We start from the raw sequence: 112511 nt of genomic DNA on the forward strand, positions 1-112511 counted from the left end.
TGAAGACGGGGGGATCGCTCATATGACCCTGACGGGCGACCCATGTCAGGATGCGTGCGATTTCCTCGTCGCTTCGCCGGTTGAAGGCGGGCATGGACCAGGAAAATGTCTGCCCAGTGGCGGTGATCGGACCGCTGAGACCGTTCAGCAGCACGTCGATGATGTAATGCTTGCCTTCCGGGGAGTCGGCGATCTGATCGATGCGACCGAAAAGCGGCGGTGTTTCAGCCGCCTGGCCCCTGCCGCCATGATGGCAGATTCCGCATTGCTCCCCATAATCGCGGAAGCCCAGATCGCGATTGGCATGGTTTCGGTTGATGATGAAAACGCCGACCATGGCCAGCGCCAGGATCAGGGGGAGGCGAAGCGACCGATCGACGAGCGGAAATCTCATGCTATGTAACAGACACGTCTTGCCGCATCTTCGCAAGGACCGATTGCCGGTCGCATCAGGTGCCGAATCATGCTTTCTTCGCGCGCTTTCGGGTCGGGATCAGATATGTCGTGTGGAAAACTCGTCGTCATTGCAGGGCCGATGTTCGCGGGGAAATCGGCGCATCTCATCGCCGAGTCGAAGAAGCATGCCTCGACGCTTAATCTGGCGCCGGCTTTCGACACACGCTCCGGCGCGTTTCTTCATAGCCGCGAAGGCAGCCGTCTGCCGGCGCGTTCCGTCTCCGAATGGCCCCGGGACGCGCGGGATTATGCGCATGCCATCATCGACGAGGTCCATTTCCTGGCGCCGCCCTTTTATGCCGGTGATGCCGTGGCGGATATTCTGGCGGCACGGGCAGCCGGCTTGCACCTCACCGTCGGCGGACTGGATACCGACTACCTGCGCAAGCCCTTCGACATCACGCGGCGATTGATGGCGGCCGCCGATCGCGTATGCCGTCTGGAAGCGCGCTGCCATGTCTGCGATGCGCCGGCACGGTGGACCGCGAAGAAACGGGAGACCGGCCAGGTACTGGAGACGGGCGACGGCGAGTTGTATGAGGCGCGTTGCGATGCGCACTGGACGACACCCGAGGGTGCCTAGGCAAGGCGAAGGATCACGGCGCCGAGCACGATCATGCCGGTGGCAAGCAGGCGTGATGCGTTCATCCGTTCCTTGAGGAAGAGCACGGCAATCAGCGTGCCGAAAGCAATGGAGCATTCGCGCGCCGCGGAGACGACAGGGATCGGCACCCGGGTCATGGCCCAGAGTGCGATGCCGTAGGAAAGGGCGCTTCCCGTACCGCCGACCAGACCGCGCCACCAGTTCTCCTTCAGGCGTCGGCCGAAGCATTCTCCATGCTGTGTGAGGGAAAAGGCGCACAGGATGAGCCCGGTGCAGAGGAAGACCCATAAGGCATACGCAGCGGGTGCCTGCGATTGTCGCACACCGGCGCCATCGACGGCCGAATAGGCGGCGATCGTTACCGCATTGGCCAGAGCATAGAACAGGCCACGCCGGTTCCAGTCCTGATGGCGGGCGAAAACGAGGATGCCCACGCCGATGCTGGTGGCGACAATGCCCGCCCAGGAAAGCGGCGGCACGATGTCGTGGAGCCAGAGGATGGCGATGATGGCGGTCAGCAGGGGGGCGGTCCCGCGCATCAGGGGATAAACCTGCGTCATGTCCGCGACATGATAGGCCCGGGCGACGAGGCTATACGAAACGAGATGAATTCCCGTGGAGAGCGCCAGGAAAATCCAGCTCGCCGATGCAGGCTGTTTCAGAAACGGCAGGACAACCGCAGCGAACAGGGCCGATCCACCGGCGACCGCCATGGTCGTGGCAATGCGGTCTTTCGCGCCGCGTATCAGGGCGTTCCAGATGGCATGAAGCGCCGCACCGATCATGAGCAGGAGAAAGGTGAGCGCGGACATTCAGGGAACGGGTTGTATTCGACTGAGTTGGTCGCGTTCCTTATGCGTGGATTGCGGGTCGAGGCGATGCTTGCGGGCTTCGGCGATATCGTGGGGCGTCATGACGGGCGCGGGTTTCGTCTCGCCCCGCGCGATCAGCCAGTTCAGGATCAGGGCGATCTGCTGGTCGTCCAGACGGCGAAAGCTCGGCATGCCGAAATTGTATTTCTCGCCGTTGGCCATGATGGGGCCGGCCAGGCCGTTGAGCATGACATCGGCCAGATAGCGCCGTCCTTCGGGCGTTTGGGCGATGACGTCCAGACGGTCGACCAACGGCGGAATTTCACCCGGCAGGCCGGCCCCGCCATGGTGGCATATGCCGCAGTTCGGTCCGTAAAGGCGCCGTCCCGGCGGCTGTTTGCCACAGCCGGAGAGCAACAGGGTCAGGGTCAGGACGGCGGTGAATGTAGCGGAAGGCCTCACTCCTCCGCGCCGCCGACCCCCAGAAGCTGGATTTTGAAGACAAGCGGGCTGTTGGGCGGAATGATGCCCATGGAGCGCTTGCCATAACCGAGTTCGGGCGGCACGTAGAGCATCCACGTATCGCCGACATGCATCATCGGCAGGGCCTCCATCCAGCCTTTCACGAGACCGTCCAGCGGCATCTGCATATACGCGCCGTTGCCATGCTGATCCGAGCTGTCGAAGATGCCGCCATCGGGCAGGCGTCCTTCATAGATCAGCATCATCATCTGGCCTTTATGCGGCGAGTCGCCATCCTTGGGACCGGACTTCACGACCTTGTAGGCCAGGCCGTCGGGCAGGGTCTGCACGCCCGGCTCGGCGCGCATTTTCGCCATGAACTGTGCAGGTGTCAGTTCCGGTGCTTCCTTCTCCCCACCGCAGGCGGAGAGGGCCAGAAGCGCCCCGGCGAGCGACAGGCGCGCGAAAAGGCTTTTATAGCGTGACATCGGCGTTCTTTCCCCCCGGCAATATCGTCAGAGCGCGCCGCCTGTGCGGCCGATCTGGCCGCCAAGGCGCAGACGCAGCGCGTTGAGCTTGATGAAGCCCTGCGCATCGATCTGGTTATAGGCGCCTTCGTCTTCCTCGAACGTGACGACGCGGGTGTCGTAGAGGCTGTTCGGGCTTTCGCGCCCGATGCAGATCACATTGCCCTTGTAGAGCTTGAGACGCACGCGACCGTTGACGGAATGCTGGCTCGTGTCGATCAGCGCCTGGAGCATCCGGCGCTCCGGCGAGAACCAGAAACCGTTATAGATCAGCTCCGCATAGCGGGGCATGATGCTGTCCTTCAGATGGCCCGCTTCGCGGTCCAGCGTGATGGACTCCATGTTGCGATGCGCGGCCAGCAGGATCGTGCCGCCTGGCGTTTCGTAGATGCCGCGCGATTTCATGCCGACGAACCGGTTTTCGACGAGATCGAGACGGCCGATACCGTTATCGCGGCCCAGCTTGTTCAGGCGTGTCAGCAGCGTCGCGGGCGAAAGGGTTTCGCCGTTCAGTGCCACCGGGTCGCCGTGATGGAAATCGATAGTGATCTCGGTCGCCACGTCCGGTGCGGCTTCGGGTGAGATCGTGCGCTGGAAGACGATCTCATCCGGCGCGACGGCGGGATCCTCGAGGATTTTCCCTTCTGAAGAGGAGTGCAGCAGATTGGCATCGACCGAGAACGGCGCTTCGCCGCGCTTGTCCTTGGTGACGGGGATCTGGTTCTGCTCGGCGAACGCCAGCAACTTGGTGCGGGAGGTCAGATCCCATTCGCGCCATGGCGCGATGACCTTGACGTCCGGCTTCAGCGCGTAATAGCCGAGTTCGAAACGGACCTGGTCGTTGCCCTTGCCGGTGGCGCCATGGGCGACGGCATCGGCGCCGACCATCTCGGCGATTTCGATCTGACGCTGGGCGATCAGGGGGCGCGCGATGGAGGTGCCCAGCAGATACTGGCCTTCATACAGCGTGTTGGCGCGGAACATCGGGAAAACGAAGTCCTTGACGAACGTCTCGCGCAGATCTTCGACGAAGATCTCCTTGACGCCGAACATCTCGGCTTTCTTCCGCGCGGGTTCGAGTTCCTCGCCCTGGCCGAGATCGGCCGTGAAGGTCACGACCTCACAGCCATATTCCGTTTGCAGCCATTTGAGGATGACGGAGGTATCCAGCCCGCCCGAGTAGGCGAGAACAACTTTCTTGACGTCTCGGGCAGTCATCCGACCGTATTCCTCTTGAATGCGATGATTGAAAAACGCCTGCCGTTCCTAGCATCCTGTTTCCGCAGGGAACAAGGTCAGACGGGCGATGCGTCTTCCGAAGCGGCATTTTCCGCGCGCCGCGCCCGTTGGCTTTCCGTTTTCAGCTGTCCGCAGGCGGCCAGAATGTCGCGGCCGCGTGGCATGCGGATCGGCGAGGCGAAGCCGGCATCCATGACGATCTTGGCGAACCTGGCCAGTTGCTCCCTGGTCGACGGCTTGAAGTCCGAGCCGGGCCAGGGATTGAACGGGATCAGATTGACCTTCGCCGGAATGCCGCGGATCAGCCGCACGAGGTCGCGCGCTTCCGCTTCGCTGTCGTTCACGCCTCGCAGCATGATGTATTCGAAAGTGATGCGTCGCGCGTTGGAAGCCGCCGGGTAGCGCCGGCAGGCCTCCATCAGTTCCTCGATCGGATATTTGCGATTCAGGGGCACGATCTCGTCACGCAGGTCGTTGCGGACGCTGTGGAGCGAAATGGCGAGGTTGATGCCGAGTTCCTCGCCGCATCGGTCCATCATCGGCACCACGCCGGATGTGGAGAGCGTGATGCGGCGGCGGGAGAGGGCAATGCCTTCGCCGTCCATGATGATGCGCATCGCCTTGGCGACGTTGTCGTAATTGTAGAGCGGTTCGCCCATGCCCATCAGCACGATGGTGGACAGCAGGCGCGGCGTGTCGCCCTTGGGGCTTGGCCACTCATTGTAGCTGTCACGCGCGGCCATGAACTGGCCGACGATTTCCGCCGCTCCGAGATTGCGCACCAGCTTCTGCGTGCCGGTATGGCAGAACGTGCAGGAAAGCGTGCAGCCGACCTGCGAGGAGATGCAGACCGCGCCGCGATCTTCGCGACGGTCCGGGATATAGACGGTTTCCGCCTCCTGCCCGTCGCGGAAGTGGAAGAGCCACTTGCGCGTCTCGTCAGTGGACGTCTGTTCGGTCGTGATCCCCGGGCGGCCGACCACGAAACGTGCTGCGAGCTTTTCCTGCAAGGGCCGGGCGATGCTGCTCATCCGCGCGAAGTCGGTCGCACCCTGATGATAGATCCAGTGCCATAACTGCTTGGCCCGGAATGGCTTTTCACCGATCTCCGCCAGTTCCGAGATGATTTCCTCACGGGAGAGGCCGACCAGATCGCGCCGCCCGTCCGGCAGCATGGCGGGGGGTGGCGCAAAAAGCGCGGCTTTCGCGCGGATGCGCTCGCGCTCGTCCGCATTGAGATCGGGCGCGGTATTGATCCGGGGGCGGGCAGTCGGGTGGGTCACGGCGTTCATGGCGGCGGAGGCATAGCATGTCCGGGCGCAAGAAATGCAAGAGAAATCGGGGAAATGCCGCCAGGTCGAGACTCATGGACGGTGGCGGGTGTCACGCCGGTGTATCGTCCCCCTGCCGACGCGCGGCGATCAGGAATTCCCGGTTGCCCTCGGGGCCGGTGATCGGGCTGGCCTCGATGCCCAGCACCGACCATCCGGGAAGGTTGCGCCACCATGTCTCAATTTCGGCGCAGACGCGCTCGTGTACGGACGCATCGCGCACGACGCCCTTCGCGCCGATTTCCGCTCGCCCGGCTTCGAATTGCGGTTTGATAAGCGCGACCGCCCAGCCGCCGGGACGGCAGAGGGACAACGCCGCGGGCAGGACCGTGCGTAGTCCGATGAAGCTCGCATCGCAGACAACAATATCGATGGGGTCCGGGATCTGTTCAGCCGTCAGGGCGCGCGCATTGGTCTTTTCCATGACGACCACACGGGGATCGGACCGCAATTTCCACGCAAGCTGTCCGTGGCCGACATCGACGGCGAAGACCTTGGCGGCACCGTTTGTCAGTAAGACATCGCTGAACCCCCCTGTGGAGGCGCCGACATCGATGCAGGTGCCTCCCGTCGCGTCGAGACCGAAATGTTCGATGGCATGGGCCAGCTTGAGGCCGCCGCGCGAGACCCAGGGGTGATCTTGCCCGCGCAATGAAAGGGGCGCGTCTTCAGGCAGGGTATCGCCGGCCTTGGCGACGCGCCGGTCGCCGCTATAGGCAAGACCGGCGAGGATCAGCGCCTGCGCACGGGTGCGACTTTCGACGAGCCCGCGATCCACCAGGAGCTGATCGACGCGTTTCTTGGCCATCAGGCCGATTGCTGCGCCGCGATGTCGACACCCAGCGCGCCCGCTGCGTTGGTGACGATGTGGCGCGCCGTCAGCCCGGCCTGATCGTACTGAACATCCGGGTTGTTGTGGTCGATATAGACGTCCGGCAGTGCCATCGGACGGAACTTGACCTGATCGAGCAGTCCGGTTTCCGCCAGATGCTGGACCACCAGCGCGCTGAAGCCGCCGACGGCGCCTTCCTCGATGGTGATCAGCACGTCATGCTGCTGGGCGAGTTGCTCCACCAGCGCCTTGTCGATCGGCTTGGCGAAACGTGCATCCGCGACGGTGACGGCAAAGCCCTGAGCGGACAACTGATCGGCGGCCTTGAGCGACTCGGCCAGACGGGTGCCGAGGGAGAGGATGGCAATGCCGCCTTTCTGTCCTGACGCGCGATTGGCGGCGCGGACGATACGGCCCTTGCCGATCTTGAGAATCTCGCCCTTTTCCGGCAGGTCAAGCCCGGTGCCGCTGCCGCGCGGGTAACGTACGGCAATCGGGCCGTCATCATACACGCAAGCGGTGGCGGTCATGTGCGTCAGTTCGATTTCATCGGCAGGCGCCATGACGGTCATGTTCGGCAGGCAGCACAGATAGTTCAGGTCGAACGAGCCGGCATGGGTTGCGCCATCCGCGCCGACCAGACCGGCGCGATCGATGGCGAAGCGCACCGGCAGGTTCTGCAACGCGACGTCATGCACGACCTGATCGTAGGCCCGTTGCAGGAAGGTCGAATAGATCGCGCAGAAGGGGCGCAGGCCTTCCGACGCCATGCCGGCGGCGAAGGTCACGGCATGCTGCTCCGCGATGCCGACGTCGAAGAAGCGATCGGGATACGCCTTGGCGAATTTGTCGAGGCCCGTGCCCGAGGGCATCGCGGCGGTGATCGCCACGATCTTGTCGTCCGTCGTGGCGCGATTCAGCAGTTCGCGCGCGAATACGGACGTGTAGCTCGGCGGCCCGGCGGGGGCCTTCTTCTGTTCGCCGGTCACGACGTTGAAGCGGCTGACGGCGTGATACTTGTCGCCGGCCGACTCGGCGGGCTTGTAGCCGCGTCCCTTCTCGGTGATGACATGGAGCAGGATCGGGCCCTGGTCTTCCGCATCGCGCAGGTTGCGCAGGATCGGGACGAGCTGGCTCATGTCGTGGCCGTCCACGGGGCCGACGTAATAGAAGCCGAGTTCCTCGAACAGCGTGCCGCCAGTAATCATGCCGCGCGTCAGTTCCTCGGCGCGCTTGGCCGTCCGCTCGAATTTCGGCGGCAGGCGCTTGACCACCTTGCCGGCCAGGTCACGCAGGCTGAGGAACTTCTGCGACGACATCAGGCGCGACAGGTAGTTCGACATCGAGCCGACGGGCGGCGCGATCGACATCTCGTTGTCGTTGAGGATCACGATCAGGCGACCCGCGCCCGGACCGGCGACTGCCGCGTTGTTCATGGCCTCGTAGGCCATGCCAGCGGAAATCGATCCATCGCCGATCACGGCGATGACATTGCGTTCCTTGTAGCTCGGGTCCTCTTCGGCGCGCAGGTGATGCGCCACGGCCATGCCGAGGCCCGCCGAGATTGAAGTCGAGGAATGGGCGGCACCGAACGGGTCGTATTCGCTCTCCGAACGGCGCGTGAAGCCGGACAGGCCGCCCGGCTGGCGCAGGGTGCGAATCCGGTCGCGGCGGCCGGTCAGGATCTTGTGCGGATAGGCCTGATGGCCGACGTCCCAGATGATGCGGTCGTCTGGCGTATCGAAAACGGCGTGCATCGCAACGGTCAGTTCGACGACGCCCAGCGATGCGCCGAGATGACCGCCCGTCGTGGAGACGGCATCGACCGTCTCGGCACGAAGTTCCTCGGCCAGTTGCTTCAGCTGGTCGGGCGAGAAATTGCGGAGATCGGCCGGCAGCGTCACGCGGTCGAGGATCGGATAGCGGCCCATGGTGGGAATGGGCGCGTCGTTCTGGCTGTTGTTGCTCATTCTCTCAGTTCCTGCGCTCGACGACGTATTGTGCCAGCGCCCTTAACGATGCGGCGCGTGCGCCGAAAGCGGTCAGCGAATCCATGGCCCGCAGGGAAAGGCGGCGCGCTTCCTCGCGCGCGCCGTCGATGCCCAGCAGGGACACGTAGGTCGATTTGCCCGCGGCCTCGTCCTTTCCGGCGGTCTTGCCCAGTTCCTCGGCACTGGCCGTGGCATCCAGCACGTCGTCCGCAACCTGGAATGCCGTGCCGAGATCGCGTCCATAAGCATGGATGGCGGCGCGATCGCTGGCGGAGGCACGACCGAGGATGGCGCCGGCCTCGGCGGCGTAGCGGATCAGCGCGCCGGTCTTCAGGGCATGCAGGCGACGCACCTGATCGAGCGGGAGGGCGCGTCCTTCGCCACGGATGTCGATGACCTGCCCGCCGACCATGCCGGCGGCGCCCGATGCCTGGGCGAGGGCCGTCACCAGTGCCACGCGGATGGCGGGGTCAGGATCCGTTGCGCCATCGGCCAGGATTTCGAAAGCGCTGGTCTGTAGGGCGTCACCGGCCAGGATCGCCATGGCTTCGTCGAACTGCCGATGGGTCGAGGGACGGCCGCGACGAAGATCGTCATCGTCCATGGCCGGCAGATCGTCATGCACCAGGCTATAGGCATGCAGCATCTCGACCGATGCCGCGACGCGCAGGGCGCTGGCGGCATCCGCGCCGAAAATGGCGGCTACCTCCGTCACGAGATAGCCGCGCATGCGCTTGCCGCCGCCGAGCGTGGCATAGCGCATGGCATCGATCAGCACCGACTCGTCTCCCGGCACGGGGGGCAGGAGGGCGTCGATCGTCTCCTCGATAGCCTGCGCCGCCTGGCCCAGAGACTGCGCGAGCGCCTTCGCGGAGGCGATGTCGCTTGCGGTTATGTTGTCGCTCATCTCGTGGCTCCCGTGTTCGGCTCGTCCCTGTCGGGCATGGGGGCGGTATCGGTGGTGCCGTCGTCATGCGCGATGATGGCCCGCACGCGCATTTCGGCCTCACCCAGTTTTGTGTCGCAATGACGGCGCAGTGCCGCACCGCGTTCGTAGGCGCTGATGGCGTCTTCCAGCTTCATCTGGCCGCCCTCCAGGCCGCGCACGATCTTCTCCAACTCCGACAGGGCGTCTTCGAACGAGAGTTGTGCGATATCGTCTTTCATCAAAGCGGTCGCCGTTTCACTTCGCCACAGAATTACGGACCGGCCAGCGCAAGGCGTGGCCGAATTGGATCGGAGGGATAGCCCTTGTCGGGATATTCTCCAAGCCCAACGTCGCAAGCTTTGTCACGAAGTTGTCACGTCGACGGCTGTCGCGGGCGATTTGCGGCGGATGACGAAGGACAGGATGGCCCCTTCCTCACCGAATGCGACGAGGGCATGGCCGGTCTCCCGGCAGAAGGACTGGAAATCCGCGACGCTTGCGCGGTCCGTCGCCAGCACGCGCAGACGGTGCCCTGCGGGAAGGTCGCGCAATGCCCGGTTTGCCTTGAGAACGGGGAGGGGGCAGCTCAGGCCCCGCACGTCCAGCAGCGTTTCGTTTGGCGTCGTATTCATTGTAGGATTATGCGCGTGTGCGGCGCGTGGGCCAAGCTTCGTACATATTGGTGATGGGGCAGGGTGTTCCCTCCGGCGCCACTCTGTCGCATCATGCGGCGAATTTGCAACACGGACCGCTTTTCAGCGGCATTGGTAGAGAAGCAAGGCAGGGCATGGCAGATTATCGCCTCGGCATCGATTTCGGCGGCACGAAGATCGAAATCGCGGTTCTGGATCGCGCAGGAGAGTTGATCCTGCGCGAGCGCGTGCCCAATCCCGGCATCTACGATGAAGCCGTTCTGGCGGTGCGGGATCTGGTGGCCAGCGTGGAAGGGCGACTGGGCGCGGTCGCAAGCCACACGCCACGGTCCGACGCCAGGACGACCACTCTGGGAATTGGCATTCCGGGCTCGATTTCTCCCGAGACCGGCCTTATCAAGAATGCCAATGCGACGTGGCTGAACAATCAGCCATTCGGGCGGGACCTCGATGCGGCGATGAACCGCACGGTGCGCGTGGAGAACGATGCCAACTGTTTCGCACTTTCCGAAGCGTCCGATGGCGCGGGCGCGGGTGCGACGACCGTTCTGGGTGTCATCATCGGCACCGGCATGGGGGCCGGTATCGTGCATGGCGGCAAACTGATCGAGGGCAAACACCGAATCGCAGGCGAATGGGGTCATGTGCCTTTGCCGTGGCTTCGGATCGAGGAATTTCCTCTGCCGAAATGCTTCTGCGGTAATGAAGGCTGCCTGGAACGTTATCTTTGCGGCTCCGCCCTGGCGCAGGACTGGAAAGGTAGCGGCCATCGCAACACGGCCGGGATCGAGGACGCGGCGCGCAACGGCGATGTGGCGGCGCAAGCGGCGCTGGACCGCTATATGGACCGTTTCTCACGTGCCTGCGCCATGGCGATCAACTTTCTCGACCCGGATGCGATCGTGCTGGGTGGCGGCGTGTCGAATCTTGATTCGCTTTACGAACGCGTGCCGCCGCTGCTGGCGCGCCATGTCATCACGCCGACCTGCACGACGCCGATCCTGCGCAACAAGCACGGCGATAGTTCCGGCGTCCGTGGTGCGGCGTGGCTGTGGGACGTCGAGGCCTGAGGGTCAATCGCTGTTTCTGTTTGCCAGCCCGGCGCAGTGCCGGGCTGGCGCGATCGTTAGAACGGCTCCTTCTCACCGGGATAGATCGGCTGCTCCGTCACCGGCGCGGCGTCCGGGTCTTCGGGTAGTTCCTCATCGTCTTCCCAATCTTCGGAGTCGTCGTCCGTATCGCCATTGTCAGGCACGATCGGACTGTCCGGTGGAATATCGGGCGGATAGGGTGGTGTCTGGCTGCCGCTGGCGTAAATGCGTTGATCGAGCATGATGCCTCTCCTTGACTGACTGAACCCGTCAGCACGACGACGAACAGGCGTTCGAGCGTCGAAGGCGAGTCAAACATCGGCGCATGGCAAAGTTCCCGCGCCGTTCATCGGGACGAGCTTTGACATAAACGCGTGCGAGTTTTTGGCGGAGTAGCACCATGGTGGAGCTGAGGGGAATCGAACCCCTGACCTCCTCATTGCGAACGAGGCGCTCTCCCATCTGAGCTACAGCCCCACAGTGCGGGCCGATAAATAAACGTGTGTACGGCCGTGTCAACCACGATTCACGGGTGGCGCGACGAGTTGTGACGATTTGCGCGGCGTTGTAGGCTCGCAGGGCTGATACGCCTGAGCATTGAGGTTCATCGTTTTGCTGCTTTTCGACATCTATCGTCTGCTGTTGTTGCTGATTAACCTGTTCACCTGGGCGTTGTTGCTCTCGTGCCTGTTCAGCATGTTGCTGGCGTTCGGCATCCTCGATCCACGCAATAACGTCGTCTATGGCGTGGCGAATATTCTGAACCGCATCACCGAACCGGTATTGGCGCCAGTGCGCAATATGCTGCCCCAGATGGGAGCGGTGGATTTCAGTCCGCTCGTTGTCCTGCTGGTCCTGCAATATATCCTGGTCCCAGGATTGCAGCGACTTTTCGTGATGCTGGCGATGCATGGGGCCTGATTCCAACCGAACTGCATCCGGATGTCGGGTTGCCGTCCTGATTCCCTGCTACAACGAGGCCATCGCGATCGGTCGCGTCATTGACGATCTCCGAACCGCCTTACCCGACGCCGCCATTTATGTTTACGACAACAATTCCCAGGACGCGACAATCGACGTGGCGCGTGCCGCGGGCGCCATCGTCCGGACGGAGCGTCTGCAAGGCAAGGGGCATGTCGTGCGCCGCATGTTCGCGGATATCGATGCCGACTTCTATGTCCTGATCGACGGCGATGCGACGTATGAGGCCGCGGTCGCCCCGGTGCTTGTGCAGCGGGCGCAGGCCGATGGGCTGGACATGCTGAATGCCGCGCGCGTCAGCGACCAGAGTGCTGCCTATCGGCGTGGTCACCGGCTTGGCAATCGCGTGCTGACGGGGTTGGTGACATTGTTGTTCGGTCGTCGTTTGACTGACATGTTGTCCGGCTATCGGGTTTTTTCGCGACGTTACGTGAAATCCTTTCCTGCCATGTCATCGGGTTTCGAGATCGAGACGGAACTCACGGTGCACGCCCTGCAACTGCATATGCCGATCGACGAGGTGCCGACGCGTTACGTCGAACGGATGCCCGGGTCGGTTTCGGCTTTGCGCACGTACCGGGACGGAATCCGGATTCTCTATTTCATCGTTCGTCTGGTGAAGCAGGAAAGACCGCTGCTCTTTTTCGGCGTCAGCGCACTGGTGCTGGTCGCGGTCGGGATCGGACTCGGTGCGCCGGTCGTGGCGGAGTATCTGGAGACGCATCTCGTGCCCCGACTGCCGACCGCGGTTCTGGCCATGGGGCTGGTCATTCTTGCTGCGCTGTCGATGGTGTGCGGCCTGATCCTCGACACCGTGGCGCTGGCACGGGTCGAGGCACGGCGTCTGGCCTATCTGACGCTTCCGGCGCCGGCGGAAGGCGTGCAGGCGAAGCACAGCGCGGGCGTGCCGTCTGGCGTCTTGTAGCGCATCCTGATCGCCTTGAGCGCGCGGGGCAGGGCGTCCCGCCGCAGGACGGCAACGATGCAGCCGCCGAAGCCGCCGCCGGTCATGCGTGCCCCGCCGGCATCGCCGATGGCATCCTGCACGATATCGACAAGTTCGTCGATTTTCGGTGTGGTGATCTCGAAATCATCGCGCATCGAGGCGTGGGATGCGCGCAACAGGGCGCGAACGGTCGGGGTGTCACCGCTCCCCAGGACGGAGACGGCATCGAGAACGCGGCGGTTCTCCGTGATGATATGCCGGGCGCGACGCCATGCGACATCGTCCAGTTCTCCCTGCACGGCCGTGAGCATGGTCATGTCGGCGTCGCGCAGTGCTTTCACGCCGAGGAACGAGGCCGCCCGTTCGCATTCCTCCCGGCGTTTGTTGTACTCGCTTTCCACAAGCCCGCGTTTGACGCCGGAGTGCACGATGAGCACGGCCAGATCGGAATGGAGCGCGACGGGCTGGATGTCGAGCGAGCGGCAATCGATCAGCAGCGCATGGCCGTCCTCACCACATGCCGAGATCATCTGGTCCATGATGCCGCATTTGATGCCGACATAGTCGGTCTCGACGGCACGGGCGGCGACAGCCACCTGCTTCGGATCGAGGCCCTCGAAATCGGCGCTGATCTTGCAGGCGGTGATGATGGCCACGAGAAGGGAGGCGGAGGACGACAGTCCCGCGCCCTGCGGCACATTGCCTGTGATGGCCAGTTGCACGCCACGCAGCGGATAGCCGCGCTGCCGCAGGATTTCGAAAGCGCCGCGGACATAGTCCTGCCAGCCATGCGTGCCGGTCCTGGCGATTTCGCCGGTAATGGAGAAGCTGTCGGTCTCCTTGTCCTGTTCGAAAGCGATGACCTCGACCGCGTCGTCCTGACGTGGTCGCAAGGCAACGACGGTGCGGAAGTCGATGGCGCAGGGCAGGACGAAGCCGTCGTTGTAGTCGGTGTGCTCGCCGATCAGGTTGACGCGGCCCGGCGCCTGAACGACGAGCGTCGGCGGCATGCCGAAATGCGCTTCGAAACCCTGGCGGGCGCGGATGACGGGATCGTTATCAGTCGTCGTCGCGCTCATGGCGCTTCTCCGTTGCCGACGTGCGCGCGGAGCATGGCGGCTGCCTGCTCGGGCGTGAGGTCGCGTTGCGTTTCGGCCAGCATTTCATAGCCGACCATGAATTTCCGTACAGTCGCCGAGCGCAGGAGCGGGGGGTAGAAATGCGCATGCAACTGCCAAGGCGTCGGGTCGCGGTCATCGAACGGCGCGCCGTGCCAGCCGGCGGAATAGGGGAAAGAGACGTCGAACAGCGCGTCGTAGAGGCGTGTCAGCTTTTGCAGGGCGAGGGCGAGGTCAGCGCGTTGCGGCCCCGTCAGATCCGGCAGGCGTTTGACGGAAAAGCGAGGCAGCAGCAGCGTTTCGAACGGCCATACGGCCCAGAAGGGGACGATAGCGAGCCAGGATTCGGTCTCGACGACCACCCGCTTCGCCAGCGTGGACTCCCGTTCGACAAGGTCCAGCAGCATGGGGCGGCCATGTTCCGCGAAATAGGCGCGTTGCGTGTCGTCTTCCGCCTGCGGCTCGTTCGGGATGAAATCGGTTGCCCAGATCTGGCCGTGTGGATGGGGGTTGGAGCACCCCATCAGTTCGCCCTTGTTTTCGAATACCTGCACCCAGACGTAATCGCGCCCCAGTTCGGCGCTTTGTTCGGACCAGGCATTGACCACGCACTCAATGGCAGGGACATCGAGTTGCGGCAGGGTCAGGCTGTGATCGGGCGAGAAACACACGACGCGGCTGGTGCCGCGTGCGCCGGAGATGCGGAAAAGCGGGTCGTCCGATGGTGGTGGGCGCGGCGTATCCGGCATGACGGCGGCGAAGTCGTTCGTGAAGACGTATGTGCCGGTGTAGTCCGGATTGACGACGCCATTGATCCGCGTATTGCCGGGACAGAGATAGCAGCTCGGATCATGATGGACTGGCGCGCGGCGCAGGTGCGATTCCTGCTTGCCCTGCCATGGACGTTTCGCCCGATGCGGCGAGACGAGCACCCACTTGCCGGAAAGTGGATTGAAACGCCGGTGCGGATCGTTCTCCGCGTTGAATTCGGTCATGATGCCGCGTCGTTTCCATAACCCTGCGGATGGGCCTCGCGCCAGCGCAGTGCCGTTTCCACGATGGTGTCGAGGTTCTGATATTGCGGGTTCCAGCCCGTTTCCTGGCGCAGGCGGGTGGCGTCCGCCACCAGCACCGCCGGGTCGCCCGGGCGGCGGTCGGCCCATTCCCAGGGCACCTTTCGGCCGCTGATTCGCTCGACGCTCTGCACGACTTCCAGATTGGTGAAGCCGAGGCCGTTGCCAAGATTGTAGGTGACGGAGCGCGTATCGAGTTGGCCGATGGCCCGGATATGGGCGTCCGCCAGATCGGTGACATGGATATAGTCGCGCACGCACGTGCCGTCCCGCGTGGGATAGTCGTTGCCGAACAGCTTGAGGCCGGGGTGACGACCCAGCGCGGCGTCGATCGTCAGCGGTATCAGATGCGTCTCCGGCCGGTGATCCTCGCCGAGGCGGCCTTTCGGATCGGCGCCGGCTGCGTTGAAATACCGCAGGCAGGCGCTGTGCATGCCATAGATGCGATCCGCCCAGACCAGCGCGCGTTCGATGAAGAATTTGCTTTCGCCATAGGGTGAGCCGGGGTCGATGAGCGCGTCATCGGCAATCGGCGGTGGCCTGTCGTCGCCGCCGAACAGGGCGGCGGTCGACGAGAAGACAAAGCGTTTGACGCCATGTCGGGTGCAGGACTCGATCAGGTTCAGCGCGGTGATGTAGTTGCGGCGCAGATAATGGAACGGCTCGCGCATGGAGACGCCGACCAGGGAAAGGGCGGCGAAATGTAGCACGGCGTCCCACCGTTCGCTGGCCACGGCTTCCTCGGTGGCGGTCGCATCGGCGAGATCGACGTGCAGGAAGCGTGCCCCCGGCGGCACGGCGGCGCGATGGCCCGTGCTGAGATCGTCCAACACGGTGACGTCGTGGCCCGCGTCCAGCAGGCTCATGGCGACATGACTGCCGACGAAGCCGGCACCGCCGGTGACAAGACATTTCATTGCTTGCTTCCTACCACTCCGCAACGGAACCGTCGGCATGACGCCAGACGGGGTTGCGCCAACGATGGCCCTCCCGGGCCTTGGCGGCAACGTAATCCTCATCGATCTCGATTCCCAGACCCGGCCCATCGGGGATGGCTACGAAACCGTCCGTGTAGGAGAAGACGGCGCGGTCCTGGATATAATCCAGCAGATCGTTGCCCTGGTTGTAATGAATGCCGAGCGACTGTTCCTGAATGAAGGCGTTGTAGGACACGGCATCGAGTTGCAGATTGGCTGCCAGCGCGATCGGGCCGAGGGGGCAGTGCAGGGCGATCGCCACGTCGTATGCCTCTGCCATCGCGGCGATCTTGCGTGTCTCGGTGATCCCGCCGGAATGGGACGGATCGGGCTGGAGGATATCGACGCAGCCCTGTTCGAGAATGCGCTTGAAATCCCAGCGGGAGAACAGCCTTTCGCCGAGTGCAATCGGCGTGTTCGTATGTTTGGTGATCTCCGGCAGGGCTTCGAAGTTCTCGCTGAGGACAGGTTCCTCGATGAACATCAGGTCGAACGCGTCCAGTTCCCTGGCGAGTACCTTGGCCATCGGCTTATGCACGCGACCATGGAAATCCACGCCGATGCCGATATAGGGGCCGACCGCTTCCCGGATGGCGGCGACGCGGGCAATCGCCTCGTCCACTTTCCTGTGGCTGTCGATCATCTGAAGTTCTTCGGTGCCGTTCATCTTCACGGCTGTGAAGCCACGCTCGACGACTGCCTTGGCGGCGGCTGCCGTATCCGCCGGGCGGTCGCCGCCGATCCACGAATAGACGCGGATGCGGTCGCGCACCTTGCCGCCCAGCAACTGCCAGACCGGCACGTTGAAGGCGCGGCCTTTCAAGTCCCAAAGCGCCTGATCGATGCCAGCGATGGCGCTCATATGGATGGCGCCGCCACGGTAGAAGCCGCCGCGATACATGACATTCCAGTGGTCCTCGATCTGGAATGGGTCCTTGCCGACCAGATAATCGGCCAGTTCCGCGACCATGGCCGCCACGGTATCCGCGCGTCCTTCCACAACCGGCTCGCCCCAGCCGTAAACGCCTTCATCCGTCTCGATCTTGACGAACAGCCACCGTGGCGGAACCTGATAGGTTTTGAGTGCCGTGATTTTCATGCGTCGTCACCTTGTTTCGTATTCAGGGCCGCGATGAAGCGACGCGCTTTTTCGCCGACGGCGGCGGCGCTGTCGCCCTTGCGGTAAAGAGCCGAGCCGAGGCCGAACCCGGCCGCGCCCGCTTCCAGCCAGGGTCCCATATTATCGGGCGTGATGCCGCCAACCGGGATGAAGCGCGTACCCACGGGAAAGACGCTGCGCCATGCCTTGAGAATGCCGGGCGACGATTGTTCGGCCGGGAAAAGCTTCAGCGCCGCGGCCCCCGCAGCCAGCGCAGCGAAACCTTCGGTCGGCGTGGCGACGCCGGGCGTGCAGATCAGTCCTTTCCGATGCGCGGCGGTGACAACGCGCGTATCGCCATGCGGCATGACGATCAGGCGACCGCCGATACTGGCGACCTGATCGACCACATCGGGGCTGAGCACGGTTCCGGCGCCGATCATGACGCGATCGCCGAAAGTCTTTTGCAGGGCTTCGATGCTTTCCAGTGGCGAGGGCGAATTCATCGGCACCTCGATCAGGCGGAATCCGGCATCGACAAGTTCATGGCCGATGGCAACGACCTCATCGGGTCGGACGCCGCGCAGGATGGCGATGAGCGGGCAGGCCGCGAGCGCAGTATCGAAATCGAGCATCGTCATGTCTCCAGAAGCCCGGCCGCGCGGGCAAGATTCAGCAGGCCGGCGGCGGCCGTGTTGCCGAGCGTCTCGGGCGCGTGATGGCCGAGCAATGTGAAAGCTTTCGCGTAACGCGCCGTCAGTGCGGGCTCGCCGATCAGCACTGTCGAGGCGTCGCGTTGCGTGGCGAGCAGGCCTGTGCCACTGCGCACCTCGTCGCCGATCAGCAGGCCGGAAAGGTAGTCTCGCGCGGCGCCCGGCTCCAGCCGATCGTTCAGAACGAGGCTCCGGGTGGAAAAGAGGTGGGCGCTCAGGCTCGCCTCCGGTTCGCGCGCCGCCAGCACGCCGCGTGCGAACGCTTCGTCCCGGGCGCTTTCCGGGCTTTCGCAGTCGGACGGGAGACGACCGAGAATACTGTGACGTGTCAGCACGGCGAACAGTTCGCCCGTCATGTAGGTTCGAAACGAGACGATCCGCCCGCTTGAGACGTGCGCCCATTTGCTGTGCGTGCCGGGCAGGATCATGACGGCGCCGTCGGCCAATGACGGACGAACGGCCAGCGCGCCCACGACCTGTGCTTCCTCGCCGCGCATGACATCGGAAAACGCGCCGCCGACGCGCAGGCCGGGAACGATCGCGATATCGGCGGCGCGGTCGATGGCCTGGGCGATATCGGCGACACTGACCGGGCAGTCCAGATACGGAACCTCCCGCCAGCCGTTACGGCTGCCGATCATGCCGCAGGCCAGAATGGGCGTGGAGGCTGTGACCCAACCTTCCGTGACGGTTTGCAGGGCGGCCGGGAAACCGCCTTCGGGAAGATGCAGAATGCCCATGTCGGTTGCGCGGGTGTCGAGCACATCGCCGTTGCGATCAAACAGCCATGCCCGTAACGAGGATGTACCCCAGTCAAGCGCAATCAGCGTGGTATTATTTCGTGGCATCCGCTTTCTCCCGCCAGCCGAGCATTCCCGAGATGTCGCGGGCCGTGGCGATGACCAGTGGCGCCAGTGCCTCCATGCGCGTCAGTCCCAGATAGGGTGTGGCGCTGGCCACGCTGATCGCGCCGACGATCGTATTGCCGCCGTCACGCAGTGGCGCCGCTACGCATCGGATGCCGATCTCGTTGTCTTCCAGATCGAACACGCAGCCACGCCGACGATAATCGCGCATTCGCTGCTGCCACTTGGCAAATCGGGCATCGGTGCCGATTGTGCGCTGATAGATGCTTGCCCACTCGGTCTCGTCATCGTCGAGGAGAAGCGCGCGGCCGATGCCCGTGGTCGCAAGCGGCATCCGCTGTCCTACCCGTGACCGGGTCTCCAGGCCACGGCGGCTTTCGATCTTGTCGAGATACATGACGGCATCATCGGCGCGGATGCCGAGATGAACCGTATCGCGTGTCCGCTCGCCCAGCGATTGCAGGGCGGTGCGGCTCAGCGATGCGAGTGGCGTGCCGGATTGGGCCTGTGTGGCGAGGCGTGCGAGCTTGGGTCCCAGGGCGTAATGTCCCGCGCGGTCCAGCCGAAGCCAATTCTGCTGCAACAGGGCGGCTGTCAGCCGCTGGGTCGTGCTGCGCGTGCATCCGATGATGGCGGCCAGCTCCGAGAGTGTTTCCGCACCGTCGCCGATGGCCTGCACGATGGAGAGCCCGCGACCCAGTGTCTGGGTTCCTTGCGGCCAGTCGTTCGTCGGGTCGATATGTTCTGCGCTATCCATACGAACGCTGTTCTAGGCAGTGGACGCAGGTGTCTCAATATATGGTCGGTGACCCATATAGTGAGTATTTAGATATTACAGTCGCTTGCATGGCGTGCATCGCCGAATGTCACGGTGTTGTTATTCCCCTTGGGGTGAGGGCGGCGGATTTCCTGCGCCCGCCTGCCAGCACGTGCCGCTTATGGACGTCTCGCGGCAGGTGTCCGGGTTAAAGACCAAGCGCCGAAAGAGAAGGGTGGTCGATCGGGCGCGGTGCGGCGCGATCCCAATGGAACAGGCGGTCGGTTTCGCGGATGGCAAGGTCGTTGATGCTGGCATGGCGGTGCGTCATCAGGCCGTCGGCGTCGAAAGCCCAGTTCTCGTTGCCATAAGCCCGAAACCACTGGCCGGCCGTATCGCGCCATTCATAGGCAAAACGGACGGCAATGCGCTCCTCGTTGAACGCCCATAATTCCTTGATGAGCCGATAGTCGTGTTCTTTCGACCATTTGTCGGTCAGGAAGGCAACGATAGCGTCCCGTCCCTTGAGGAAGATGTCCCGGTTGCGCCATGCACTCTCCGGCGAATAGGCGAGGGAGACGCGCTGTGGGTCGCGTGTGTTCCACGCATCTTCGGCGGCGCGCACTTTCTGCGTCGCGGTTTCGTGTGTGAAGGGCGGCAGGGGCGGACGCTGCGGCATCAGAGACTCCGGGGCAGGGGTATGGGCGGGCGGATTTCGAAGAGGAGCGGCCAGTCCTTGCCGGTGACGAACAGGCGGTCGGTTTTGGCGTCGTAGGCAATGCCGTTCGGCACGGCATCCGGATCGGTGGCGCCGATCTGGTCCGCCAGTGGTGTCAGGTCGATCCAGCCGAGCACATGGCCGCTCCGTGGATCGATACGGGCGATTTCGTCCGTCAGCCATATGTTGGCGAGGATTTCGCCATGAACGTATTCAAGCTCGTTAAGATGCCGCAGCGGCGTACCGTTCGCCGTAACGCGGAGGGTGTGCACGACATGGAAATCGCGTGGATCGAGAAAACGCAACACCGGCGTTCCATCGGACAGGACGATGTGATGGCCATCGCTAGTCATCGCCCAGCCTTCGCCAGTGTAGCGCAGCGCGCCGATCGGCTTGAGGTCGGGCAGGGACCAGCGGAATCCGCGCTGGTTGCGCCACGTCACGCTCAGGATCTGATTGTCCCAGATCACGATTCCCTCGCCGAAATAATCCGGCGACAGGGCGACGCTACGGATGGTTCGGCCGGTCGCGAGGTCTTCCTGCCGAATGAACGACTGCCCTTCGTAGCCTGTACTTTCGTAAAGGCTGCCGTCATGAAAGAGCAGCCCCTCGGTAAAGGCGGTGGCATCATGTGGATAGGTGCGGATGACCTCGGCGGTCTGCACCGGCAGGGCTGGCGCTTCGGCGCGGGCCGGTGAATGCGTCGTTACCGCCAGGATCGCCAGAAGACTGGCCACTGGATGTCGCGCTTTGGTGGGTATCATCGCGTGCGATAGCTGGGCAGGGAGAGGTGATACCGAATGGCGACGGCCCGCAGGCCGAACCCGAGGCTGAAGGCGCCGAGCGCCGTCAAGGTTGGGTCGAGCCCCATATATTGCGCAAAAACGTAACACCCTGCCGAGAGGGCCGCCGCCGTCACATAGATCTCCGGCCGGATCACGATGGAGGGCATGTTCGCCAGCACGTCGCGGAAAATGCCGCCGACGCAGGCCGTCACCACGCCCATGATCGCCGCGGGCAGGCCCGGAATGTCATAGGCCAGCGCCTTCGCCGCGCCGTAGACCGCATAGGCCGCCAATCCGACGCCATCGAACCAGTCCACGGCATGGGCCGACCACCAGCGGACGGGTGTCAGCCAGACGAGCCAGGCCATCAGCAGGCAGATTGCGATGGTCAGCGAACCATGCATCCAGAAGACCGGCGCGCCGATCAGCAGATCGCGCACGGTGCCCCCGCCGACACCGGTGAGGGCCGCGAAGAACATGAATGTGACGACGTTCTGCTGAGCCCGGGCGGCGACCAATGCGCCGGATACGGCGAAAACCGCGGTGCCGATCATGTCCAGATCGCGCAGTGCCGTGGCGGGAAGATGATGTGGCACGAAAGGCGTCATGCACCCGGCGGTCCGACAAGGCGCCATATTTCCTCGAGTGCTGCCTGCAATGTGGGTTGTGGCGTGCCCCAGGTGACGCCTTCGGACGGTTTTTCCAGCCCGATGCTCCAGCCACCGCCGGGAGGGCGCTCGATCTGCACGCCCCAATCTTCCGGAATGCGCTCAAGAAGACGGATCAGCCGCGCGTCGGCGTTCGCGGGCCTGGCGTAGTTATGGCCCATCAGGCAGTTCCCCCGACGGTCAGGCCGGCGAGTTTCAGCGTCGGTTGCCCGACGCCGACGGGAACACCCTGTCCGGCCTTGCCGCAGGTGCCAATGCCAGGGTCGAGAGCCACGTCCGCGCCGATCATCGAAATCTTGTTCATGGCATCCGCACCATTCCCGATGAGCGTCGCGCCCCTGACGGGGCGCGTCACCTTGCCGTCCTCGATCAGATAGGCTTCGGACATCGCGAAGACGAACTTGCCGGACGTGATATCGACCTGACCACCCCCGAAATCGACGGCGTAGAGGCCACGCTTCGTTGAGCGGATCATGTCTTCCGTGGTTGCATCACCCCCGAGCATCAGCGTGTTGGTCATGCGCGGCAGCGGTGCGTGGGCGTAGGACTCCCGGCGGCCATTGCCTGTGGCGGCGACACCGCTGAGGCGTGCGTTCAGTCGATCCTGAATGAAGCCACGGAGAATGCCGTCCTCGATCATGACGGTACGGCCAGTGGGTGTGCCTTCGTCGTCCACCGTCAGGGAACCGCGTGCTTCCGGCAGGGTGCCGTCGTCGATCACCGTCACGCCGGGGGCGGCGACGCGCTGGCCGACCATGTTGGCGAAACAGGACGTGCCCTTGCGGTTGAAATCGCCCTCCAGTCCATGGCCGACGGCTTCGTGCAGCAGGATGCCCGGCCATCCGGCACCCAGCACGACGTCCATTTCGCCCGCCGGGGCGGGGGCGGCTTCGAGATTGACCAGGGCGCGACGCAGGGCCTCGTCCACGGCGCCTTTCCAGACATCCGGGCTCGTCAGCCGTTCGAGCGGATAGCGTCCACCCAGGCCACGACCGCCACTTTCGCGGCGTCCGTCACGTTCAACGACGACGGAGATGTTAAGACGCACGAGGGGCCGTAGATCGGCGATATCCCTGCCTTCGCCGCGCATGATGCGAACCGCCTGCCATTCGGAGGACAGTGAGGCGCTGACCTGCACGACGCGTGTGTCCTTGCCGCGTGCATAGGCGTCGATCTCGCCCAGCAGGGCGGCGCGCTGGGCGAAGTCGCTGCCGTCGCGGGGGTTTGCATCGCCATACAGTCGGCGGTTCGTGGGGGCGGGTACGGCCGCCAGCGTGCCGGATCGGCCCTGACGCACCATCGATACGGCATTCGATGCGCGTCTGACGGCGCTTTCGCTCAGGTCGTCCGAGTGGGCGAATCCTGTTTCGCTGCCCAATACGGCGCGCAGGCCGAAACCGGACGAGGTGTCGAAGTTGGCGGCGCGGATGACGCCGTCGTCAAGACTGAGGGATTCGCTTTCCCGATATTCGAGGAAGAGTTCCCCATCATCCATGCCATCCAGGCTCTGGCCGATCAGGCGCTCCGCCGTGTGGCGGTCCAGTTGCGCGTGCGGCCCTTCGAAGAAGAGGCGATCCGTGACCGAAAGGGCGGATATCGGGCTTGAAAGAGGATCGGCGGCTTGCAGGCTCATGGGAATACGGCGTCTTTCTTTTGCGTCCTGACACCAACATGGCGATATTGGCGGACGATTGCGAGGGGCTGTTTGCGCAACCTGATGGCTTCCCATGCGCTCGACGGGATGATCCTGTCGCAGGATACTGCGAAGACGACATGAGGAATGATAGCCCGATATGACGATGCGACCAAGGAAGCTGACCGTTCTGCTGTTGAGCGTCTCCAGTCTCGCCATCGCATCCGTGGACCCTCTTCGGGCGCAAACCGTGCAGCCGGCGCCCTCGTCACAGTTCACACCGACGGAACAATCCGAGCGTCATCCTGTGGCGGCGCTGGCCCCGGTTCCCCCGGCGACACCGTCGCCTGCTGCGAAAGACAAACCGGCAGGGGCCGCGGGAGGCACGCTGCCCGGAAAGCCGGACCCTGCGTCGAACTCCGAAAACGATGGGAAGGAGTCGCAACGAGCCGTGCCGGCCCCGTCCGCCGCCGGTGACGGGGCGGATGGCAAACCGGCTGCCCCGTCCGTCGCATCCGAAACGAAGGGCGACGGCAAGGCGACGGCGCCCGCAGGTCAGCCCGTTGCGCCCGCTTCTTCGCCTGACGGATCACGGCAAGGGGCGGCGAACGATAATGCGCCGCAAGTCGGAAAAAGCGCGCCGGACGATCATGCCGATACAAATGCCACGCGGCAGGCGCAGGGGCGGCCCCAGCAATATACGGTTGCAAGCGAGGCCGCCGTGGGCATGCGCCTGCGCAATGTGCCTCAGGACCTGCGATCGCCATCGATTGCACTCGATGGTCTGTTTGCCGCGATTGGAGGCGCGCATATCTTCCCCGATTTCAAGACGGCCGCCGACGCAACGCCCGATGCTGCGCCGACGACGCTGGTGCAGGAATGGCGCGCTGCGCAGAAGCAACCGAATTTCGATCTGAAGGCGTTCGTGAACGCGCATTTCACTCCGTCGCCGGTGGCGGAGGTGTCCTACAAACATAACGCAAACGAAAATATTTTCGATTATATCGATGGCATGTGGGGTGTGCTGACGCGCGGGCCGGATAAACCTGTCGCCTATTCGTCCCGCCTGCCGTTGCCCTATCTCTATGTGGTGCCGGGGGGGCGGTTCTCCGAGCTATATTATTGGGACAGTTATTTCACCATGATCGGCCTCTATGAGAGCGGTCGTTTCGATCTCATGCGTGACATGGTGAAGGACATGGCGTCGCAGCTGGACCGCTACGCGCATATTCCGAACGGCACGCGGACCTATTATCTCAGTCGATCCGAGCCGCCGTTTTTTGCGTTGATGGTCGATCTGCTGGCCAATCATGATGGTCAGGGCGTTTACACGACATTCCTGCCGGAATTGCAGCGCGAATACGATTACTGGATGGATGGTGCGGGCAATCTGGCGCCAGGGCATGCCTACCGCCATGTGGTGCGGCTGGCGGATGGAACGCTGCTCAATCGTCACTGGGACGATCTCGATACGCCGCGTGACGAAAGCTATCCCGAAGACGTGGCGACGGCCAACAGCGCCAGGCGGCCGCCGGAGGAAGTCTATCGCGATCTGCGTGCAGGGGGTGAGACCGGCTGGGATTTCTCTTCGCGCTGGCTTTCCGACGGACATGACATGGCCAGCATTCACACTACGGATATTGCCACGATCGAAGTCAATTGCCTTGTTGCGCATCTGGAACAGACTCTGGCGCATGCCTATGCACTGAGCGGCGACAACAAGCGATCGGGCGAGTACGATCATCTGGCGGCGGCGCGTATCGACGCCGTACGACGTCTGATGTGGAGCGCGGACAGGCAGGCGTTCTTCGATTATGACTGGAAGGCTCAGCGTCAGACGACAGTACTCTCCGCCGCGACGGTGGTGCCGCTGTTCCTGCACATGGCAACGCAGGCGCAAGCGGACGGTGTTGCCGCGACGGTGCAGGGCACGCTGCTGAAAGCTGGTGGCATCATGGCGACCGATCGGCATAGCGGCCAACAATGGGACGCACCGAATGGCTGGGCACCGCTTGAGTGGATGGCGATCAAGGGATTCAAGACATACGGCAATGATCGTCTGGCGGAGGATATTGCGCAACGCTGGATGACGCGCGTGATTGCGACTTATGAAAAATCGGGCGTGTTGCTTGAGAAATACGATGTGGAAGCGACCACGATCAGCCCAACAGGTGGCGGTGGTGGGGGTGAATATCCCATGCAGATTGGTTTTGGCTGGACCAACGGCACGCTGCTCGGTTTGATGAACGGCTATCCGGCCGTGGCTGATCGTATTCTCAAGCGCAATCCGCTCGCCAATCAACCGACTGTTCAGGCATTACCGCCTGTCGATGCCTACAGCGTCAGTAATCCTGCCAATAATGGTGAGCAAAAAGGAAAAACAGTATCCGACCCTGCAACACCGCCATCAGTTGAGCATCACTGAATTATTTCTATGAAATATGGCATCGTCGGCTTATTGGAAGATGAGAATGGCCGACGAAGACATGATGCCAGCCTGAAAGTTTATTGTCCGTCTGTATAAAAGAAATATTGATCGTCAAGAGGTAAGTTGACCTGCCGAGTCCAGAATTGGAACTTAAGGCCGGTCAATTTCTGAACTGCGCATTGTTTATTCCGAAGTCGCAATGTGTCCCTATAATTTAATCAATTCCACAACAAACTAGAGTCAGAGGGGAATAACGGTCATTAACGATTTAAAAACGGTGGAAACGTGTAATTAATGATTTTTTGATTTCCTGTATGCCACGATACTATTCTATTCTGATGTGGTAATTCGTTGTTTATTATATAATTGGTAAGTATCAATATTAAAGATATATAGGGGCTAAATCAATGCAAGAGATCCCGTTTGTATTGGCGAAAACCCCGGCAGCATCTTCTCTTGTTGATAAATTCCAGGAAGTTGAATTTTCCGGCATATATAGTAATTATGGCCCGAAGAATACACAGTTTGAAGCTGCTTTGCAGTCAAGACTGTTTGGCTCGCAAGGTTGCTGTCTGACTGTTTGCAATGCCACGATCGGCCTGATGACCGCGATGAAGCAGGCGGCCAGAAAGCGTCCGCGCACGTCGCCTTCACCTCGTTATGCCCTGATGCCGGCATTCACTTTTGCCGCTGCGGCACATGCTGCTCTCTGGGCAGGGTTCACGCCGCTCTTCTGTGATATTGACGCGGGAAGCTGGGGCGCCTGTCCGCAGTCCGAGCGCCGCCTGATTGCGAAATACGGCAGTGATATCGATCTGATCGTGCCATACGCGACATTCGGCAACAACATCGATCTGGACCACTACGAACGACTTCATCGTGAGACAGGTGCCGGCATTGTCGTTGATGCGGCGGCGTCCCTGGGGGCGATCGATGAACGTGGACGCGGCTTCGGTACGGGGTTCAGGCATCCTGTCGTGTACTCGATGCATGCAACCAAGACATTCGGCGTCGGTGAGGGGGGCGTTATTTATTGTGCTGATCCCGATACGATCGCGACCTTGAGGATAATGGGGAATTTCGGCTTCGGTGAGCCACGCTGCGCGACGATGCCCGGCCTGAATTCCAAGATGACCGAGATGACTGCGGTCGTGGCCCTCGAATGTCTCAAGACGATCAATGATGTTTCCGACAAGCGCGAGATGCTTGCCGATGCCTATCGCCGGTCGTTGATATCGGAATTCAAGCTGCAATCGCGCACCGGTCGACGCACGGCGTATCAGTTCATGCCACTCCTGTTGCCGAAATGGGTATCGCGCGATGCCGTGCGGGCCTCATTGAGCGCGCAAGGCATTGGAACGGGAGCGTATTTCTCTCCTCATCTGATGCAGCAGCCCTATTTCAGGGCGCAATGTGAAGCGGATGATCTGACGGTGACCGATGACGTCGGGGCGCGTATTCTTTCGTTGCCTTTGTGGACCGATATGACGACGTCCATCGTCGAGCGTGTCGTGACGGCATTGCATCAGTGCGTCCTGTCCAACCCCGCCGATCAGAGGGCTGCCTGATGAACGCGATCGAGACGTTGCGCCCGATGTCGAAAGGGACATACGGTCTGGTGATTGTCGGAGCCGGTCCGGCGGGGCTTGCGCCGCTTCTGGCGGCCGCGAAGGCGGGATCGCTGGGCGAAGTGCTGGAACGGGGCGTTTTTCTGGTCGATCGGGCAGCCCATGCCGGTGCCGGTCGTATTGGCAACTACATTATTCGCTCCGACAGTTCTGCCGAGACATTCGTGTCCTGCGTGCGTGATTGCCCCGTACCCGAGCTGGCTGCCCTTGCCGAGACGGAGATCGCACGTGATATCGCGGAAAAAGGCGCGGGGTGCATTCCTCTGGAGCAAGCCGGGCGCTTTCTGGCGATGGTGGGGCGCGTGCTTGCCGATCTGATTGCGGCATCGCCTCGGGGACGGGTTGCGCTCCGCACCGAAGTGCGTGAATTGCAGAAACAACCGGATGGTAGCTGGATTGCCACTCTTGAAAGCCATGCAGGGGACCGGCGCGAGCATGTGCGGTGCCTGACGGCGCTGGTGGCGACCGGGGCCAATCAGGATCGCGAGCGCCTGCGCCATATTCCGGTCGGGGGCAGGCCGTTGCTGCCGGCTTGCGACGCGCGGCTGGTGCAGTCGGACGAGTTCCTCAGTCATGACGGTTTCCGTCGCGCCATGGCGCGGCTGGCAGGGAAGGAAACGCCCCGTATCGCCATCGTTGGCGGTTCGACCAGCGCGATGTCCTGCGCGAAATATGCCCTGGAGGCATTGGGCGACAGGGCGATGCCTGGCGCCATTACGCTACTGCATCGGCGCCCGCTCTCGGTCTTCTATCATAGCCGAGAGGCGGCAGCGGCCGACGGTTATGAAGCATTCGACGATGATGACATCTGTCCCGTCAGCGGGTTCGTTCATCGCTTCGGTGGTTTTCGTTTCGACTCGCGCGAATTAATCAAGCAGATACTGGGGATCAATGTTGCGGCGGTGGAGAAACGGATCGTCTGTCAGCGTATCGTGGACGGAACGGATCACGCCGTCCGGGAGACACTGGAGCAGGCGGATCTGGTGATTGCGTGCCTGGGTTATCGTCCCGCCGGTGTCGCGCTGCGTGACGTCGACGGATTGCCGATTACCTTGCGGTCGGAAGTGGCCGATGCGCCGATGGTCAATCCCGCTTGCGGTCTGCTGGACAGCGATGGCGTGGAAATCGGCGGTCTGTATGGCATCGGTCTGGCGGCGGGCTATCGGCCTCCGCCGGAAATGGGGGGAGAGCGCAGTTTCTCGGGGCAGGTCAACGGTTTGTGGCTGTGGCAAAACGACGTCGGACGCCTTGCGATCACGCGCGTTCTGACGACGATACGCCGCTTCGATCATGCGAGTAGGTCCGTTGCCGCCTGATATCTCCCAGCAAATGGCCTATTCGGCGGCGGCTTGTCCGTTCGACTCGAGCTTCGAGACGAACCTCTGCCGCAAGGCCTACGACATTCTTGGCTGGCATATTGTCAGCCAACTGGCCTTGCCGCCGCGTGCGCGTGTGGTCGATGCGGGGTGTGGAACGGGTCGCTGGAGCGCTCGCTTCCTGAAGCGGGGTCACAACGTCACGGGGATCGAAAACGCGCCCGGGATGATTCAACGTCTGCACGACAGGGCGTTCGGTCCTGCTTTCATCTTATGCGAAAGCGACATGGAAACAGCCCGGATCGGCGATTCAGAAGCCGATCTCGTCATCGCCATTGGTTCGTTGCAATATTGTGACAATCAGGCACGCGTCATTCGACGGTTTTTTGATTGGCTTCGTCCCGGCGGGCAGGTGGCGATCATGGTGGATTCGCTCGGTGCGTTGGTCTCGGAGTGTATCCAGAAAGGCAAGGCCGAGGACGCGCTGAGATTCCTGCGCACCCGGCAGGGGTCCTACACAATGGATCACGTCGTCACGCCGCTTCATCTCTACGATCGATCGGAATTATGCGGCGAGTTTCTGGCGGCTGGCTTCGAGGACGTGGCGTGCACGGGGCTGGTGGTCAGCGCGGCCGCGCTGGGGCGGGAGGGCTGCTCGATCGCCATGCGTGAAAACGAGGCGGCCTTCCTGGCATGGGATGCGGCGCTGGCGGAAGATCCGTTCATGGCCGATAGCGGCCTGCATCTGATGCTGACCGCCCGTCGGCCGGGCTGAATTTCGGCTCAGGACACCGCCATCAGGGCCGCATCGCCACCCACCGCGGCGGTGTTGGTCGTGACAACCCGCTCCTCCAGCAACCACTCCGGGCGCGTGCCCTCGATCATGTAAATCGGCACCACACGGCCTTCGCGTGCCGTGACGGTTGCCGCTACCTGTTCGGCGGTGGGGGAATGCGGCTCCATCAGGATCGCAGCGCATTCGGGGATCGCGCCCGGATCGATCCGCTGGATATGCGACACCAGCGAGGGCGGCAGGCGTGTCATCCATTCCACCGCGGCATCGGGGGCTGCCACGAGTGCTGTGTTGCCGGCAGCAAGCGCGATGCCAACGGCGTCCAGAACGGCTGGCCAGCTATCCGCCGCGCAGATGACCGGACCGCGCGGGATCAGCGTGTGTACGTTTGTCTCGCCGACCGGGCCGGGCAGTGTGAGTGAGGCGCCACACAATGCGTGGCCGATCGCATCGCGCGCGCGGCGGGCAGCGGATGGCTCCCGCGTTTCCAGGAAGGCCAGTAATGAGCGCGCCGTCGCCGGAACGCTGCCGGGAACGAGCGGCGAATAGGCAGGGCATGCCGATAGCAGGCGACGAAGCGTCAGTGGGCCGCCCGCTTTGGGACCGGTTCCGGACAAGCCATTGCCGCCGAATGGCTGGGAGCCGACCACGGCACCGATCATGTTGCGATTGACGTAGAGATTGCCGGCGTTGATCCGCGAGCAAACGCGCTCGATGGTCGAGCGGACGCGGCTGTGCACGCCGAACGTCAGGCCGTAACCGGTGGCATTGACCGCATCGACCACGCCGTCGAGTTCCGACCGTGCAAAGCGACGCACATGCAGGACAGGGCCGAAAACCTCCCCGCCGATATCGGCCACGCGTCCGATCTCGATCAGCGTCGGCGCAATGAAATGACCGCGCACGCAGTCCGGCGAGAGTTCCGTGTGCCAGATCTTGCGTCCGGCACGGCGCATCCGGTCGATATGGTCGTCAATGCGGGCCTGAGCCTCGGCGGAGATGACGGGGCCGATATCCGTCTCGAGCAGGGCCGGATTGCCGACGCGCAGTTCGCGCATGGCGCCGCAGAGCATGGTCAGCAGGCGGTCGGCACATTCTTCCTGCACGAGGAGTACGCGCAGGGCGGAGCAGCGTTGTCCGGCACTGTCGAACGCGGAAGCGATGATATCGGCGACAGCCTGTTCCGGGAGTGCCGAGGAATCCACGATCATCGCGTTCTGGCCGCCGGTTTCGGCGACCAGCGGTACGGGCTGTCCGTTGCGGCCGATACGACCGAACAGCTGGCGGCTGATGAGTTTGGCCACAGCCGAGGAGCCGGTGAACATCACGCCGTCCACGCGCGGGTCTTCAACCAGCGCCGCGCCGACCGTGCCGTCGCCGGGCAGGAATTGCAGCGCGTCGGGCGGAATACCGGCTTCGTGCAGGAGTTCTACCGCACGCGCGGCGATCAGCGGCGTTTCCTCGGCGGGCTTGGCGATTACATTGTTGCCGGCAGCCAGTGCGGCGGCGATCTGCCCGATGAAAATGGCGAGCGGGAAATTCCATGGGCTGATGCAGACGATCGTCCCAAGCGGCGTGTGTGTGGCGTTGTCGAATGTTGCCCGGATCTGGGCCGCGTAGAACCGAAGGAAATCGACGGCTTCGCGCAGTTCGGCGATGGCATTCGGGAAGCTTTTGCCCGCCTCGCGGACGATCAGGCCGAGCAGTTCGTAATCAGCGCCTTCCAGCAGGTCGGCGGCGCGCTCGAGCGGGGTGGCGCGTTCGTCCGGCGTGCGTCCGGCCCAAATGGGTGAGGTCGCGGCGCGGTCGAGTGCGGCGAGAATGTCGGCGGGCGTCGCGTCGATCACCTCGCCGATATGGTCTTCGCCGATGGCCGGGTTATGAACCACCCGTCCGCGCCGGGGGGAAGTGGCTGCCGGGGTGACGGTCGGCGCGGCACGATAGTGGCGGGGCGTGGACAGGGTCGCGCTGAGTGCGCGGATTGTAGGCTCGTCCGTCAGATCGATGCCCAGCGCGTTGCGCCGTTCCGGCCCGAATAATTGAGGAGGGCGCGCGATATGCTCGTTGGCGCTGCCCGGGAGCGCTGCGGCGTGCGCGGTGTCGATCGGGTCATCGATCAGACGTTCGATCGGCATGTTGGCGTCGGCGGCCTGATTGACGAAGGACGAGTTGGCGCCGTTTTCCAGCAGACGGCGCACCAGATACGCCAGAAGTGTTTCGTAGGCACCGACGGGCGCATAGATTCGACAAGGGACATTCAATCCCTGTTTCGAAACGACAGGCTGATAGGTCGTTTCGCCCATGCCATGGAGGCACTGGAACTCATATCGGCCCGGAGAGTGCGGTCCGGCAAGCGCATGGATCGTCGCGATCGTGCGTGCGTTGTGGGTCGCGAATTGTGGATAGATATAATCCGGCGCGTCGAGCAACTGGCGCGCGCAGGCGATATAGCTGATATCCGTATGATGTTTCCGCGTGAAAACGGGGAAGTCGTCCTGTCCCTCGACCTGCGCCCGCTTGATCTCACTATCCCAATAGGCGCCCTTGACCAGTCGCACCATCAGACGATGACCCGTGCGTGCGCCCAGGGCAATCAGCCATTCCAGAACGCGTGGTGCGCGTTTGCCGTAGGCCTGCACCACGAAGCCGATGCCGTTCCAGCCGGCCAGTTCGGGCGCTTCGCAGAGGGATTGAAGCAGGTCGAGCGAGAGTTCGAGCCGTTCGCTTTCCTCGGCATCGATATTCAGCCCGATGTTCAACTGCCTCGCACGGACGGCAAGGGCCTTCAGGATCGGGGCCAGTTCCGTCATCACGCGCGCCCGCTGCGCGCGGCTGTAACGCGGGTGCAGGGCGGAGAGCTTGATGGACAGGCCGGGGCGTTCGTAAAGTGTATCCCCCCGCGCGTGCCTGCCGAGGGCTTCGAGCGCGTCGATATAATCCTGACGGAAGCGCGCGGCGTCGGCGGCGGTCAGCGCCGCTTCGCCGAGCATGTCGTATGAATAGGTGAAGCCTTCATGCTCGCGCGTACTGCTGTGACGGAGCGCCTGCGCGATCGTCTCCCCGATGACGAACTGGCCACCCATCATGCGGATCGCACGGTTGATTCCCTGTCGGACGAAAGGCGCGCTTCCTTTCGCGACAAGGCCGCGCAGGCCGTTCGGCGAGGCCGACAGACGGCTCGTGAGCGACATGCCCCAGGCGGCGGCGTTCACCAGCGTGGGTTGATTGCGCCCGATATAATCGCTCCATGTATTGCGTCCGATCTGATCGCGGATAAGGGCGTCGCGTGTGGCGGCGTCCGGAATACGCAGGAGCGCCTCGGCCAGGCACATCAACGCCACGCCTTCCTCCGAACCGAGGGAGAACGTCTGCATCAAAGCCTCGACGCCATTGCCCGCGCCGCGCGTGCGGAGATTCTGCGCCAGCATCAGCGCGGTGGCGTCGGCCTCGGCGGTTTGCCGTGGCGTCAGCTTGGCGGTTTCGAGAAGCGCTGCCATGCATTGTGGCTCCGGCAGGCGCCGTGCCTGGGAAATGGCGTCCCGAAGGGCGCACGGCTCCGGCTGCGAGGCGAGTAAACCGGCGAAAACGTTCATGGCTTCTCAGAAAAAAAATACGAGGAGGGCGCAGGCATATCGAAACACGCCTGCATGTCTTGCGATGTAGAGGATCGTCGCCGGTTTGAAAATCAGCGCGGCATGGGCAACGATCATTATGACGGCATTTTTCGATTAAGAGTTATTTAAGCCGGGCCCGGCATACTGCCCTTTCGATGGGAAAAGGTGGGAAGGGCTCGCGTGCGCAATCCTCATGACTGTAGCGTTACCAATGCGTCTGACCGGGATGCGATGCGACATCAGGCACGCTGCCACCTTGCCGCCCGGGAGTTCGTTGCGGCGCGTCGCATGGCCGTGCGCGTTCTTGCATACGATCCCGAAGACCGGGAGAGTTTGTCGATCCTGGGCGAAGCACATATGAAGGCCGGAAAGCCTGTCCAGGCATACGCGCCGTTGAAGCGTCGGCTGCGGCTGAAAGATGACTTCCCGATCCGTTTGCTGTTCATCGCATGTCTCGAGCTTTTGAAGCGCGGGGAGGAAGCGACTGCAGAGCGGCAAAGGGCACTGGAGACGTTGCCATCGGCAGGTCATGCGCATTTCCTGTTGGGTATGCTCTTCGAATCCGCCGGCGATCAGCATCAGGCAGAGAGGCTGTATCGAGGCAGTCTCGAGATCGCGCCGTCAGTCGCAGCGGTCCAGCATCGGCTGGGATGCCTGCTTGTCGTTCAGGGGCATCTCGCTTCCGGCATCGACTATCTTCGGCAGGCCATCGAAAACGATCCGACCCGTGCGCTGTACCTTGTCGATCTCAGTTCCGCGCTGGCCGGGCTGGGCGATTTCGATGCGGCGCGCGGCGCTGCGGAGAAAGCGCTCGCAATGGGCCCCGAGACGCACGCGGCGTTGCACAATCTCGGCCATGCCATGCTGAATCTGGACCGGGCAGCCGACGCGATCGGGATTTTCGATCAGGCGCTACGGCATGACGCCGAGCATCCGGCGACACGGTTTTCCCGTGCAACCGCATTTCTGAAGGCTGGTCGGTACGAAGAGGGGTGGCGGGAATATGAGTGGCGCTGGCGCGACTGCCAGCGACCGCGTAACGATATCAATGCGCCGATATGGTCAGGGGAGGACTTGTCGGGACGCCGCATCCTGCTGCATGCCGAGCAAGGCTATGGTGACACGCTGCAATTCGTGCGGCTGGCGTCCACGGTCGCGGCGCTGGGTGCCGAGGTCACGCTTCAGGTGCCTCAACCGCTCGTGCGTTTGCTAAGTGATGTGGTCGGCGTCACGCATGTTGTATCGGCGCTGACGCCCTGGATGACATTCGATTTTCATTGCCCGCTGGCGAGTTTGCCGCTTCGCGTCGGATTGACTGTCGCTTCCGTTCCTGACGCATCTTATTTGAGCGTGCCGCTTACTGAGCGTGTCCGGCAGGGAAACGCGGTCCGAAACCATATGGCAGGCAATGCCGCATGGCCCGATCTGATCGTCGGACTCGTCTGGGCAGGCGATCCGCGCCCGGGTCAGGCGCGGGCGCACATCATCGACCGCCGTCGGTCGGTCGATCTTGCCAGATTGGCGCCATTGTTCACCGTTCCCGGCGTGCGTTTCGCAGGTTTTCAGTTAGGTGCGGCGCGGGAACAAATTGAGACGTCGGGACTTCCGGTCGTGGACGTGACCGATGGAATTCTGGACTTTGCCGATACGGCCGCACGTCTGTCGGGCATCGACCTGTTGATTGCCGTCGATACGTCGATCGTCCATCTTGCGGGCGGGCTGGGCATGCCGGTCTGGATGATATCCCGCTTCGACAATTGCTGGCGGTGGATGGAAAACAGAAGCGACACTCCCTGGTATCCTGGAATGCGCATTTTGCGACAGTCGCAACCGGGTGATTGGGACAGCGTCATCGAGGAGGCGCGAGAGCTTCTGACGCAGTTCTCACAAATCTATCATGCTTCCGCACCGGCGAAGTCCCGCGTGGCATGATCCCGCAGCCATTTGGAGGCCTGCTGCAAATCGGCATGGAAACGTGCTTCTTCCGACTGGCGGCGTTCCGCGTCCGGAAGACGAAGCAAATATGAAGGATGTATGGTTGCCAGCCGTGCGGTTCCGTTCTCCATGATCGTCAAACGACCGCGGGATTGTGCAAGAGTCTGGTTGGTGAGTGATTTGAGCGCCGTGGCGCCTAGCGTTACGATCAGCGATGGTCTGACGATGGCGATTTCCTGCCGGAGCCACCAACGGCAGGCATCGACTTCGTGCGCGGTCGGCGTCTGATGGATGCGGCGTTTCCCACGTGGGGCAAATTTGAAATGTTTCACGGCGTTTGTCAGATAGGCCGAGTGGCGGTCCAGACCTGTATGCCGCATTGCGGCGTTCAGCACCTGACCCGCGGGTCCGACGAAGGGCGTTCCTTTCAGGTCTTCCTGATCGCCGGGTTGTTCGCCGATTATCATCAGTCGGGCGTGATCCGGGCCAGTGCCCGGCACCGTTTGCGTGGCATGGCAATGCAACGCACAGCGACGGCAGGCGGTCAGATCGTGTCTGAGTGACGGCAGGTCGATCGCGTCGCTACCGATATCGACCGGCTGTGCCTGCCGTTCGGTCAGACGCTGGTGAAATGCAGGTGCTTCACCGCTTGTCTGTTGGGCCATCGCCAGAACACGGGCCTCGGCTGTAGCAAGAAGATGGGGAATGGCCGACGCCTCAGGCAGGTTCTTCCAGTAACGTTTCGGCATTTCGGCGCGCATCGCCTTGGTCTTGATGCGCGCGGGATTGAAAATCGATTCATAGTAGGTCAGCCAGAGTGCATCCATGTCATCGCTGATGGCGGGCTGTGCGCAGAGTTCCAGTGAGATGGATGATGAGGTGCCGTCCCAGGCGATTGATCCTCTCGGCGTCAGGATGACCCAATCCATGTCAGCGAAGCGCGCCGTGAAAAATGGAGCAACGACTTCGAGAATATGGTGCTCAGGCTCGAACCACGCCAGAAATTGGCGACGATCGCCCGCGGGCGAAAGATGTTCCCGAAAACGCAGGAAAGCTTTCATCTTATGCGCATCGCGCCGCACCTGATGTTGCATGCGATATGCCCGTACGACATCGCTATCGGTCTTGATCGCCATCAGGTTCGGTTCCGCCTGGCTTCTCCAGGCCAGTCGATAGGCGAGAGTAAAGCGATCCGGATCGCGATGCCGAATGACATCCTCCAGAAGCTTCAGTGTCGAGGGGCGCAACGTGATCTGTGTTCTGACCGGCGGGCATTGGGTGAGGTCGGTTTCGTTCATGGTCGACCACAGCATTTCGTCCTGACCGGCCAGCCGCCATTCGATCTGTTCCGGCGTGATTTGAGCCTGCAAGGCCTGTCGCGCCTGGTGCCGCCACGTTTCGAATCGACCGTTATCGGCTTGAGTAAGGGTGAATTTCATAACAGTGACAATTGTTTTGGCTGGGGCAGAAACAGTGTTCGCAGGTCGCGGCGATCCGTCAGAGCGCTCGGCGACCATCCAGGCGCATGAACAAATGGTTTCAGTTTGCGGAGCGATACGTTCAGGCGGCTTAAATCCTCCAGGCGCAATTGACGATGCCGGCGGGAGGACAGAATGGCCGAGACGGCACGTGGCCCCAATCCCGGCACGCGAAGCAGCATTTCGCGACTGGCGCGATTAAGATCGAGCGGAAACAGCGCACGATTATCCAGCGCCCAGGCAAGCTTGGGATCGAGGTCGAGATCGAGCATCCCATCGGGACGCGAAGCCGTGATCTCATGAAAATCGAAACCATAAAAGCGAAACAGCCAGTCCGCCTGATACAGGCGATGTTCGCGCTGTAGTGGTGGCTGCATTGCCGGAAGAAGGCTGGATGCTTCGGGAATAGGGCTGAAAGCTGAATAATAAACGCGTTTGAGGTGATATCCGCTATAAAGTGACGCGCTGCTGGCCAGGATGGCGCTGTCGTTCGAGCTATCGGCACCGACAATCATCTGCGTGCTTTGCCCACCGGGCGCGAAGCGGCGTGCGACCCGACCGGTAAGGCTCTTGTCGCGACTGGCTTCGATATTCTGTCGCATGTTTCCCATCGCCGTCCGAATGCCGGACGACCGTTTTTGTGGGGCGTATTGAGCAAGGCCTGTTTCGGTCGGCATCTCGACATTGATCGAGACACGATCGGCATAAAGTCCGGCTTCTTCCAGCAGATGTGGCGCGGCGTCCGGGATTGTCTTGAGATGAATATATCCGCGAAAATTGTGTTTCAGCCGCAAGTCGCGTGCGACGCGTACCATCTCCTCCATCGTGTAATCGGACGAGCGGATGATCCCTGACGACAGGAAAAGCCCTTCGATATAGTTCCTTCTGTAGAACTCCAGGGTAATGAAAATCACGTCCTCGACTGAAAATCTCGTTCGTTCAACATTCGATGAGGACCGATTGATGCAATAGGCACAATCATAAATGCAGAAATTCGTCAGCAAGATTTTCAAGAGTGAGATGCAGCGGCCATCCGGCGTGTAGGAGTGGCAGATACCGCTGCGCGCATTCGACCCCAGGCCTCCCGATTGGCGGGAGTCGCGTTTTTCCGCACCGCTTGACGCACAGGAAGCGTCATACTTTGCGGCATCTGAAAGAATGGCGAGGCGAGCGGAAAGCGTTTTCTTCATAGCGAAGTTCACCATATGTTCTTATTCGGAAAACACAAAGAAAAAAGCGTGGGCCCACGGCATCGTAAAAACTGTTGGGAATTTGTTAACCGATTCGATGCTCATCTGGCTCTGCAAAAAATTGCAAAAGCGGAGAAAATTCCATGAGCCTGTCGATCAACACCAATAATGCCGCAATGGCGGCGCTTCAGAGCCTTAACCAGACGACCGCAGCGTTAAATCAGACGCAGAACAGGGTTTCGACCGGCAAGGATGTCAATTCCGCCTCGGACAACCCCGCGGTCTATGCGATCTCGCAGTCGATGAATTCGCAGATTGCGGCCCTTTCGGGTGTTCAGTCGGGTTTGCAGTTGTCCGGCCAGGTGTTGAATACGGCATCGACACAGGCCTCGAATATTTCGATGGCGCTATCGAGTTTGTCGCAAAGCATTATCACCGCCGAGTCGAATGGCTTCAACGCCAACACCATGCAGCAGCAAATCAACAATACGCTGTCGCAGATCGATTCCTACGCCAACAGCGCGACGATGCAGGGAATCAACCTTCTCTCCGGCGCCACTGGTAATGGGGTGAAATACACGTCGATCTCGACGGCGCAGGACGTCAACGGCACGCTCTACACACAGAGCGGCTTCAATGCCACGTCCGCAGGGTTGGGGCTGGCAGGTCTGAATATCAATCAGCAGGGCGCTTCCATCGACTTGGGGAAAGACCAGTTCGTCAACGCGGATTCGGGAACGACTGCGGCTGCGAGTAATCTGCAAATCAAAAATACCGCTGCGACGGCGAGCACCGGCACAGCACAAAATCCGGCGATCAGCTACAATTTCGTCATGGATAATCATGGGGGAACCGGCAGTTCGACCGGGCTTTCGTCGAATGCCACCATTGGTGCTCAACTGGCTTCGGCAATCGGCATTACGACGGCGGCAAATCTGACGGTCGGCACTGACGGTACGATTTCGGATACGGATACGTCGGTCACCCTTAGCAAGCAGTCGACCGATAGCAGCGGCAATACGACTTATGCCTTCAGCAATGGAACGTCCATCACCGCGTCAAAGGATGCCAGCGGGAATACGACGTTTACCGCGTCGACTGCCTTCGACGCGAATGGTAATGCAACGGCTCAGACCGTTGTCGTGGATGTGAACACCAAATCGGCGTCGGCTCTGCCCTCGACCGCGACGACGGGGTCGAAAATTTCAGCGCAGACCCAGGCGCAGACCGATTTGTTGACGACCGCCATGTCCAACGCCGGCTTTCAGGTGACAGCGGATGCCAACAATACGCTGACAATCAGCGGCAACAATATTGATGGCACATCCAATCTGCCTTCGTTCGGAAAAACACTCAATGATTCATCGGGTGCGGCCGTGACAACGGATGTGACGGGATCGGCGGCAAGCGGGTCACAAATTGCACTGGCGACCGTGCAGGCAGCTATTACGAAAATGGGCTCGATTTCGGTATCGCTTGGATCGAGCACGAATCAGGTCTCCCAGATACAGACCTCGGTCAGCAGTTTGTCGAATGCGCTGACGACCGGTGTGGGTGCGCTGACCGACGCGGATCTGGCTGCTGAGAGCGCCAAACTGACGTCGCTCCAGACAAAACAACAACTTGCAATCCAGTCGCTCTCAATTGCCAATTCACAGTCTTCAACCCTATTGAGTCTCTTCAGGGGCTAACAACCAAAGCCGCCTCGAGAGGTAATGCCGATTGGGGCGGCTCAATGAGCAGCCGTATTTCAGAGAAAATTCAAATTTGATATAAAGGCATAAAATTGAATTACGCGGTCTCGAGGTATGTCCGGCAGACGGACAGTGGTCTCTCTTCGAAGGATGTCGAAATTGACTCCTTTAAAAGAGCGAATAATCTTCTTCTCAATGCCGGCACAGTGGACGAGCGGCGTTCGGCGCTTCGTATCAATTATATGATGTGGAGTATTTTGACGCGCGGCGTGGATCGGACCGACAATCTTTTGCCGGATTTATTGAAAAAAGACCTGATTAGCCTGGGCGGGTGGGTCATGAATTTCAGCAATGCCGCGTTAAACGACTCAAGCGATCTACAACCTTTGATAGATATCAATCGGGATATGATTGATGGTTTGAATCAATCAAAAGAGGTTGCTCAGCAAAAGTCAGAAAGACATGACGGCGTTTTCGGAATGGCAGTGTAGTGCCAGCATGAGGTGATTGTTGGTGGCAAAGTCCACGTTCAGGACTGGACAGGACCGTATATTTTCAGAAAGGCATCCCCTGTCTTTCGCGCAACTTCTTGAATGGCCGCCTTGCTGCAATCAACGGGAAGCTCTAGTCGCCGACGTTGAATAATTCGTGTCTGGCACAATGCGAAGAATTGCTCGGCTGCGAAAACAGGGTCATCTATCGCGAGATTGCCTTTTTTGCTCTCGTTTTCAAGCCATGCCGACATATTCCTCAATACGATGCCGGAACCGTAACGCCAGAAGATGTCCGCCAGATGAGGAAATTTGGGTGCTTCGGAAACAATAATTCGATACATGCCCACCGGGCTTGGGCTAATTAGGATAGTGATAAATTCAGCAGCAGCCGTAACAAGTGTTTCTGCACAATTTCCTTCAGGCGTTGAAATGCGCTCGAACATCGTTGCAAGTTTGAGTCTGCTGAGTTCATCAATTAGCGCAGCAAAAAGATCGGCTTTATTTTCAAAGTGATTGTAGAGCGTGCCTTTTGAGACCTTGGCGCGTTGCGCGATCTGGGACATCGACGCGCCTTCGTAGCCATGTTCCAGAAAAACGGCCTCTGCGCCGCGCAAGACCTGTTGACGCTTTGCACAAAAGTGTTGCGTTGCCGACGCATCCTCCGGGTTTGAAGCAGAGTTGGCGAAGTCGTCAGGCATCAGAATAGGGGTCCGTGATATATGAAAGGCGCACAAATTGAGCGCAGGAAGATCATTCAGATCTTTCCTATGCTGACCGAACCGGTCGATCAGCGCAAGAATTAATTGTCCGATCGGTCAGGTGCGTCGTGTGCGGCGGGCTGCTGGGCTTGCGCATAATCGAGGAAGGCAAATCCTTAGGCTTTGACCGCTACGGCCTGATTGCATCCAAGATGCGCAGACAACGCAGGTCACATCACGAAACGAATGCCTGCGCTGGATAGCCTTGTGCAAAAAGATGCGCACGCAGGCCCGCATGATTGACCTGCGTTACGATCTCCTCGCGAACGTGTGGCTTTGCGTGATATGCAATCCCCAGCCCGGCTGCTCTCAACATGGGAAGATCGTTTGCGCCATCACCGGTGGTCAACGTGGCGCCTAACTTGACGCCTCGTTCCGCCGCAAGGCGTTCGAGATGCTGAAGTTTGGCATTGGGGCCCAGGATTGGTGCTGCCAGCTCTCCGGTCAGGACACCGTTCCGTATGGCAAGTTCATTTCCGTGATGCTCATCGAAACCGCACGCCGCAGCAACATGATGGGTGAAATAGGTGAACCCACCCGAGACCAACGCCGTGCGTGCGTTATGTGCTTTCATGGTCTGGACCAGCGTTTTTGCGCCGTCCTGAATGACGAGCTTTTCGAGGACTTTTTTCAGGGTGTCGGCGTTTTTCCCTTTTAGTAACGCGACGCGCGCCTGAAGCGCCGCATCGAAGTCCATTTCGCCGTTCATCGACGCCTCAGTGATGCGCCGCACCTCGTCGCCACATCCTAAGAGATCCGCAAGATCGTCCAGCGTTTCATTCTTCAGGATCGTGCTGTCCATGTCGGCAACCAGCACGGCCTTGCGGCGTCCACGACTTTTCAGCAGCAGCGCGTCGACCTGATGTCGTGCGAAACTTGCGCGCAGCGTCGCTGCCGACGGCGAGCCGGCACCGGGTGCGGGGCAGGGGATGTCGACCGCTTCGCCCGGCGAGAGGATGTTGGGCTTGGCGCCCTTCACCATGTTTCGCGCAACGTCGATCACCGCGGTGGGAAGTGTGCCGTTTTCACGATTGGCGACAAGAGTCAAAACATAAGGAAGGGTCATCTGGGCTCGAAAACTAACGACGATTATGGCAGGGGATGCGCCATGACACACTCCCGGATCGCGATCATTGTGGCGGGACCGACCTGCTCGGGCAAGTCGGCGCTCGCGCTGAATCTGGCAACGCGGTTCGGGGGACATGTTCTCAATGCCGATTCAATGCAGGTTTATCGCGACTTGCGCGTTCTGACGGCACGCCCGTCGGAGCACGATGAAAACGCTGCCCCTCATCGGCTTTACGGTGTGCTGGATGCGGAAAAGGCGGGCAGTGTGGCGTGGTGGCGCTCGGCGGCGCTTGACGCCATGGCAACTGCCTGGCGTGCCGGTGCTGTGCCGATCCTGTGCGGGGGCACAGGCATGTATCTCCGGGCACTCACGGATGGTCTGGTCGAAGTGCCGGATCCGGGGGCATCGGCGCGGGAGGAAGCGCGTACGATGATTGAGGTGGAGGGCGCGGCATCCGTCCATGCGCGGCTGGCGGCAGTGGACCCGGAAACGGCAAGCGGCCTTCGCGCCACGGATGGGCAGCGGATTGCGCGCGCCTGGGAAGTCTGGCGCGGTACGGGGCATGGTCTGGCATGGTGGCGGAAGCAACCGGGTCTGCCGCCTGCACCCTGCCGGTTTCTGGCCGTGCGTCTCGATCCCCCGCGCCCCTTGTTGCGGGAGGCAATCGCAAAGCGATTCCGGACAATGCTCGACGAGGGAGCGTTGGCGGAAGTGGATGCCCTGATGGCACGCGATCTTTCATCCGCCCTGCCAGCCATGCGTGCGCATGGCGTGCCGGAATTGATCGCTTACCGTCATGGGACGATCGGTCTGGACGAAGCGCTGGAACGGGCAGTCCTGGCGACGGGACGCTACACGCGCCGACAGGCGACATGGTTCAATCATCATTCTCTGGCAACTGACGAAGACACATACATTTCGCGCGATAGATTCGACCCGTCTGCGCAACTTTCGAAAAGAGAATCAGATAAAATAGAAATTTTCATACATGAGCGATTGACGTGCGTCTAAGCACCGCCTAAACCCGCCCGCTCAACCAGAGGGGTGCGATCAATGGACGCGTCGATACGACAGGATGAACGGAACACACCAGCGCTGAATGGCGCCGAGGTGCTTCTGCGCGTCCTCGTCGAACAGGGTGTCGAGGTTATTTTCGGCTATCCGGGCGGCGCCGTGCTGCCGATCTACGACGCGCTCTTCAAGCAGGATAGCATACGGCATGTGCTGGTGCGGCACGAACAGGCTGCCGTGCATGCCGCGGAAGCCTATGCGCGCTCGACGGGCAGGGTGGGCGTGGTGCTGGTCACCAGCGGTCCGGGTGCCACGAATGCCGTGACGGGTCTGGTCGACGCGCTGATGGATTCCATTCCTGTAGTCTGTTTGTCGGGACAGGTGCCGACGGCGCTGATCGGCAATGATGCGTTTCAGGAAGCGGATACGACCGGCATCACGCGTCCTGCGACCAAGCACAATTACCTGGTCAAGCGGCCGTCCGACCTGGCGCCGATCGTGCGTGAGGCTTTCGAGGTGGCGCGTGGCGGTCGGCCCGGTCCGGTTCTGATCGACCTGCCGAAGGACATCACGGTCGGCAAGGCGCCCATGCCGGCACCCGGGCAGGGTCGGCTGCACCGTCTTTACAACCCACGTCTGGATGCGGACCGTAACGCGCTGGCGCAGACGATCGCCGCGATGAAGCGTGCCAAACGACCGCTTTTTTACACGGGCGGCGGTGTCATCAATTCCGGGCCGCAGGCTTCAGCCGCGCTGCGCGAGCTTGCACGACGCACGGGTTTTCCCGTCACTTCGACATTGATGGGATTGGGCGCGTTCCCCACCACCGACAGGCAGTTCCTTGGCATGCTGGGCATGCATGGCAGTTATGAAGCGAATCTGGCGACGCATGGCTGCGATCTCCTGATCGCGCTCGGCGCGCGTTTCGACGATCGCGTGACAGGACGGGTTGATGCGTTCTCCCCGGATTCATTCAAGGTGCATGCCGATATCGATCCGTCCCAGATCAACAAGATCATCCGCGTGGACGTGGCGCTTCAGGGCGATGTCGGGCGCACGATCGAGGCGTTGCTGGCCGCCTGGGATGGCGATGGGCAGGATATTTCCGAATGGTGGGCGCAGATCGAGGCGTGGCGGGCGCTCGACAGCTTCGGTTTCGAGCAGGACAAGAAGGCCGATGCCATTATCAGGCCGCAATATGCCGTCCGGCGTCTGTATGAACTGGCAAGCGCCACCGGGCGTGACACGTTTGTGACCACGGAGGTCGGCCAGCACCAGATGTGGGCCGCGCAGCACTTCCAGTTCGACAAGCCGAACCGCTGGCTGACATCGGGCGGTCTCGGGACGATGGGTTATGGTCTTCCAGCCGCCGTGGGCGCGCAGGTGGCCAATCCCGATGCGTTGGTGATCGATATCGCCGGTGAAGCGTCGACCCTGATGAATATTCAGGAACTGGGGACGATCGCGCAATATCGCCTGCCGGTTAAGCTGTTCATCCTGAACAACCGCTATATGGGCATGGTCCGGCAATGGCAGGAATTGCTGCACGGTTCACGGTATTCGCAGTCTTACAGCGAGGCGCTGCCCGATTTCGTGCGACTGGCCGAAGCATTTCATGGAACGGGGCTTCGTGCGACGTGCGTCGGCGAGCTGGATGGCGTGATCGAACGCATGTTGGCGCATGACGGTCCGGTTGTCGCCGATATCTGTGTTGCGCAGGATGAAAACTGCTACCCGATGATTCCGTCGGGCGCGCCGCATAACGAGATGTTGCTGGGCCCGGATGCCGAAGCCAATGCCGCAAAAGTGACGCAGGAAGGGATGATGCTGGTCTGATGTCCGACGATATTCAAACAGCCGTTATCGCGGTGCTGATCGAGAACGAGAGCGGTGCGCTGGCGCGCGTCGTCGGGCTGTTTTCCGGGCGCGGCTACAATATCGAGAGCCTGACGGTTTCGGTCGTCGATCCGGCACAGTCCCTCTCCCGTATCACGATCGTGACCTCGGGCACGGCGATGGTGATCGCGCAGATCAAGGCGCAGCTCGCCCGGTTGATCCCCGTGCATGGCGTCAGCGATCTGACGGCCAGCGGGCCTTATGTGGCGCGCGAGATGGCTTTGGTCAAAGTTGTCAGCCATGGCGAGTCACGCACCGAAGGCATGCGCATCGCCGACGCTTTCCGGGCGCGCATCGTCGATACGACGGCGGGCTCGTTCGTTTTCGAGATGACGGGCGCGGCGGAGAAGATCGACGCGTTTGTCGAACTCATGCGCCCGCTGGGTCTGGCCGAGGTATCGCGAACCGGTATCGCCGCCATCACGCGCGGGCCTGAAACCTTTCATTCCAACCAGGAGTCTTTCTGATGCGTGTCTATTACGATCGCGACGCCGATCTGGGTCTGATCAAGAGCAAGAAGGTCGCGATCATCGGCTACGGCAGCCAGGGTCACGCGCACGCCAACAACCTCAAGGACAGCGGCGTTCCGGAGATCGTCATCGGCCTGCGTCCTGAGTCCTCGGCGGTGAAGAAGGCGCAGGACGCCGGTTTCACGGTGATGAGCCCGTCCGAAGCCGCGGCCTGGGCCGATGTCGTCATGGTGCTGACGCCGGATGAGGGCCAGGGTGCGCTCTATAAGGAACATCTGGAGAAGAACCTGAAGCAGGGCGCGGCACTGGCATTCGCGCACGGTCTTTCCATTCATTTCCGCATCATCGAGGCCCGTCCGGATCTGGATGTGTTCCTGATTGCGCCGAAGGGGCCCGGCCATACGGTTCGCTCCGAATACCAGAAGGGTGGCGGCGTGCCGTCGCTGGTGGCGGTTGCGCAGAATGCATCCGGTTCGGCGCTGGAAATCGCGCTGTCCTACGCATCGGCCAATGGTGGTGGTCGCGCCGGCATCATCGAGACCAGCTTCAAGGAAGAAGTCGAAACCGATCTGTTCGGCGAGCAGGCCGTGCTGTGCGGTGGTCTTGTCGAACTGATCCGCGCGGGTTTCGAAACGCTGGTCGAAGGCGGTTATGCGCCGGAAATGGCCTATTTCGAGTGCCTGCACGAGATGAAGCTGATCGTGGATCTGATCTACGAAGGCGGCATCGCGAACATGAACTATTCGATCTCGAACACGGCGGAATACGGCGAATATGTCACGGGGCCGCGCATCGTCACGCCGGAAACCAAGGCAGAGATGAAGCGTGTGCTGACCGATATTCAGGATGGCACGTTCGTGCGTAATTTCATTCTGGAGAACCAGTCCGGCGGTGTGGGCTTCAAGGCCATTCGTGCCCGCAACGACGCGCACCAGATCGAGAAGGTGGGCGAGAAGCTGCGCGAGATGATGCCCTGGATCGCCAAGGGCAAGCTGGTGGACAAGGCCCGCAACTAAAATCTTGCCGATTGAATCGGAGAATGAGCCCCGCACCAAGGTGTGGGGCTTTTTTATGCCGGGCGCCTCTCGGTCAAAGAGGTTCGTTCGACACTTGCGATCGTCGTCAGGCGGCTGATTTGCTTCGGCGTCGTCTGGCCGATGGTTGATCGTCGGATTTGAGCAGCGACTCAAGGCTGCCGATACGCCGCTTGAGGGATGCGATAAGCTGGCGCCGTTTGCCGTCAGCATATTCCTGTGCTTCTTCCCGGGTGAAGAAGCAGTCCTTGCCCAGACGAAAGGCGTGGCTGCCGTCCTCCGGCGTGAACCAGCCATCGTCGCGCGCGGTGCCGCGCACGGCCTGCACGTTGCGACGCAGCGCATGCTTTGTCAGCCAGACCTCCTGCACCTTGTTGGCGTCATCGAGATTGAGGCGGCGAATGGCTCCGGAACTGGTTTTCTCCGCCCAGAGAGCCGGCGCAATGTCTGCGGTGGAACGGCTCCTTTTTTCCTCAAGGCGCGGGGATCGCCGGGTTGCACCTGTTGCGGGCGAAATGGTCAGGGGAATCGAACGTGTCATGGATATTCTCTGGAAATAATTGGCTTTTCATGGCGCCGAAGCCGGACTGTTGACTGGCGATGGGGCGGCGCTTGTCAGGCAGGGGACGATCAGCCACCACGGCGAGGCATCGCTGGTGCTTTCGTCGTCATTGCCTGCCCGGGCTTACCTCGGGATGGATATGCTGCGACACGACGGCGACACAGGACATGATGAGGGCATCGCGACGGTCGTCGGATACGAAGCAGTGTGGGCGGACCGACATGTCATCCGGGGTTGTCTCACTCGCTTTGGGGATAGGTGGCGATCAGCGCGGTCTGTCGACGCCATTGCCACAGCATGTTCATGGTGCCGGCGCCGCGATGGCCGCGTTTCTTCATCAGGTCGCCGATGCGGAACGCGCGTCCGTAGAAGTCGAACTGGATGCGGTAGATATCCAGCAGGTTCTTTTCGGGCGACCACATATGGATGGGTTCGGAACCGATGCCATTGACCTCGATGATCTGAAAATCCTGACCGGCCCGCAGGCTGTCGATTGATCTGAAGCGGAGATCGATCCGCCCATGATGAAAATCCGGGTAGGACTGGGCAATCCTGTCGATGCGCTCACTCAACTGGCGGGAGACGAGGGACGTAGCATCCCGAAATTGCGATCCCTTGGAGTGATTGCCGGTGAAAACGAGACGAACGCGCTCTCCCTGCTTCGGAATCGTATCAAGGCGTCCTGTCAGTCTCGGGAGATAAATGTGCGGGACTTTGCCGGCGCGCGGATGCGCCAGCACGAGATCGCGTAACGTTCTCACGCCATCTCCCGTCACTTCCGGGGGCGACTTGAAAGTCATCGACAGGATGCGGCCATGCTGTTCGGTCGGCTGGCGCGAGTAGAAGATGCCGGCCTCGTTCTCGTAGGGGATGAACGCCTGCAGCATGACGAGCGTGTCATCAGCGTATTGGCGCAGCGTATCCCGTAACTGTTCCCGGCTGGAGACAAGGCGCACACCGGCCCCCTTGCAGCCGATATCGGGCTTCAGCACGACCGGAAAAGAGAAACCGGCCGCGCTCATTTCCTTAAGTGCCGTTTCGAAGGCTGCGGGGCCTGTCGGGAAGGTGCGCCAGGGCGCGACATGACGCGTGGCGTCTGGGCCGCCCTGCGCCAGGATTTCGCTCTTGCTCTCGTTGCAGAGGCCGCCGCTCGGGATATGAGGGTTGGCGAGCGTCGCCACGGCGAAGTCGCGATAACGCAGACCAGACAATATCCAGAAGATAACCAGAGGGCCATAGATGACCCATCCTGGAAGAAATTCCGAAGGCGACAGCACGCGTTCCATACGCGCATCCTTGTCCGACACCGAAATTCGACCTGCGTTTCGAAGCGCGTCACTCATGACGGATGGCCGGCAGTCGTCTCGTGGTCATGCAGCATAGGGCAGTTCACGGTCTCGAAGCAGAAAAGGTGCATCGAAAGACGCCAGCGTTCGAAGGACAGTGGTGAAATCCTGTTGCGTGCCCGGAAGGAACGACAAGGTGCGCCGTATATGGCCGCTGGGTGCGATCAGATAGGCTGCATGTTCCTCGATCGGTGGCTCTGCGGGGCCCAGTTCCATCTGCGGACCGGCCCAGATTTTTTCGATCTTCCGCTGTGGATCGGCGACGACATGCAGGCCGCCGAATTCCGCGCCAGCGGTGACGTGGCCCTGCGGAACCGTGTGGGGTGCGCACAAGCCCAGCAGACGAACCGCGTTGCCGTCGACGGACGCAATGCCGCAGCGCAGGCTGGCTGGTGTGAAATCCGCAGGGCGGGTCAGGACAACGCTCCATTTCTCCCGCCGCCATGCGTGGAAAGTCGTCGCGCGCCCTGCGATGACGAGGGGAAACTCGGGTGCGCGCCAGCCGGGGAACAGTCCCATTGTAACCTCTCCATCAAGCGCTACCGCGCGGCAAAAGACAGGCCGCAATCGGCGATGGATTGGATAAAACAGAACCTAATCGTGTTTGTAAAGAAAAAACGCCAAAACGGTGAGTTAACCAATAAAAACACTTCAAAAAACAGTTAAATGGCAACGATGTATGGAAGCATCAGCGCAGGCGACGCGACACCCCTGTGCCGATTGCCTGGATAGCGCCGACGAGAAGGATAAGGACGCCGACCACGCTGAGCATGACCGTGGTGTTGAAGCGTTGATAGCCATAACGAATGGCGAGATCGCCCAATCCGCCGGCGCCAATCGTGCCGGCCATGGCCGATGCGCCAACCAGGGTCACCAATGTCACCGTCAGTCCGGCGACGAGGCCGGGCAGTGCCTCGGGGATCAGGACATGGCGCACGACCATCCAGCGCGAACCGCCCATGGCGCGGACAGCATCGACGAGCCCGGCATCGACCTCTCGTAGCGATACTTCGGCAATCCGCGCGAAGTAGGGCACAGCAGCGATGGAGAGCGGCACGATGGCCGCCGTCGTGCCAAGGGACGTCCCGACGAGCAGCCGCGTGACGGGAATCAGCAGCACGAGGAGAATGATGAAGGGGATGGCGCGCACCACGTCGATCAGGAAACCAAGGAATTTGGCGATCCACGGTGCGTGAACAAGACCGCCGCGGCCCGTCGCGATCATCAGCAGGGCCAGCGGCAAGCCGCCGATCACGGCGATGGCCCCGGATGCCAGAACCATTTCCAGCGTCTCGAAAAGGGCGTGAAGGACGAGTTCAGCGATCAGCCGGGACATGACCGAGCGTCTCCATTGTTTGGCTGATTTCCCGCAGGAAGGTGAAAGCGTCCGGCGGCACGTTGCCTGAAAGCCGCAGGATCATGTCGGCTGTCGACGCCCCCGCCAGATCGACGACACCGCCCTGGACAATCGTCGCCTCGACGCTGAAGCGGCTGCCAAGCGTTGAAAGGAGCGGCAAATCGGTGTTGTCGGGACCGATCGTCAGACGAACGACGGGCGCTGAACCGGGGGAGGGTTCCGCTTGCAGGCGTTGTTGCCACGCCGGCGGCAATTGTGGCCGGATGTCCGCAAGGAGTGTGGCGATCTGCCGGTTCTCGACGCCATCGCGCACGAGGTCCGCAATACTGCCATCTTCCACGAGGCGACCGTGATCCAGCACCAGTATCCGCCGTGCGAAACGTCGGACGACGTCCATTTCATGCGTGATGAGGACGATGGTCAGGCCAAGCCGGCGGTTGATGTCCGTCAGGAGTTCGAGGATGGCGGTGGTGGTGGCGGGGTCCAGCGCCGAGGTTGCTTCATCGCAGAGCAACAGGGCGGGCCCTGCCGCAAGCGCGCGTGCGATGCCGACACGTTGCTTCTGGCCGCCGGAAAGCTGCGATGGTCGTTTCCCGGCCTGTCCCGACAGGCCGACCAGTTCGATCAGTTCCGCTACACGCTGTGCCTGCGTTTTTCGCGGCGTGCCGGCGATTTGCAGGGGCAGGGCGATGTTGCCGGCGACCGTGCGTGATTCCAGCAGGTTGAAATGCTGGAAGACCAGACCGATCCTGCGCCGCGCCGCAATCAGCTCGCGTTCGCCAAGTGATGTCAGGTCCGCCCCATCAAGGAGGATGCGTCCTTCCTGCGGCCGTTCGAGCGCGCAGAGGCAACGCAGGAGCGTGGATTTTCCCGCTCCCGAGCGTCCGATAACGCCGACGATCTCGCCTCTCTCGATGTCGAAGCTGACATCGTCCAGTGCTGTTCGGCCGTGAAAGCGATGGCTGATGTGCTCGACGTGCAGAAGACTCATGACCAGGCGGGGACAATGGCGCCGTGATAAACGTCGATCAGCGCCTGACGCACATTGGGCTGATGGAAGGCATTGACGAGTGTCGCGACCCACGGCGCATGGGTGTCCTCGTCGTTGACGGCGATGAAGCAGACATAGGGATTGTTCTGTAGCGTCTCCTGTCCGATGCGCTGCCTGTCGATATCGATGCCGGCCTTACGCGCCCAGTCGGTGTTGACGATCGCCGCATCCAGATCCGGCAGCGCGCGCCCGACCACGCCGGCATCGAGTTCGCGTATCGTCACGTTATGCGGATTGTCCGTGATATCGAGTGCCGTGGGCAACAGTCCCGCGCTGTCGGATAGTTTCAGCACGCCGAGACCTTGCAGCAGTTTCAGGGCTCGTCCCTCGTTGCTGGGATCGTTCGGCACGCCGATCACGGCGTTGTTCGGTAGCGCGGCAAGGGATTTCCAGCGCTGCGAATAAAGGCCGATCGGTGCGAAATAGGTATTGCCCACAGGCGTGATGTGGAAACCATGCGCGGCGCTCTGGGCCTGAAGGAATGGGCCGTGCTGGAAGGCGTTGACGTCGAGTTCATGTTCCGCCAGCGCCTCGTCCGGCGCGTTGTAGTCCGAAAAGGTGATGATCCTGAGGGTCAGGCCTTCTTTGGCAGCGTTTGCTGCGGCGATGCGCCAGACGTCCTCGTCCTCCCCCGACATGATGCCGACACGCAGCACCTTGTCCGCATGATCTGCGCTTCTGGCACGGGTTATCGTGGCAAGGGACGCGCTGCCGAGCAGACTGAGCGTCAAACGGCGGGACAGGAGCGGGAGCACAGACATGATGACGAAACTCGATATGGGAGATGGCAAGAAACAAGGAAGACAATAAAAACGAACTAAATGAGTGGATCTATGTATTGTCACGAACAAAAAGACGCAACCATAATGTTTTTTTGTTGACACCATCGGATAGAGGCGTGAAAAGGCTCCGCTGAAACGGTGGAACTGGAAGCATGCCAAGGCAACGTTCGTGTAGATGGCGGCTGGATCGCCGCTATAGGCCGGTCGACCCGGCTTCATATATCGCCCAAGGATAGGCCGCTTACGCATGTGCCTATGTGCCCGGGCATTCGCAGGCTCAAGGTTTCAAGGCCACATCAAATGTTGAGTTCGACAATCATTGAAATCGACGGCGTTTTTCTGGGCGCGGCGATCCTGCTTGGACAGCAGGGTGCGCGTCGCTTCTATGCCACGCATGCGAGCGTAAAAATCCTTCATGACGTCGTCCTGCCGGATCTCGGGTCGCTGCGCCGTAAAGTGATCAGCCAGTTCCGTTCGCAGGGTGGCTGGAGACACGCCTGAACTTTCTTTCCAGATTGAGCGATGTGGCGATTGCCGGCCCCGCGATCATTGGCGAGAGTGCCTGCGGGCGGCGCCTGTCATCCTTTTGAATTGTCGGATTGGTCCTGAGTTCATACTGTGGCGGTATGGATTTTAGCCGGACGTTCCGCTCACTGCGCAACCGCAATTATCGTATCTGGGCAGCGGGCGCGGCGGTATCGAATATCGGGACATGGATGCAGCGCACTGCGCAGGACTGGCTGGTCCTCACGGAACTTACCCATCATAACGCGGCTGCCGTGGGTGTCGTCATGGGGTTGCAATCAGCGCCCCAGCTTCTGCTGTTGCCATGGACGGGATATGCCGCCGACCGCCTCGATCGGCGCAAACTCCTGCTGATAACGCAGGCGGTCATGGGCGTATTGGCGCTCGCTCTTGGGCTTCTGGTCGTTGGTGGTGTGGCGCGGCTCTGGCAGGTTGACGTCTTCGCGTTCGTTTTCGGATGCGCGAATGCATTCGATGCGCCGGCGCGTCACAGCTTCGTCTCCGAATTGGCTGGAGAGGCGGATCTGCTCAATGCGGTCGCGCTGAATTCCACATCGTTCAATGCCGGGCGGATGATCGGTCCTGCCGTTGCCGGGCTGTGCATCGGGGTGCTCGGTTCCGGCTGGGCGTTCGTTCTGAACGGATTGTCCTTCCTCGGCGTGTTGATCTCGCTTCTGTTCCTGCGGGTCGCGGATCTCCATCGCAATGCGCGTGCAAAACCTGCACGCGGTGGGTTTATCGAAGGTGCCCGCTATGTCTGGCGGCGGCCGGATCTGCGCGCGATCGTGGTGATTCTGGCGCTGATCGGCACGTTCGGCCTGAATTTCCCGATCTTCATTTCCACCATGGCGGTTGGCGTGTTCCATGTGGGCGCGGGCCGATACGGTTTGCTGACGACGCTCATGGCCGTCGGCACGCTGGCTGGTGCGTTGGCGGCGGCCAGTCAGGAGCGCGCGGATTTTCGGTCGCTCCTGACGGGAGCGGGTGCGTTCGCCCTCGGTTGCGCACTGGCGGCGTTGGCGCCCGATTATGCGGTGTTCGGCGCGATGCTGATGCTCGTCGGCGTAGCGACGTTGATGCTGACGACGACCACCAATACCCTGATGCAACTCACGAGCGAACCCGAGATGCGCGGCCGCGTGATGGCGATCCGTCTGGCCGTGGCGCTCGGTGGTACGCCGGTCGGCGCGCCGATGGTGGGGTGGGTCGCCAATCATTTCGGGCCGCGCTGGGCGCTGGGCGTCGCGGCGCTTTCGGGTCTGGCGGCGGCACTTGTCGCCGCGCGCTATCTGGCCTTCCGAAGGAATCAGGTTTCCGGCGTTTCCTGAGGCGCGCCCAGGGCGAGCAGCGGCTCGATATTCTCGGACATCAGGAGCGGGATCGCCGTGCGGATGCGTTCCTCCGGCCAGTCCCACCATGCGAGGTCCAGCAAGCGCGCGATGGTGGCGTCATCGAAGCGCCTGCGCACCAGTCGCGCGGGATTGCCCGCCATGATGGCATATGGCGGAACGGTGCCGCGCACGACGGCACCGGCGCCGATCACCGCGCCGGAACCGATATGCGTGCCGGGCAGGATCTTGCTGCCGATGCCGAACCATACGTCGTGCCCGATCACCACGTCGCCGCGCCCTTCGTGATCTTCATAGCCATGGGGCGCACTGTCCCAGAATTCACCCAGGACGCCGAAAGGATAGGTCGTTGCCAGATCCATGCGATGATTGCCGAGGATGATGGTGACATCCGATCCGATCGAGCAGAAATTGCCGATGGAGAGTCCGGCCATCTCGGGTTCGAGAATGCTGGGATGCCCATAGGTATAAGGGCCGATGGACCAGCCCCACCGCTCGATGTCCGCAGCGAGTTGATAACGCGTCAGCGCGGGAAAGACCTTTTTCGGATGGCGCGCCACGGAGCCTCCTGAAGTTCACGCAGGGAGAAATGCGGATTCAGCTTATCCGGCGCGCCGTGCATATGCCAGTACGGCGACGCGCAAGGCCGAGGCGAGGGGCCGCTCCGGCGGACGCCGGGCGTCGATTTCGCCGATCAGCGAGGCCAGTGAGCGCAAACCGGCCATTTCCTCCAGCACTGCCCAGAATTCAGGCTCCAGTGCGATGCTGGTGCGATGGCCGCTCAGCGAGACGCTGCGTTTGACCAGATCGCTCACGAGAGGCGTTCGACCGCCCAGCGTGCGGCCTCCGCCACGACGGCGTCGTCGTTCTGCGTGCGTGTTCGCGCATGATCGGCAAGCGATGCGTCGCCGGAATTGCCGATGGCGATCAGGACATTGCGCACGAAGCGGTTTCGCCCGATGCGCTTGATGGGCGAGCCGGAAAACAGCGTGCGGAATGCGGCATCGTCGAGCGCCACCAGTTCGGCGAGGCGTGGCGCGACGAGTTCGGATCGGGCGGCGAGCTTGGCTTCGTGTCCGGCCTGGGCGAAGCGGTTCCAGGGACAGACGGCCAGACAATCGTCACAGCCATAGATATGGTTGCCGATCAGCGGCCGGAATTCATGCGGAATGGGACCCGCGTGTTCGATGGTCAGATAGGAGATGCAGCGTCGGGCATCCATCCTGTAGGGCGCTGGAAAAGCGTTGGTGGGGCAGGCGACCAGGCATCGCGTGCAGGAGCCGCAGGCACCGGCCCGCGGTGCGGAGGGCTGGAGATCGAGCGTCGTGAAGATCTCGCCCAGCAGCAGCCAGGAACCATGGTCGCGCGAGACGACATTCGTATGCTTGCCCTGCCAGCCGAGTTGGGCGGCTTCGGCCAGCGGCTTTTCCGAGACCGGTGCGGTATCGACGAACACCTTGACCTGCGTGTCCGTGCCTTGCTTCACGACGAACTGAGCGACGTGCTTGAGCATGCCCTTGATGATGTCATGATAATCGCGGTTGCGGGCATAAACCGAGATATTGCCGCGATCGGCCATGGCGAGCGTCGCCAGAGGGTCGGTTTCGGGCGCGTATGAGAGGCCAAGCGAGATGACGCTTCGGACGTCCGGCCAAAGGGCTTTCGGATCGCCGCGCTGATCCAGCCGCTGTTCCATCCAGCCCATGGTGCCGTGCCAGCCGTTGGCGACGAATTCATGCAGGCGCGCGCGCGCCTCGTCCGGCAACTCGGCACGGCAGAAGCCGACGGCGTCGAAGCCCAGCCGCCGCGCATATTCGGCGATGCGGTCCTCGACGCTCTTTTTCACGGCACGGGCGGGATCGCGGGTTGCGGCATCTCGTTTTCCGTCCAGTCGCCGGCCGCCCAGTCGGCACGCAAGCCTGCCGCCACCGCTGGAAGGTTGCTGGCGACGATGGCGGCGCGGATCGTGCGCATCAGGCGCTGATAATACGCAAGATTGTGCCACGTCAGCAGCATCGGGCCGAGGATTTCGTTGTTACGGAAAAGATGGTGCAGATAGGCCCGGCTGTGGCGCGTGCAGGCGAGGCAGTCGCAATGCGGGCTGATCGGCCGGTTGTCTTCCGCGTGACGGGCGTTGCGCATGTTCAGCGTTCCGCGCTCCGTGTAGGCGCGGGCGGTGCGTCCGGCACGGGTGGGCATGACGCAGTCGAACATGTCCACGCCACGCTCGACCGCGCCGAGCAGATCGTCCGGCGTGCCGACGCCCATCAGGTAGCGGGCATGCGTCCCGGGCAGGAGCGGTGTCGTGTAATCGAGCGTCGAGAACATCAGTTCCTGACCTTCGCCGACGGCCAGGCCGCCGATCGCGTAGCCTTCGAAACCGATATCGGTCAGCGCCCTGACCGAGCGTTCCCTCAGCTCGCGTTCCGTGCCGCCCTGAACGATGCCGAACTGTCCATAGCCCAGCCGCGGCACGAAGGCTTCGCGCGAGCGTGCGGCCCAGCGCATCGAAAGCTGCATCGATTGCTCGATGCGCTCCGGTGTGGCGGGCAGGGCGGGGCATTCGTCGAAGCACATGGTGATCGTGGCATCGAGCGCGTGCTGGATATCGGTGCTGATTTCGGGCGTCAGTCGGTGTTTGCTACCATCGATATGCGAATTGAAGGTCACCCCGTCCTGGTCGAGCTTGCGCAGCGCGCCGAGGGACATGACCTGGAACCCGCCGGAATCGGTCAGGATCGGCCCGGACCAGTCCATCATGCGGTGCAGCCCGCCCATCTTCCGCACGCGTTCCGCGCCCGGGCGCAGCATGAGGTGATAGGTGTTGCCCAGCACGATTCCCGCGCCCGTCGAGCGTACAGCGTCCATCGTCATGGCTTTCACGGTGCCCGCCGTGCCGACCGGCATGAAGGTCGGCGTCGGCACGATGCCGTGGGCGGTGTGGAGATGACCCGCGCGGGCATTGCCGCAGGTCGCCTCGGTCATCCAGCGCATCGGGCTCATGGGGCGCGTTCCAGCAAGCAGGCATCTCCGTAGGAATAGAAGCGGAAACCGTTCGATACGGCGTATTGGTAGGTTTCACGCATGGTCTGGGTGCCGGAGAAGGCGCAGACGAGCATGAAAAGTGTCGAGCGCGGCAGATGGAAGTTGGTCATCAGCACATCGACCGCGCGGAAGCGGTAGCCGGGACGGATGAAGATATCCGTCTCACCGCGCCAGGGATGGACGATACCGTTTTTATCGGCGGCGCTTTCCAGCAGGCGCAGGCTGGTGGTGCCGACCGCGACGATCCTGCCGCCCCGCGCGCGCGTCTCGTTGATGGCGGCGGCGGTTTCCGCGTCGATCTCGCCCCACTCGGCATGCATCCGGTGCCTGTCGATGTCATCGTCGCGAACCGGCAGGAACGTGCCGGCGCCGACATGCAATGTCAGGGTGCGGCGCGTGATGCCCGCCGCGTCCAGAGCGGTCAGGAGTTCAGGCGTGAAATGCAGCCCGGCCGTAGGGGCGGCAACGGCGCCTTTCTGGCGGGAGAAGATCGTGCGGTAATCGATATCGTCCTGTTCGGTCGGGCCGAAAGGCCGGCTGATATAAGGCGGCAGGGCCAATGCGCCGACGCGGAGCAGGAAGGCGTCGAAATCGCCGCCTGCAACGCTGAAGGCGAGGCGGACTGCACCGTCGCCCTCATTTTCCGTGACAGTCGCCGTGACGGGGTCTTCTCCGAAGGTCAGCGTGTCGCCAGCCTTGAGTTTACGTGCATTGCGCGCAAGCGCGTGCCACTCGCCATTCGGCAGGATGCGGTCGAGCGTAATGCCGATCCTGGCCGTTCCGCGATGGGCGGCGAGCTGCGCACGGATGACGGCCGTATCGTTCGCAATCAGCAGATCGCCCTTCCGCAGGAGGGTCGGCAGCGCGCGTACGGCTGTCTCGGCCAATGGCGCCCCGGGCTGCACATGCAGCAGACGGGCGCTGTCGCGCGGTCGCGCCGGCGCAAGTGCGATATTTTCGGGCGGCAGGACGAAGTCGAACGCCGCCATGGCGGAAGGGGGGGCTGGCTGTGTCATGGGCGGGCGTTTCTTAAGGCATCGGGCATGCGCATGGCCAGTGAAGAAGCGCATAAGCGTGAAAAACCGATGCCAGTCACATTTTGTTTAATTGCCAAGTCCGGACACGCGCGGCCTTTCAAACGGAAGCGAAACAAGTCACGAGTGTTGTCCAATGCGTTTGTCCCTGCGATCCGTTCTTCTCCTGTCCGCTTTTCTTGCCGGTGGGGTTGCACGGGCGGACACGGTCGTCTCCGCCAACGACGCGCATTCGATCTTGAAGGATGGCAAGCAGGTGCTGCCATCGCCGCTCGAACCGGACACGCTTTCGGTTCTCGCCGCCGGGAAAGATGGCGTGTGGCGAGTGACAGGCAGCGGGAATGTGCCTGCCAGCGTTGTCGGACCGCCGACCGGGCTACTGGTCTTGCCGGGAGGCAAGACGGCGTTTGTTGCTTCGGCGACGACGGCCGATGTCGCGGAAGGCAAGATCGTGCCCGACGATCGGCTGAGCGTCGTCGATCTGAGCGGTCCTGTGCCGCACGTCGTCCAGACGGTGCATGCCGCGAAGGGCGTGACCACCATGCGGCTGACCCCGGACGGCAAGCATGTGCTGACGGCGAACGGCGTATCCAGCACGCTATGCTGGTTCCGATGGGATGGGCATCACCTGTCGGACAGGCAGGTCATCACACTGCCCACGCCGGGCGGCTTCACGGCGGGTGTTGCGATCCTGCCAGACGGCCGGCACGCGCTCGTGAGCCTCTGGAAAGGCGACAAGGTGTTCGGTCTGTCGCTCGACGGCGACAGGGTCAATGTCGATCCCGATCCGCTTCTGCTCGCACCCGGCGCATGGACCATTCGCCTGACGCCCGATGCGCATTATGCCGCCATCAACGTGCTGGGGCATGGCGAAGGCAAGCCGGGCGAGATCGCAATGGTGGATGCCTCGTCCTGGCCTTTGAAAATCGTGCAACGCGTGCCGGTGCCGAATGCGCCGGAGGGCATGGACATTTCGCCCGACGGACGTTTCCTTGCGGTTGTCTCGCAAAACGGTTCGGCAATGCCGCCGACCTCGCCGCTTTATCATCCGCGTGGAATCGTTACCGTGTTCGGATTGTCGGACGGTCGTCTGACGCAACTGGCGCAGGCGCCCGGCACGCTCTGGCCGCAGGGGCTGATCTTCTCGCCGGATGGTCGAAGCGTCCTGGTGCAAGGGGTGATGGATCGCACCTTGCGGACGCTGTCGTGGGATGGAACCCATCTAAAGGTCGTGGGCGACGCACCGCTGCCGGGTGGTGGCGCAAATATCGAGCGGCAACGCTGACAGATCCGGCGCTTGCCTCTATCCTGCCGGGGCCAAGCGTAATTCGAGTGAGGAGTTAACGAGATGTCCTATGCCGCTCTGGATGCAGCGCGCGTCGCCAAGGCTGCCAAATCGGCCCTGACTGCCCTGGAACAGACTGCCGAGAAAACCGAGGCGCATCAGCGCAAGACCGTGATGGTCGAGCGTATCCATGCGCTGGCCGGCGCCGCGGCCGATACCAATCAGCAGCCCGGCGGTGGCCTGGTGACGCTGACGTCGGAAGAATTCTGGTTGATCAGCCGCAACTGGTAATTCGATCGGAAACGGGCAGGGCCTTGGTCCTGCCCGTTGTATTCTGCGCGGTCAGAAAAAGATGGCAGCGCCGGCCGAGACCGTATTGTCGCTGTTATGATCGGGGCCGTGAGCCGCCGAACGTGTGTGGGCGTATTCCGCCATGAGTGTCAGCCAGTCGGTCAGGGTGAAATAGGCCGCACCCACTTCCGACTCGTTGCGGCGCACCATCAACGGAATGCTTTCGCCGGGTGCCTGATAAAGATTGCTGACGCCGTAGCTGCCGACCACCTTCAGGCGCGGGAATATCTTGTACGCAGCCTGCACATAGTAGCCTTCGGAATCGCGTTTGCGTCCCGACTGGCTCAAGCCGTCGAAAAACAGGCCGGTCGTGCCCAGGCCGCTGCCATAGTAGTAATAGGCCACGCCTTCCAGCCGCCCATAGGTCAGTTTCGTGCCGATATCGCCAGCGACCGCTGTCGTGCTGCGGCTGCTCTGGCTGGCGATGGCGGCGCCAAGCAGATGCTGCTGGTGCTCGACAAGGAAGCTTGACCAGATACGTCCCTTCAGACTGCCGACGTCGAAATCATAGGTAACCTTGCCCTGGACCATCGGCGAACTGTGCTGGACATTGGTGGCTGAGTATCCGCTGCCCGCGAAATTGAATTCGTCGAGCGGCTGGAAAATGCCGATCGTGCCCTGAAGGCCGTGATACACCGGCGATGCGTAGGAGATCTGCGGAATCCAGTCGGCATAGACATAGCCGACGCCGATGCGGCCCAGCGAGGTATTGGCCGGATTGGCGTTGCTGCCGGTCGAGCCGACGCTCAGCAATGTGGCATCGTTCAGGATTGCGTCGCCGCCGAACAGGCCGAGATCGCGACCGACCTTGAACGTGCCGATGTCCTTGTTGCCCACCGTGGCGAAGACCTGACGCACATCGAGGCCGGCCGTGCCCAGACCGACCGCGCTGCCACCGCTATTGGCGTTGAAGGCGCCCGGGTTGTTGTTGTCGAGGCCAGGGTAGAAGCCGAAATTCGCCGAAAGGTCGAGGCCGTCCTGCGTCGTGGAGAGCTTGACGAGCAGGCCTGCCGGCAGCAGGCCGTTGCGCACGCTCGATGTATCGAAGCCGCTGGCGCCCGTGGAGACGCCGCCTGCGACCGGCGTGCCGCCGCCCGGACTGTTGAACGTGTAGAAGCCGTTGACGAAGCCGGAGAAGTTGATGTCGATCTGCCCGGCCTTGATCGTGATGCCCTTGCCGGGAACATATTTGGCCACGCGCACGACGCTGTCGCTGTTCATGGCTGAGCGTGTGGAAAGCAGCGCCTGCCGGGCATCCTGCGCGCTGGCCTGCGCACGTGCGGCGGCATCCTGCGCCTGCGCCAGCAAGCTCAGCGAGTCGGGCGGGGGCGGAGCGTATGGCCGCCGGCTTTCGCCCGGCTGAATGCGGGCCGTTGTCTCGGCGGCGGAACCGCGTCGCGCCGCTGCCGTGCGTGTGCGCGGCGTGACGGGGTGTGCGTGATGGAGGTGCTTGGCAAGAAGGCCGTCATATTCGGTCTGTGTCAGGCTGCCCTTGGCACGAAGGATATCCAGAAGATCTGTGTAATCGTCAGCATGGGCCAAGTGGGAATGAAGCAGGAAACCCGAACCCATTGCGACTGCGAACATGAGGCGCGGGCGCTGCCTTTTAGACCGTGGCATTATTAATCACCGTTAGAAATAATGTTTTCGCAGCCATCTGATCGAGAGGTCGCCGAGAGCGAAAACTTCTTGGTCCGGTTTTAACAAATGCCTGAGGAATGAATCATACCGTTTGCGTTACAGTCATTACAACTTCGACACATTGCAGGAGGCCGGGTTGTCAGCCCTGATACGATGCGATCTCGATCAGGTTTCCGTCAGGGTCATGGATATAGACCGACGTCATCGGACCTAGTGCGCCGAGACGCGCCACCGGGCCTTCCACGATCGCCACGCCGCATTTCTCCAGATGTCGGATGACGTTTTCGCTGTCGATAGCGGTTGTGAAGCACAGGTCGCTGGCGCCGGGCGTTGCGGACTCCGCGGTCGTCCATCCGTCCGAACCACTGGGGCGGAGGTTGATCTTCTGTCCACCGAAGCTCAATGCCACGCGGTTGTTACGACCGTACTCCTCGATTTCCATGCCGAGCACGCGTTGATACCAGGAAGCCGAGATCGCACGGTCGCGGACGGTCAAAACGATATGATCGAGACGATCGACGGTGAAGCGCATGCCTGGCCTGCCCTATGGTTCTCAGTTGACGTGAGTATAGGACGAGAATTCAACTTGACCATGGGGCTTGCGCACGCGGGCGTGGCGTCAGGTTGCTGGCGAGGTCACAGGTTCGAACGAGAGTTCCGAGGCCGTTACGACGCGTGCAAGGCGCGGGAAGACATGCTCGATCGTCATGCGATGCAGATTGGCATCGGCGCTTGTGCACGCGTCTTCCGGCACGACGATGTCATAGCCCAGTTCCCAGGCGTGTCGCAGTGTCGATTCCACACCAAAATTGGTTGCGATGCCGCCCAGCACGATCGTCCTGATCCCGCGACGACGCAACTGGAGGTCCAGGTCGGTGCCGGTGAAGGCGCCCCATTGCCGTTTGTAGACGACGAGGTCGCCCTCCTGCCGCAGGTCCGATACCAGATCCGACCAGCCGGCGGGCAGCCCACCTTCCGGAAGCGGGAGCCGCGCATCGACATTATGCGATGGCGCATCGGCAAAATCGCTCGCAAATCCGACATGGACCAGCACGACCTTGACGCCGCTGGCGCGTGCCTTTTCCGCCAGCGCGCGACCGGTTGCGACCGTGGTCTGGCCGTCGCGCGGGGAGAGGTTCATGTTGACGATGCCATCCTGAAGGTCGATCAGCACCAGGGCCGTGGATGTCGGGTCAAGATTTAGCATGGGGATCGTGCTTTTCGAATGATGAGAGATCAGGACGGTTATGCGAGGATATCCTCGCATAAGTCAAGCGCCGTCACGCCCAAACGCCAGCGCGGTGTTGATCGTGTGGAGAAAATCCTGACGGCAGCGGCGGAGATTTTCGCCGAATCCGGCTACGAGGCGACGACGATGAGTGCCATCGCCGTGCGGTCGTCCACGGCAGTCGGCTCGCTCTATCGCTTTTTTCCCGACAAGAAGGCATTGGCGATCGAAGTGCTGGAACGCTTTGCAGTGGCTCAGCGTGAACGGCTCGACGCGCTTTGCATGCGGGACGACACACGCGATCCCGCTGGCCTGGCTGATGCGCTGCTGGCCGATGCCTTTCAGCCTGACCGGCTCCGTCAGGCTGCAAGCATGCTGATCGACATCCGTGACGATGCCAGTAGCTACCGGGCCGCGTTCCAGGCGGAATTCTGCGCACATCTGGCGCCACTGTTATGCCGTGTAGCGTCGCTCGGTGAGGAGACGGCGCGATACCGCGCCGTCATGGTGCTGCATTTGATGAAACTGGCGCATCCATTCTCCCAGCGCACCGATGGGCAGAGGGTGAGCGAGGAACTGCGGCGTGCGCTACGCCGCGTCATTGCGCCATAAGGGTCAGTTCTTGTCGCCGCCAGGTGGCCGTTTGCGGAACGCATCCAGACTGACGACCTGTGCGTCCTCGTGCGGCGCGGGAGGCTTGACCGGTTCGATATCCTCGGTTGTTTCCTCGGTTTCGATTTCGAAATCCTCTTCCGGTTCATCGGTGCTGAATCGTAGTGCCATGCGCACATGAGGATCGGCAAAGGCCGTGATCGCTGCGACCGGGATTACCAGCATGCTGCCGATGCCGCCGAACGAGAGGCCGACGGACACGATGCCCGTTTCACGGTTCACCTTCAGGTCCCAGAACTGATGCTGGAGCACGATGGTCATGTCGTGCGGATATTGGGCGCGCAGTCGAGCCGGGATGTCGACGCCGGGAAAATTGGTCAGGAATGTCAGGTAAAAGTGATGATCGCCCGGCAGGCCTTCCACTGCGGCGTGCTCGAGCGCGCGCAGCATGACCTCGCGATACGCATCTTCCACCCAGTCGTCGTAGGGCAACAGGCTCTCGGGCAGATCGCCGTCAATACCGTTGTCGTGATCGTCGCTCATCTTACCTGGTCCGTCGTATGAAAATCAGTCGCGCAGGGATGCGACAGATCGGACGTCATGGCAAGTGTGGGAGGGCTTCTGTTGCCCGGTGCCCTCCCGAACCGCGCTTACCGCTTATGCAGCGGCAGCGAGCACCTTCGTGTTATCGTTGGCACTTGTGATTTAGCCCGATAACGGCGGTACAATGCCGGGCAAAAGATAAGTCTTTACCACGCGTGTCGAGCCTGTTTCGTCCCCATGCTCGCCGCCCGAGGGTTGAAGCGAGAATTTGGTGGAGACGCCGGGCACTGCCCCCGGGTCCACAACGATTATTCCACTTACCGTTTATCGCCATAGCCAAGCGCCGAGGCGCTCCGGCATCACGGGATATAGTGGAGGATCAGGCCGTCGGCAAGGTGGTCAAAACAATCGTGGGATGCTAAGCGCGGGGCATGCCTTTGACTGACGAACAACGCGCCGAAATCGAGGCCCAACGCCTTGCCCCCGCAACGACGAACCGCCCGACGGTGCCGGCGCTGGAGGCGTTGCTGTTCAAGCCGTTCGAGTTGCTCGATCATGGCTTCGTCCGGGTCGTCGACTATATGGGCGACGACAGCGCGGTGGTGCAGGCGGCACGCGTTTCCTACGGGCGCGGCACGAAGAAGGTATCGGAAGATACGGGCCTGATCCGGTATCTGATGCGGCATCGTCATTCGACGCCTTTCGAGATGTGTGAGATCAAATTCCACGTCAAACTGCCTGTCTTCGTGGCGCGGCAGTGGATTCGCCACCGCATGGCGAACGTGAACGAATACTCCGCGCGCTACTCGATTCTCGACCGGGAATTCTACCTGCCGTCGCTCGATCAGGTCTCCGCCCAGAGCAAGTCCAATCGTCAGGGGCGGGCGGCGTCGCTGTCACCGGAGCGGGCTGCCCATGTGCTTGATCTGCTGCGCCAGGATGCGTCGCGCTGTTACGATCACTACGAGGAGATGCTCGATCCGGACGGCGTGGGCCTGGCGCGGGAACTCGCACGTATGAACCTGACGCTTAACACCTATACCCAGTGGTATTGGAAAGCGGATCTGCACAATCTGCTACACTTTCTCAGCCTTCGGGCGGACCCGCATGCGCAGTATGAAATCCGTGTCTACGCCGAAGCGATGATCGATATTCTGCGTGCATGGGTTCCGATCACCTGTGCTGCGTTCGAGGAATATCGTCTTGGCGCTTTCACGTTCTCCGCTGGCATGTTGGCCGTACTGCGACGGCAACTGGCTGGAGAGACCGTCGATCAGACCAACTCCGGCCTGAGCCGACGGGAATGGGATGAAATGCAGGCTGTCCTGCAATCGACCTGATGACCAGATGAGCGACCTCGACCAGATAATGCGGACCGGCGAGCGTATACCGCTCCCCGGTGAGCCGAGGCCACCGCGCTTTCGCCCGTTTCTCTGGGTCGCTGCGATACTGGTAATGATCGCGATCGGGATCGAGGTTTTCTGGCCGATCCCTAAATCACGTCCATTGCCATTCTGCGGTAACGCCGGGCAAAACGCGGAATGCGTCAAACGATAACTGCGGTCCTGCCGTTGCGCCGTATCCGAAATGCCAATTTCATTGAGCAGGCTTGTCCAACCCGAGCCAGGCGGGATGGCGGCGTTCGATCCATGCGAGAAGCGATGCGCTCAGGCGCCGGAACAATGGCACGTCTTCCGCCAGAAGAATGATTCCCACAGGAAGCATCCAGATACCGAGGATCGGCAGGAACCAGAGCATTCCGCCGATCAGGAACACGATTGCGGTCGGGATACGGATCCATCGACGCTCCGGTGTCAGAAGCCATTGAACGGCGTTTCTCACCTTTGTCGGAAGGCGATCCAATAAAAGGTGAATGCGGCGTTGCCGTTCAGCTTCGTTGTCATTTTGATGAATGGCCATGATACTTTAACGGCATACCGAATTTTTTGTTCCTTCGGCACTTTGCCTGGGTCTGCGCGTTTCTGTTCCCAGCATCACGCGAGACATTTTCGGCAACTATATGCATGAAGGGAATGTGACATGGTGAGGTATGCGACACTCGACAGCTTGTACCTGGCCATCAAAAATGGCGAGATCGACCTGTCAGCCAACCTGCCGACTTTCGGTGGGGATGAGCCGATCGACGTGCCGGAAATCTGGTCCTGGGATCCATATCGTTTCATGACCGGCACATGCGCTGCGGATTTGATATTGATCCCGCGCGATGAATGGGAAGGCGACGTTAAATACGACTGAGCGTATCGCCCAATGCCACTATTGCGGCCGCATCCAAATATACCTGCCGTTATCTGAGGTTGTGCCCGATGATATGAGAGATGGTGGACGCCAGAAAGCTGATGACCCGCTGTAGCAGGCCGCGTTCATAACTCATGATGCTTCCAGTTATGCACAGATTTGGTGGATGGTGTCGTGGGCATGATTGTGGAGAAACTGCCCCAGACATGTGAATCATGGGGAGAACGGCAGCATCTAGAATGCATGAGGAGAGAAGCCGGCCGCCCACGTCAATGCGATGATGAAAGCGCCGGCCAGTCCGATCAGCGCACATACGGCCACCCACCCGGCGCGTGAACTATCGGGCGGAACGGAAAACATGGCGATATCTCCCTAGGCGGCCTGAGTAAATCGGGGCGATTCGAAAAGCATCGCCTGCGGTGCAGCCTGTTCGGTATGCTGCGTGCCGGGTGTCACAGACCCCACAGGCCAGAAAAGCGCAATGAGAACAATCAATACAATGACGATGCCGATACCGATTGCGATGTTTCTGGTATTCATGTGAATAATCCTGCGAAAGCAGAAGTATTTCAGGGGGCAGGCGGCCTGGAAATTGGTGTTCTAAAGCGGCCTGCCAAAAATACCCGCGCTATTGGCCTGTTTTCCTTGGGGTCATGGCGTTGCCGGTTGCCTCAGGTGTCAGGTCTGCTTCCCGCAGTCTCAGACCGCCACGCCTTCCGGTTCCCTGAACGGCGTAATGCGCAGCACCGTAATGCGGTGGCTTATGTCGGGATTTTGTCGACTTGTGCGTGTGAGCCTTATGTGACATGGCAGGTCTCCCTTGTGCCATCATTGCAACTGGGATGGGTGCGATTGCAGCGCAAGATCAGCATGGAAATAATTCTCTGGTGAGTGCTCTGTCTCGCGATCTGACCTAAATCTTTCCGTCTTCGCCCCCTGCTGGCGTGCTTTGAACTTCCCATTTCGGCTTTATGCATGCATATAATGTCGTGACGGGTGCTTCTGTGCGATCGTTGACGCACGTTGTGTCTTCCGTTTCTCCCAGAAGTTATGTTCGCGCGCATATGTCCATGCGCGGCCGTCATGTCGAAAAAGGAGCCTTGTTATGGCAACAGGCACCGTAAAATGGTTCAACCCTACCAAGGGTTTTGGTTTTATCGCACCGAGTGAGGGTGGAGACGACGTTTTCGTCCATATTTCCGCCCTTGAGCGCGGGAACATCCCCACCCTTAATGAAGGGCAGCAGGTTTCCTACGAGATCGAAGTAGGCAAGAACGGCAAGAAATCTGCCGGAAGTCTTCAGGCCATATAAGTCCTGTAAAAAGGCCGCCTTTCGCGAGGCGGCTTTTTTTGTGCTGCGCCTGTTGCGGAAGGTTTTCGGCACCTTCTGTATTCCAGGTTGAACTTCTCTGCTCAGGATCGCGTCGAAATCGTGCGAGGCAATAGCGTGGTCCTGGACGGCGCCCTGCATCGGTAAATACTAGAACGCTGGCCGAAACATCGTCATTCTGCCGGGCAAAGGATGGCCGCCAGTCAGCAGGAGCACTCAGTGATGCCCGTCATTGTCTATCAGTCCTTCAATTCTGCTGGCAGCAAGGTTGTTGGGGGAAGTAGCAATTATGCGAAATTGGTGGCGCAAAGGTTCACGCGCGATGCCAACAAATATGCCGTCGACAATGGTCATAATGCTCTTGTCATGCCGGAAACTACGCCTGTTCCGTCGGGACCGCTCCAGGGGCCGGCCAACCTTGTGCCTGTGACCGCCCTGCCATCCGGCAATAATCCTTCCCTCAACGAATGTGCCCAACCTCGTTCCCTGATGGGTAGTCACGTCAACCAGATATGGCAGCACTGCTCGCGTGAGATCGGTCAGCAGGCACCGGCTATTTTGGTGTGTGGCGAGTTGCACGATCCGGCGGAAGCATCAGGCGGCGCCTTGGTGGCGCTGCCGGACAAGGTTCGACGGGTTGTCAGTGAGCCATCAAGGGCAGGAAAATATCTTAACAATCAGGCATTCACCTGCTTCTCGGATAAAGGACCTCTGGTCGAGTTTCTTGCCAGCGGAAATGGTTACGTCGTCTATCGCCTGCATGATCTCTTGATTGCTTTTGTTCATGTTCCAAATGAGATCAGTAAAGACAATCAAAAAACGATCAGCTTCTATCGGGAAATATCAAGAAATATCCAGGGAAGACCTCTCGATGTTGTTATTGGCGATACAAATCAGAAAGGTCAGAATTTTACTGCCCGGGCATTGCAGGAATTATATGGCGGTACACGCACATACGAGAATGCCATCGACCCGGCACATATCAATACGGTCGACACCTTGATCGGTCCCCGAAATGGCCCCTATCGCGGAGACGGTCGATCAGGAACGAATGCAAAGGCCACCGAAGCCTTTGACGTGGCCGTTTACTGCAGGGAAACGGTATCATGTCCTCGTGGGTTCTATATTTCCCAATCGTCGACAGGAACGACAGCCTCCGATCATTTGGGTATCTGCGTTGAAGTGGAACGTGCATCGACGAAACCCACATTAAAACGTAAATTCGGCGACGTGGCGCCACAGGCTGCAACCGACCCCAATCTTGGACCTGTCAGCAAGCGCGGTAAATTCAGCTTGGACACGCATCAGTAAAGACGACAGAGATCTATGCGGGGTGGCTATCGCGGCCGATTCGATAGCCAAAATTCCATATCCGGGGTCGTGCGCGTTATACGCGCCGCGCGCGTCGGGCAAGATGTTTTGATTTGCAAGAATTTCCGGTGCCGGATGAGGGATTTGAACCCCCGACCTTCGGTTTACAAAACCGCTGCACTACCACTGTGCTAATCCGGCGCGGCCCCGTTTTTGACCATGTGGACGGGGCCGGTCAAGAGTGATTCGTCAGGCGTTGAGATAGATCGTCTTGGTTTCAACGTAGGCTTCGAGGCCATGCTGGCCGTCTTCACCGCCGATTCCGCTATCGCGATATCCATGGTGGAAACCCTGGGCCGCTTCGCCGCTCTCACGATTGACGTAGATCTCACCGAAATCGAGATCGCTCGACATCTTCATGATCTGGTCGAGACTGTTGGTAAAGACATAGGCCGAAAGGCCATAGCGGCTGTCATTCGCCAGTTTCAGTGCCTCATCGTAGCTGTTCGTTTTCATGACCAGCATGACGGGACCGAACACCTCCTCATGCATGATGTCCATGTCGTGTGTGACGTTGGTCAGCAGTGTCGGCGCGTAGAACTGACCCTTGTCATACAGGCCGCCGGTCAGGCGTTCACCGCCGAACTCGAGCTTTGCCCCCTGTTCGATCGCGTGCTTGACCATCTTGTCGACTTTCTCAAGCTCGGGACCGCAGACTTTCGGACCCATATCCGTGGCATCGTCCAGAGGATTGCCCACCTTCAGTTGCGCAATGCGATCGCGCAGCTTGCCGACGAAGCTGTCATAGACCTTGGCATCCACGTAGGTGCGCTCGTTGGCTGTGCAGACCTGTCCGGCATTGCCGTAGCGTGCGACGACGGCGGCTTCTACAGCACGGTTGAGATCGGCGTCGTCCGCGACGATGAACGGCGCCTTGCCGCCGAGTTCCAGACGGACGATCTTCAGGTGTTCCGCGGCGGCGGCCATGATCTTCTTGCCCGCCGGGGTGGAGCCCGTCATGGTGATAAGCCGCGTACCCGGATGGGCGACCAGCGGCACGCCCACGCGTGGCCCATCGCCTGTCACGATATTGACAACGCCGGCAGGAAATTCCGCCTCTGCGACAAGTTTTGCCAGTTCCAGAGCGGCCAGCGGCGTCATTTCATGCGGCTTGATGACGATCGTGTTGCCGGCAGCCAGAGCCGGGCCCAGCTTGCGGGCGATCAGCGCCAGCGGGAAATTCCAGGCCGCAATCGCGCCGACAACCCCGACCGGCTTGCGGTCGATAAGGATTTTCTCGCCCGGGCGGCTGCCGGGGATGATCTCGCCCTGCAGACGCAACGCATTCTCGGCGGCGAAACGGATGAGTTTCGTTGCAAAGCCGACCTCGACGCGGCCTTCCTTGATCGGCTTGCCCATCTCCGAGGAGATGGTACGCGCGAGATGCTCGGCATCGCGTTCAATCAATGTGTTCAGCTTGTAGAGATAATCCGCGCGTTCGGTGGCGAGCTTCGCGCTCCAGCCCGGCAAGGCCCGTTCGGCGGCGGCCATGGCCTTGTCGACATCCGCGCCGGTACCATTGGCGACGCGAGAGAGCGTTTCGCCGGTTGCGGGATTTTCGACGTCCAGACGTTCGCCGCTGACGGCGGGCGTCCATTCGCCATTGATAAACAGATCGTAGCTATTTTGCAGCGCCATGGTTTCGTTTCCTTCCTCGCTCCTTCGGACATGTCCGGACCGAAAGAGGCTATCGGGGATTCGAACGGGTCAGGGCGACGAAGTTCCCGGTAACGACGTTAAACATCGGTCATGGTTTGTCGGGAGCCGGCGCCGGACGCGTGAGATCCGGAGGGGGCGGCAGATGCGGTGAATTGTCGATGATGCCATAGCCATCCGCCGCGTAACCATGGTGTTTCGCGCCCGTGCCGGTGCAGCCCGCCAATGACAGGCAGAAGCCGATCCACATAAGGCCGCGCATCATCGATCCAGACGCAGGGACTGCGCAATGGCCCGCGCGACGGCGGTATAGGCGTGAGCACCTTCGCTGTCCGGTGAGGAGAGAACGATCGGCGCGCCGGCATCGCCACTTGCGCGAATATCCGCCAGTAGCGGCACCTCACCGAGGAAAGGCACGCCGGATTCCTCCGCCTGCGCCCTGGCGCCGCCATGACCGAACAACTCGGTGCGGTGATTGCAGTTGGGGCAGCAGAAATAGGACATGTTCTCGATGAGGCCGAGGATCGGCACGTTCATCTTCTCGAACATCGCAACGCCCCTTCGCGCGTCGAGGAGGGCGATGTCCTGCGGCGTGGAGACGATGACCGCGCCACGCAGGCTGAGCTTCTGGGAAATCGTCAACTGGGCGTCGCCGGTGCCGGGGGGCATGTCGATGATTAGGACGTCGAGTTCCGGCCATGCGACATCGCCGAGAAACTGGCTGATCGCCCCCATGACCATCGGTCCACGCCAGATCATGGCCTGACGCTCGTCGACCAGGAAACCGATCGACATGGCGTGCATGCCCCAGGCCTCGATCGGGATGATCTTGCCGTTCTCGACGAAAGGCTTGGCGGAATGGCCGAGCATGCGGGGCAGGGACGGGCCATAGATGTCGGCATCCAGCAGGCCGGTGCGCAGGCCCAGCTTCGCAAGCCCGGCGGCGAGGTTGACGGCGGTCGTGGATTTGCCGACGCCACCCTTGCCGGATGCCACGGCAATGATCGCACGGACCTGCGGCAGGAGCTTTCCGGTCGGGCGCGTTTCCGGCGTGCCCGGGTTGTTGGCCGGGGAGTCGAGCCTGAAGGGCCGATGGCCGCCGCCCGCAGGTGGCTGGCCGGGCGCGCGGTGAGCGGTCAGGACGATGGTGGCACGCGTGATGCCGGGCAGGCGGGCCAGTGCCGCTTCCGCGCGGGGGCGCAGCGGTTCGATCCGGTGGGCGTCATCGCGTGAGGTAACGAGCGAGATCTGCGCGTGGCCGTCGCGAACGGCAATGCCTTCGAGCGATGCGAAGGAAAGAACGTTCGACGTGCCGCTTTCATCCTGAACGAGGCGGAGCGTTTCAAGAATTTTCCCGGAATCCGGGCCATTCTCGGGCGTGTCGGAAGACGTCATGATATTCCTTTCGCGTCGGAGCGCGTCTGATATGGGTGTGTCATATCATGCGTGACGGCGTGGCGGGAATGGATCAAGCGCGATCCGTCGCGTATGGATGCCGATCGGCGAACGAGAGAGCGGAGCTCAGGAAACTTATATGGACCAGGCCGCTTCAACGCCGCGCCCGCGGAAGCGTCGCGATCATCGCGTAGATGCCTTGCGAGGCGTGGCATTGCTGATGATGCTGTGCGACCACGTGCCGCAGGACTGGCTCAACCGCTTCACGCTGCGCAATGTCGGGTTTGCCGATGCCGCCGAGATTTTCGTCCTTCTGGCCGGGTACGCATCGTGGCTGGCTTATGGACGGCTCATCCTGCGCGGGCCGCCCGATGGCGGATGGAAAGCGGCTTTCGGACGGATTTTGCGGCGGTGCTGGCGGCTCTATCTTTTCCAGATGGTCATGCTGTTCGTCTCGGTGTTCACCATCCGGCAGTGGCGCCATTACGATCCTGTTCCGGTGGATTTCCTGGAGCCGGAGCTGGCCCATGGCAGCCATTGGCTCTGGGCCGTGCTGACGCTTCAGGCCTTGCCCAACAATCTCAACATCCTGCCGCTCTATATCCTGTTGTTGCTCGCCATTCCGGTCATGGTGTGGTTGTGGAAGATCTCTGCGAAGCTGCTGCTCGGCGTCAGCTTCGTATTATGGTGCATCGCCAACCTCGACCCGTCGATCAATATTCCGAACTGGCTCGACCCGGACGGTTGGTATTTCGACCCGCTGGCATGGCAGTTCATTTTCGTGCTGGGCATGTTGTCCGCCATATTGGCGGGCAGGAACGACGGGCATTTGCCGAGTCCGAGATGGCTGCGCTGGGTTTGCGGCATCTACCTGGTCTGGGGTGTCTGGGAATGCTTCCCCTATCGCGACTGGGGGCTGCCGCCGCTCAATCCGCTGCCGGTACCGCATGCGGAGAAATCGACTCTGGCCCTGTGGCGCTGGCTAGAGGCCATGGCGATACTGGTCGTGGTCCAGTCTTCCGGCACGGCCTCACGCTTCTCGGAAACCCGGGGAGGGCAGGCATTGGCGGTTCTGGGGCGGCATTCGCTGGAAGTCTTCAGTCTTGGAACGGTACTGGACCTTTTCGCACGACTTGTGATGAACAGCTTCGGCACTGGCTGGGCCATCCAGATCGCAGTCAATGTCGGTGGTCTGGCGGGTGTCTATGGGGTGGCCCTGTGGCTCGATCATCATCGTCGTCAGGCCGCCCTGATGGCGGGGGAGACCCGGGCGCAGGCGCAGCGCGAGGCCATGCGGCCGGCCGGTGGTGACGGCGGGGGCTGAATTGCGATATCCTGCGGTTATGACCCAACGCATCGTCCCCGTTGCTTTCGCTCTCCTGCTCGGCAGTACCGTTCTTTCCGGGGCGGATCATGCCGCTGTCGCGCAGACGGCGCCCGCCGCTTCCGCGCCTGTCGTGCCGCGACCGGCGCCGGACAGCTTCGCCAATCTGGCGGACCGGCTCCTGCCGGCCGTGGTGAACGTGTCGATTTCCGCCACGCTGAAGCCGGGGCAGGACGATGACGACGGCGGTCCCGATGACGGCCCGGACGATGGCCCGCAGGTGCCCGATTTCCCGCCCGGCTCGCCGATGGAGAAGTTCTTCCACGATTTCATGAACCGCAAGCCGAGCCCCGATGCGCCGCCGCGCAAGATGCAGGCGCTTGGCTCCGGCTTCATCATCTCGCCGGACGGCTACATTGTCACCAACAACCATGTGGTGAAGGATGCGGATCAGGTCTCGGTCACGCTTCAGGACGATACGGTGCTGAAAGCCCATATCGTGGGGCGCGACAGCCGGACCGATCTGGCGGTCATCAAGGTCGATGCGCCGCATCCCCTGCCGACTGTGCCGTTCGGCAACAGCGATACGGCACGCGTGGGCGACTGGGTGCTGGCGATCGGCAATCCGTTCGGGCTGTCCGGCACGGTGACGAGCGGCATCGTCTCGTCCCGCGGGCGCAGTATCGATCGCGGCGTCTATGACGATTTCATCCAGACGGATGCGCCGATCAATCGCGGTAACTCCGGTGGCCCGCTGTTCAACCTCAAGGGTGAGGTGGTCGGCATCAACACGGCAATCTACAGCCCGTCCGGCGGATCGATCGGCATCGGCTTCGCCATTCCATCGAACGACGCGCGGGGCGTGATCGACCAACTCCGACGTCTGGGCCATGTCCAGCGCGGCTGGATCGGTATCCGGGTTCAGGACGTCAGCCACGATATCGCCGACAGTCTGGGGCTGAAAGTTGCCAAGGGCGCGCTGGTCGCCGGCGTCGAGCCGAAGGGGCCTGCCGCGGTGTCCGGCATGAAGACGGGCGATGTCATTACCAAACTGAATGGCGAGGTAATCGACGGTCGTTCGTTGCCGCGACTGGTGGCGGCGATCGCGCCGGGCACGAAAACGGCGTTCGGGGTCTGGCGCAAGGGACAGGATCTGACGATGGATGTCGTCATCAAGCCATCGCCCGAGGCGCCGGACATGCCGCCGACCGCACCCAGGGCCACGGGCCATGCCACGCTCTCGCTTGCCGATCTGGGCCTGACGCTGGGTGCGATCGACGATGATGCGCGGCAGAAGTTCAAGCTCTCGGACTCCCAGCGTGGCGTCGTGGTCACGGCTGTCACCGCCGATGGACCGGCGGCGACGCGCGGCCTTCAGGCGGGCGATGTCGTCACCGAGTTGCAGCAGGTCGAAGTCGATTCACCCGATGCGCTTTCGCATGAACTTGCCCGCGCCCGCGCACAGAAGAAGCACTCGATCCTGCTTCTGGTGCAAAACAGCGACGGGATGCGCTGGGTGCCGCTGCCGCTGAACGGCGACTGATGCTCCATGCGGCTGTCGGGTAAGGGGGTGGATGTCTCCCGTTACGGGGTGGAGGCGTCGTGGCGGCAGACCGTTCGGATATTGGTCTCTGTACTGCTGGCATGGTTCTTTGCGGCTGTTTTCGGCCTGCACGAAACGATCTGGGCGCTGATTACGGCGCTGATCGTCACGCAATCGAGTATTGCGCAGACCATCACGACGGCGCGCGACCAGATCGTCGGCACGCTTATCGGTGCGGTCGTCGGCACGCTGGCGATTTCGCTTCGCCCGTTGCTCGATCAATACTGGCTGCCCTTCTGGCTGGCGTTGGTGCCGCTGGCAGCATTGGCGGCGTGGCGTCCGTCCCTGCGTTTTGCGGGCGTGACGTTGATGATCGTCTATCTCCTGCCGTCGACGGGCAATCCGTTCACGCCGCTGACGGAACGGCTGGCCGCGATCTTCCTGGGCGTCCTGGTGTCAGTGGCGGTCTCTTACGTGGTGTTCCATGCCGATGCGCGGCGACGTGCCTTTCTGATCGCCGCGCAGATGTTCCGTCATCTCAACGAGCTTCTCCAGGCGGCATTGCTGCGTTCGGAAAGCTGGCGCCAGCTCGAGGCGCGGGGCGAACTCTGCGTTCCGCTTCTGGCGCAGCTGAATGATTGCGTCGTCGAGGCACGGCGGGAGCGCATCACCGACCTCGAGCGTCGTCACCCTGTCCTGGTGGTGCTGCCCAGTCTCATGCGACATGTGATGAGCGACACAATGCTGATCGCCCGTGCGATCGAGGCCGGCAAGGACAGCAAGGGTTCGACGGCGTACATTGGCTGCACGGCGACTTCAGCCATGCGTATCGCAGTCTGGCGCATCGCTGCGAACAGCACGCTGCCGGAAAGGCAACAGGGACACCCGAGCGACCGGGCAGGGACGATGTGCTGGCATCGCTTCCCGATCTCGGTCGGAATGCGCTGCCGGAGATGCATTTCGCTGTTAATCTGTTGGTGGAGGATTTGCGACAGGCCATCGACGTATTGATGAGCGATCCGGGAAGCGACGTTGCGCAACTGCGCGCCAGACTGGGCGAGTGACAGATCGGGCCAGTGACGGACTGACCGAATAAGGCAACCGTGTGGCATGCCGTAACGTTCGGACAAACGAAGCCGGGTATGCTATGCAAGGGCTGCATAGTGTCGCGTTGAGTACGGCGCGGCGGGTAACTTTGTGCTGATAAGACACCCAATGTCTTAAGGAAAAATAAAGGAAGCCGATCAATGATTACGCGCGAAACCCTTCGCAAACTCCCTGCCGACGTGTTGCCGCTGCCATACGACGTGGCGTCTGTTACGCCGGGTATCGTGCATTTCGGGGTCGGCAATTTCTTTCGCGCGCATGAGGCTTACTACGTCAACAAGGCCCTTGGCCTGGAGAGCCGGCCGGAGTGGGGAATCATCGGCGTCGGGCTGACAAGTGGTGAACGCTCGGAGCGCAAGGCGGCAGCCTATAAGGATCAGGACTGCCTGTTCTCGTTGACTGAGACCGCGCCTTCCGGTCGGAGTGAGGTCAGCATCAACGGCGCCTTGCTGGACTATCTCCTGGCGCCTGCCGATCCGGAAGCCGTGCTGGTCCATCTGGCCGACCCGGCAATCAGGATCGTCTCCATGACCATTACGGAAGGCGGCTATAATATCGACGAGAACACGGAAGAATTCCGTGTCGATGCGCCGGCGGTACAGGACGATCTCGCGCATCCGGAAAAACCCTCGACAATTTTCGGCTACGTCGTGGAAGGGCTGCGTCGCCGGCGCGATGCCGGGTTGGGCGGCTTCACGGTTCTGTCGTGCGACAATCTGCGTCACAACGGCAATATCGCACGCAAGGCGTTCCTCGGTTATGCCAAGGCGCGCGATCCTGAACTGGCGGCCTGGATCGAGAAGAACGTGACCTTTCCGAACGGCATGGTGGATCGTATCACTCCAACCGTTTCCAGGGAGATTGCGGCGCGACTAAATCAGCAAAGCGGTCTGGACGACGACCTGCCGCTGGTGGCTGAGGATTTCACGCAGTGGGTTGTGGAGGATAACTTCGTCGCGGGGCGCCCGGCGCTGGACAAGGTCGGGGTGCAATTCGTCGATGATGTGAGTGATTACGAACACGTCAAGATCCGCATGCTGAACGCCTCGCATATCATGCTGAGCTTTCCCGGCCTGCTGCTTGGATATCAGCAGATCGACCAGGCTGTTTCCGATCCCGATCTCAGCGGTCTGCTGGCGAAATTCCTCGATACCGATGTGATCCCCACGCTCAAGGCGCCGCCGGGCGTGAGTCTGGAAGACTACAAGAAATCGGTGATCTCGCGCTTCTCCAACCCGGCCATGGCCGATCAGACATTGCGCATCGCGAGCGATGGCAGTTCGAAGGTGCAGGTCTTCTGGACGGAAACCGCGCGCAAGCTGCTGGAAGGCAAGCGCGACGTAAAATATCTGGCGTTCGGGATTGCAGCCTATCTTGAGATGCTGCGCGGCAAGGCGGAAGACGGCACGACGTTCGAGCCGATCGAACCTACCCTGAAGTCCGAAGATTACGCGCTTGTGAATGACGCGGATCTGGGCGCGGGCCTGAAGCTGGCGGCATTCGATGGGTGGCGCCATCTTGAGCATGCCGGGCTGGACGAGGCCGTCGTTGCGACGCGGCGGACCATTCGCGACAAGGGCGTGAAGGCCGCGATTCCGTCCTGAATCCCCCGCTCGTGCGGCAGACATGACGATGCAGGAATGTCGCAGTCGTGCCGCATTTATCAAGCAAGCGCTTTACTCGACGTCAAAACTGCTTATTGGCGTCGGGTAACGAATAAGAAGGCGGGCGCCGTCATCGGCGCCGGTCGCCAGGATTGGAGTGTCTGCCGTGCGGCGTCGCGATTTCGTAAAGATTGGAGTTGGTCTTCCTGTCATGGGTGCCGCCGTCAAGGTCGCCCGGGCAGCGTCGCCGGCGCCGGCAGGTCCCACGCCATTTGACGATACGACAGTCAAGCAGATTGCGCAGAAGCTGGCCAAAAGCAGCTTCAGTGCGCCGCCGCAGGACATGCCGGCCGCCGTGCGCAACCTGAATTTCGATCAGTTCCGTGGGATTGCCTTTCGTCCGGAGCGGGCCTTGTGGCACGGTGAGAACCTCAACTTCGATGTCGAGTTTTTCCCGCGGGGATTCCTGTATCGCCCGAAAATCCTGATGAACGAGGTCATTGACGGGAAATCGGCCCCTGTCGCCTATGACCCGGACATGTTCACCTACGCCGATCCGATGTCGCGCGTCAGCGACGATCTTGGCTTCTCGGGCATACGTCTGCGCAACCCCATCAATACGCCCGGCGTGATGGAGGAATGTGCTGTCTTCCTGGGGGCTTCGTATTTCCGTGCTGTGGCCAGGAACCAGAATTACGGACTCTCCGCGCGTGGCTTTGCGAACGGAACGGGCGATCCGAAGGGAGAGGAGTTCGCGATCTTCCGCGAATTCTGGCTTGAGAAACCGAAGCAGGGTGTTGATTCGGTCGTAATTCATGCCCTGCTCGACAGCCCGTCCGTTACCGGTGCGTTCCGTTTCACCATCCGGCCCGGCGCGACGACGGTGTTCGACGTCCAGTCCTCCTTCTATCCGCGAACGACGATCAACGAAGGGGGCGTGGCGGCCCTGACGGGCATGTTCTACTTCGACACGAACGACCGCAACCGCGTGGACGACTGGCGACCCGCGGCCCATGACAGTGAGGCCCTGCAACTGTGGACCGGTAGCGGCCAGCAGCTTTATCGCCCGCTTGCCAATCCTGTCGATCTGCAGTTCTCGGCGTTCGGGGATAACAATCCGCACGGTTTCGGCCTGATGCAGCGCAAGCGTTCGTTCGATGATTACGAGGATCTGGCGCTCAACTACGAGAAGCGACCATCCTTGTGGATCGAGCCGATTGGCGACTGGGGGCAGGGCGCGGTCGATCTCGTCGAGATTCCAACCGCGAACGAGGTCAACGATAACATCGTCTCGTTCTGGCGCCCTGCAGCGCCGATGCAGGCGAACCACGAATATAGCTTCACCTACCGTATGTATTGGGGTTGGGACACGCCGTGGCCGACGGATCTGGCCCGTATTGCGGCGACACGTATCGGTGCCGTGACCGATCATGCGGATGCGCGCATGTTTGTCATCGACTTCAGCGGCAAGCCCTTCGAAAACCTGCCGCCCAATGCCCAGTTCCACCTTATCCCACGTAGTTCCGCGGGTTCGATCCGGAATGTGGTGGTGGAACCCAATCCGAACATCAAGGGTTGGCGCACGACATTCGAATTTTATCCCGGCGATGCCAAGCTGGCGGAGCTGCAATGTCAGCTTGCGAACGATCAGGGGCCGATTTCTGAGCAATGGATGTATCATTGGACGCCTTGAGTCACGAAGGGACCGCTGCTCCCGATTTCCTGCCGGCGGCGGCGCCCCTAGCGATGCCGGTGCAGGATCTGCATCGGCCTGCCGAGACATTCGGTCGGGATCGCCGGCCGGTGACGTCGCCGCCCCTGCTCTGGGCGCGACGTCTTTTCGTGTTCGGCGGCGCGATCGCGCTGACGCTCTTCGGTGCTTATGAAATGAACCGCGTGCTGAACAGCATGGGCGTTTCCACGCTCGGTGTGATCGTTCTGGCGCTGTTCGTCATTCTTGGCGCCTGGATCGCGCTATCGTTCATGTCATGCCTGGGCGGTTTCTTTTCCCTGATGAGACGTGGCGGCCTTGGGTTGGGTATTCATTGCGATGGTCCGCTGCCAGAGCTGTCGTCGAAGACCGCCGTGTTGATGCCCACCTATAACGAGGATCCGGACCGGGTGCTTGTCGGGCTCAGGGCTATCCACGACAGTCTTCGCGCCACGGGGCGTCTTGAGGCGTTCGATTTCTTTCTGTTGTCGGACACGACTGATCCGGATGTCTGGATCCGGGAAGAGCGCGCCTATTTGGCGTTCCGTGACGCGGTCGACGGGCGCGGTCGGGTTTTCTATCGTCGCCGTGCGAAGAACATCGATCGCAAGGCGGGCAATCTGGGTGAATGGGTGCGCAGTTTCGGTGGCGCCTACCAGCAGATGCTCACGCTGGATGCCGATAGCGTCATGGACGGCTCGCTTATCGTTCGCGTGGTCGCGGCGATGGAGCGTCACGATGGCGTGGGGCTGATCCAGACGCTTCCGGTGATCGTCGGGGGGCGCACGCTGTTCGCGCGCATGCAGCAATTCGCCGGGCGAATTTATGGACCGCTGATTGCCCATGGTATTGCGTGGTGGCACGGTTCTGAAGGCAATTACTGGGGCCACAATGCCGTTATCCGGACACAGGCTTTCGCGGAGCAGGCGGGGTTGCCCCATCTTTCCGGGCGCAAGCCGTTCGGCGGGCATATTCTGAGCCATGATTTCGTCGAGGCGGCGCTGATGCGCCGTGGCGGCTGGGCCATTCATATGGTGCCAGGACTGTTCGGTTCCTATGAGGAAAGTCCGCCATCGCTGACGGATGTGGCCATACGCGATCGCCGTTGGTGCCAGGGCAACCTGCAGCATTATAAACTGCTTCTGACGCGGAGCATGGCGTGGGTCAGCCGATTGCACATGCTGATGGGAATCGGATCCTATATCACGTCACCATTGTGGTTGCTGTTTCTGCTGTTCGGCATTCTGATCTCGCTGCAATCACATTTCTATCGCCCGGAATATTTCGGCGCGACGAAATCGCTCTATCCCCACTGGCCGCAAGTCGATCCCATTCAGGCAAAATACGTGTTCATCGGCACGATGGGTATTTTGCTGGCGCCGAAACTTCTGGCCTTCATCGCGCTGTGCTTCGACCGCGCGACGATGCGCGGTAGCGGCGGGCCATTCAGACTGGCCGTATCAATCGTTCTTGAGACGATCCTTGGCGGATTGATTGCGCCGATCGCGATGCTGATCCAAACGTCCGGCGTGATTTCCATTCTGCTCGGACGGGATTCCGGCTGGAATGCACAGAACCGCGAAGACGGGTTCATATCGCTCAGGGAAGTCGCGCGCGGCTACTGGGTTTATACGGTGATCGGCATCCTGCTGGCGACGGCGGCTTGGGTTGTCTCTGAATCGCTGTTTCTATGGATGACGCCCGTGCTTATCGGATTGGTCCTTGCCATTCCACTGGCGGCCCTTACGGCCAGCCGGGATGTCGGACTCTGGTTACGTCACTGGGGATTGCTGTGCATCGTGGAGGAAACGTCGCCGCCGCCTATCCTTCGTCTAGCCGCCGATAACGAACTGGTTCGGACACAGGCAGCTGCTCATCCGGAGCAGCTGCCGGACGACGCATTTCACGCGTTGCGTCGCGATCCGGCTCTTCTGGCTGCCCATCGTGCGGTGTTGCCACCCGCCCGGCGTGCCGGCTCGCCGATCGATGCCAATGTTCTGGTCGGGCTGGTCAAATTGCGTGAAGCCGCCAATGTCGACGCAGCGCTGCGTGTGTTGACCCGCCAGGAGAAAGCGGCCGTTCTGGCCAACGCGGAAGGCGTGATGTTGGTCGCTGCCCTTCCGGATTGATATCGGATTGGATGCAAGCGATATGAATAAAAAAGGGCGTCCCGAAGGACGCCCTTTTTTATTGTGGTCTTCCGTAAGACTTACGGTCCACCGAGCGACTTCGAATTGACGCCGGTCAATGTCTGACCCTTTTTGGTCAGATCACTGCACAGCTTGGTGGCATGCGTCTTGTCCAGCGTCGAGATGTCGAACGGCGTGGAAGACGCGGTTTGCAAAAGGCCCTTGCCGCCCAACGAATAATACTGGTCAGACTTCACATCGGGACGCTTCGCGAGCTGGCGACCGATGACGCGTGTTGTCGTGCCGTAGCCATATTGATGGCGCACGCAATAGCTGAGAAGACCAGCAACATTACCGTCCTTCGCGGCATCGATGGACGGCAGGCCGTCTTCACCCAGCGTGCCCGGCGTGGCGGCGGTGGAAACACCATTTATGCCCTGAACCACCTGGCCGCCATGCGCGAGCGCCGTCTGGGGAGGGATGTTGGTGCCGGCCGGAATAGTCGGCGCGCCATTGGCGGCCGGTGCGGTTGCGACCGGCGCATCGACGGACTGCGCCTGTGCTGAAGCAAATACTGGAACAGTTGCTGACATCAGGCCTGCCAGAGCGGTAAGGCCGATGTATTGACGAGCGAACATAGGAGTAAGCCTCTATATTTCCATGCGGGCCGATATCTCCAATGGAGGAGGAGAGCCCGCTTCGGTTTTCTTTTCATTAGCGACTGTGTGTCGCACCATGTCATAACTGTCGAAGCCGCTTCGGGTTTCTTTCCGGGAGCGCCCGAATATGATCGAGAGATCGTGTGGTATATGCGGCGCGCCGGAAATGCCACACGCATCGCATTGAGTTTTCGGCCCTTCTGCTGCACACAGAATGCGCAAATTTCGTTGGAAGATGGTTCTATGATGCAAGCACCGCGTCCTCGCCGCGACTCTCGTGCAATCACGCAACTGGGACGCACCCGGCACGATGATTTTGCCTGGATGAAGGATGAGAACTGGCAGCAGGTTCTGCGCGATCCCGGCATTCTGCGTGCCGACATCGCCGCGCATCTCCGGGAGGAGAACGCCTATGCCGAAGCGGTTCTGACCGATATCGAGCCGCTGCGTGCGGCATTGGTGAAGGAGATGATCGGCCGTATTCCCCCGGCGGAGGAATCCGTGCCTGTGCCGGATGGCGCCTGGGAATATTATGCCCGCTATGCCGATGGCGCGCAGCATCCGCTCCATGCGCGCCGTCCCCGTGGTGGTGGCGAGGAAACGGTGTTGCTGGACGTGGATGCGCTTGCGAAGCAGCATCCCTATTATGCGCTGGGCGGTGCGGCGCATTCGGATGACCATGCGCTTTATGTCTATGCCGAAGACGTGCAGGGCTCGGAAGTCTATCGCATACAGGTCAAGGATCTGGCGAGTGGCGCGCTGTGTGCGCCACCGGTCGAAAGTACCACCGGTGCGTTTGCGATATCGCCGGACAGTCAATGGCTGTTCTGGACGTATCGCGATGACAACGGGCGTCCGTCACGTATCTATCGCCGCCCGATCCGTGGCGGCGAGGACGTTCTGGTTTTCGACGAACCGGATGCGGGTTTTTTTCTGCATATTGGTGTGAGCGCATCGCGGAAGTGGGTTGTGATCGAACGCGGCGATCACGACACGAACGAAACGCTTCTTATTCCCGCGGCCGATATCACGGCGCCGCCGGTGACAGCCGCGCCGCTGGTGCGAGGAGAGCGATATAGCCTCACGCACTGGAACGACCGCTTCATCATCCTGACGAACACGCAGGGTGCCGTCGATTTCCAGTTGATGTGGACACCCGCCAATGCGACCGACCGCGTGCATTGGCGGTCGTTCGTGCCGCATGAGGCCGGTCGGTATTTGGTGGGCGCGAGCGCCTGCGAGAATTATCTGGCCTGGGCGGAGCGCCGGGACGGCAATGTGACCATACAGATCGTGCCGCGTGGCGTGCAGGGGAATGTGCGCGAGCAGGCGACGACGATTGCGGTGGACGAGCCCGCTTTCGACCTGACCATGCTGGGCGCGCTCGAATATGGCGGCGATGTCCTGCGCTATATCTATGAATCGCCGACGACGCCGGCGCATTGGTACGATTACGACATGGCGACGCATCAGCGCGTGTTGCGCAAGGTGCGGGAGGTGCCCTCCGGCCACGATGCCTCACAATATGTCGTGCAGCGTCTTTTCGCCGTGGCGGCGGATGGCGCGGCGGTACCGATCACGGCATTGATGCGGCATGACACGTCACTCGACGGCTCGGCCCCCATGCTGCTCTACGGGTATGGGTCGTATGGCATCGCCATGGATGCCGGTTTTTCCACCACAGCATTCAGTCTGGTCGATCGTGGATGGGTTTATGCGATTGCCCATGTGCGTGGCGGTTCGGAAAAAGGCTGGAACTGGTTCCTGGAAGGACGTGGGCAGCATAAGCCCAACACTTTCACGGATTTCATCGCCTGCGCGAAGCACCTGATTGCCGCCGGCTATGGACGGTCGGGGCGCATCGTGGCGCATGGCGGCTCGGCTGGCGGGTTGCTGATGGGGGCTGTGGCCAATCTCGCACCAGAGTTGTTTGCGGGGATCGCGGCGCAGGTGCCGTTTGTGGACATGCTCAATACGATGTCCGACGTCACGCTGCCCCTGACTCCTCCGGAGTGGCCGGAATGGGGTAATCCGCTCGAAGACGAGGAAGCCTACGATCTGATCGAAGGCTATTCGCCCTACGACAACATCGGCGCGAAGGACTATCCACCGATTCTGGCGATGGGTGGGCTTTCCGATCCCCGCGTGACGTATTGGGAGCCCGCGAAATGGATCGCCAAGCTCCGCACCGTGGCATCCGGCGGGCCGTTCCTGTGCCGCATCAATATGGAGGCGGGACATGGTGGCTCATCGGGGCGATTCAAGCGGCTGGAGGAAGTGGCCCTCGTGCAGGCCTTCGCGATCTGGGCCGTGGCGAGGGTGAACGGCGGCTAGGGCTGCGCGTGGATGGCCGCGCAGGCGGGCGGCAGCTTCGGCAGCTTGCCACTGCTTGTGCGGCAGAGGGTGCGGGCGTCGGCCCCGCATATCTGCGTGGCGTCCTCGTAATCGGATTCCAGCACGTCGCGCGCAACGGCGAGGTCCTGATCCTTGCTGCGCGCTTCGTCCGTTGCGACGATATCCTGCGTCTTGTGCAGCTCTTTCAGGGCATCCACGCAGGCATCGCTCGCACTGGAGGGGTCCTGTTGCAGAACCTGCAAGACCTTGTTGAGTGCGATCGCCGCCTCGTTATTGGCAGGTGACGCGCTGGCCTCATCATCGTCGGCGCGTGCGACGGAGGGCATGGCAAGCGTGACGGCCAGAAGGGCGACGGCAGGAAGAGCGCAGCGGTTCATGGCGCGAAGGTTAGTCGGCTTTCATGCCGATGCCTACTGCATCCCGGGCACCATTGTGCATTTGAAAACATTCATTACGCGCAAGGATGGTTGACTCACGCGGATGGTCTTTGTATGCCCACGACCTCTCGCGGGCGTGACGCCCGCTCCGATTTTGACCGTGGCGTTATGCCCACCCTGGGAAGCGAAGCACATGAAGATCCGCAACAGCCTGAAATCCGCCAAGGTCCGTGACAAGGACTGCCGCGTCGTGCGCCGTCACGGTCGCGTTTACGTTATCAACAAGAAGAACCCGCGCATGAAGGCCCGCCAGGGCTAATTCTGCCACGTAATGCGACCTTTCAAGCGCCAAAAGCGCATGGTCGATAGCGTGATGCGTTCGCCGTGGAGGCCGGCCCCGCTTGTTGCGGGGGCGGCCTTCGCTGTTTTTGCGGCATCTCCCGGCATGGCGGCGCCGATGCCTCATGCGCCGGTCCAGGCGGTTCCGGCGATGCCGACGAAACCGGCGGAGCCGAAGGCCAAACGCGATCCCCTGAAGGATACGGTAGCGGCACTGCGGCATGCGTCCAGCACTGCCGAGGCGCGATCGCTGGAAGAGCACGCCGAAACGCTCCGGCAGCGGCATCTGGCGCCGGATGTTCTGCTGCTGCTCAAGCATGCGAATGCGGCGCTGGAAAAGCACGATTTCCAGACTGCCGCGCGTGATCTCGGCGATGCGCTGACGTTGCAGTCCGACCAGCCGATCCTGCGACGCCAGCGCGCGCAGGTTCGTTATGCGGCGGGTGATTTCGAGGGGGCGATCAGCGATCTGGCCGTGGCATTGCAAGGCGATCCGGACGACGTAAAAGCCTGGCAGATGCTTTCGGCAATCGAACATGAGCGGCATGATTACAAGGCCGCTGTCACGGCCTTCGATCATGTCCTGACGCTCGATCCGAAAGTGGCGAATGGCGCGGGGCAGAAGCGGCGGCTGGAGACCGAACGGGACGGGCAACCGACCTGACGTGCAACCGTGGTTGCCGGGCATTCGTTGAACAGGTGTAGGTTTAGGGTAGGAGAACCAGTGATGTTTGGATGTAAGAAAAAGGCGGACAATGCCGTCGCGACCGAAAGCAAGGGCTGTTCGGTTCCGGGCGCGAAGCAGGCGGGCATGATCGGTCTGACGGCGCTGGCCACGATCGGCCCGAAGAAGGTCCGGCCCCATGTGCAGAATATTCTCGCGGTGATCGCCATTGCCTCCCTGATCCGGCAGATCATCCGGCGTGGTAAGGGGCAGGAGGCCTGACGTCGGCTTTTTTGCTGAAAAGATGGTGGCGGGAGATGTTTTTCGCCGCCAGTTGAGGCTAGGTTTCACGCGGCGTCATGCCGCGTTTTTTTTTATGCTTACAGGTTGATTGAAAATGTCCCTGATCGCTGCCCGACTGAACCGTATCTCCCCCAGCCAGACCATTGCGATTTCGCAGAAGGCCAGGGAGTTGAAAGCGGCGGGCCGCGATATCATCAGCCTGTCGGCCGGTGAGCCGGATTTCGATACGCCAGCCAATGTGAAGGCCGCCGCGATCCGTGCGATCGAGGCGGGCGAGACCAGATATACCGACGTGGCTGGAACGCCGGCGCTGCGGGCCGCGATCGCGGCGCGCCTGAACGCGGATTTCCAGACGGATTACCGGGCCGAGGAGATCGTCGTTTCCACGGGTGGCAAGCAGGTCATCTACAACGCCATGGTCGCTACCCTCGACGCAGGGGATGAGGTCGTTATTCCCGCGCCCGCCTGGGTTTCGTATCCCGATATTGTCGCGCTGGCCGATGGCGAGCCGGTCGTGGTGCCGACGAAGGCGGAGAACGGTTTCAAGCTGACGGCGGAAGAACTGCGCGCGGCGATCACGCCGCGCACCAAATGGCTGATGCTCAATTCGCCCTGCAACCCGACGGGGGCGGCTTACAGCGAAGCGGAACTGCGTGCACTGTGCGATGTCCTGCTCGACCACTCGCGCATCTGGGTCTTCACGGACGATATCTATGCCAAGCTGGTCTATGACGGTTTCGTCGCCAAAACCGTTGTGCAGGTTGAGCCGCGGCTGCGTGATCGCACCCTCACGATGAACGGCATGTCCAAGGCCTATGCCATGACGGGCTGGCGCATCGGCTTCTCCGCCGCGCCGCTGGAACTGACGAAGGCGATAATCAAGCTGCAGGGGCAGAGCACGAGCAATGCCTGCTCGATCGCGCAGGCCGCGGCGCTGGAGGCCGTATCCGGTCCGCAGGATTTCATCGGCGAGATGGTCGCGGTGTATGAGGCGCGGCGCGATCTCGTGGTCGGCATGCTGAACCAGACGGCGGGCTTGCGTTGCCATCGGCCTGAGGGAGCCTTCTATGTTTTCCCCTCCATGGAAGGCACGATCGGCAGGAAAACGCCAAGCGGCACCGTGATCGACAGTGACGAGGCATTCGTCACGGCATTGCTGGAGGAAACGGGCGTGGCTGCCGTGCATGGCAGTGCGTTTCTGATGCCGGGCTATTTCCGTATTTCCTACGCGACCGATACGGCAAGCCTGCGGGAAGCCTGTACGCGCATCCAGCGCTTCTGTGCGTCGCTGTCATGACCTTCCATGTTGCAGGGCGACTCAGGGGCCTGCCGCAGCCTGCCACGATCGCCATGTCCACCCGCGCGCGCGAGTTGCGTGCCGAAGGTGCAGATGTCATCTCCCTGGCCCTGGGCGAGCCGGATTTTCCGTCGCCGCCCGAAGCCGTGGAGGCCGCTGCGGCGGCGGGGCGCGCGGGTGACACCCGCTATCCGCCGATCGGCGGACAGCCTGCGCTGAAGGCGGCCATTGTCGATAAATTCCGACGTCAGAACGGGCTGGACTTCACGCCGGAGCAGATTCTGGTGGCCAATGGCGGCAAGCAGGTCATCTTCAATGCCTTCATGGCGACGCTGGAACCCGGCGATGAGGTGATCGTTCCCGCGCCGTATTGGGTGAGCTATCCCATTATCGCGCGCATGATGGGCGGGGTGCCGGTCGAGGTGCCGTGTCATGAAGCGAGTGGGTTCCGTCTCCGGCCGCTGGCCCTGCGCGCGGCGATCACACCCCGGACGCGCTGGCTGGTGCTGAACTTCCCGAATAATCCCAGCGGCGCGATCATGGAGCGGGCGGATCTGGAGGCGATCGCCGACGTTCTGCGCGATGCGCCGCATGTCTGGGTTCTGGCGGATGAGATTTACGAGCATCTCACCTTCGACGGTCGCAAGCATGTTTCGCTGGCCGCTGTCGCGCCGGATCTCGCAGGCCGGATCCTGACGATGAACGGCATGGCGAAAGCCTATGCCATGACCGGCTGGCGTGTGGGTTTTGCCGGTGGTCCTTTGCCGCTGATTAAGGCGATGACCAGTGTGCAGAGCAATGCGACCTCGGGTGTCTGTACGCTCGCGCAGGCAGGGGCCGTGGCCGCACTCGGGAGCCCGTTCGAGCGCGTCGAGACGATGCGTGCGACGTATCAGGCACGGCGCGATCGTGTCGTGGCAGCCTTGCGCGCGCTGGATGGGTTGACCTGCGCCAGGCCGGACGGTGCTTTTTACGCATATCCCGGTATCTCGGGTGTCATCGGCAAGACGAGCGCGCGCGGTCGTCTGATGGCAAGCGACCTCGATTTCGCCGAGGCATTGCTGGAAGAGGCGCATGTCGCAACGGTGCCGGGGGCGGCGTTCGGCATGAGCCCGCATATCCGCCTGTCTTTCGCGGCATCGGACGCGCAACTGGATGAAGCCTGTCGCCGTATTGCGGATTTTGTCCGGACACTGCGCTGAGACTGGACGGCACGGCGTCCGAATGCGACCATCGGGATCATGACGAACGCTATTCCATCCTTCAACGATCTCTCATTCGACCGCCCCAGCCGGGAGTCGCTTGCCGCCGATTACGCCGCTGTCGCGACATATCTCGATGCCGACGACTGGGATGGGGCGCTGGCGGCGTTCGACGATGCGCGCCGGCGTTTCGAATCCTGGGCGTCGCTCGTCCATCTTCAGTTCTCCCGCCACACTACCGATGAGCGGGCCAAGACGGATCGGGATTATGCCGATGCCCTGGCACCGGTCGCCACCGGGCATGAGGTCACGATCAAGCGCCGGTTGCTGGAAAACAGGGCGCGTCTGGAATCCTCTGTAGGGTCTTATGTGGCGGCGTTATGGGAAGCGGATATCACCACCTTCGACCCGCGTATTGCCGCCGATCTTGAAAAGGAAGCGAAGCTGAGCGGCGATTATACCGCGCTGCTGGCATCGGCGAAAATCGAGTTCGACGGCAAAACGCTTAATCTGGCGGGGCTGGTGCCCTATCAGCAATCGCTCGACCGGGAGACGCGACATCTGGCCGAACAGGCGCGCTGGGCGTTTTTCGCGCAGCATGGTCCCGCACTCGATGCCCTGTTCAGCGAACTGGTGACGCTGCGGACGAATATGGCGAAGACGCTGGGTTTCGACAGTTATACAGCGCTTGGTTACCGCCGCATGCGGCGAACGGATTACGGGCCGAACGAGGTCGCCGCGTTCCGCGATCGTATCGCCACCCATGTGACGCCGCTGGTGAACGCGCTGCTGGAAAGGCGTGCGTTGGAGGCCGGTTGGGATGGCATCAAGGCATGGGACGAAGCGCTGATCGATCCGCAAGGCAACCCGCATCCGGCAGGCGATCACGATCTGCTGCTTGCCCGGGCGCAGGCGATGTTCGACGCCTTCGATCCTGATGGCGACATGGGGCCGTTCTTCGCCGGAATGGTGCGTGACGGATATCTCGATCTGAAGAACCGCGAGGGAAAGGCTGGCGGCGGCTTCTGCACGTCGTTTCCGACGGTCGGCATGCCGTTCATTTTCGCGAATTTCAATGGCACGCATAACGATATCGGCGTGTTCACGCATGAAATGGGTCATGCGTATCAGAACTGGAAAAGCCGGGGCCTCAAGCCGATCGACGTGCTATGGCCAACCATGGATGGCGCGGAAATCCATTCGATGGGGCTGGAATTCCTGACCTGGCCGCAGATCGACGGCCTAGTCGAGGAGGGTGCGGGCGAGCGTTACCGTCGCATGCATCTGATCGATAGCCTGTCCTTCCTGCCTTACGGTGCCTGTGTCGATCACTTCCAGCATGAAATCTATGCGAAACCGGACATGACGCCGGAGGAGCGGCATCAGACGTGGCAGCGTCTGGAAAAGCGCTATCTACCATGGCGGGACTGGGGCGATCTGGACTATCCGGCGCAAGGCGGCCGATGGCAGGCGCAGATGCATATCTATCGTGCGCCGTTCTATTACATCGACTACACCCTCGCGCTGTGTTGCGCGATGCAGCTCTGGCTGGGTAGCCGGGTGGACCCGCAGGGTACGCTGGAAATTTATAAGGCGCTTTGTGCGGCGGGAGGCAGCAGGCCTTTCACGGCCCTGGTTGCCGAAGCCGGGCTGGTATCGCCGTTCGAAACGGATGCACTGGCCGAGGTCGTGCATGAAGCCGAGCAGGTTCTGCTCGGCTAATAAGGCACGCTGCAAGGGTGCTGGCTGGAGGGGCAATCAGAGGAACGATTGCGCCTTGTTCAGCACCATGTTGCAAACCTTGGTCTTGAGTTGGCCCTTCAGGTCGGCCAGCGAGAATGTGTTGCCGTTGCCGGTCTGGATCAGGCCCTGCTGTCCCGTGGCATAGGCCGATGAGGACGTGATACCCGGCTTTTGCGTCAGGTTCGACAGCGTGGAGCTGGCGGTCGTCGCATTGGCGCCCTGCAACAGATTGTTCTGCGCGCAATAGCCGAGCACGCCGGCCACGTTGCCCGAGCTTGCCGAGGAGAGATTGGGCAGGCTGCCGCCCAGCATGCTCGCAGCGCCACCCGTCATGTTCGACAAGGGGTTGTTTCCGCTGGAGCCACCGATTCCCGGGAAGCTTTGCGCTTGTGCAGTGCCGGTGCCCGGGGCGACGGCGATCGTGGCAATGGCGATCATGGCGGCGGCGAGAGGCATCAGGCGAGCCATGGCGTATTCCTTCTTTGTAATCCGACAGACCTTATAGCGTCCCGCTCCCGCAGAAGTTCGCCACAAGGGCCTGCGGCGGGCCGGGCATCAGGCGGTCAGACCGATATCCCGGCGCCAGATCGCATCGTCCCATTCGATGGCCGCGACACCCTGATAGGCCAGTTCGCGGGCTTCTTCAGCTGTCGGGGCATGGGCGCAGACCGTCAGGACACGACCGCCCGCCGCCACGAGATGGCCGTCATTCTCTGCCGTGCCGGCCTGGAAGACGCGTACGCCGGGCACGGCTTCCGCGCGGTCGATTCCGCCGATCCGGCCACCGGCGACGGGCTTGCCGGGATAGCCTCTCGCGGCCAGTACGACGGAGATCGAGGCATCGTCGGAGAACACGATTTCCGCATCGTCGAGACGGCCATGCGCCAGCGCATCAAGCACGGGGAGCAAATCGGATTGCAGGCGGATCAGGAGCGCCTGTGCTTCCGGATCGCCGAAACGCACGTTGTATTCGATCAGCCTGGGCCCATCGGCGGTCAGCATGAGGCCCGCGAAGATGATGCCCCGGAACGGCGTGCCGCGCCGGACCATTTCATCCAGCATCGGTCGCACCGTGAGGTCGAGCGCCCGCTCCTGTTGCGCCCGGTCAAAGCCGGGTGGCGGCGCGATGGCGCCCATCCCGCCCGTGTTGGGGCCGGTGTCGCCTTCACCGATCCGCTTGTGATCGCGTGCCGCGCCGATCAGCACCGCGCGTTCGTCGGCACAGAATGCGAAGAGCGAGACTTCCTCTCCGACGAGGCATTCCTCGATCACCACCGATGCCCCTGCCGCGCCGAAAGCCCGGTCGGTCATGATGTCCTCGACCGCCGCGACCGCTTCGTCGACTGTCTGGGCGACGACCACGCCCTTGCCGGCGGCAAGTCCGTCAGCCTTGACGACGATCGGCGCACCACGGCGGCGAATGAATTCAATCGCGGCTGCCGGGGCGTCGAACCGTTCCCATCGTGCCGTCGGAATGCGTGCGGCATCCGCGACCTCCTTGGTGAAGGTCTTGCTGCCTTCGAGCGCCGCAGCGGCGCGGGTCGGCCCGGCGCAGGCAATGCCGGCTTCGGCGCAGGCATCGGCCAGCCCGGCGACGAGCGGCGCTTCCGGCCCCGGCACGACGAGATCGATTCGCATGTTCCTGGCAGCTTCCACCAGTCCCGGGACATCATCGGCCCGGATCGGCAGCAGGGTGCCGAGCGAGGCCATGCCGGGATTGCCGGGGGCGATGAACAGGGCATCGAGTTGCGGCGACCGCGCCAGACATGCCGCAAGTGCATGTTCGCGTCCGCCCGATCCGACCAGCAGAACCCGCATTGGCTATTTCCCGTCGTTCCTGTTTCCGTTGCGCGCGCTGTAGCATAGACTGGCGTCATGAGTGAGAGCGACGATGCCGGATCGGGCAATGTTCCGGAATATTCGGTTTCGGAAATTTCCGGCGCCATCAAGAAAACACTGGAAACGGGCTTCGGTCGCGTGCGCGTGCGTGGTGAAATCACGGAACTGAAGCGCTACCCATCGGGGCATGTTTATCTGTCGTTGAAGGATCAGGGCGGCAAGATCGCGGGCGTGATCTGGCGCGGCTCCGTCTCGCGGCTGGGGCTGGCGCCGGAAAACGGCATCGAGGTGATCGCGACGGGGCGTGTCTCCGCCTATGGTGAGCGATCGAGCTATCAGCTCGTCATCGACCGGATGAGTTTCGCGGGCGAGGGCGCGCTGCTCGCCAGGATCGAGAAGCTGCGGCAAAAATTGCTGGCGGAGGGGCTTTTCGACGCCGAGCGCAAACGTGCGCTGCCGTTCCTGCCGGAACTCGTGGGTGTCGTTACTTCCGGACAGGGTGCCGTGCTGCACGATATCCGCACGACCATCGCCCGGCGTTTTCCGCGGTCCGTTCTGGTCTGGCCCGTGGCGGTGCAGGGCGAGGGCGCGGCTGCGCAGATCGCGGCGGCGATCGACGGTTTTGGCCAACTGACGCGGCGACCGGACGTGCTGATCGTCGCGCGCGGTGGCGGGGCGCTGGAAGATCTGATGGCATTCAACGACGAACGCGTGCTGCGTGCCGTTGCAGCTTGTCCAATCCCGCTGATTTCGGCCGTCGGGCATGAGACGGACACGACGCTGATCGATTTTGTGTCCGACCGGCGCGCACCCACGCCGACGGCGGCGGCCGAGATGGCTGTGCCGCTCCGTTCGGAAATGCTGGCCGATCTGGCGCACCGCAATGCCCGTCTGGCAGGTGCCCTGTCGCGGCAGATGCAGCAGGCGCGTGCCCGATATGAACGCACCGTCAGCCAGATGCCGGACCTGCCGATGTTGCTGGGGCAGGCGCGGATGCGGCTGGACGACCGGGCGCAGCGTCTGGCGTTCGCGCTGCCGGTGGTGGCGGAGCGTGCGAGAGCCCGTCTGGTGCAGGTGGAGCGGCGTCTGCCGTCACCTGAGCTTGTGATCGCGCGACGCCGTCAGGCGTTGACCGGCCCGTCGGGGGCGCTGACGGCCGCGATCGATGCGGCTGTGCAACGCCAGCATGCGCGTGCCGCGCGCGCTCGCCTGTCGGTCGAAGCGGTGCTTGGCCAGATTCGTCTCCAGCGCGCGCGTCTGGACGGCATGGCGGGGCAACTGGAGGCCGTGTCGCCGCAGGCGGTTCTGGCGCGTGGTTACGCGTTGGTGCAGGATGGCGCGGGCAAGCCCATCACCCATGCGGCGGATCGTTCCCAGGGGGGGAAGATCGTGCTGCAATTCGTCGATGGACAGCGGAGCGCACGTCTGGATCGCCTGTCGGCCGAAACCGCGCAGTCGGCATTGGATCTATAGAATTCGGAGTATTCATGCGTCGCCTCTTTTTGCTTACGCTGCCGGGCCTGTTTCTCGCCGCCTGCGCGGACGATCAGACGACCGCGCCCCAGCCGGTCGCGCAGCAGCAGGCGCCGAAGCCAAAGATCGCGCCGCAGAGTTTCGCGCCCGGTCTGGCGGAAGAGACCCCGCCGCCCAATGAGGCGCAACTGGTCAATGACCCATCGGCGCCGGTCGATACGCCGCTCTGTGGCAGTGCCTTGCGCGAGGGGGCCAGTGCCGGTGCGGCGCTTTATGCCGAAGGTCTGGCAAGCGGCAGCACCTGTGTCCGGAATGCCTGTTTCGAGCCTTTGACCGGGACTTTTATCGCTGCTGACGGATCGCGCAGCGTGTGTCGATAACGGAACAACTCAGCCCGACGATGTGAAACTAAAAAGGCGGGGCCCGAACGGCCCCGCCTTTTTAGTTCGGACGCAAGAGAATATCCGTCGTCCCGTATATCGATCCCGCTCAGGATTTCTCCTGAGCGGGGTCGGATTTCAGCGCTTCCACCAGCCCGCACGCGGACGTTTCGGCGGCGCGGCCGCGTCCACATCCACCGGCACGATGGCTGGTGCTTCCGTTACCGGCTCAGCCTTCGGGGCTTCCGATGCAGGGGGCGCATCGGACACGCCTTCGGCTACGGTCTCCTTGCGGGGGCGACCACGACGGCGAGGTGCCGGCTTTTCCGCGACTTCTGCCGCCGATGCCGGATTTTCAACGGCGGTTTTCTTGCGGGACCGTGCCTTGGTCGCGGTCGGTTTGGCATCCGTCGTTGCCGCCGTCTTTTCAGGCGCCGGCTCCGGGGCTTCGACCGCGTCCTTGCGTGGGCGACCACGACGACGCGGCGCAGGCTTCGTCTCCGCGACGCTGGCCGACGGCGCTTCCGGCGCGCTCAAGGTGTGCGCCGTTTCCGACACGCTGGCATTTTCCAGCTGCGGCGTGGGCAACGTTGCCTCCGAAGCGGCAGGCGTTTCGACCGCGATTGCGGATTCGGCAGCCTGTCGCGCTGTCGCGCCGTCACGTTGGGCGATCGGCACATGCTTGATGTTCTTGCGCGGTGCCTGCTCGTTTTCTGCCTGCTCGATCACGTCGAAAATGTCGAAACTGCCGCCACCGAACGGATTGGCCGGTGTCGGACCGTTCCACACGCGCGGCGCGCGGTCGTCGCGCGGGTTTTCGCGATGCTGCTGGTCCTGACGAAACCGGTCGCGCCGATTGAAGGGTCGCTCCGCCGGTTCGGCGGGACGCGCGGGTTCTTCTTCCGCCGGTGCTGCGATTTCCGACACCGTGCCGTTTTCTTCCTCACGCGTCAGGCGGCGCGTCCGCGTGCGGCGGCGTCCCGGCATGATGTTCTCGCCATCGGTCTGGACAGATGCGTCCTCGGATTCCTCCGCTGGCGGCGACGCACTTTCCTGCGCCGCGGAGACATCGTCGTGACGGCGGTCCCGATCGCGCCGACCGCGACGACGGCGGCGCTTGCGGCGCGGGCCTTCCTCACGGTCCTCGCCTTCCGTGACGGCATGCGCCGGTGCGTGCTGTGTCTCGACCTCTTCCGTTACCAGGGTTTCAACAGGTCCGGCGAATGCCTCCGTCGGGGTCGTGACCTGCGGCAGAGGCGCCGCTGCGGTTTGCGGCCGAATGCGCTCGATGCGGATATCGGACGGCAACAGCGCCGCGTCCGGCTGGAAGACGACATGCATGCGGTGCCGCTGTTCGATTTCCGTCAGCCAGCCACGCTTGTTGTTGAGGATATAAAGTGCCACGCCGGGCACGACATGCACCTCGATCTCGGCGGCCTTCTGGCTTGCACCCTCGTCGTCGATCGCACGCAGGATATGCAGGGCAGCGCTCTCCGTCCCGCGCACATAGCCCGTGCCCTGGCAATGAGGACAAGGCGTGAGCACCGATTCCGCGATGGACGGGCGAAGACGCTGGCGCGACATTTCCAGCAGGCCGAAATGCGAGATCGACCCGACCTGAATGCGGGCGCGATCGGAGCGCAGCGCGTCTTTCAGGCGCTTTTCGACCATGTGGTTGTGCTTGCGGCTTTCCATGTCGATGAAATCGATCACCACGAGTCCGGCCAGATCGCGCAGGCGCAGCTGGCGCGCAACTTCCTCGGCGGCTTCGAGGTTGGTCCGCAGGGCCGTTTCCTCGATGTTGCGCTGGCTGGTGGAGCGACCGGAGTTCACGTCGATCGACACCAGCGCCTCGGTCTGGTTGATGACCAGATAACCGCCGGACTTCAGCTGCGCCGTCGGCTGGAACATGGCGTCCAGCTGACCCTCGACATGATAGCGGGCGAACAGGCTTTGCGCCGGATCGCGCCACAGCTTCACCTTGTTGACGCTGTGCGGCATCAGCAGGCGCATGAACTCGCGTGCGTTCTTCCAGGCGGTCTCGCCGTCGATGACGATCTCTTCGATGTCCTTGCTGAAGAGGTCGCGGATCGCGCGCTTGATCAGGCTCGCCTCTTCATAGACCAGCGTCGGCGCGACGGAAGAGAGCGTGTGGCTGCGGATATCGTCCCACAGCTGGAGCAGATACTCACAGTCGCGGGTGATCTCCGGGCCGGGACGCTGCGCGCCGGCCGTGCGGACGATCATCGCCATGCCACGCGGCAGTTCGAGATCGGCGATGATTTCCCGCAGGCGCTTCCGGTCGGAATCGGACGTTATTTTCCGCGAGACGCCGCCACCGCGCAGCGCGTTGGGCATCAGCACGCAGTAACGCCCGGCAAGCGACACGTAGGTGGTCAGCGCCGCGCCCTTGTTGCCGCGCTCCTCCTTGACGACCTGCACCAGAATGACCTGCCGACGGCGGATGACTTCCTGAATCTTGTAATTGCGCAGGAAGCGCGCCGTGCGGCGTGCGGCAGCGCTTTCGTCACCGGTGTCATGTTCGCCGCCGACAGTTTCGGGCAGGGTCTCGTGATCGTCGGATGGCTCGTCCGACGAGTCGTTCTCTGCCTCGGCGGCCGGGGCTTCCTCTACTTCCGTTTCAGCGCGCTGTTCCTCGAAACGGGCTTCCTCGTCCTGAAGGGCCAGAAGCTTCTCGCGGTCGGCAACGGGAATCTGGAAATAGTCGGGGTGGATTTCGCTGAAGGCGAGGAAACCGTGGCGGTTGCCGCCGTAATCGACGAAAGCAGCCTGCAGGCTTGGCTCTACGCGAATGACTTTCGCGAGATAGATATTGCCCTTGAGCTGCTTACGTGCCGACGTCTCGACATCGTAATCTTCGAGACGATCGTCACTTGTGACCACCACGCGGGTTTCTTCCGCATGCGTGGTGTCGATCAACATACGCTTGTTCATAAAAGGGAAAACTCCGCTCGTCCGCCGCGTCGGATATCAGATTCCGGGCATGCGGAACGCTGCCGGGCATGCCTGTTCGCGGGGCGAAATGATTTTGGGGCAGGAGGAGAAGGGGCCAACGCGGCAGCCGAGCGACGCAAGGCATCATCGCGGACGGACGAAGATCCGTTTTCCGATGATCCAGTGCGATGCGACGGGCGGCAGGCATGAGGCCCCTTATGAAAACGTCGTTCAGAGTTGACGCACAGATCAATCGCTGGCGCTCTGCTTTCCGTCGGCGAGATGCTTGAGAAAAGCTTGCGCAAGCCGGACAGACCGCGGCGTCGCGCGAGGGATTGCGAGACGGGATCCTTTTGCCGACGGAATAGGACGCGGCGGGAGGATCGTACCGATCTTTGAAACCCTTCGTGGCGTGAAGCATGACGGAAATATCATATCAGTGCAAGTGTCGCGCCAACAGGACGTCACATGTCGCCATATATATGACATCATGTTTCCGGCATGATGGAATGCCGGGTAATCTGGCTAATCTTGTGACGCGCGGAAAAGCGAAATGACGGATGACATGGCGGACTTCGTGCGGCGGGGCGGGCAGCTGGGCAGACGTCTGGCGCTGGCGGGGATAGGCAGCATTGCGACAGGCGCCTGCGCCAACACGCCGCATAAGGCGCGTTCGGTGCAGTCCAGGGGCAGGCATCACGCGCTTGCCGCGCCGGGCATCATCGGAAAGGCTTCGCCGCCCAGGCCGGTCGTCATGCTCGATCCGGGACATGGGGGCAAGGACCCTGGCGCGATCGGCATCAGCGGCACCTATGAAAAGCACGTTGCGGAAGCGGCGGCCGCGGAACTCTACCGGCAACTGATGGCGACCGGACGCTACAATGTTGTCATGACGCGCGACAGCGATCGCTTCATCCCGCTGGAAGGGCGCGTCGAACTGGCGCAGGCGCACAAGGCGCATCTTTTCATCTCCATGCATGCCGACGCCCTGCATGATCCCGGCGTGCGTGGTGCCAGCGTCTATACGATGTCCAACGGTGCGTCGGATGCGCAGACGGCGGCGCTGGCGCGGATCGAGAACAGCGCCGATCGGTTCGCAGGGCCGTCCTTTCACGGGGCGTCGCCCGAGGTGCAGCAGATTCTGGCTAGTCTGGTGACGGAGGAGACGCGGCGCGGTTCTGCGCATATGGCCTCCAGCGTCGTTTCGGCTTTCCGGCCGCGTATCGGTTTACTGACGCATCCTTCCAGGCATGCGGCTTTCGTGGTGCTGAAATCGGCGGAGATTCCTTCCGTGCTGGTGGAGATGGGGTTCATGTCCAACAGGCTGGACGAGGCGGCCCTGCGTCAGGCCGTGCATCGCACGCAGGTCGCAGGCGCGATGCGCGATGCGGTCGATCGCTATTTCGCGACAGCGCCCGGCGTTGCGACTATGGCGGGGTGACGGCGCCGGGCTGACAGCTGCCGGAAATTTTTGCCGTAAAAAACGCAAGCCGATCTAGCCATGGCGCCCCTTGCTGCGATAGGGTGCGCCGCATGATCAGTAACCCCGCATCCCTGCGTTATGTCGGTCGCGCTTCCGCGCGCCGCGACGCATGCGCGGTTCTTCTTCGGCTCTCGCTTCGACTTATCGGCCCCTGAGCGCGAGAGAGCGGCGTGCGCGCCGTGGCGTTCAGGGGTTCGGTTTCCTGAATTTTCGACGTCCAGCGAGAGCACCAGCATTATGACCATCGACCATCCTTCTTTCGGCCGTATCGACGACAATCGCGTTATCATTTTCGATACGACACTCCGTGACGGCGAGCAGTCGCCGGGCTTCTCCATGAATCTGGATGAGAAGCTGCGGATGGCGAAGGCGCTGGAGGATCTCGGCGTCGATGTCATCGAGGCCGGTTTTCCCGTCGCGTCGCCGGGTGATTTCGAAAGCGTGCGACGCATTGCCGAGACGTTGAAGGAGACCGTTGTCTGCGGTCTGGCGCGTAGTGGTGGCAAGCGTGACATCGAAGCGGCGGGTGAGGCCATCGCACCGGCCCGGCGTCGTCGTATCCACAGCTTCATCTCCACGTCGCCGCTGCACATGAAATACAAGCTGCGGATGGAGCCGGAAACGGTGCTGGATCTGATTGCCTCCGGCAATCAGGCTGCCCGTCGCTATGCGGACGATGTGGAGTGGTCGGCGGAAGACGGATCGCGCACCGAACCGGAATTTCTGTGCCGTTGCGTGGAAACGGCGATCAGGAACGGCGCGACGACCATCAACATCCCGGATACGGTCGGCTATGCGACGCCGGACGAGATGCGCGCGATCTTCAATATGCTGCGTGAACGTGTGCCGGGGGCGGAGAAGGTTATTTTCTCGGCGCACAACCATAACGATCTGGGTCTGGCCGTTGCCAATACGCTTTCGTCGCTCGACGGCGGCGCGCGCCAGATCGAGTGCACGATCAACGGCATCGGCGAGCGCGCGGGGAACGCGGCGCTGGAAGAGATCGTCATGGCGATCCGCACGCGGCAGGACAAGTTCGCCTATACCAACGGCATCCAGACGCCGAAACTCCTGAGTGTTTCGCGCATGCTGGCCAATATCACCAGCTTCGATGTCCAGCCGAACAAGGCGATCGTCGGGCGCAATGCCTTCGCGCATGAAAGCGGCATCCATCAGGACGGCATTCTCAAGAATGCCCAGACCTATGAGATCATGACGCCGGAGAGCGTGGGCTGGACCAAGACATCACTGGTGCTGGGCAAGCATTCGGGACGTGCTGCATTCCGCGACAAGCTGGCATCGCTGGGCTACCAACTGGAAGATGCGATGGTTCAGCAGGCCTTCGAGCGGTTCAAAATTCTGGCCGATCAGAAAAAGACGGTTTTCGACGACGATATCCGTGCGCTGGTGGATGACGAAACGCGAGATCACGAACACATCCGCTTCGTATCGCTGGAATTGATTGCAGGATCGAAGCGCCCGGCCCAGGCGACGCTGGAACTCAATGTCGATGGCGATGTCCGTTTCGCGACGGTTGCTGGCAACGGTCCTGTGGATGCGGCTTTCCGCGCGATCCAGGAAGTGTTTCCGCACGAAGCCAGTCTGGCCCTGTTCTCCGTCGGCGCGGTGACCGAGGGAACCGATGCGCAGGCGCGGACGACGGTGCGTCTGGAAGAGGCCGGCAAGCTGGTGGACGGGCAGGGGGCGGATGCCGATACGGTCGTCTCGGCGGTAAGGGCCTACGTGCACGCCCTGAATAAACTTCTGGTGAAGCGCGTACGGACGGAACCGGCAGCCCTGAGCGCCTGAACGCTGGAAACCCACTCGAGCATTCATGCCTCGAGTGGGTTTTTACTTTAGTCAGTAGCCATTGTTGTAGTTCGGGGGTGGGGCATACTGGCCTTGTGGATAGGGCTGCTGCTGACCCTGGTAATAGCCACCCTGTTGGTAGTTGGGGGGATAGTTGGGGCGGGCATAGCCGTTATTGCTGCCCTGGTTGTAATAGCCGCCCTGGCTGTATCCGCCACGGTTCGGCGTCGTGACGGCGCCAGCGCCCGCTCCCAGTGCACCGCCGGCGAGTGCGCCGATCGCAGCGCCCCGACCACCACCGGCGAGTGCGCCGATCGCCGCACCTGTTCCGCCGCCGATCAGCCCGCCGCCGAGGGCGCGGGAACCGGGATCGTAGGGATTGGTGCAGCCCGCCAGCAATGCTGCGGTGCCGGCCAGCCCCATAAGGGCACTGGCGCGACGACCGAGGCTTCGAGTTTTCGTCATATTCAGCCTTCTTGTTTCTTAGTAGCCGCGGCCCCGGCTCGGCGTGGTCGCCGCGCCGCCTGCCGCTCCGACGGCGCCGCCTGTCAGCGCACCGATGGCAGCGCCGCGTCCGCCGCCCGCCAGGGCGCCGATGCCGGCACCGGCGCCCGCGCCGATCAGTGCGCCGGACCCGGCGCGTGCGCCCGGATCATACGGATCTCCGCAGCCGCCCAGCGCCAGCATGCCGGCGCAGGAGGCGGCAATGACAGCACGACGAAGCGTGTGCGGTGAGAACTTAGTCATCGAACGACTCTCCCATGGATAAACGGCTTCGGACGTCCCGATGAGCCGTGTCGATCGCCCTGACCGTCGACAATCAATCCGCAAGCGGATTTCGCGTTAATAAACGAATATCCCGCCACGCGGTTGCCAAGGTGGAATGCTTTGTCCGTGTGTCGAAACGATGGCCACGGTTTGTCATGGTGCGTCGGAATTATCTGACCGTTTATGGCACTTGCGGTGCGATGCGCTCTTGCTCCCGGGCGTGGCCGTCGCTAAGCCCTGCGCCTTGTCGGGACGGATTCGCACGCAGATGCCGCGCCCTTGAAACGCGCTTTCATATTTCGCCGGGAGGTTTGGATGTTCTCACGTCTGCTGGGTCTCATGTCGGCAGACATGGCCATCGATCTCGGCACAGCCAACACGCTTGTCTATGTGAAGGGTCGCGGCATTGTGCTCGACGAGCCCTCCGTCGTGGCGATTGCCGAGGTGCGGGGCAAGAAACAGGTCCTGGCTGTCGGTGAGGAAGCCAAGCAGATGGTCGGCCGCACGCCGGGCAACATTACGGCCATCCGTCCCCTGCGCGACGGCGTGATCGCCGATTTCGAGGTAGCGGAGGAGATGATAAAGCATTTCATCCGCAAGGTGCATAACCGCCGTGCCTTTGCCAGCCCGCAGATCATCGTCTGCGTGCCGTCCGGCTCCACGGCGGTGGAAAAGCGTGCCATCCAGGAAAGTGCCGAAAGCGCGGGCGCACGGAAGGTGATGCTGATCGAGGAGCCGATGGCCGCGGCCATCGGCGCGGGTCTGCCCGTCACGGAGCCCTCGGGCAGCATGATCGTCGATATCGGCGGCGGCACGACGGAAGTGGCGGTGATATCGCTGGGCGGCATCGTCTATGCGCGCTCGGTGCGTGTCGGCGGTGACAAGATGGACGAAGCGATCATCTCCTACATCCGCAAGATGCATAACCTCCTGATTGGCGAGAGCTCCGCCGAGCGCATCAAGATCGAGATCGGGTCGGCGACCATGCCGGACGACCCGCGCGATCCGGGGCCGATCAAGGAAGTGAAGGGGCGCGATCTCATCAACGGCGTGCCGCGTGAGGTGCTTGTCAGCCAGGCGCAGATTGCCGAGAGCCTGGCGGAACCGGTCAGCCAGATCGTGGATGCCGTCACGACGGCGCTCGAGAACACGCCGCCTGAACTCGCGGCGGATATTGTGGACAAGGGGATCGTGCTGACCGGCGGTGGCGCGCTGCTCTATCGTCTGGACGACGTGCTGCGTAACGCCACGGGCCTGCCGGTGACCGTTGGCGAGGCGCCGCTATCGTGTGTCGCGCTGGGTACGGGACGGGCCCTGGAGGAAATGCGCCGGCTGCGCAACGTGCTGATCTCCATGTATTGAGACACGAAGCCGGCGGTCCGTCATGCTTTCCATCCAGGCCCGGCAGGCGCTCGCCAAGCTCGTTCTTCCCCTGTTGTTCGTGCTGGCGTTCGCTTTCATCCTTGTGGGACAGGTGCGTCATGCTCTTGTCGACAAGGCGCGGATGGACATCGCCGATGCGCTGGCGCCGGCCTACGGGCTGATGGCGGCGCCCGGCGAGCATGCCGGGACGCTGTGGCGGGAGTTCCGGGGCTTCCTGCATCTGGACGCGGAAAACGCGCGCCTTCGTGACGAGAACGCGAAACTGCGGCGCTGGTATGATGTGGCGGTGGCGCTGGCGAACGAGAATGCGCAGCTGAAAGCGAATCTTCACTGGATTCCGGACAATGCGCCGAGCTTCGTGACCGGGCATGCCCTGCGGGATGCAGGCGGGGTCTACAGCCGCGCCATCCTTCTGGCGGTAGGCGACGGCAATGCCGTGCATGTCGGCGACGTGGCGATGGACGCCGCCGCACTGATCGGCCGCGTTTCGGAAGTCGGTGCGCATACCGTGCGTATCCTGCTCATCAACGACGATGCCAGTCGGATTCCGGTGACGCTCGCGGCATCTCATGGAACGGCGATCATGGCAGGCGATGGCACGTCCACGCCGCGCCTGCTGTATTACGCGCAGGAAAATCATCCCGTGGAAGGTGAGCGGGTCCTGACGAGCGAGCAGACGCCCCCCGGTGCACCGGGCGACACGGCGCTGGCCGGGCTGCCGGGCGGTCTGCCGATCGGCACGGTGCATTATGTGCGCCCCGGCGCCCCGGTGGTGGTGCCCGACGGTGGGCTTTCACATCCCGACATCGTCCGGGTTTTCGATTACGGTCGCCCCGCGCAGGACGCGCCGGATGCTCCCGGGCGCGTGAAACGCATGCCATTGCCCACGAATCCGGGCTTGCCGAGCTTCATGCTGCCGCTTTCGAAACCGGGGCAGGGTTGACGCGATGGTTGCGGAACATCCCCGTCCGGAAGCGCATCCGGGCATCGAGCCGAAGAAAACGTGGCGTCGTCAGGTAGATATGGCGATTCGCTCCTCGCTGCCATGCCTGTTCGTTCTGCTGTCGTCGTTCGTCCTTTCTGCGCCGTTCGGCCTGCCGGGCGAAGCGGAATTGCTGTTCGGCGTCGGATTCGGCACCGTTTTTTTCTGGTCGGCGCATCGACCGGCTTCCATGCCGGCATGGGCGGTGTTCCTGATCGGGTTGATCGCCGATCTGTTGAGCTTCGGGCCACCGGGTACGATTCTGCTGGCCTTTCTGGTCGCCCATGGCGTGGCGCATACGTGGCGTTATGGGTTGAGCCGCATCAACTTTTTGCTGGCATGGTCGGCACTGGCCCTGCTGGCTTTGATTTTGTCGTTGTTTCAATGGTTCATGGCATGTATCGGAGCGCTGCGTCTGATGTCCCCGGCGCCATCCCTCTTTCAAGCGGCTCTGACAATCGGTATCTATCCGACATTGAGCGCGTTATTCGTGTGGGCGCATCGAGCGGTCGTCAATCCGGAACGAACCTGAAGGTCGTTGTCATAGCATGAACTCCTGCCGTGATCCGAAGCGCGCGCGCCATCGCGCCAGGTTTGGTTCCAGACATGGCGGGCAGCGTGTGTCGGGGCAGCGCCCCTGATGAAACTCCCCAAATTCTCCGGCAGGAAGCCGATATCGCGGCTGATGCCGCGTCGCGAGCCGATCAAGCCGTCACGCGGGATCTTCACGCGCCGGGCGCTTGTCGTTCTGGCTGCGCAGGCCGGTGTTCTGGGCGTTCTGGGGCAGCGCCTCTACAATCTGCAAGTCGTCGATGGCGACCGCTTGAAGCAGCTGGCGGTCAGGAACCGCACGAGCAAGCGCCTCCTCGCGCCGGCGCGTGGGACGATCAACGATCGCTTCGGCGTGCAGCTTGCCGGCAACAAGGTCAACTGGCGGGCGCTGCTGATGCCGGAGGAGACGACGGATATTTCCGCCGTCATCTCTCGTTTCGCCCAGATCGTGCCGCTGGACGACCGGGATCATGCGCGGATCGAGCGCGATCTGCGGCACATGCGCAAATACGTGCCGGTTTCGCTGAAGGATTTCCTGACCTGGGACGACATGGCGCGGATCGAACTGAACGCGCCCAGCCTGCCGGGTGTGTTTGTCGATATCGGTTCGACCCGCCTTTATCCGTTGGGGCCGTTGCTGGCGCATATTGTCGGCTACGTGGCGCCGCCGAACGAGCACGACGTGGCGAGCTCGCCCATGATGGCCCTGCCGGGCATGCGCGCGGGGCGTGCGGGAATCGAGCAGACGCAGGATGCGCTTTTGCGCGGCGAACCCGGTTCGGTGGAGATGGAGGTCAACTCCCTCGGTCGCGTGATGGGCGAAATCGATCGCGAGGAAGGGCGACAGGGCGACGAACTGACGCTGACGATCGATGCGGGTCTGCAGCAGATGGTGCTCAACCGCATCGCCGACCAGTCCGCAAGCGCCGTGGTGATGGATTGCCGTAATGGCGAGGTGCTGGCGATGGTCAGCACGCCATCGTTCGATCCGTCGCTTTTCGACTCGGGCGTCAGCCATGCGCAGTGGATCGAATGGACGGACAATGTCCGCACGCCCCTAATCAACAAGGCCGTCTCCGGTGTCTATCCGCCAGGTTCGACCTTCAAGCCGGCGGTCGGACTGGCCGCGCTCAAGTCGGGGGCGTTGTCGCCGGAGGATCGTTTTTCGTGCCCCGGCTATTACGACATGGGGGGCGTGCGCTTCCATTGCTGGTCGCGCTGGGGGCATGGCACGATCAACATGCGTGAGGCGCTGATGCTCTCATGCGACGTCTATTTCTATCAGGCCGCGCGCAAGGCGGGGATGGACCCGATCAAGGCGGTCGCCAACGGGTTCGGCCTCGGCACCAAGCTCGATATCGAATTGCCGCATATCCGTTCGGGCGTCATTCCCACGCCGGACTGGCGTCGTGAGCACGGACACCACTGGAACGGTGGCGATACGGTGAATGCCGGCATCGGTCAGGGCTTCGTGCAGGTGACGCCGCTCGAACTGGCGACCTATGTCTCGCGTATCGCCTCGGGTCGGAATGTGCAGCCGCATCTGGTGCGCCGGGTCGATGATCGGTCGTCGGATCTCGGCAAGCTGGATGCGGCGGCGCCACTGGATATCGCGCCGGCGCATCTGGAGATCATCCGCGGCGGCATGTTCGATGTGGTGAATGCCAAACGCGGCACCGCGCCCAAGGCAAAACTCGACCTGCCAAATGTGCAGATGGCGGGCAAGACGGGTTCCGCGCAGGTGCGCCGTGTGTCCCGCGCCCTGCGCGAGAGCGGCCATTTCAACTCGATGTCTCTCCCCTGGGAAGAGCGGCCGCACGCGCTGTTCATCTGCTTCGCGCCGTTCGATGCTCCGCGCTATGCCGTGTCGGTCGTGATCGAGCATGGCAATGCGGGTGCGGATGCGGCGGCACCGCTGGCGCGTGACATCATGACGGATGTGCTGACGCGCGATCCGGTCAATCATCTTCACGAACCCGGCCAGACGGTCGCGGACGCCGAATGAACCGCGCTATAGCCTGAACGCATGAATCTCCAGAAACGTCTTTGGCGGCCGGAGCCCAGCTTCAGGCTGCTGGCGAAGCTCATTCAGGTCAACTGGCTTTATGTCCTGCTGATCTGCGCGCTGGCGGGCGTCGGCTATCTGGCATTGTATTCGGCGGGCGGTGGAACGGCGAAAACGTTCGCCGCGCCGCAGATCGCGCGCTTCGGCTTCGGGCTCATCATGATGGTGGCCGTGGCGCTGCTGAGCCCACGCGTCCTGAAGATCCTGTCGGTGCCGATCTATCTCGTATCGGTCGGGCTGCTCGTGCTGGTGCTGCGCATGGGGCATGTGGGTAAAGGGGCGGAACGCTGGATCAATCTGGCAGGCATGCAGTTCCAGCCATCCGAATTCGCCAAGATCGCCCTCGTGCTGGCGCTGTCGACATGGTTCTGCCGAATCGACCCGAAGCGGATGGGTAATCCCCTGCGCCTGATCCCACCGGCGCTGATGACCCTGTTGCCGGTCGCGCTGGTGCTGAAGGAGCCCAATCTGGGCACGGCGGTCATTATCGGGACGATCGGAGCAACACTGTTCTTCACGGCGGGAATGCGTCTTTGGCAGATTGCCATCCTGCTGGCGCCGGTGCCGTTTCTTGGCAAGGTCGTCTACGGCCATCTGCACGACTACCAGAAAGCGCGCATCGACACCTTCCTGCATCCCGAGCACGATCCACTCGGCGCGGGCTATAACATCATCCAGTCCAAGATCGCGCTCGGTTCGGGCGGCATGTGGGGGGAGGGCTATCTGCACGGTTCGCAGGGGCAACTCAACTTCCTGCCGGAGAAACAGACCGATTTCATCTTCACCATGATCGGTGAGGAATGGGGCTATGCGGGTGCGATCTCCGTCATCGGCCTGTTGGGCATCATGATTCTGGGCGGAATGCTGATCGCGCTGCGGAGCCGGAACCAGTTCGGACGCTTGCTGGGGCTGGGGATTTCGGTCGATCTGTTTCTTTATTGCGCGGTCAATCTCTCGATGGTCATGGGCGTCATTCCCGTCGGGGGCGTGCCGCTGCCCCTGATTTCCTACGGCGGCTCGGCGATGCTGACGATGATGTTCGGTTTTGGTCTGCTGATGTCCGCCTGGGTGCACCGGAACGAGCGTGATCGCCCGAGTGAGGACACTGACGCTTGAACCGCGTGCGGCCGCCGAGTGGTGCGGCGGTGCTTGCCTACCAGCGCAGTGTCTATAGCGCGCCGGGGCTGACGGCGCGTATCGGCCAGCAGGCGATCGGCTGGCCACTGCCGGGGCGGTCGCTGATCCTGTTGAGCGCGTGCAATCCCAGCGGCCTGCGGCTTCCCGACCGGACGAATGCACGGCGCATGGCGTCTCTTGCCGCGCAACTGCGTCCCTGGCCGTATCGTTTGGGCGCGGGGCGGTTGGGCAACTGGACGGAGGAGTTGTTCGTGGTGGCCATGCCGCTGGCGCGCGGTTGCGTTCTGGCGCGGCGCTATGGGCAGAATGCGATCGTGGCGATCCGGCGTGGACAGGCGGCGCGTCTGGTCTGGCTGGCCTGACGACCGCGTCGCCATGATATCTTTTTCTGACAAAGAATGTCATGGTCCATAGGCGGCACTCGCACGTGGAGATTCCAGTCATGCGCAATGCAGTATTTCTGCTGGTTCTGTTGCCGGAAATCGCTGTGGCACGCGGCTTCTCGACGGTTCTGCCGATGACGGTGCCGCCCGCCGATCCGAAGGCGGCAGCACCTTCCGGCGTTTATATCGATGCACCGTTGCCCAGTGCCACGCCCTTTGCGGCCGCCGCGCCGAAGCTGACGACGGCGGGGCATGTGCTGGAACTGGCACGCCACTTCTTTGACGGCGGCGGCCCGGTGACACATGATCCGACCACCGGCACACCGATCGGCCAGTTCGGCGAGGCCTACACCTATGCCAGTCCGGTCGGACGCGGTCTTTCGTCGCAGATGCAGACTTTGGGCGTGCCCTGAACAGGGCAATATTTGACATCCGGGCTGCGTCTCGCCATCACCCCACAACGTTTTTTTCGTTGCAGACAAGGTGATGCGATGTCGGTGCATGCTTTCGTATTCCCGGGCCAGGGAAGCCAGTCCGTCGGGATGGGGTTGTCGCTTTTCGAGGCCTTCGGGACAGCGCGCGAGGTTTTTCAGGAAGTTGACGACGCGCTGAACCAGAAGCTTTCCGAATTGATCTTCAGAGGCGAGCCGGATGAACTGACGCGCACCGAGAACGCCCAGCCGGCCCTGATGGCCGTTTCGATGGCCACGCTACGCGTGCTCGAAAGTGAAGGCGGTCTCAAGCTGCCGGATGTGGCGGCTCTGGTGGCCGGGCATTCCCTCGGTGAATATTCCGCCCTTGCCGCGGCCGGCTCGTTCGGTATCGCGCAGACGGCGCGGCTGCTGCGTCTGCGGGGTCAGGCCATGCAGCGTGCCGTTCCGGCGGGCGAAGGGGGGATGGCGGCCCTTCTGGGCGTCGATCTCGATCAGGCGCGCGCGATCTGTGAAACGGCGGCCGTGCTGAAGGTCAATGGCCAGCCGGACCGACAGGAAGTGCTCGAGGTCGCCAACGACAACGGCGGCGGTCAGGTCGTGGTCTCGGGCCAGCTGGACGCCGTGAAGCGCGCGATCGAGGAAGCCCGGTCGCGCGGCGTGAAGCGTGCCGTGCTGCTGCCGGTCTCCGCACCGTTTCATTGCTCCCTGATGCGCCCGGCCGCCGACGAGATGGCCGAAGCATTGGCGCGTGCCGATATCGCGGCGCCGGTCGTGCCCGTCGTGGCGAACGTGACGGCGGCCAAGGCAACCGATCCCGCGATGATCCGCGATCTGCTCGTGCGTCAGGTCACGGGCTCCGTGCGTTGGCGCGAGAGCGTGCAGGCGATGGCGGCGATGGGCGTGGACAGCATCGTGGAGCTGGGCGCGGGCAAGGTCCTGTCCGGCCTCGTGCGGCGCATCGACGGCGATCTGGCCGTAAAGAACGCCGGGACGCCGGATGAAATCGAAGCATTGCTCAAGACGCTCTGAGGAAGGAAAAAGATCATGTTCAGCCTGGACGGAAAAACGGCGCTGGTAACGGGTGCATCGGGCGGTATCGGCGCGGCCATCGCAAAGGCCCTTCACGGGCAGGGCGCGACGGTCGTGCTGTCCGGCACCCGTGAAAGCGCGCTACAGGAACTGGCCGACATGTTGGGCGAGCGCGCATTCGTCTGTGTCGCCAACCTTTCGGACGCGGCGGAGGCGGACGGGCTGGTTGCGAAGGCCGAGGCCGTGGCCGGATCGCCGCTGGATATCCTCGTGAACAATGCGGGCCTGACGCGCGACGGGCTGGCGATCCGCATGAAGGACGATGACTGGTCGAAGGTCATGACGGTCGATCTGGAATCGCCGTTTCGCCTTTGCCGCGCAGCACTGAAAGGTATGCTGCGCCGTCGTGCCGGGCGGATCGTGAGCATTGCCTCCATCGTGGGGACGACGGGCAATGGCGGCCAGGCGAACTATGCCGCTGCCAAGGCGGGCATGATCGGCATGAGCAAGTCCCTGGCCCAGGAAGCGGGTTCGCGCGGGGTGACGGTCAATGTCGTGGCGCCAGGCTTCGTCGAAACGGCGATGACGGATGTGCTGCCGGAGGCGCAGCGCGAGAAGCTGCTGGCGTCGATTCCCCTGGCGCGCATGGGGCGACCGGAAGACATCGCGGCGGCCGTGGTGTATCTTGCCTCCGATGAAGCAGCATGGACGACCGGCGCCACATTGCACGTCAATGGCGGTATGGCGATGAGCTGATATCGTTCCCCCGCGCGCAATAGCTTGGCGCGCGGGGGAAAACCGTGCTAAGCGCCCGCTGCTTCGTCCGGAGCGCGGGCAGGCCCGCCCGCCCGGCAAGTTCCCGAACTGGGAAGCGAGCCGGATGGAACATGCCAGACGGGTCCAACAATCGTTTCGAACCGCCCGCACCTCCGGGCACACAGGAAGCCAGAAGAGATGAGCGAAATCGCCGATAAGGTTAAGAAGATCGTTGTCGAGCACCTTGGTGTCGAAGAAAGCAAAGTGACGCCGGACGCCTCCTTCATCGACGATCTGGGCGCGGACAGCCTGGACACGGTCGAGCTGGTGATGGCGTTCGAGGAAGCATTCAGCGTCGAGATTCCGGAAGACGCGGCGGAGAAGATCGCCACGGTCAAGGACGCGATCGACTACATCGAGAAGCAGAAAGCCGCCTGATTCGGCTGCGCCGGGACAATCGTCCTGGCGCGACGGTTTTGCCCCTTGCAATCCCGGGGCCAGACCGAACATTGGGAATTCAAGGATTTCGCCCGGCGATGCCAGAGCGTCGCGCGGTGACGATCCACGTTACTGGAGCTGCGCCCGTCCATGATGGCAAACATATCGGCAATGAAGGAAAGACGTGTCGTCGTCACCGGTATGGGTCTTGTCACGCCATTGGGCGTTGGCGTGGAAACCTCCTGGAAGCGACTGCTCGAAGGGCAGAGCGGCATCGGCCGCATCACCAGTTTCGATCCGTCGGACATGCCAGCCCAGGTTGCCGGCGAAGTGCCGGATGGCCCGACCGCCGAGGGCGGCCTGACACTGTCTGACTGGGTTGCGCCCAAAGACCAGAAGAAGATGGATCGTTTCATCCATCTGGGCATGGCGGCTGCGATCCAGGCCGTCGAGGACTCGGGCTGGAAGCCGGAAGACGAGGACGGACGCTGCGCGACCGGCGTGATGATCGGTTCGGGCATCGGCGGTCTTCAGACGATCTACGATGCCTCCCTGACTGTTGCGAGCGGTAAAGCGCGCCGTCTGTCGCCGTTCTTCATCCCGTCCGCCCTGATTAATCTGATCTCCGGGCATGTCTCCATCCGTTACGGTTTCAAGGGGCCGAACCACTCCGCGGTCACGGCCTGCGCCACCGGCGTGCATGCGATCGGCGATGCCACGCGATTGATTATGCTCGGGGACGCGGATGTCATGGTCGCGGGCGGTGCGGAGGCGGCGGTCTGCCCGCTCGGTATCGCAGGTTTCTCCTCGGCGCGTGCGCTGTCCACCGGTTTCAACGAGACGCCGGATAAGGCATCTCGCCCCTGGGATCGGGACCGCGACGGCTTCGTGATGGGCGAGGGTGCTGGTATCGTCGTTCTGGAAGAATACGAACACGCCAAGCGCCGTGGTGCGAAGATCTACGGTGAGATCATCGGCTATGGCCTGTCGGGCGACGCTCATCACATCACTGCGCCGGCCGAGGGTCATGAGGGCGCGTTCCGTGCGATGAAGGCCGCGCTGCGCAGCGCCGGCGTGACGCCCGCCGAGATCGATTATGTCAACGCGCACGGCACGTCGACGATGGCCGACGATCTGGAACTGGATGCGGTGGAGCGTCTGTTCGGTGCGGACGGCGCGAAGCTTGCGATGTCCTCCACGAAATCGGCGACCGGGCACCTGCTCGGCGCGGCCGGCTCGGTGGAAGCGATGTTCTCCATGCTGGCGATTCGCGACAACGTCGTGCCCCCGACCCTGAACCTGGACAATCCTGCCCGGGAGAGCATCATCGACCGGGTGGCGCATGAAGCGCAGCGGCGCGACGTCAAGATCGCCCTGTCCAACAGTTTCGGCTTCGGCGGCACGAATGCCAGCCTGATCGTCAGGGGCGTCTGAGGGGCGTATTCCGATGACGCGCCGTCAGCGTGGCCTGTCGTGGATCGTTCTCGTTATCGTTCTGGGTATCGGGTTCATCGGCGGCGGCTGGTGGATTTTCCTTCAAACTGGTCCGCTTTCCGCGCCGCATGATGTCGTCGTGCGGCGCGGCGACACCTCGGCCGTCCTGCGTGGTTTGCAGGATGCTGGTGTCATGCGGCGGGATCTGCCGGACAATGTCGTGTTTCGGCTTGCCGTTCTGGCAACCCGTTCCGAAGGACCGCTTCATGCGGCGGAACTGGCATTTCCGGCCGGTTCCTCAATCCGCCAGACCATCTGGATCCTGCGCCACGCGCCGCCAGTCGAGCATCGCCTGACCATTCCCGAGGGACTGACGGCACGCCGCATGGCCGGCCTGCTGGGCAATGCGCCTGCTCTGGGTGGACCGGTGCCGGCCATTGCGGAAGGCAGTATCCTGCCGGAGACCGTCTCCTACACATACGGCACCAGCCGTGCGGCGATCGTGCGACGCTTGCAGCATATGATGGATCAGACGCTCGATGACGTCTGGCAGCATCGCGACCCGCGCGTGACATTGGCCGATCCGCGATCGATGCTGATTCTTGCCTCCATCGTCGAACGTGAAACGGGACTGCCCGACGAGCGACCGCAGGTTGCGCAGGTGTTTCTCAATCGTCTGGCGCGCGGCATGAGGCTCCAGTCCGATCCGACCGTGATCTACGATGTGAGTGCCGGCTGGGGTGAACTGGACCGGCCGCTGGATCATGCCGATCTCGCGGAAGATGGGCCCGCCAACACCTACCGCCTCCCGGGCCTGCCGCCGATGCCGATCTGCTCGCCCGGCCGCGCCGCACTGGAAGCGGTGGCGCATCCGGCATCGGGCGACGCATTGTATTTTGTGGCCAGCGGCCTCGGCGGGCATCGTTTCGCGACCACGCTGGACGATCACAACCGCAATATCGATGCTTATCACGCGTCGCGGGTGCCCGGCCGTTAGGTTCGGTGTTGCTGGCTGGGTGATCTCCTCAGTTCGGCATGAATGGCGTCATCAGGGCATAGAGGGCGATGGTCAGTCCGCAGCCACTGATGAGCGTCCACCAGAAACCGATGCCGTGATGCAGCATGACCGGCATCACCAGGAACATTGGCAGCGACGGCAGCACATACCAGAAGGTCGCCTGCATATGCGTCGCCATGTTGGTTGCGTCCGGACGGGCGAACCACAGGAAGATCATGCCCAGAACCGATATCAGGGGCAGGGACGCGATCAGGGCACCGAATCCGGGGTAGCGGCGGGCGACGGACGAGACGAGAGCGACGAGCAGGCCCGCTATTGTGGCCTTGAGAAAAAATGGCATCGATGGTTCCGGCTTTCTGGCATGCTCACGGCAGCGCCCCGAACGCTGTCCGCATCGTCGTTATCATATCGCCAGGATCGTGAATGACCGAATATCGCCATATCCATATCGCCGCGGGCGTTATCCGGGATCGAAACGGCCGGATGTTGCTTGTCCGAAAGGAGGGGACGGCGGCCTTCATGCAACCCGGCGGAAAAATCGACGGGCGGGAAGATAGCGTTCAGGCGCTGATCCGCGAACTCGATGAGGAACTCGCCCTCACGGTGGCGCCTGCCGAACTGACACCGCTTGGGATATTCGAGGCACCTGCCGCCAATGAGCCGGGCCATGTCGTGCGGGCAACGTTGTTCGGGCTGCGGATCGATGGCACGCCCATGCCACGCGCGGAAATCGCCGAGGCGATCTGGATCGACCCGAAAGACCCGGGCGACATCGTGTTGGCACCGCTGACACGCGATTATGTGCTGCCGATGGGACTTATGTGACGCGAGGGATTTTCCTGGCAAACAGCGTGCGTCCGTTCAGCCCGACGAACGAGAAATCGAAGGTGTCGCGCGACAGGGCGACCGCCATGAAGCCATGCTCGTCCGGAAACACGATACCGCCGTCCTGTGCCGGGGCAACGGGGTCGATGCGCGATCCCGCGCCGTTATTGATGTAGTGAATGCCGTCCTTCTCCACATATTGCAGATTGTGGATGTGACCATTG

113 protein-coding genes, 2 tRNA genes and 1 other RNA gene (2 of these 116 cut by a window edge) are annotated in these 112511 nt (G+C 62.1%); 54 read left to right on the forward strand and 62 right to left on the reverse strand.

The window, feature by feature from the left end; genetic code table 11:
* Positions 1-394, reverse strand: the 5' portion of a protein-coding gene (locus A0U93_RS13340; RefSeq protein WP_245824909.1) for a c-type cytochrome. Its footprint begins 98 nt before the window's first position; the window shows 394 of its 492 coding nt (coding positions 1-394); its start codon is at positions 392-394; its stop codon lies beyond the left edge, outside the window.
* Positions 395-463: 69 nt separating this feature from the next.
* Between A0U93_RS13340 and A0U93_RS13345 the strand changes: the two genes are divergently transcribed.
* Complete coding sequence (locus A0U93_RS13345; RefSeq protein ID WP_245824911.1) at positions 464-1039, forward strand: thymidine kinase; 576 nt, start codon at positions 464-466, stop codon at positions 1037-1039.
* Here the strand turns inward: A0U93_RS13345 and A0U93_RS13350 are convergent.
* From A0U93_RS13350 to A0U93_RS13395, 10 genes are all read right to left on the reverse strand, one after another.
* Complete coding sequence (locus tag A0U93_RS13350) at positions 1036-1872, reverse strand: EamA family transporter (RefSeq protein ID WP_077807761.1); 837 nt, start codon at positions 1870-1872, stop codon at positions 1036-1038. The genes A0U93_RS13345 and A0U93_RS13350 overlap by 4 nt on opposite strands.
* Positions 1873-2334, reverse strand: a complete 462-nt coding sequence (locus A0U93_RS13355) for a c-type cytochrome (protein ID WP_077807762.1) — start codon at positions 2332-2334, stop codon at positions 1873-1875.
* On the reverse strand, positions 2331-2822 hold the full coding sequence (locus tag A0U93_RS13360; RefSeq protein WP_077807763.1) for an FKBP-type peptidyl-prolyl cis-trans isomerase: 492 nt from the start codon (positions 2820-2822) through the stop codon (positions 2331-2333). The genes A0U93_RS13355 and A0U93_RS13360 overlap by 4 nt, the downstream gene beginning before the upstream one ends.
* A 27-nt stretch (positions 2823-2849) precedes the next feature.
* On the reverse strand, positions 2850-4079 hold the full coding sequence (locus A0U93_RS13365) for an argininosuccinate synthase (protein WP_077807764.1): 1230 nt from the start codon (positions 4077-4079) through the stop codon (positions 2850-2852).
* A gap of 77 nt (positions 4080-4156) precedes the next feature.
* The gene (gene rlmN / locus A0U93_RS13370; protein ID WP_077807765.1) at positions 4157-5392 is read right to left on the reverse strand and encodes a 23S rRNA (adenine(2503)-C(2))-methyltransferase RlmN; all 1236 of its coding nucleotides are present in this window, start codon (positions 5390-5392) and stop codon (positions 4157-4159) included.
* 91 nt (positions 5393-5483) lie between these two features.
* Entirely contained in the window at positions 5484-6239 is a 756-nt protein-coding gene (locus A0U93_RS13375) for a TlyA family RNA methyltransferase (RefSeq protein ID WP_077807766.1), read from the reverse strand.
* Positions 6239-8233 carry a 1-deoxy-D-xylulose-5-phosphate synthase gene (gene dxs / locus A0U93_RS13380; RefSeq protein WP_077807767.1) on the reverse strand — a complete coding sequence of 665 codons (1995 nt, stop codon included), beginning with the start codon at positions 8231-8233 and terminating at the stop codon, positions 6239-6241. The genes A0U93_RS13375 and dxs overlap by 1 nt, the downstream gene beginning before the upstream one ends.
* Positions 8234-8237: 4 nt before the next feature.
* Positions 8238-9161, reverse strand: a complete 924-nt coding sequence (locus A0U93_RS13385; RefSeq protein ID WP_077807768.1) for a polyprenyl synthetase family protein — start codon at positions 9159-9161, stop codon at positions 8238-8240.
* Positions 9158-9421 (reverse strand): exodeoxyribonuclease VII small subunit, encoded by a 264-nt coding sequence (locus A0U93_RS13390; protein WP_077807769.1) that lies wholly within the window; start codon positions 9419-9421, stop codon positions 9158-9160. Before A0U93_RS13390 ends, A0U93_RS13385 begins: the two co-directional genes overlap by 4 nt.
* Before the next feature lie 123 nt (positions 9422-9544).
* Positions 9545-9814 carry a sulfurtransferase TusA family protein gene (locus A0U93_RS13395; RefSeq protein ID WP_077807770.1) on the reverse strand — a complete coding sequence of 90 codons (270 nt, stop codon included), beginning with the start codon at positions 9812-9814 and terminating at the stop codon, positions 9545-9547.
* Between the two features lie 155 nt (positions 9815-9969).
* On the opposite strand from A0U93_RS13395, the gene A0U93_RS13400 reads away from it, so the two are divergent.
* Entirely contained in the window at positions 9970-10905 is a 936-nt protein-coding gene (locus A0U93_RS13400; protein ID WP_077807771.1) for an ROK family protein, read from the forward strand.
* A 56-nt stretch (positions 10906-10961) separates the two neighbouring features.
* Here the strand turns inward: A0U93_RS13400 and A0U93_RS13405 are convergent, their stop codons facing one another.
* Positions 10962-11168, reverse strand: coding sequence for a hypothetical protein (locus A0U93_RS13405; RefSeq protein WP_077807772.1), 207 nt, complete (start codon positions 11166-11168; stop codon positions 10962-10964).
* Between the two features lie 159 nt (positions 11169-11327).
* Positions 11328-11403: transfer RNA gene (locus tag A0U93_RS13410), tRNA-Ala, on the reverse strand.
* A 120-nt stretch (positions 11404-11523) separates the two neighbouring features.
* Between A0U93_RS13410 and A0U93_RS13415 the strand changes: the two genes are divergently transcribed.
* Positions 11524-11847 carry a YggT family protein gene (locus A0U93_RS13415; RefSeq protein WP_245824912.1) on the forward strand — a complete coding sequence of 108 codons (324 nt, stop codon included), beginning with the start codon at positions 11524-11526 and terminating at the stop codon, positions 11845-11847.
* The gene (locus tag A0U93_RS13420) at positions 11837-12832 is read left to right on the forward strand and encodes a glycosyltransferase family 2 protein (RefSeq protein WP_077807773.1); all 996 of its coding nucleotides are present in this window, start codon (positions 11837-11839) and stop codon (positions 12830-12832) included. The genes A0U93_RS13415 and A0U93_RS13420 overlap by 11 nt, the downstream gene beginning before the upstream one ends.
* On the opposite strand, the gene galK is transcribed toward A0U93_RS13420, so the two are convergent.
* From galK to tldD, 12 genes are all read right to left on the reverse strand, one after another.
* Positions 12757-13932 carry a galactokinase gene (galK, locus tag A0U93_RS13425; protein WP_077807774.1) on the reverse strand — a complete coding sequence of 392 codons (1176 nt, stop codon included), beginning with the start codon at positions 13930-13932 and terminating at the stop codon, positions 12757-12759. The genes A0U93_RS13420 and galK overlap by 76 nt on opposite strands.
* Positions 13929-14966, reverse strand: a complete 1038-nt coding sequence (locus A0U93_RS13430; protein WP_077807775.1) for a UDP-glucose--hexose-1-phosphate uridylyltransferase — start codon at positions 14964-14966, stop codon at positions 13929-13931. Before A0U93_RS13430 ends, galK begins: the two co-directional genes overlap by 4 nt.
* Positions 14963-15961 (reverse strand): UDP-glucose 4-epimerase GalE, encoded by a 999-nt coding sequence (gene galE, locus A0U93_RS13435; protein ID WP_077807776.1) that lies wholly within the window; start codon positions 15959-15961, stop codon positions 14963-14965. Before galE ends, A0U93_RS13430 begins: the two co-directional genes overlap by 4 nt.
* Positions 15962-15971: 10 nt before the next feature.
* Complete coding sequence (gene dgoD / locus A0U93_RS13440; protein ID WP_077807777.1) at positions 15972-17120, reverse strand: galactonate dehydratase; 1149 nt, start codon at positions 17118-17120, stop codon at positions 15972-15974.
* Positions 17117-17755 (reverse strand): 2-dehydro-3-deoxy-6-phosphogalactonate aldolase, encoded by a 639-nt coding sequence (locus A0U93_RS13445; protein ID WP_211274015.1) that lies wholly within the window; start codon positions 17753-17755, stop codon positions 17117-17119. The genes dgoD and A0U93_RS13445 overlap by 4 nt, the downstream gene beginning before the upstream one ends.
* Positions 17756-17757: 2 nt before the next feature.
* The gene (locus A0U93_RS13450; RefSeq protein ID WP_077807779.1) at positions 17758-18681 is read right to left on the reverse strand and encodes a 2-dehydro-3-deoxygalactonokinase; all 924 of its coding nucleotides are present in this window, start codon (positions 18679-18681) and stop codon (positions 17758-17760) included.
* The gene (locus tag A0U93_RS13455) at positions 18668-19456 is read right to left on the reverse strand and encodes an IclR family transcriptional regulator (RefSeq protein ID WP_077807780.1); all 789 of its coding nucleotides are present in this window, start codon (positions 19454-19456) and stop codon (positions 18668-18670) included. The genes A0U93_RS13450 and A0U93_RS13455 overlap by 14 nt, the downstream gene beginning before the upstream one ends.
* A 208-nt stretch (positions 19457-19664) precedes the next feature.
* Complete coding sequence (locus A0U93_RS13460; protein ID WP_077807781.1) at positions 19665-20135, reverse strand: nuclear transport factor 2 family protein; 471 nt, start codon at positions 20133-20135, stop codon at positions 19665-19667.
* Positions 20135-20938 carry a glutaminyl-peptide cyclotransferase gene (locus A0U93_RS13465; RefSeq protein ID WP_077807782.1) on the reverse strand — a complete coding sequence of 268 codons (804 nt, stop codon included), beginning with the start codon at positions 20936-20938 and terminating at the stop codon, positions 20135-20137. The genes A0U93_RS13460 and A0U93_RS13465 overlap by 1 nt, the downstream gene beginning before the upstream one ends.
* Positions 20935-21555: a trimeric intracellular cation channel family protein gene (locus tag A0U93_RS13470; protein ID WP_245824913.1), complete on the reverse strand. Its 621-nt coding sequence runs from the start codon at positions 21553-21555 to the stop codon at positions 20935-20937. The genes A0U93_RS13465 and A0U93_RS13470 overlap by 4 nt, the downstream gene beginning before the upstream one ends.
* Before the next feature lie 8 nt (positions 21556-21563).
* Positions 21564-21788, reverse strand: coding sequence for a hypothetical protein (locus A0U93_RS13475; RefSeq protein WP_077807784.1), 225 nt, complete (start codon positions 21786-21788; stop codon positions 21564-21566).
* On the reverse strand, positions 21788-23260 hold the full coding sequence (tldD, locus tag A0U93_RS13480; RefSeq protein ID WP_077807785.1) for a metalloprotease TldD: 1473 nt from the start codon (positions 23258-23260) through the stop codon (positions 21788-21790). The genes A0U93_RS13475 and tldD overlap by 1 nt, the downstream gene beginning before the upstream one ends.
* Before the next feature lie 160 nt (positions 23261-23420).
* Between tldD and treF the strand changes: the two genes are divergently transcribed.
* The 4 genes from treF (at position 23421) to A0U93_RS13500 (ending at position 29407) form a co-directional block, all read left to right on the forward strand.
* Positions 23421-25685: an alpha,alpha-trehalase TreF gene (treF, locus tag A0U93_RS13485; protein WP_245824915.1), complete on the forward strand. Its 2265-nt coding sequence runs from the start codon at positions 23421-23423 to the stop codon at positions 25683-25685.
* A 410-nt stretch (positions 25686-26095) separates the two neighbouring features.
* Positions 26096-27256, forward strand: coding sequence for a DegT/DnrJ/EryC1/StrS family aminotransferase (locus A0U93_RS13490; protein WP_077807786.1), 1161 nt, complete (start codon positions 26096-26098; stop codon positions 27254-27256).
* Positions 27256-28632, forward strand: coding sequence for an FAD-dependent oxidoreductase (locus A0U93_RS13495; RefSeq protein ID WP_077807787.1), 1377 nt, complete (start codon positions 27256-27258; stop codon positions 28630-28632). Before A0U93_RS13490 ends, A0U93_RS13495 begins: the two co-directional genes overlap by 1 nt.
* Positions 28622-29407, forward strand: coding sequence for a class I SAM-dependent methyltransferase (locus tag A0U93_RS13500; protein WP_211274016.1), 786 nt, complete (start codon positions 28622-28624; stop codon positions 29405-29407). The genes A0U93_RS13495 and A0U93_RS13500 overlap by 11 nt, the downstream gene beginning before the upstream one ends.
* Positions 29408-29415: 8 nt before the next feature.
* Here A0U93_RS13500 and putA read toward each other — a convergent pair whose 3' ends face one another.
* Complete coding sequence (putA, locus tag A0U93_RS13505) at positions 29416-33018, reverse strand: bifunctional proline dehydrogenase/L-glutamate gamma-semialdehyde dehydrogenase PutA (RefSeq protein WP_077807788.1); 3603 nt, start codon at positions 33016-33018, stop codon at positions 29416-29418.
* 201 nt (positions 33019-33219) lie between these two features.
* Here putA and A0U93_RS13510 point away from each other — a divergent pair, with 201 nt between their 5' ends.
* Entirely contained in the window at positions 33220-34971 is a 1752-nt protein-coding gene (locus A0U93_RS13510) for a tetratricopeptide repeat protein (protein WP_147150661.1), read from the forward strand.
* Here A0U93_RS13510 and A0U93_RS13515 read toward each other — a convergent pair.
* Both A0U93_RS13515 and A0U93_RS13520 read right to left on the reverse strand, forming a co-directional pair.
* The gene (locus tag A0U93_RS13515; protein ID WP_077807790.1) at positions 34935-36413 is read right to left on the reverse strand and encodes a UdgX family uracil-DNA binding protein; all 1479 of its coding nucleotides are present in this window, start codon (positions 36411-36413) and stop codon (positions 34935-34937) included. The two genes, A0U93_RS13510 and A0U93_RS13515, sit on opposite strands and share 37 nt — an antisense overlap.
* Entirely contained in the window at positions 36410-37642 is a 1233-nt protein-coding gene (locus A0U93_RS13520) for a putative DNA modification/repair radical SAM protein (RefSeq protein WP_077808546.1), read from the reverse strand. The genes A0U93_RS13515 and A0U93_RS13520 overlap by 4 nt, the downstream gene beginning before the upstream one ends.
* Before the next feature lie 143 nt (positions 37643-37785).
* On the opposite strand from A0U93_RS13520, the gene A0U93_RS13525 reads away from it, so the two are divergent.
* Both A0U93_RS13525 and A0U93_RS13530 read left to right on the forward strand, forming a co-directional pair.
* Positions 37786-39333 carry a flagellin N-terminal helical domain-containing protein gene (locus tag A0U93_RS13525; RefSeq protein WP_077807791.1) on the forward strand — a complete coding sequence of 516 codons (1548 nt, stop codon included), beginning with the start codon at positions 37786-37788 and terminating at the stop codon, positions 39331-39333.
* 95 nt (positions 39334-39428) lie between these two features.
* Positions 39429-39827: a flagellar biosynthesis regulator FlaF gene (locus A0U93_RS13530; RefSeq protein WP_169852771.1), complete on the forward strand. Its 399-nt coding sequence runs from the start codon at positions 39429-39431 to the stop codon at positions 39825-39827.
* Between the two features lie 38 nt (positions 39828-39865).
* Here A0U93_RS13530 and A0U93_RS13535 read toward each other — a convergent pair whose 3' ends face one another.
* Together A0U93_RS13535 and serB are read right to left on the reverse strand one after the other, a co-directional pair.
* Complete coding sequence (locus tag A0U93_RS13535; RefSeq protein ID WP_077807793.1) at positions 39866-40528, reverse strand: TetR/AcrR family transcriptional regulator; 663 nt, start codon at positions 40526-40528, stop codon at positions 39866-39868.
* Positions 40529-40763: 235 nt separating this feature from the next.
* The gene (gene serB / locus A0U93_RS13540) at positions 40764-41654 is read right to left on the reverse strand and encodes a phosphoserine phosphatase SerB (protein ID WP_077807794.1); all 891 of its coding nucleotides are present in this window, start codon (positions 41652-41654) and stop codon (positions 40764-40766) included.
* A 42-nt stretch (positions 41655-41696) separates the two neighbouring features.
* Between serB and miaA the strand changes: the two genes are divergently transcribed.
* From miaA to ilvC, 4 genes are read left to right on the forward strand one after another with little or no spacing between them, the layout of a single operon-like run.
* On the forward strand, positions 41697-42668 hold the full coding sequence (miaA, locus tag A0U93_RS13545; protein ID WP_077807795.1) for a tRNA (adenosine(37)-N6)-dimethylallyltransferase MiaA: 972 nt from the start codon (positions 41697-41699) through the stop codon (positions 42666-42668).
* Positions 42669-42710: 42 nt separating this feature from the next.
* The gene (ilvB, locus tag A0U93_RS13550; RefSeq protein ID WP_077807796.1) at positions 42711-44504 is read left to right on the forward strand and encodes a biosynthetic-type acetolactate synthase large subunit; all 1794 of its coding nucleotides are present in this window, start codon (positions 42711-42713) and stop codon (positions 44502-44504) included.
* The gene (gene ilvN / locus A0U93_RS13555; RefSeq protein WP_077807797.1) at positions 44504-45031 is read left to right on the forward strand and encodes an acetolactate synthase small subunit; all 528 of its coding nucleotides are present in this window, start codon (positions 44504-44506) and stop codon (positions 45029-45031) included. The genes ilvB and ilvN overlap by 1 nt, the downstream gene beginning before the upstream one ends.
* Positions 45031-46050, forward strand: a complete 1020-nt coding sequence (gene ilvC / locus A0U93_RS13560; RefSeq protein WP_077807798.1) for a ketol-acid reductoisomerase — start codon at positions 45031-45033, stop codon at positions 46048-46050. The genes ilvN and ilvC overlap by 1 nt, the downstream gene beginning before the upstream one ends.
* A 106-nt stretch (positions 46051-46156) precedes the next feature.
* Here the strand turns inward: ilvC and A0U93_RS13565 are convergent, their stop codons facing one another.
* From A0U93_RS13565 to A0U93_RS13590, 6 genes are all read right to left on the reverse strand, one after another.
* A complete protein-coding gene (locus A0U93_RS13565; protein WP_077807799.1) occupies positions 46157-46609 on the reverse strand; it encodes a hypothetical protein in 453 nt (150 codons plus the stop codon).
* A gap of 260 nt (positions 46610-46869) precedes the next feature.
* A complete protein-coding gene (locus tag A0U93_RS13570; protein WP_077807800.1) occupies positions 46870-47973 on the reverse strand; it encodes an ATP-grasp domain-containing protein in 1104 nt (367 codons plus the stop codon).
* Positions 47974-48000: 27 nt separating this feature from the next.
* Positions 48001-48495: a hypothetical protein gene (locus A0U93_RS13575; RefSeq protein ID WP_077807801.1), complete on the reverse strand. Its 495-nt coding sequence runs from the start codon at positions 48493-48495 to the stop codon at positions 48001-48003.
* A gap of 169 nt (positions 48496-48664) precedes the next feature.
* Positions 48665-49312, reverse strand: a complete 648-nt coding sequence (locus A0U93_RS13580; protein ID WP_077807802.1) for a methionine ABC transporter permease — start codon at positions 49310-49312, stop codon at positions 48665-48667.
* Positions 49293-50324 (reverse strand): methionine ABC transporter ATP-binding protein, encoded by a 1032-nt coding sequence (locus A0U93_RS13585; protein WP_077807803.1) that lies wholly within the window; start codon positions 50322-50324, stop codon positions 49293-49295. The genes A0U93_RS13580 and A0U93_RS13585 overlap by 20 nt, the downstream gene beginning before the upstream one ends.
* Complete coding sequence (locus tag A0U93_RS13590) at positions 50321-51145, reverse strand: MetQ/NlpA family ABC transporter substrate-binding protein (RefSeq protein WP_077807804.1); 825 nt, start codon at positions 51143-51145, stop codon at positions 50321-50323. Before A0U93_RS13590 ends, A0U93_RS13585 begins: the two co-directional genes overlap by 4 nt.
* Before the next feature lie 321 nt (positions 51146-51466).
* Between A0U93_RS13590 and A0U93_RS13595 the strand changes: the two genes are divergently transcribed.
* On the forward strand, positions 51467-51667 hold the full coding sequence (locus A0U93_RS13595) for a hypothetical protein (protein ID WP_077807805.1): 201 nt from the start codon (positions 51467-51469) through the stop codon (positions 51665-51667).
* A gap of 125 nt (positions 51668-51792) precedes the next feature.
* Positions 51793-53019: an MFS transporter gene (locus A0U93_RS13600; RefSeq protein ID WP_077807806.1), complete on the forward strand. Its 1227-nt coding sequence runs from the start codon at positions 51793-51795 to the stop codon at positions 53017-53019.
* On the opposite strand, the gene A0U93_RS13605 is transcribed toward A0U93_RS13600, so the two are convergent.
* Genes A0U93_RS13605 through queA form a run of 5 tightly spaced genes read right to left on the reverse strand, consistent with a single transcriptional unit; the run spans position 52998 to position 57074 of the window.
* A complete protein-coding gene (locus tag A0U93_RS13605) occupies positions 52998-53600 on the reverse strand; it encodes a CatB-related O-acetyltransferase (RefSeq protein WP_174807205.1) in 603 nt (200 codons plus the stop codon). The two genes, A0U93_RS13600 and A0U93_RS13605, sit on opposite strands and share 22 nt — an antisense overlap.
* Positions 53601-53642: 42 nt before the next feature.
* Positions 53643-53855 (reverse strand): ribbon-helix-helix domain-containing protein, encoded by a 213-nt coding sequence (locus tag A0U93_RS13610; RefSeq protein ID WP_077807807.1) that lies wholly within the window; start codon positions 53853-53855, stop codon positions 53643-53645.
* The gene (gene queG / locus A0U93_RS13615) at positions 53852-54886 is read right to left on the reverse strand and encodes a tRNA epoxyqueuosine(34) reductase QueG (protein WP_077807808.1); all 1035 of its coding nucleotides are present in this window, start codon (positions 54884-54886) and stop codon (positions 53852-53854) included. Before queG ends, A0U93_RS13610 begins: the two co-directional genes overlap by 4 nt.
* The gene (gene tgt / locus A0U93_RS13620; RefSeq protein WP_077807809.1) at positions 54883-56043 is read right to left on the reverse strand and encodes a tRNA guanosine(34) transglycosylase Tgt; all 1161 of its coding nucleotides are present in this window, start codon (positions 56041-56043) and stop codon (positions 54883-54885) included. The genes queG and tgt overlap by 4 nt, the downstream gene beginning before the upstream one ends.
* A complete protein-coding gene (queA, locus tag A0U93_RS13625) occupies positions 56040-57074 on the reverse strand; it encodes a tRNA preQ1(34) S-adenosylmethionine ribosyltransferase-isomerase QueA (protein ID WP_147150709.1) in 1035 nt (344 codons plus the stop codon). The genes tgt and queA overlap by 4 nt, the downstream gene beginning before the upstream one ends.
* Before the next feature lie 181 nt (positions 57075-57255).
* On the opposite strand from queA, the gene A0U93_RS13630 reads away from it, so the two are divergent.
* A complete protein-coding gene (locus tag A0U93_RS13630) occupies positions 57256-58404 on the forward strand; it encodes a lactonase family protein (RefSeq protein ID WP_077807811.1) in 1149 nt (382 codons plus the stop codon).
* Between the two features lie 63 nt (positions 58405-58467).
* A complete protein-coding gene (locus tag A0U93_RS13635) occupies positions 58468-58695 on the forward strand; it encodes a hypothetical protein (RefSeq protein WP_077807812.1) in 228 nt (75 codons plus the stop codon).
* Positions 58696-58746: 51 nt separating this feature from the next.
* Here the strand turns inward: A0U93_RS13635 and A0U93_RS13640 are convergent, their stop codons facing one another.
* From A0U93_RS13640 to A0U93_RS13650, 3 genes are all read right to left on the reverse strand, one after another.
* Positions 58747-60342 (reverse strand): porin, encoded by a 1596-nt coding sequence (locus A0U93_RS13640; protein ID WP_077807813.1) that lies wholly within the window; start codon positions 60340-60342, stop codon positions 58747-58749.
* Positions 60343-60535: 193 nt separating this feature from the next.
* On the reverse strand, positions 60536-60928 hold the full coding sequence (locus A0U93_RS13645; RefSeq protein WP_077807814.1) for a VOC family protein: 393 nt from the start codon (positions 60926-60928) through the stop codon (positions 60536-60538).
* 87 nt (positions 60929-61015) lie between these two features.
* Positions 61016-61603 (reverse strand): hydrolase, encoded by a 588-nt coding sequence (locus A0U93_RS13650; protein WP_077807815.1) that lies wholly within the window; start codon positions 61601-61603, stop codon positions 61016-61018.
* Positions 61604-61621: 18 nt separating this feature from the next.
* Here A0U93_RS13650 and A0U93_RS13655 point away from each other — a divergent pair, with 18 nt between their 5' ends.
* Complete coding sequence (locus A0U93_RS13655; protein WP_077807816.1) at positions 61622-62236, forward strand: TetR/AcrR family transcriptional regulator; 615 nt, start codon at positions 61622-61624, stop codon at positions 62234-62236.
* 3 nt (positions 62237-62239) lie between these two features.
* On the opposite strand, the gene A0U93_RS13660 is transcribed toward A0U93_RS13655, so the two are convergent.
* Positions 62240-62779, reverse strand: a complete 540-nt coding sequence (locus tag A0U93_RS13660) for an SspB family protein (RefSeq protein ID WP_077807817.1) — start codon at positions 62777-62779, stop codon at positions 62240-62242.
* Between the two features lie 67 nt (positions 62780-62846).
* Positions 62847-63177, reverse strand: a transfer-messenger RNA (tmRNA) gene (gene ssrA, locus A0U93_RS13665).
* A gap of 33 nt (positions 63178-63210) precedes the next feature.
* Here ssrA and thyX point away from each other — a divergent pair.
* Positions 63211-64119, forward strand: coding sequence for an FAD-dependent thymidylate synthase (gene thyX, locus A0U93_RS13670; protein ID WP_077807818.1), 909 nt, complete (start codon positions 63211-63213; stop codon positions 64117-64119).
* A 256-nt stretch (positions 64120-64375) separates the two neighbouring features.
* Here the strand turns inward: thyX and A0U93_RS13680 are convergent, their stop codons facing one another.
* Positions 64376-64621: a hypothetical protein gene (locus A0U93_RS13680; protein WP_245824917.1), complete on the reverse strand. Its 246-nt coding sequence runs from the start codon at positions 64619-64621 to the stop codon at positions 64376-64378.
* Positions 64622-64819: 198 nt separating this feature from the next.
* Here A0U93_RS13680 and A0U93_RS13685 point away from each other — a divergent pair, with 198 nt between their 5' ends.
* Entirely contained in the window at positions 64820-65035 is a 216-nt protein-coding gene (locus A0U93_RS13685; RefSeq protein WP_077807821.1) for a hypothetical protein, read from the forward strand.
* A gap of 234 nt (positions 65036-65269) precedes the next feature.
* Here the strand turns inward: A0U93_RS13685 and A0U93_RS16995 are convergent, their stop codons facing one another.
* Both A0U93_RS16995 and A0U93_RS16665 read right to left on the reverse strand, forming a co-directional pair.
* On the reverse strand, positions 65270-65395 hold the full coding sequence (locus tag A0U93_RS16995) for a hypothetical protein (RefSeq protein ID WP_255318254.1): 126 nt from the start codon (positions 65393-65395) through the stop codon (positions 65270-65272).
* Between the two features lie 12 nt (positions 65396-65407).
* Entirely contained in the window at positions 65408-65575 is a 168-nt protein-coding gene (locus tag A0U93_RS16665; protein ID WP_170233432.1) for a hypothetical protein, read from the reverse strand.
* A 565-nt stretch (positions 65576-66140) separates the two neighbouring features.
* Here A0U93_RS16665 and A0U93_RS13690 point away from each other — a divergent pair.
* A complete protein-coding gene (locus tag A0U93_RS13690) occupies positions 66141-66347 on the forward strand; it encodes a cold-shock protein (RefSeq protein ID WP_077807822.1) in 207 nt (68 codons plus the stop codon).
* Positions 66348-66587: 240 nt separating this feature from the next.
* Positions 66588-67676, forward strand: coding sequence for a hypothetical protein (locus tag A0U93_RS13695; RefSeq protein ID WP_077807823.1), 1089 nt, complete (start codon positions 66588-66590; stop codon positions 67674-67676).
* Between the two features lie 129 nt (positions 67677-67805).
* Here A0U93_RS13695 and A0U93_RS13700 read toward each other — a convergent pair.
* The 4 genes from A0U93_RS13700 to A0U93_RS13710 all read right to left on the reverse strand — a co-directional run bounded on the left by A0U93_RS13700 (position 67806) and on the right by A0U93_RS13710 (position 70787).
* Positions 67806-67877: transfer RNA gene (locus tag A0U93_RS13700), tRNA-Thr, on the reverse strand.
* A 48-nt stretch (positions 67878-67925) separates the two neighbouring features.
* Positions 67926-69374, reverse strand: a complete 1449-nt coding sequence (gene aldA / locus A0U93_RS13705; RefSeq protein ID WP_077807824.1) for an aldehyde dehydrogenase — start codon at positions 69372-69374, stop codon at positions 67926-67928.
* Positions 69375-69483: 109 nt separating this feature from the next.
* Positions 69484-69657, reverse strand: coding sequence for a hypothetical protein (locus A0U93_RS16505; RefSeq protein WP_169852650.1), 174 nt, complete (start codon positions 69655-69657; stop codon positions 69484-69486).
* A complete protein-coding gene (locus A0U93_RS13710) occupies positions 69654-70787 on the reverse strand; it encodes an Mrp/NBP35 family ATP-binding protein (protein WP_077807825.1) in 1134 nt (377 codons plus the stop codon). Before A0U93_RS13710 ends, A0U93_RS16505 begins: the two co-directional genes overlap by 4 nt.
* A 139-nt stretch (positions 70788-70926) precedes the next feature.
* Here A0U93_RS13710 and A0U93_RS13715 point away from each other — a divergent pair, with 139 nt between their 5' ends.
* The 6 genes from A0U93_RS13715 (at position 70927) to mdoH (ending at position 80205) form a co-directional block, all read left to right on the forward strand.
* Positions 70927-72111 carry an OpgC family protein gene (locus A0U93_RS13715; RefSeq protein WP_077807826.1) on the forward strand — a complete coding sequence of 395 codons (1185 nt, stop codon included), beginning with the start codon at positions 70927-70929 and terminating at the stop codon, positions 72109-72111.
* A gap of 19 nt (positions 72112-72130) precedes the next feature.
* Complete coding sequence (locus A0U93_RS13720; RefSeq protein ID WP_077807827.1) at positions 72131-73654, forward strand: DegQ family serine endoprotease; 1524 nt, start codon at positions 72131-72133, stop codon at positions 73652-73654.
* Between the two features lie 6 nt (positions 73655-73660).
* Positions 73661-74665, forward strand: coding sequence for an FUSC family protein (locus tag A0U93_RS13725; protein ID WP_077807828.1), 1005 nt, complete (start codon positions 73661-73663; stop codon positions 74663-74665).
* 236 nt (positions 74666-74901) lie between these two features.
* Positions 74902-76365, forward strand: coding sequence for a mannitol dehydrogenase family protein (locus tag A0U93_RS13730; protein ID WP_077807829.1), 1464 nt, complete (start codon positions 74902-74904; stop codon positions 76363-76365).
* Positions 76366-76576: 211 nt separating this feature from the next.
* A complete protein-coding gene (locus A0U93_RS13735) occupies positions 76577-78058 on the forward strand; it encodes a glucan biosynthesis protein (RefSeq protein ID WP_077807830.1) in 1482 nt (493 codons plus the stop codon).
* On the forward strand, positions 78034-80205 hold the full coding sequence (gene mdoH, locus A0U93_RS13740) for a glucans biosynthesis glucosyltransferase MdoH (protein ID WP_077807831.1): 2172 nt from the start codon (positions 78034-78036) through the stop codon (positions 80203-80205). The genes A0U93_RS13735 and mdoH overlap by 25 nt, the downstream gene beginning before the upstream one ends.
* A gap of 80 nt (positions 80206-80285) precedes the next feature.
* On the opposite strand, the gene A0U93_RS13745 is transcribed toward mdoH, so the two are convergent.
* A complete protein-coding gene (locus tag A0U93_RS13745) occupies positions 80286-80798 on the reverse strand; it encodes a DUF2501 domain-containing protein (protein WP_245824918.1) in 513 nt (170 codons plus the stop codon).
* Between the two features lie 309 nt (positions 80799-81107).
* On the opposite strand from A0U93_RS13745, the gene A0U93_RS13750 reads away from it, so the two are divergent.
* Positions 81108-83198, forward strand: coding sequence for a S9 family peptidase (locus A0U93_RS13750; RefSeq protein WP_077808548.1), 2091 nt, complete (start codon positions 81108-81110; stop codon positions 83196-83198).
* On the opposite strand, the gene A0U93_RS13755 is transcribed toward A0U93_RS13750, so the two are convergent.
* The gene (locus A0U93_RS13755; RefSeq protein ID WP_077807833.1) at positions 83195-83596 is read right to left on the reverse strand and encodes a hypothetical protein; all 402 of its coding nucleotides are present in this window, start codon (positions 83594-83596) and stop codon (positions 83195-83197) included. The genes A0U93_RS13750 and A0U93_RS13755 overlap by 4 nt on opposite strands.
* Before the next feature lie 193 nt (positions 83597-83789).
* Between A0U93_RS13755 and ykgO the strand changes: the two genes are divergently transcribed.
* From ykgO to A0U93_RS13785, 6 genes are all read left to right on the forward strand, one after another.
* A complete protein-coding gene (gene ykgO / locus A0U93_RS13760) occupies positions 83790-83915 on the forward strand; it encodes a type B 50S ribosomal protein L36 (RefSeq protein ID WP_077807834.1) in 126 nt (41 codons plus the stop codon).
* Between the two features lie 54 nt (positions 83916-83969).
* Entirely contained in the window at positions 83970-84599 is a 630-nt protein-coding gene (locus A0U93_RS13765) for a tetratricopeptide repeat protein (protein WP_245825205.1), read from the forward strand.
* A 63-nt stretch (positions 84600-84662) separates the two neighbouring features.
* Entirely contained in the window at positions 84663-84881 is a 219-nt protein-coding gene (locus A0U93_RS13770; protein ID WP_077807836.1) for a hypothetical protein, read from the forward strand.
* Between the two features lie 115 nt (positions 84882-84996).
* Entirely contained in the window at positions 84997-86199 is a 1203-nt protein-coding gene (locus A0U93_RS13775) for a pyridoxal phosphate-dependent aminotransferase (protein WP_077807837.1), read from the forward strand.
* The gene (locus A0U93_RS13780; RefSeq protein WP_077807838.1) at positions 86196-87401 is read left to right on the forward strand and encodes a pyridoxal phosphate-dependent aminotransferase; all 1206 of its coding nucleotides are present in this window, start codon (positions 86196-86198) and stop codon (positions 87399-87401) included. The genes A0U93_RS13775 and A0U93_RS13780 overlap by 4 nt, the downstream gene beginning before the upstream one ends.
* A gap of 39 nt (positions 87402-87440) precedes the next feature.
* Complete coding sequence (locus A0U93_RS13785) at positions 87441-89123, forward strand: M3 family oligoendopeptidase (RefSeq protein ID WP_077807839.1); 1683 nt, start codon at positions 87441-87443, stop codon at positions 89121-89123.
* Between the two features lie 36 nt (positions 89124-89159).
* Here the strand turns inward: A0U93_RS13785 and A0U93_RS13790 are convergent, their stop codons facing one another.
* Together A0U93_RS13790 and purD are read right to left on the reverse strand one after the other, a co-directional pair.
* On the reverse strand, positions 89160-89612 hold the full coding sequence (locus A0U93_RS13790; protein ID WP_371862824.1) for a DUF2501 domain-containing protein: 453 nt from the start codon (positions 89610-89612) through the stop codon (positions 89160-89162).
* Between the two features lie 87 nt (positions 89613-89699).
* Complete coding sequence (purD, locus tag A0U93_RS13795) at positions 89700-90962, reverse strand: phosphoribosylamine--glycine ligase (protein WP_077807840.1); 1263 nt, start codon at positions 90960-90962, stop codon at positions 89700-89702.
* A 57-nt stretch (positions 90963-91019) separates the two neighbouring features.
* Between purD and xseA the strand changes: the two genes are divergently transcribed.
* On the forward strand, positions 91020-92456 hold the full coding sequence (xseA, locus tag A0U93_RS13800; RefSeq protein ID WP_077807841.1) for an exodeoxyribonuclease VII large subunit: 1437 nt from the start codon (positions 91020-91022) through the stop codon (positions 92454-92456).
* 14 nt (positions 92457-92470) lie between these two features.
* A complete protein-coding gene (locus A0U93_RS13805) occupies positions 92471-92836 on the forward strand; it encodes a hypothetical protein (RefSeq protein WP_077807842.1) in 366 nt (121 codons plus the stop codon).
* Between the two features lie 138 nt (positions 92837-92974).
* Here A0U93_RS13805 and A0U93_RS13810 read toward each other — a convergent pair whose 3' ends face one another.
* A complete protein-coding gene (locus A0U93_RS13810; protein ID WP_077807843.1) occupies positions 92975-95791 on the reverse strand; it encodes an Rne/Rng family ribonuclease in 2817 nt (938 codons plus the stop codon).
* Between the two features lie 553 nt (positions 95792-96344).
* On the opposite strand from A0U93_RS13810, the gene A0U93_RS13820 reads away from it, so the two are divergent.
* Together A0U93_RS13820 and A0U93_RS13825 are read left to right on the forward strand one after the other, a co-directional pair.
* Positions 96345-97232 carry an N-acetylmuramoyl-L-alanine amidase family protein gene (locus A0U93_RS13820; RefSeq protein ID WP_077807845.1) on the forward strand — a complete coding sequence of 296 codons (888 nt, stop codon included), beginning with the start codon at positions 96345-96347 and terminating at the stop codon, positions 97230-97232.
* 279 nt (positions 97233-97511) lie between these two features.
* Positions 97512-99083: a 2-isopropylmalate synthase gene (locus A0U93_RS13825; RefSeq protein WP_077808550.1), complete on the forward strand. Its 1572-nt coding sequence runs from the start codon at positions 97512-97514 to the stop codon at positions 99081-99083.
* Positions 99084-99134: 51 nt separating this feature from the next.
* On the opposite strand, the gene A0U93_RS13830 is transcribed toward A0U93_RS13825, so the two are convergent.
* Both A0U93_RS13830 and A0U93_RS13835 read right to left on the reverse strand, forming a co-directional pair.
* Positions 99135-99548 (reverse strand): hypothetical protein, encoded by a 414-nt coding sequence (locus A0U93_RS13830; protein ID WP_077807846.1) that lies wholly within the window; start codon positions 99546-99548, stop codon positions 99135-99137.
* 18 nt (positions 99549-99566) lie between these two features.
* The gene (locus tag A0U93_RS13835) at positions 99567-99770 is read right to left on the reverse strand and encodes a hypothetical protein (protein ID WP_147150720.1); all 204 of its coding nucleotides are present in this window, start codon (positions 99768-99770) and stop codon (positions 99567-99569) included.
* A 396-nt stretch (positions 99771-100166) separates the two neighbouring features.
* On the opposite strand from A0U93_RS13835, the gene A0U93_RS13840 reads away from it, so the two are divergent.
* The 12 genes from A0U93_RS13840 to mltG all read left to right on the forward strand — a co-directional run bounded on the left by A0U93_RS13840 (position 100167) and on the right by mltG (position 111441).
* Positions 100167-101213: a rod shape-determining protein gene (locus tag A0U93_RS13840; protein WP_077807847.1), complete on the forward strand. Its 1047-nt coding sequence runs from the start codon at positions 100167-100169 to the stop codon at positions 101211-101213.
* A gap of 22 nt (positions 101214-101235) precedes the next feature.
* On the forward strand, positions 101236-102177 hold the full coding sequence (gene mreC / locus A0U93_RS13845; protein ID WP_077807848.1) for a rod shape-determining protein MreC: 942 nt from the start codon (positions 101236-101238) through the stop codon (positions 102175-102177).
* Positions 102178-102181: 4 nt separating this feature from the next.
* Positions 102182-102748, forward strand: a complete 567-nt coding sequence (locus A0U93_RS13850) for a hypothetical protein (protein ID WP_077807849.1) — start codon at positions 102182-102184, stop codon at positions 102746-102748.
* 108 nt (positions 102749-102856) lie between these two features.
* Positions 102857-104773, forward strand: a complete 1917-nt coding sequence (gene mrdA, locus A0U93_RS13855; RefSeq protein WP_077807850.1) for a penicillin-binding protein 2 — start codon at positions 102857-102859, stop codon at positions 104771-104773.
* Between the two features lie 21 nt (positions 104774-104794).
* Positions 104795-105949, forward strand: a complete 1155-nt coding sequence (rodA, locus tag A0U93_RS13860) for a rod shape-determining protein RodA (RefSeq protein ID WP_077807851.1) — start codon at positions 104795-104797, stop codon at positions 105947-105949.
* Between the two features lie 5 nt (positions 105950-105954).
* Complete coding sequence (locus tag A0U93_RS13865; RefSeq protein ID WP_245825207.1) at positions 105955-106332, forward strand: DUF3293 domain-containing protein; 378 nt, start codon at positions 105955-105957, stop codon at positions 106330-106332.
* 80 nt (positions 106333-106412) lie between these two features.
* Positions 106413-106766 carry a hypothetical protein gene (locus A0U93_RS13870; RefSeq protein ID WP_077807853.1) on the forward strand — a complete coding sequence of 118 codons (354 nt, stop codon included), beginning with the start codon at positions 106413-106415 and terminating at the stop codon, positions 106764-106766.
* A gap of 78 nt (positions 106767-106844) precedes the next feature.
* Positions 106845-107816: an ACP S-malonyltransferase gene (gene fabD / locus A0U93_RS13875; RefSeq protein ID WP_077807854.1), complete on the forward strand. Its 972-nt coding sequence runs from the start codon at positions 106845-106847 to the stop codon at positions 107814-107816.
* A gap of 15 nt (positions 107817-107831) precedes the next feature.
* Positions 107832-108572: a 3-oxoacyl-[acyl-carrier-protein] reductase gene (fabG, locus tag A0U93_RS13880; RefSeq protein ID WP_077807855.1), complete on the forward strand. Its 741-nt coding sequence runs from the start codon at positions 107832-107834 to the stop codon at positions 108570-108572.
* Positions 108573-108770: 198 nt separating this feature from the next.
* Positions 108771-109010: an acyl carrier protein gene (locus tag A0U93_RS13885; RefSeq protein ID WP_023978090.1), complete on the forward strand. Its 240-nt coding sequence runs from the start codon at positions 108771-108773 to the stop codon at positions 109008-109010.
* A gap of 171 nt (positions 109011-109181) precedes the next feature.
* A complete protein-coding gene (gene fabF, locus A0U93_RS13890) occupies positions 109182-110444 on the forward strand; it encodes a beta-ketoacyl-ACP synthase II (protein WP_174807214.1) in 1263 nt (420 codons plus the stop codon).
* A gap of 13 nt (positions 110445-110457) precedes the next feature.
* The gene (gene mltG, locus A0U93_RS13895) at positions 110458-111441 is read left to right on the forward strand and encodes an endolytic transglycosylase MltG (RefSeq protein WP_077807857.1); all 984 of its coding nucleotides are present in this window, start codon (positions 110458-110460) and stop codon (positions 111439-111441) included.
* Between the two features lie 28 nt (positions 111442-111469).
* Here the strand turns inward: mltG and A0U93_RS13900 are convergent, their stop codons facing one another.
* Entirely contained in the window at positions 111470-111802 is a 333-nt protein-coding gene (locus A0U93_RS13900; RefSeq protein WP_077807858.1) for a DUF3147 family protein, read from the reverse strand.
* A gap of 83 nt (positions 111803-111885) precedes the next feature.
* On the opposite strand from A0U93_RS13900, the gene A0U93_RS13905 reads away from it, so the two are divergent.
* Positions 111886-112287 (forward strand): NUDIX hydrolase, encoded by a 402-nt coding sequence (locus tag A0U93_RS13905; protein ID WP_077807859.1) that lies wholly within the window; start codon positions 111886-111888, stop codon positions 112285-112287.
* Here A0U93_RS13905 and A0U93_RS13910 read toward each other — a convergent pair.
* Positions 112280-112511, reverse strand: partial view of a metallophosphoesterase gene (locus tag A0U93_RS13910; protein ID WP_077807860.1) — the final stretch only. 695 nt of this gene lie beyond the right edge of the window; the window shows 232 of its 927 coding nt (coding positions 696-927); its start codon lies off the right edge, out of view; it ends in the stop codon at positions 112280-112282. The two genes, A0U93_RS13905 and A0U93_RS13910, sit on opposite strands and share 8 nt — an antisense overlap.

Source organism: Neoasaia chiangmaiensis (assembly GCF_002005465.1).
Taxonomy (GTDB): Bacteria; Pseudomonadota; Alphaproteobacteria; order Acetobacterales; family Acetobacteraceae; genus Neoasaia; species Neoasaia chiangmaiensis.

Bases quoted from the DNA above. Each gene is read 5' to 3' on its own strand.
- A0U93_RS13345 (WP_245824911.1), top strand. From the start codon at position 464: ATGCTTTCTTCGCGCGCTTTCGGGTCGGGATCAGATATGTCGTGTGGA.
- treF (WP_245824915.1), top strand. From the start codon at position 23,421: ATGACGATGCGACCAAGGAAGCTGACCGTTCTGCTGTTGAGCGTCTCC.
- A0U93_RS13805 (WP_077807842.1), top strand. From the start codon at position 92,471: ATGCGTCGCCTCTTTTTGCTTACGCTGCCGGGCCTGTTTCTCGCCGCC.
- A0U93_RS13445 (WP_211274015.1), bottom strand. From the start codon at position 17,755: ATGCTCGATTTCGATACTGCGCTCGCGGCCTGCCCGCTCATCGCCATC.
- A0U93_RS13595 (WP_077807805.1), top strand. From the start codon at position 51,467: ATGTTGAGTTCGACAATCATTGAAATCGACGGCGTTTTTCTGGGCGCG.
- A0U93_RS13585 (WP_077807803.1), bottom strand. From the start codon at position 50,324: ATGAGTCTTCTGCACGTCGAGCACATCAGCCATCGCTTTCACGGCCGA.
- A0U93_RS13350 (WP_077807761.1), bottom strand. From the start codon at position 1,872: ATGTCCGCGCTCACCTTTCTCCTGCTCATGATCGGTGCGGCGCTTCAT.
- galE (WP_077807776.1), bottom strand. From the start codon at position 15,961: ATGAAATGTCTTGTCACCGGCGGTGCCGGCTTCGTCGGCAGTCATGTC.
- A0U93_RS13825 (WP_077808550.1), top strand. From the start codon at position 97,512: ATGACCATCGACCATCCTTCTTTCGGCCGTATCGACGACAATCGCGTT.
- A0U93_RS13710 (WP_077807825.1), bottom strand. From the start codon at position 70,787: ATGACGTCTTCCGACACGCCCGAGAATGGCCCGGATTCCGGGAAAATT.
- A0U93_RS13515 (WP_077807790.1), bottom strand. From the start codon at position 36,413: ATGAAATTCACCCTTACTCAAGCCGATAACGGTCGATTCGAAACGTGG.
- A0U93_RS13690 (WP_077807822.1), top strand. From the start codon at position 66,141: ATGGCAACAGGCACCGTAAAATGGTTCAACCCTACCAAGGGTTTTGGT.
- putA (WP_077807788.1), bottom strand. From the start codon at position 33,018: ATGAACGTTTTCGCCGGTTTACTCGCCTCGCAGCCGGAGCCGTGCGCC.
- A0U93_RS13635 (WP_077807812.1), top strand. From the start codon at position 58,468: ATGTCCTATGCCGCTCTGGATGCAGCGCGCGTCGCCAAGGCTGCCAAA.
- A0U93_RS13775 (WP_077807837.1), top strand. From the start codon at position 84,997: ATGTCCCTGATCGCTGCCCGACTGAACCGTATCTCCCCCAGCCAGACC.
- A0U93_RS13390 (WP_077807769.1), bottom strand. From the start codon at position 9,421: ATGAAAGACGATATCGCACAACTCTCGTTCGAAGACGCCCTGTCGGAG.
- A0U93_RS13455 (WP_077807780.1), bottom strand. From the start codon at position 19,456: ATGGATAGCGCAGAACATATCGACCCGACGAACGACTGGCCGCAAGGA.
- A0U93_RS16505 (WP_169852650.1), bottom strand. From the start codon at position 69,657: ATGATGCGCGGCCTTATGTGGATCGGCTTCTGCCTGTCATTGGCGGGC.
- A0U93_RS13490 (WP_077807786.1), top strand. From the start codon at position 26,096: ATGCAAGAGATCCCGTTTGTATTGGCGAAAACCCCGGCAGCATCTTCT.
- A0U93_RS13645 (WP_077807814.1), bottom strand. From the start codon at position 60,928: ATGCGCTTCACCGTCGATCGTCTCGATCATATCGTTTTGACCGTCCGC.
- mrdA (WP_077807850.1), top strand. From the start codon at position 102,857: ATGAAACTCCCCAAATTCTCCGGCAGGAAGCCGATATCGCGGCTGATG.
- A0U93_RS16995 (WP_255318254.1), bottom strand. From the start codon at position 65,395: ATGTTTTCCGTTCCGCCCGATAGTTCACGCGCCGGGTGGGTGGCCGTA.
- A0U93_RS13525 (WP_077807791.1), top strand. From the start codon at position 37,786: ATGAGCCTGTCGATCAACACCAATAATGCCGCAATGGCGGCGCTTCAG.
- A0U93_RS13725 (WP_077807828.1), top strand. From the start codon at position 73,661: ATGCGGCTGTCGGGTAAGGGGGTGGATGTCTCCCGTTACGGGGTGGAG.
- A0U93_RS13810 (WP_077807843.1), bottom strand. From the start codon at position 95,791: ATGAACAAGCGTATGTTGATCGACACCACGCATGCGGAAGAAACCCGC.
- A0U93_RS13385 (WP_077807768.1), bottom strand. From the start codon at position 9,161: ATGAGCGACAACATAACCGCAAGCGACATCGCCTCCGCGAAGGCGCTC.
- mltG (WP_077807857.1), top strand. From the start codon at position 110,458: ATGACGCGCCGTCAGCGTGGCCTGTCGTGGATCGTTCTCGTTATCGTT.
- A0U93_RS13830 (WP_077807846.1), bottom strand. From the start codon at position 99,548: ATGACGAAAACTCGAAGCCTCGGTCGTCGCGCCAGTGCCCTTATGGGG.
- ykgO (WP_077807834.1), top strand. From the start codon at position 83,790: ATGAAGATCCGCAACAGCCTGAAATCCGCCAAGGTCCGTGACAAGGAC.
- A0U93_RS13905 (WP_077807859.1), top strand. From the start codon at position 111,886: ATGACCGAATATCGCCATATCCATATCGCCGCGGGCGTTATCCGGGAT.
- A0U93_RS13885 (WP_023978090.1), top strand. From the start codon at position 108,771: ATGAGCGAAATCGCCGATAAGGTTAAGAAGATCGTTGTCGAGCACCTT.
- A0U93_RS13785 (WP_077807839.1), top strand. From the start codon at position 87,441: ATGACGAACGCTATTCCATCCTTCAACGATCTCTCATTCGACCGCCCC.
- A0U93_RS13765 (WP_245825205.1), top strand. From the start codon at position 83,970: ATGCGTTCGCCGTGGAGGCCGGCCCCGCTTGTTGCGGGGGCGGCCTTC.
- A0U93_RS13650 (WP_077807815.1), bottom strand. From the start codon at position 61,603: ATGCTAAATCTTGACCCGACATCCACGGCCCTGGTGCTGATCGACCTT.
- dgoD (WP_077807777.1), bottom strand. From the start codon at position 17,120: ATGAAAATCACGGCACTCAAAACCTATCAGGTTCCGCCACGGTGGCTG.
- serB (WP_077807794.1), bottom strand. From the start codon at position 41,654: ATGACCCTTCCTTATGTTTTGACTCTTGTCGCCAATCGTGAAAACGGC.
- aldA (WP_077807824.1), bottom strand. From the start codon at position 69,374: ATGGCGCTGCAAAATAGCTACGATCTGTTTATCAATGGCGAATGGACG.
- ilvB (WP_077807796.1), top strand. From the start codon at position 42,711: ATGGACGCGTCGATACGACAGGATGAACGGAACACACCAGCGCTGAAT.
- A0U93_RS13780 (WP_077807838.1), top strand. From the start codon at position 86,196: ATGACCTTCCATGTTGCAGGGCGACTCAGGGGCCTGCCGCAGCCTGCC.
- A0U93_RS13715 (WP_077807826.1), top strand. From the start codon at position 70,927: ATGGACCAGGCCGCTTCAACGCCGCGCCCGCGGAAGCGTCGCGATCAT.
- A0U93_RS13745 (WP_245824918.1), bottom strand. From the start codon at position 80,798: ATGTCAGCAACTGTTCCAGTATTTGCTTCAGCACAGGCGCAGTCCGTC.
- tldD (WP_077807785.1), bottom strand. From the start codon at position 23,260: ATGAGCCTGCAAGCCGCCGATCCTCTTTCAAGCCCGATATCCGCCCTT.
- A0U93_RS13730 (WP_077807829.1), top strand. From the start codon at position 74,902: ATGATTACGCGCGAAACCCTTCGCAAACTCCCTGCCGACGTGTTGCCG.
- fabD (WP_077807854.1), top strand. From the start codon at position 106,845: ATGTCGGTGCATGCTTTCGTATTCCCGGGCCAGGGAAGCCAGTCCGTC.
- A0U93_RS13840 (WP_077807847.1), top strand. From the start codon at position 100,167: ATGTTCTCACGTCTGCTGGGTCTCATGTCGGCAGACATGGCCATCGAT.
- miaA (WP_077807795.1), top strand. From the start codon at position 41,697: ATGACACACTCCCGGATCGCGATCATTGTGGCGGGACCGACCTGCTCG.
- A0U93_RS16665 (WP_170233432.1), bottom strand. From the start codon at position 65,575: ATGAATACCAGAAACATCGCAATCGGTATCGGCATCGTCATTGTATTG.
- A0U93_RS13520 (WP_077808546.1), bottom strand. From the start codon at position 37,642: ATGAAGAAAACGCTTTCCGCTCGCCTCGCCATTCTTTCAGATGCCGCA.
- ilvN (WP_077807797.1), top strand. From the start codon at position 44,504: ATGTCCGACGATATTCAAACAGCCGTTATCGCGGTGCTGATCGAGAAC.
- rlmN (WP_077807765.1), bottom strand. From the start codon at position 5,392: ATGAACGCCGTGACCCACCCGACTGCCCGCCCCCGGATCAATACCGCG.
- A0U93_RS13460 (WP_077807781.1), bottom strand. From the start codon at position 20,135: ATGCCGCAGCGTCCGCCCCTGCCGCCCTTCACACACGAAACCGCGACG.
- A0U93_RS13820 (WP_077807845.1), top strand. From the start codon at position 96,345: ATGACGGATGACATGGCGGACTTCGTGCGGCGGGGCGGGCAGCTGGGC.
- A0U93_RS13660 (WP_077807817.1), bottom strand. From the start codon at position 62,779: ATGAGCGACGATCACGACAACGGTATTGACGGCGATCTGCCCGAGAGC.
- A0U93_RS13430 (WP_077807775.1), bottom strand. From the start codon at position 14,966: ATGACCGAATTCAACGCGGAGAACGATCCGCACCGGCGTTTCAATCCA.
- A0U93_RS13465 (WP_077807782.1), bottom strand. From the start codon at position 20,938: ATGATACCCACCAAAGCGCGACATCCAGTGGCCAGTCTTCTGGCGATC.
- A0U93_RS13685 (WP_077807821.1), top strand. From the start codon at position 64,820: ATGGTGAGGTATGCGACACTCGACAGCTTGTACCTGGCCATCAAAAAT.
- queA (WP_147150709.1), bottom strand. From the start codon at position 57,074: ATGGCGGCGTTCGACTTCGTCCTGCCGCCCGAAAATATCGCACTTGCG.
- purD (WP_077807840.1), bottom strand. From the start codon at position 90,962: ATGCGGGTTCTGCTGGTCGGATCGGGCGGACGCGAACATGCACTTGCG.
- A0U93_RS13590 (WP_077807804.1), bottom strand. From the start codon at position 51,145: ATGTCTGTGCTCCCGCTCCTGTCCCGCCGTTTGACGCTCAGTCTGCTC.
- A0U93_RS13580 (WP_077807802.1), bottom strand. From the start codon at position 49,312: ATGTCCCGGCTGATCGCTGAACTCGTCCTTCACGCCCTTTTCGAGACG.
- A0U93_RS13790 (WP_371862824.1), bottom strand. From the start codon at position 89,612: ATGGCTCGCCTGATGCCTCTCGCCGCCGCCATGATCGCCATTGCCACG.
- ilvC (WP_077807798.1), top strand. From the start codon at position 45,031: ATGCGTGTCTATTACGATCGCGACGCCGATCTGGGTCTGATCAAGAGC.
- A0U93_RS13575 (WP_077807801.1), bottom strand. From the start codon at position 48,495: ATGGGACTGTTCCCCGGCTGGCGCGCACCCGAGTTTCCCCTCGTCATC.
- A0U93_RS13475 (WP_077807784.1), bottom strand. From the start codon at position 21,788: ATGGGCCATAACTACGCCAGGCCCGCGAACGCCGACGCGCGGCTGATC.
- dxs (WP_077807767.1), bottom strand. From the start codon at position 8,233: ATGAGCAACAACAGCCAGAACGACGCGCCCATTCCCACCATGGGCCGC.
- mreC (WP_077807848.1), top strand. From the start codon at position 101,236: ATGCTTTCCATCCAGGCCCGGCAGGCGCTCGCCAAGCTCGTTCTTCCC.
- A0U93_RS13870 (WP_077807853.1), top strand. From the start codon at position 106,413: ATGCGCAATGCAGTATTTCTGCTGGTTCTGTTGCCGGAAATCGCTGTG.
- mdoH (WP_077807831.1), top strand. From the start codon at position 78,034: ATGGATGTATCATTGGACGCCTTGAGTCACGAAGGGACCGCTGCTCCC.
- A0U93_RS13600 (WP_077807806.1), top strand. From the start codon at position 51,793: ATGGATTTTAGCCGGACGTTCCGCTCACTGCGCAACCGCAATTATCGT.
- A0U93_RS13495 (WP_077807787.1), top strand. From the start codon at position 27,256: ATGAACGCGATCGAGACGTTGCGCCCGATGTCGAAAGGGACATACGGT.
- A0U93_RS13900 (WP_077807858.1), bottom strand. From the start codon at position 111,802: ATGCCATTTTTTCTCAAGGCCACAATAGCGGGCCTGCTCGTCGCTCTC.
- A0U93_RS13850 (WP_077807849.1), top strand. From the start codon at position 102,182: ATGGTTGCGGAACATCCCCGTCCGGAAGCGCATCCGGGCATCGAGCCG.
- A0U93_RS13750 (WP_077808548.1), top strand. From the start codon at position 81,108: ATGATGCAAGCACCGCGTCCTCGCCGCGACTCTCGTGCAATCACGCAA.
- A0U93_RS13420 (WP_077807773.1), top strand. From the start codon at position 11,837: ATGGGGCCTGATTCCAACCGAACTGCATCCGGATGTCGGGTTGCCGTC.
- A0U93_RS13640 (WP_077807813.1), bottom strand. From the start codon at position 60,342: ATGTTCGCAGTCGCAATGGGTTCGGGTTTCCTGCTTCATTCCCACTTG.
- A0U93_RS13535 (WP_077807793.1), bottom strand. From the start codon at position 40,528: ATGCCTGACGACTTCGCCAACTCTGCTTCAAACCCGGAGGATGCGTCG.
- A0U93_RS13365 (WP_077807764.1), bottom strand. From the start codon at position 4,079: ATGACTGCCCGAGACGTCAAGAAAGTTGTTCTCGCCTACTCGGGCGGG.
- A0U93_RS13565 (WP_077807799.1), bottom strand. From the start codon at position 46,609: ATGACACGTTCGATTCCCCTGACCATTTCGCCCGCAACAGGTGCAACC.
- A0U93_RS13735 (WP_077807830.1), top strand. From the start codon at position 76,577: ATGGGTGCCGCCGTCAAGGTCGCCCGGGCAGCGTCGCCGGCGCCGGCA.
- A0U93_RS13375 (WP_077807766.1), bottom strand. From the start codon at position 6,239: ATGGCCAAGAAACGCGTCGATCAGCTCCTGGTGGATCGCGGGCTCGTC.
- A0U93_RS13720 (WP_077807827.1), top strand. From the start codon at position 72,131: ATGACCCAACGCATCGTCCCCGTTGCTTTCGCTCTCCTGCTCGGCAGT.
- thyX (WP_077807818.1), top strand. From the start codon at position 63,211: ATGCCTTTGACTGACGAACAACGCGCCGAAATCGAGGCCCAACGCCTT.
- galK (WP_077807774.1), bottom strand. From the start codon at position 13,932: ATGAGCGCGACGACGACTGATAACGATCCCGTCATCCGCGCCCGCCAG.
- fabF (WP_174807214.1), top strand. From the start codon at position 109,182: ATGAAGGAAAGACGTGTCGTCGTCACCGGTATGGGTCTTGTCACGCCA.
- A0U93_RS13360 (WP_077807763.1), bottom strand. From the start codon at position 2,822: ATGTCACGCTATAAAAGCCTTTTCGCGCGCCTGTCGCTCGCCGGGGCG.
- A0U93_RS13570 (WP_077807800.1), bottom strand. From the start codon at position 47,973: ATGAGTGACGCGCTTCGAAACGCAGGTCGAATTTCGGTGTCGGACAAG.
- rodA (WP_077807851.1), top strand. From the start codon at position 104,795: ATGAATCTCCAGAAACGTCTTTGGCGGCCGGAGCCCAGCTTCAGGCTG.
- xseA (WP_077807841.1), top strand. From the start codon at position 91,020: ATGAGTGAGAGCGACGATGCCGGATCGGGCAATGTTCCGGAATATTCG.
- fabG (WP_077807855.1), top strand. From the start codon at position 107,832: ATGTTCAGCCTGGACGGAAAAACGGCGCTGGTAACGGGTGCATCGGGC.
- tgt (WP_077807809.1), bottom strand. From the start codon at position 56,043: ATGAGCCCGATGCGCTGGATGACCGAGGCGACCTGCGGCAATGCCCGC.
- A0U93_RS13630 (WP_077807811.1), top strand. From the start codon at position 57,256: ATGCGTTTGTCCCTGCGATCCGTTCTTCTCCTGTCCGCTTTTCTTGCC.
- A0U93_RS13400 (WP_077807771.1), top strand. From the start codon at position 9,970: ATGGCAGATTATCGCCTCGGCATCGATTTCGGCGGCACGAAGATCGAA.
- A0U93_RS13655 (WP_077807816.1), top strand. From the start codon at position 61,622: ATGATGAGAGATCAGGACGGTTATGCGAGGATATCCTCGCATAAGTCA.
- A0U93_RS13835 (WP_147150720.1), bottom strand. From the start codon at position 99,770: ATGCTGGCGCTGGGCGGCTGCGGAGATCCGTATGATCCGGGCGCACGC.
- A0U93_RS13755 (WP_077807833.1), bottom strand. From the start codon at position 83,596: ATGAACCGCTGCGCTCTTCCTGCCGTCGCCCTTCTGGCCGTCACGCTT.
- A0U93_RS13395 (WP_077807770.1), bottom strand. From the start codon at position 9,814: ATGAATACGACGCCAAACGAAACGCTGCTGGACGTGCGGGGCCTGAGC.
- A0U93_RS13450 (WP_077807779.1), bottom strand. From the start codon at position 18,681: ATGCCACGAAATAATACCACGCTGATTGCGCTTGACTGGGGTACATCC.
- A0U93_RS13405 (WP_077807772.1), bottom strand. From the start codon at position 11,168: ATGCTCGATCAACGCATTTACGCCAGCGGCAGCCAGACACCACCCTAT.
- A0U93_RS13770 (WP_077807836.1), top strand. From the start codon at position 84,663: ATGTTTGGATGTAAGAAAAAGGCGGACAATGCCGTCGCGACCGAAAGC.
- A0U93_RS13695 (WP_077807823.1), top strand. From the start codon at position 66,588: ATGCCCGTCATTGTCTATCAGTCCTTCAATTCTGCTGGCAGCAAGGTT.